Origin of the sequence: Pseudoalteromonas xiamenensis (assembly GCF_017638925.1) — a bacterium.
Lineage (GTDB): Bacteria > Pseudomonadota > Gammaproteobacteria > Enterobacterales > Alteromonadaceae > Pseudoalteromonas > Pseudoalteromonas xiamenensis.
In genome coordinates this window covers 2,909,653-3,024,995 of record NZ_CP072133.1, presented here as the reverse complement: position 1 = coordinate 3,024,995, position 115,343 = coordinate 2,909,653, and the positions used below count along the sequence as shown (strand labels likewise).

Here is a 115,343-nt window from a genome sequence, read left to right as displayed (position 1 = left end):
AATCCCATTTGGGGCAAACAAAGCAATGCGTTGCCCAGCTGTTAGCCCTAAATGCTGCAAGTAACCGCATAGGTTTGTAACTTGCTCATTGACCGCAAAATAACTGAGTTGACTATCTTCATAGATTACCGCCACTTTTTGTGGCTCTGTGTCAACATGTGATTTAAAAAGGTCGTAGATGGTCATCATAGCTGGTCCGCCTTAGGCGATTTCATTACAAAATTAAATTCTTGAACATTGGCATTTGGAAATAGACGCTGAGTTACAGAAAATTCTTTCATAGTAGGTTGAAGCGAAACAAACCCTGCACGCTGGTTTAACAGGTTAACAAATCGGTTGTCTTTGTTGATTACAGCAAGCCAAGTTGCTTGCGGATACGCACGTTTACACTCGGTTAATTGCCACTCAAGGATTAATTGCGCATGGGTAAAGTTCACTCGTTCGCAAGCAGCAAACCAACCGCCAATTAAGAACTCTTGATCAGCATCAACCACCTTTTGATGCCACACATAGAGTAACACTCCGTTCTCGTCATACATAACGTACGACTCACGCCGATTTTTAAACCACCAACCATAGTGATCAATCCGCTCTATTTTATCGGTAATGGTCATTCGCCAGGCGTTATCTTGTCGATTTCTCGCCCATAAATAATGGTTAATGTCCCCATCATCGACAGCTCTAAGCGAAATGAGTTCAGTAAGTTGCAAAGCCTGGGGCGTAACTAAACTTGAAGGCGTAAGATTAGGCTCGACTCGCTCTAGGCCTAATATACTATCTCTTACACGATATGCACCAAGACCGTCCACAGGGACTTGAGCTTGCTTTCTTAGTTTTGTCAACCGATCCCTTTTTGAGTACAAGGTTTCTATCAGCGCAACTAATTTGTGCACATCACTTTTGTCGATACTCTCTAAATGACAATAGTGACCCAATGCCTCTAAATCAAAAATGTCATTCTGTTGATTAGGTGCTATCGAAAAGGTGATTGCAGGCGTATTACACGCTGCAAGTTCATATAGTGACGTGCCCAGCGCGCCAACAAATAACCCACACTGGGCGAAAAAGGGCTGAACACTCTGCAAGCCTTCGTGCAACGATATTTGGTGATGACGCTCATGGAGCTTTTTTAGGCGCTCAGTATTAGTGGCCTTTGGCCCAATAATGACATCAATGCTAAACGGCAATGGTTCAGAGCTAGCGACTAACGCTTCAATCACGTCAGTTAAAATATCCCAATCACCGCCGCCACCTAGTGAAAACAAAATAGAATTGTGACGAGTTAACACGGAAGCCTGTTGATATTCTTGCTGTAATGACGCAAAACTTGGCCCAAGCAATTTTTTGCTGGTCGTTGATTTTGCATAACGGTCAAAAGTTTGCGGGCCTTGCCATTTTGCATCTATGATAAAGTCAGCTACGTGCATCCGCTCTAAATCATCTAGCGCTATGAGTTCGATGCCCGTTTTTTTAACTTGGCTTTCCCAGTCGATACCAAGACGATAACTATCCACTACGCAGTAGCGCACAAAACCAATATTATAGATTAAAGAGGCTACAAAATTCGCGTCTTCAATTTCACAGCGCTTAGACACGGTGTAGACCGATTTTTCAAACGGCGAAAGCAAATCCAACTTCTCAAACCCTTGGTCAATCACAAACGATGAGTTAATGCCTTCCTGTAAAAATGCCAGCGCGAGGCTCTTGCAACGCATTAAATGACCAATTCCACAGGTTGTATCAACGCGAAATAAAATCACCCGATCTCCGCGATACTGTTTGCTAACACACCCAGCGTGGCATTTTTTGGATCGGCCAAGAGTGTTGCCGGCACTTGAACACCCAATTCAACCTCAATCGCCATTATCATGGTAAGAATTTCAAACGAATCAAGTACGCCAGCTGACACAAAATCATACCCTTGCCAACACTCAGGAAGGATAACACCGCGCTGCTCAAAAAAGTCTCGAAAAAATGCTTCAAAGTTCATAGGATTGGTCATTGCAAGTCCGTCCACTTAAGTTGTTCACCACTTTGCATCGACCTAGCAACTTGTCGACCAATTAAACGTGGGATTTCTTTTGGCTGAATCTCACCACTACCAGGGCGCATTTGACGTAAATGTTCAGCAGTTAATCGCTCTCCCTGTTTAATGTCTTTCACCACATAAACACAGCGGCGCGCCTTAGAAGACTCGCTTGGGTAATGCACAGTACCTAACGCTTGCTCTATCTGACGAACTCCATGCACAAGGTTTTTCAGTTCATCGGGCGTCATCGAGAAAAAGCTATCTGCGGTTTCGTCTTCTTTATTGAGTACAAAATGCTTTTCAATCATACAAGCGCCAACGGCAACAGATGCCAGCGGGACGTCATTGCCGAGCGTGTGGTCAGATAACCCTACTGGCACCCCAAATGCGGCCTGCATATGAGGAATTGTGCGAAGGTTAATACTGTTGGCTGGTGCTGGGTAGGTACTGGTGCATTTCATCAAAGCCAACTCTTTGACACCAGCATCTTCGGCAACTTTAACGGCCTCAGCAATCTCCGCGAGCGTTGCACCACCGGTTGACATAATAACGGGTTTTCCTGTTGCCGCGACCGCACGAATAAGGTCGTGGTCGATTAACTCTGGCGAGGCGATTTTATACGCTGGCGCATTTAATTCGGCCAAAAGTTCAACTGCAGTCACATCAAAAGGAGAAGAAAAACAGGTAATGCCAATGTTGTTTGCGAGTTCGAACAGCTCAGCATGAAAATCCCATGGCATGTAAGCCCCTTCGTACAAGTCATAAAGGTACTGGCCCTTCCAAGGCCCTTCGTTAATATAAAAATGCGGTAAATCGCACTTCATGGTGAGCGTGTCGGCACGGTAAGTTTGCAGCTTTATCGCATCAGCACCCGCTTCTTTTGCAGCTATAACGAGTTCTTTTGCTTTGTTCAAGCACTGGCCATGGTTGGCTGACATTTCTGCGATGATGTAACACGGTTGGTCATGACCGACTTTACGGCCTGAGATTTCTATCGTTTTTGAAAAGGAACTCATATTACCTTTGCTCAATAAAACAAACTATTAAGTGAACTTTAGCAAAAATTGCGCCTAATTTTAGCTTTTTTTCAAAGATTAATTTGAATGTGGTATTCTGTCTTTTAAAACGCATGGCTGTTATAGTCAAAACATCAAAAAATTATAATAAATCATTATCATGGCTAACTTACAAATCATCATACAAGCCCGTATGACTTCGACACGATTGCCCGGCAAAGTGATGCTACCACTTTTGGATGTGACGGTGCTGGAAGTAATGATCAACCGCCTCAAAGATTTAGCTTCGCACGTTATCATAGCAACAACGAATGATGGCTCCGAGCAACCTATCGTTAACCTATGTCAACGCTTAAACATCCGATTTTACCAAGGCAGTACCGACGATGTGTTAAGCCGCTACTTTGAAGCTGCCACTCATTTTGGTGCTGACGACGAAACCATCATTTTAAGACTGACCAGTGATTGCCCGTTAATTGATTACGACTTAACTCAGGACGTAATTAAAAAGTTAGAACAAACTACCGTTGATATGGCAAGCGTTGGCCCCCATTCTGGATTCCCGCGAGGATTAGATTGTTGCGGCTTTCGATATCCTTCTTTAAAAAGAACGCATGAGGTTGCGCAGCATCCAGCAGATCGCGAACATGTTACTCTGGGAATGAGCAAATTCCAGGACATGGTCTGCTACAACATTTCAGCAGAAGAAGATTTAAGTCACTATCGGCTTACTCTCGATGAACCTGCCGATTACGATGCAATCAACGCTGTGTATACAAAAATGGGCAATCATACAAACTTTTCTTACCAAGACTTGGTCAACACCCTAAAGAAAAACCCTGAACTGTACGATATAAATAAGCATGTAGAGCAAAAATCTGTCTAAACCGAATAATGGCATAGATATTGATAAAGCTAACCGAAAATGCAAAATTTTGAATTTAAGTGATTAATATGAATAAAAAGACAATTTTAGTGACGGGTGCGACTGGCTACAAAGGCTCCATCTTAGTCCCTAAACTACTCGCCAAAGGCTATAAAGTCATTGCGTTTGACACACAATGGTTCGGTAATTTTCTGACTCCGCACGAAAATTTAACAATTGTGCAAGGCGATGTACGTGTGGTCTCAGATGTCCCGCTTGAGGGCGTTGATAGTATTATTCATTTAGCTTCAATCGCTAATGATCCGTGCGGTGATTTAGATCCAAAACTTACCTGGGAAGTTAGTGCACTTGCTACAATGCAGTTAGCGGACAAAGCAAAGCGAGCTGGCATAAAGCAGTTTATCTATGCATCTTCTGGCAGTGTTTATGGTATTAAAGACGAAGAGCACGTTACCGAAGATCTTACGTTAGAGTCCCATCACAGAGTACAACAAGACCAAAATGGTTGCTGAGCGTGTACTGCTCAGCTACAGCAATGATATGGCAGTACAAATTGTGAGACCAGCGACTGTTTGCGGGCTTTCGCCACGGATGCGTTTAGACGTTTCTGTCAATATGTTGACGATGCAAGCTTTGTGTAATGGTAAGATTACGGTTTTTGGGGGTGCACAAGTTCGGCCTAATATTCATATGGATGACATCACCGACCTGTATATCTTCATGTTAGAAAATCCAGAAAAAACATCTGGCGTTTTTAATGCTGGTTTTGAAAACATTTCCATTTTAGATATCGCCAAATTGGTCCAAGCAAAAGTACCTTGCGAAATTATTATTACACCATCGAACGATCCTCGTTGTTATCGTATTAACTCTGACAAACTGCTTTCAACAGGTTTCAAACCGACTAAAAATGTCGCATCAGCGATAGATGAAATAGTAGCGGCTTATCAATCTGGAAATCTTAAAAATGAAGATCGTTATTACAATCTCAAATGGATGCAGCAGGAAGTATTAAAATGAGTAAACACAACGTACTAGCTAAACTCCCCACTAGTTGTCCAATCGAAACATTGACTCAAGACTATGTCGCTAACCTTAGTTTAGTGCTGACGCAACTAGAAAGCAGTCGAGTACGTGCGTTAGTCAACCAACTTCTTGAAATGAAACGCGCTGGCGGCACTCTGTATCTGTGTGGTAATGGAGGCTCTGCAGCCAACGCCGTTCATTTAGCAAATGACTTTACATTTGGGATTAGCCCATCAGGCAATGCGCTGAAGGTCGAAGCACTAAGTGCCAACAGTTCAGTCTTAACTTGTCTTGGCAATGACATTGGCTATGAGAATATATTTAGTCATCAGTTGAAAGTGAAAGGCCATAAAAACGATGTGTTAATGGTGCTTTCTGGCAGCGGTAATTCTGAAAATATTATTCGCGCAATTTCCGAAGCAAAGCAAATTGGGATGCACACAGTTGGCATTCTGGGCTTTTCAGGTGGCAAAGCTAAACCGATGCTCGACTCAGCATTCCATTTTGACATAAACGATATGCAAATTTCTGAAGACACACAAGTCATTATTGGACACATCTTAATGAAAGCGTTATTTAAGGAGTTATCGCGTGTCTGAATCCCCCATATTAGTCCTAGGGAGCAACTCTTTTTCAGGTGCTACTTTTTGTTCGCACTTACTCCACACTGACCATAAAGTATTTGCAGTCAGTCGTTCGCAAGAACCACATGAGGCTATGCTGCCGTATAAATGGCACGCCAAAACTAACAATTTACATTTTCATCAATTTGACCTAAATCATCACCTAGATGACATCGTCAATCTTATAAAAACTCATAAAATTAAACATGTATACAATTATGCTGCGCAAAGCATGGTTGGCCAGAGTTGGACATATCCTGAACATTGGTTTATGACTAATTGTGTTTCGACGGTTAAACTTCACAATGCCCTTAGAAATTTGGATAGTTTTGAGAAATACATTCACATTTCTACGCCTGAAGTGTATGGCAGTTGTGAAGGCTTAGTACCAGAAAGCCGGCATTATAATCCGAGTACGCCCTACGCTGTATCTCGTGCAGCCGCAGATATGAGTTTGCACACGTTTTATGATGTGTATCAGTTCCCAGTACTCTTTACACGCGCAGCCAATGTATACGGTGAAGGTCAACAACTGTATCGCATAATCCCACGCACAATTTTGTTCGCGTTGTTAGGTAAAGTGCTTCCTCTCCATGGCGGGGGCCACTCTACTCGTTCTTTCATCCATATTGATGATGTCTCAGATGCAACATTAAAAATTGGTCAAAATGGTACGTTAGGTGATATTTACCATATTTCGACCGAACGTATGATCTCCATTCGTGCCTTGGTAGAACTCATCTGTGACATGCTACAGGTCCCCTTTTCGCAGGTCTGTGAAGTGACCGAAGATCGGCTTGGCAAAGATGCGGCCTACTTATTAGACGCAAAAAAACTCTGCAACGAGCTAAATTGGCACGACCAAATAACACTTGAAAACGGTCTTGAAAGAACAATCGCATGGGTGAGAAATTCTCTATCGCAACTCAAAGACCTACCGCATGACTATATTCACAAGCCTTGAGGACCTTATGTTAGGACAAGAAATTGATCTTCTTCGCAATTACCCTAAGTCAAAACGTGATACTAAGGGGCGCGCCAATGTGATAACAGAAGCTGACCGCGAAATCGCAAGACAATATGGTAAAGATTTTTTCGACGGTGACCGAACTTATGGCTATGGAGGTTTCAGCTACATGCCACGTTTTTGGCAGCCGGTTGTACCTGATTTACAAGCCCACTTTGGCTTATCACCAAGCAGTTCATTATTAGATGTTGGCTGTGCAAAAGGGTTCATGCTTTACGATTTGCAGCAACATATTCCTGGGATCACTTTAAAAGGCTTAGATATTTCAGAATATGCGATTGAAAATGCGAAGGAAGAAGTAAAAGAAATCTTAACGCTTGGCAATGCCAAAACACTTCCTTTTGAAAACAATAGCTTTGATGTCGTGATGTCTATCAACACCATCCACAATCTAGATGAAAAGGAATGTGGCATGGCGCTCAAAGAAATTGAACGAGTCAGTCGAGGAAAAGCCTTTATCACCGTTGATGCCTATCGCAATGATGAAGAAAAAGAACGCATGATGGAATGGGCATTAACAGCAAAAACAATCATGCATGTTGACGATTGGAAGCAGTTTTTTGCTGACCACGGTTACACTGGTGATTTCTATTGGTTCATTCCATAGAATTTAATCACAAACCATTAGGTTAGTTGCTATTAATAGGAGAGGAACAATGCAAAATCTCTTACTAGGGAACATCCCAAGTCAAAATAGACTCATCCTTGATTTGCCGAATTACGAACTAATCAATAGTGTCGACAAAAAATTTGTTACGTTTGGCAGTTGCTTTGCTTCTTCTGTCAGTCGTGGACTTTGGCGATTAGGGTTTGATACTCACTTCTCCGAAGATATGGGGTTTCATTATTCTCCTAATTCCATAGCCCAGTTTTTAAAACAAATTGATCTCCAACCCCAAGAGTTGCATGACTATGTTATTGAACTTGATGATGGGCGGTTTAAATCGGTCGCAACCCGCTATTTATCAGGACGCAACCAAACGAAAGAGCAATTCTGTGAATTCCTTCATGAAGAAAACCAAAAGCTCAAACGAAAACTCGTCAACGCTGATTACGTAGTTATTACCTTTGGAAACGCGATTTACCAACGCGTCAAAGACTCAGGCCTCACTCTGTGTCATGGTGGCGGGCTACCAAATGCTCTTTATGACGTAATCAAAAGTCCGTATGAAGAAGTATTAGAGCACGTTCAAGATTGTTTAAAACAAATTAGATTAATCAACGAACAATGCGCCGTGATCTTAACAGTTTCTCCTCAACGTTATGGATGGTTGATGAACGCAAATTTATCAACCGGTATTAATGAAATTCTAGATCTAGATAAAGGTTCCGCAACAAACTGGTTGATAAACAGCAACTTAGACAAAGCAAAGCTTCGTCTTGCCGTTGATGCTGTGATTGAATCAAACTCTATTGAGCAACTCTATTACTTTCCATCTTATGAGATTGTGATGGATGAACTACGAGACTATGAAGGCTTTAACCATGATGTCAAAGACCTCATGCATGTGAATATGCCAAATACACCCAATTACGTAATTAATAAGTTTTTAAATTCATTTTGTTCACAGCAAGTAAAAGATGCTTTTGAGTTTTATCGATCAATTCTGGATATTCTGATAGACGGTTATCCGGCACGTTTGCGTAAAATGTCAGAAACGCGTGCGAAACAATATATCGAAGAAAAATTGCCTTTTGTTTCAAACTATATTGATACGGTAAAGGCCGAAAAATTAGCCGGTTATGTGTTGAATGCAATGCTACAGGTGTTCCCTGACATTACCAAATCTACGATCGAACTGAATGGACACACAAATCTCATTTCATTTCTACATTTAGACATTGAGAATAAAAAAGCCGCTGTTCAAAACATCGGGCAAGAATCTATCGCGATATTAGGTTATAGCACCAATTTCGATATCCTATGTCGAGATACAAATTTATTAAGTAAAAATATCAAATGTGTAATAGATCCTGCTTTGGCAGTGACTTCCATTTACGGATTGCCTGTGCTCAACAATTTAAGCCAGTGCGAAATTAACGAAGATATAATTTTTGTTCTCAACCAAGAGTTGCTAAATCACCCAATGTTAAAATCAAAATTAGCTAACAAGGTCATTCTTTAAATGCAAAGCCAATTATCAGCGAACATTCGTTACACGTTATGTGAGGTGTCTAGCAAAACCAAAACACCTCATTTAGGAAGCTGTCTATCCGGTGTAGATATATTAGTAGCACTATATTGGCACGTGTTAAACATTAATCCTGACCAACCAACAAAAGATGACAGAGACTTCTTTTTACTCAGCAAAGGGCACGCGGCAAACTTACTTTATACGACGCTAGCTTACAGAGGCTTCTTCCCTATCGATTCTCTATATCAGCATGGCGCTACGGGAAGCCAGTTTGAGGAACATCCTGGTATTAATGCACCATTAGGTGTTGAGAATGTTTCAGGGTCATTAGGCCATGCCCTATCTTTAGCAACAGGTATGGCATTAACCTGCAAAATCCAAAACCGCCCAAATCAGTTTTATGTCTTAATGGGAGACGGAGAACTAAATGAAGGCACCGTTTGGGAAGCTGCAATGTTTGCAGCAGGCCAAAAACTAGATAACTTAGTTGCAATTGTGGATTTCAACAAACTGCAAGGAACCGGTGAAAGCTGCGACATCATGCATTTGGAAAAACTTGAAGACAAATGGTCTGCGTTTGGTTGGCATTCCATCCGTGTTGATGGGCATTGCCAAACCTCGTTGTTAGCTGCATTTGAACAGGCTAAACATAGCAACAGGCCAGTATGTATTGTTGCAGATACAATAAAAGGCAAAGGCATTTCTTTTATGGAAAATGACAATAATTGGCATTATCGCATTCCAACTTCTGATGAACTTATCACAATCAAAGAGGAGCTAGGTTTATCATGAGAAACGCTTTTGCTCAAGTGTTGACGGACTTAGCTAAATCAGACGATTCAATCGCGTTATTTTATGCTGATATAGGAAATCGCCTATTTAATGATCTCAAAGAAGTTGCACCAACCAGAACAATAAACGCGGGTATCGCCGAAGCCAATATGGCGTCGATGGCGGCGGGTGCCGCAAAAATGGGTTTAAAACCATTTATTTACACTATTACGCCGTTCACTACGGCGAGAAATTTTGAACAAATCAAAATTGATATCGCCTATTCAAAACAACCCGTCATAATTGTTGGCACCGGCTCCGGGTTATCTTACGCCAACCTCGGTCCAACACACCACTCATTTGAAGACATAGCATTAATGCGTGCACTACCAAACATGACGATTGTTTGTCCTGCGGATAGTCTAGAACTTAAAGCGTTAATGCCTAAATTACTTGATGTAAAAGGACTCGTTTTTTTTCGTATTGGTAAGAAAAATGAGCCGCTGGTGCATGAAGAATTACCTCAATTGGAAGTTGGCAAAGCTTTTGTAATGAAAGAAGGCGAAAAAATAGCAATTTTAGCAACAGGTACTATTTTCCCAGTTGCGAATTTGACTTTTGATTTACTCAAACAAGCAGGTTTTAATCCTGAATTGGTGAGTTTCCACACCATAAAACCGCTTGATACGGCATATTTAGCTTACTTGGCAGAAACATTCGACCACGTCGTTACCATTGAGGAACACAATGTAAATGGTGGGTTCGGCTCTGCCGTACTTGAATGGATGAGTGAGCAAAGTAAAGCACCTCGAGTTCACCGTTTTGGGATCCCTGATGAGTTTATTGACCAAGTGCATTCACAAGACGATGCTCGCGCAAAGGTCGGCTTAACCGGAAAAGATATTTTTAATAAATTAATTAACAACTTCAAATAATCTTTTAATTAGTAAAAAGGAAATTTATGGATATTATTATTTTTGGTGCCGGTATGGGCGGCACTAACACTTTCAGTCTTTTAAGTAAAAGTTCAGATTGTAAGATCATTGCATTTTCAGACAACAATAAATCCCTTTGGTATACCACAAAAAGTGACGTTGAAATAATCCCTCCAGAACAAATTAACAAGTTTGGATTTCACAAAATCATCATTGCAAGTCAGTACAGAAAGGAAATTATCCCTCAACTTTTAGCTCTCGGAATTCCTTCAGAAAAAATAGAAGTTGCTCATCAAAATTTAATGGATGGAATTAGTATAAACCCAAACATATTCGAAAAATATACTGATAAGAAGGTGCCATCTTATAAACCATACATTTCTGTTCGTGAAGAAACATTTATCACCTTAGCAAAATACACAGAACTTGTGGTTGCTCACGATGTTGAAGGCGATATTGCCGAATTTGGCTGCGGAACTGGTCAATCTACTTACATGATGGCTAAGACCTTAAAAGAAGCTGAACAGTATTACCATACTCCAGCTAAACAGTTCCATCTATTCGATAGTTTTGAAGGGCTTCCTGAATCAAATAACACAGTTGACTTGTCATCTCCTTTAGTTCAAGCAGGTATTTGGTCTGAATGTGCTTGCGCTTCCATTTCTGACACCGAGACTCGCGACCCTATTGGAGCAAGAAGTAGGCTTTAGTAACTTTGAGATCCACAAAGGTTGGTTTAGTGAGACGATGCCACAGCTAAAGCCAAAGCAACTATTTTCTTTGGTTCACCTAGATTGCGACCTTTATCAGTCGACTTACGATGCGTTGGAATATCTTTTCTCACATCAATGCTTGCCAACGGGTAGTGTATTGATGTTTGACGACTGGAGCTGTAATAAAAACTCGCCATTATATGGCCAACAAAAAGCTTGGGCCGACATTGTAGAGAAATTCAATGTTCAAGCGACGGATCGAGGCTATTATGGTATTGGCTCGCATGTTAAAGTGATTATAGATTACACGAAGTAAGTACTATGCACATGCCCCAAAACGATGTCTTGGGGCATGCAAGAAAGAGAGACGCGGTGAAAATTGGTATCGATTTCGACAATACAATTGTTGATTACACAGGGGTATTTTATACCGTTGCAATGGATCTTGGCTGGCTCCCAGAAGGTGTAGGGAACAGTAAAAAAGCAGTCAAAGATTATTTCATAAATTCGCAGCAAGAAGCCCGTTGGACTGAACTTCAAGGATTAGTTTACGGTAAATTCATTTTTTTAGCTAAGCCGTATTCTCATTGTTTGAGCGTTTTGCAAGACTTAAAAAGCCGCAATGTCCAGCTCTACCTCATTTCTCATAAAACGAAATATCCATTTATTGGTGAAAAAACAGATTTGCACCTTAGTGCAATGAATTGGTTACAAAAAAATGGTTTTATTGGTACTACTCAAGCGCCATTCTTACTCGAACATGTTTATTTTAATGAGAAAAAAGAAGATAAAATTAATCTTATCGGTGAGCTAGGCTGTGAGGTCTTTTTAGACGATCTCCCCGAAATTTTAACACATACAAGGTTTCCACAACGCTGTGCTGGGATTCTTTTTTCTCCTGAACTTACTGATGAACAAAGTGACAGCGTCACCTCATGGTCTGAATTTAATGAGCGATATGCTTAATCGTAGTGAGCTAGATTGGATAGCAACGAAACTTGGGAAACGGTTTATCATCAATGAGATTGTGGGTGGTGCCAATAATCAAGGCTTTCTCATTGAAGCTGATTCGAAGTCATTTTTCTTAAAGCGCTTTGCCAAAGCAGAGTCGTCGAAAGTAAAATTAGAGCGCGAGGTTAAATTTGCAACTGTGCTTAATCAATTAGGCATAAAACAAATCGCCTCGCCTATAGCATTCTGCAGTGAACTGCTTATCTCGCTGTTCGAATACCTCGACGGTAGCAAAATTACTCACGTAGTTGACACAGACGTGGTTTGCGCGGTCGATTTTATAGCTAACATAAATTGCCCACAGCCTTCACCCTACCCACTTCCCTATGCGTCTGAAAGCCCTGAAAACTATATTGATTTTTACAACATCATCAAGAACAGAATAGCTAGATTGCTTGAAGTAAAAGTACCACAACAGTTTCAAAATGCGTTTAGTAGTTTACTCAATTCTATTGAGGATACGGCTAATGAAACCGTCAATAACATCAACATAGATTGGAATATTTCTTTAGATCGTGGGTATTTATCCCCTTCAGACTTCGGTTTTCATAACGCCATTAAGAAGAACCATGAGATTTTCTTTTTCGACTTTGAATACGCAGGATATGACAGCCTATGGAAATTATTCTGTGATTTTTTTGCCCAACCTGCGATACCGGTTCCGATAAGCTACAGCAACCTCTTCTTGGAAAATCCACTTTTTATAAGACTTAAAGAACAACCAGAGCCTCTTGCAAGCTATTTACATTCTGACTCAACTGAAGTGGTGCCTCATCATGCTCAACGAGTTTCTCCCTGAAGTCCAAAGCCGAAGAATGCATAGCTGGAACATTAATTGCTTGGAAAAACAATCAAGAGAAATATTAAAACTGCAGGACACGCAGCTTAATAAAAGCCTGCACTATTTTAGCCAAATTAAAGAGCGCTCTGCAGCATTAAAAAAGGTTTTATCAAACTAATATGAAAGCAGCCGTATTATTTGCCACAGGCAAGCCCTTAGCGATCGTCAACAATATCACTCTTCCTCCTTTGACCCTAGGTCAGGTTCAAGTCCGTATTTTGTATAGCGGTGTTTGCCACTCTCAGCTCATGGAAGTTAAAGGTGGGCGTGGAGAAGACAAATATCTGCCGCATCTGCTCGGTCACGAAGGTGTAGGTATTGTAGAAGAAATCGGTGAAGGCATATCGAAAGTAAAACCCGGTGATAAAGTAGTTATAGGTTGGATAAAAGGTGATGGCCTTGATGCACCTGGTGGTAAGTACTCACATGACGGATATGTTATCAACTCTGGCAGTGCAACGACATTAGCTGAAAAAACCATTGTTGCGGAAAATAGGTTGGTAAAACTTCCTGAAGGTTTTCCCGACAAGTTGGCCGTTTTACTCGGCTGCGCATTACCGACAGGATTGGGACTCGTTTTTAACGAGTTGAAACCAGAAAAACACAAAAATATCGCAATCTTTGGACTAGGTGGGATTGGCATGAGTGCTTTACTTGCCGCGACAACCTACCAACCAGAAAAACTCATTGCAATAGATGTCAATGATGAAAAACTGGAATTAGCCAAACGTCTTGGTGCAACGCATACCATTAATTCAAGTGTGCTCGACCCGGTCACAACAATCTATGAGCTGACACAAAATACCGGCGTGGACTATGCCTTGGAAGCTGGCGGAACGGTGAAGACCATCGAACAGGCCTTTGAATCCGTACGAGATGGCGGTGGTCAATGCGTTTTTGCATCTCACCCAAGTAATGAGCTCAAAATTGCTCTTGAACCACACGCATTTCATCGTGGCAAATCGATAAGAGGAAGTTGGGGGGAGGTTCAAAACCCGATAAAGATATTCCAAAATTTGCCGATATGTATCAAAGAGGTGAATTGCAATTAGATGCACTGATTAGTAAAGAATACCGTCTTGAAGAAATTAATGACGCGCTAGATGATCTGAGTAACAAAAAAATTGTACGTGCACTAATCAAGATTCAATAGAGGTCAATTATGTCAAACAATCGCATTCAAGTAACTGAATTACCGCCGCGAATTCTTTTGGATTTATATACTGACTGCAACCTTAAGTGCCCTATGTGTGTAGTACATGGTGATCCAGACTCCCCGCAATTAAAGGGAATGCTAAAGAAAAGCATGACATTAGCAAATGCGAAGAAAATTCTTGATGAAGCGATGGCTGCCAAACCAGCCATAGGCCCAACTCTTTGGAGTGAGCCTCTAATGAGTAAAGACATTCTCATTCATCTAAAGAGCATGAAAATGCGAGATATGAATATCTCAATGAATACCAATGGCCTACTAATGAACAAAAAGATGGCCCAAGCGATGATTGATATTGGTGTTGATAGTATTACGTTTAGTGTCGACGCCATGACGCCTGAGGTATTAGAGAAAGTTCGAGGTATAAGTAACTTAGAAAAAATTAAAAATAATATTTTCCAGTTAATGGCTTTACGAGGGGAAAAAAGTTTTCCGCGTATCGGTGTTTCATTCACAAAACAACCAGCCAACCAGCATCAAGAACAAGCATTCGTTGAGTATTGGGTAAAGGAAGTCGAATTTGTACGGATCGGCCAACTATTTGAGAATGGAGCATTTCCCGACATTCACGTTGATAAAAGTAAGCGGAAACCCTGTCCAGAACTTTATTCAACAATGGCAATTCACACCGATGGCGACGTTTCTATCTGCTGTTTAGACGGTTTTAAAGACCACATCGTCGGCAATGTGTTACAAGATGGCGTTGCGGGTGTTTGGAATGGTGCAGAACTAAATAAGATCCGCTCGTATCATGAACAAGGCCAATGGGACAAAGTCCCATTCTGTCAATCTTGTGACAGATGGTCTTCATCTGATTATGTCGAAGAAATAAAAGACGGTTTATTAATTCGTAAGTCAAATGAATATACTTTCTACAATGACTTAGAAAAAATGGAAAACTGGCGTAAAAACTGTCGTCATGAAGCGAAGTCTTAGGTGAACCATGTCTACGCTCATTTTTGAAATCATAGCATTTCTGCGCCAATGTGGGGTCACGGCAACCTCTACTTTGTTAGTTCACAGTGGTATTAAGGAGTTAAGCCAGCAAAATATGCGGGCTAATGACCTGTGCGAGGCGCTCATAAACCTAGTGAATTCCGGCACGCTCCTCATGCCAACAATGACTTGGCGTATTGTAACAGCTCAAAACCCTTATTTTAGCGTGTTAGAAACCCCTTCTCACACAGGTGTTTTGACTGAAATTTTTAGAAAAGATTATGCAACGAAAAGAAGTCTGCACCCAACCCATTCCGTCGCTGGATTTGGCGTTAACGCGAGCACTTTACTTGAGCATCACCACAAATCAACAACACCTTGCTCTTCAAGCAGTCCTTACGGCATTTTACTGGCTAATGTTGAACAACTCGATAGCTATATCTTACACATCAAAGTAGGGCTGGAAAGCAGCACGATGCTGCACTTTTTCGAAGAAACGTATGCGCCGCAAAACTATTTAGTGGCGACTGCACAGCAATACACTTTGACAACAGAGAGCGGAGATACAGTGATGTATCAACTTTATCATCATAATAAAAAAGTCAGAGATTTTCACCGCTTTGGACCTTTGCTTTATCAAAAAGACGGCTTATTTTTCAAGGAAATAGGCGGAGTAACAGTGAGTCTTGTGAAGGTGTCTATTCTCAAATCAGTTTTAGAGCAAGCATTTATGCATTCCAAGAATGCGACGCTTGCGGGATATTCCTATGTCAACGCATAAAACAGTTTTGTATGGTATCAATGGCATAACCGAACAATTGTATTCATCTCATAGTGAGGCACTGATCTGCACGACCAGTGGCGAAGGGCAATTTTTTGGACAAAAAATATTCTCTATTGATGAGCCTCTTTAATGAATTTAATGCAAATGAATTACACATCATTATCTGCTCTGTATTTGTCGATGAGATAACTCAATCTCTACTTGAACGACAAGTCAATATTGCTAACATTTTCTTCTTCCATACTGCCAAAAACCTCGTCGTACCGGCAACAGATTATGTTTGCGAAACTATTGATGATGATGAAATATTATACGCTGTTTATGACTTGAAGCGTTCAATTGCAACCTTTGATGCGACAAATTTTGCCGTCTTAGCAGAAGCAAGAAGAATTGAGTTAGGGTTGAAATATCTCCATTTTATCGTCATACCGAAAGAAGGTCCTAAAAATACCATCAGTATCATGTCTATGCATGAACCAGATGATTTACAATGGCGCATCAACCATATTCTGCTACCGTTATTCAGTTGTATTCCTTCTTGTAAGGGCATCAGTAGCTTAGTAACGAGAGAACAAGCTCGCCCGTTAGAAAATAGTCAATATCATATTTTCCCAGATGAGTTCACCTTGCAATCGCCCGCGATGCCAATGGGCTTTCCCGAACTCATTGCGGCGAAGAATGAGGGGAAATCTCTGGCGCACATCCAAGCACCCCGCAACGCTTTGAATTTAGTCGATAGTTTTTTATCAAGTTATGCAAAAGACAAAAAGGTAATAACGATAACTTTTCGGGAATATAATTCTCACCAACAAAGGAACAGCAATGCAAATGAATGGCGACACTTTTTAGAAAGTTTATCGGACGAGTATTTACCTATCATCATTCGTGATACATACAAGGCCACATCTCCAATATGCGATGAACTTGCAGGATATTTGCAATTTCCAATGGCTTCTATCGACTTAACAGTGAGAGTCGCATTATATCAGCGCGCTTTTCTTAATTTTTCTATTCCGACGGGACCTGCATATTTATTTTACTTTATTCCAAACTGTTCAAATATCGTATTTCGAGAGTTTAACAACGCCCATTTTGCAACAAGTGAAACAACCGTGTCGAAAGGGGGTTATTTCAAAGATGAGCAACCAGAATTTAGACAAAACTCAAAGCAAATTGTTTTTTGGGGTCAGGAAAATTTGGCCAACATTCATCAGTCGTTCCTAATTTTTTTAAAAGAGTGTGAAAATGACTAATACACTTTTTTCTTCAGATCCTATCACCGTTGTAAAACTCGACCTTATTGAAAAACTCAAAAAGATAGCAGAGCAGAGCTCGCAAAAATGCGCACGCTTTTGTTTGCATAACGATACATTTTCCGGTGTACAACAAATGCTAGTTGTGCTTCATCGCGATGCACGATTTAACCCACACAGACACCCCGAACACAAAACAGAGTCGATTCATTTAATAGAGGGTGAAGTTGGATTTACCGTATTCGATGACTCCGGTTCGATAATCGAGAAAATACGCTTATCTCCACATCGACAATTTTTGATTCGGTTGGCGGGCAATACTTGGCATCTTCCCGTAGTACTTGGTGAGTGGGCTGTCTTTCATGAAATCTATCAAGGTCCATATGTGAAAAACGTTGATGTAGAATTGCATGATAAATATAGAGATTCTATTGAATTGGAAAATCTATATAATTTACTAAATTTAGAATACGAGACTTTCGACGATGAGTAAATTGGCGTTATATGGAGGACAACCGCTAATTTCAAGTAAAATGCCAAAACGTATCGCTTTTGGTGAACTTGAAATTGCGTCATTAGAAGAGGCCATAAACTATTATCGCAGCGATGACGCAGATCCAGGTTACTATGGACCTTATGAGAAAAAATACTGCGACATGTTTAGTGACTATATGGGCGGAGGGTTTACTAATGCTGTTGCAACAGGCACCGGTGCACTTTATGTTGCTCTCGCAGCTCTTGAGCTTCCCAAAAACAGCCATGTGGTTATATCGCCAATCACAGATCCTGGTTCATTTAATGCCATTGTGCTTCAAGGTTTTAAGGTTTCGCTAGCGGATGCTATGCCATCTAGCTTAAACACCTCGTGGGAACAAATTGAAAAAGTTTTAACGCCACAAACCAGTGCAATTTTACTTGTTCATTGCGCTGGTATAGCGGCTGATATTGAACTTATTGCAAAGAATGCCAGAGCTCGCGGCATCAAATTAATCGAAGATTGTTCTCAGTCACCTGGTGCGGAGGTAAACGGTCAAAAATTGGGGACATTTGGTGATATTGCAGCCCTTTCGACTATGTATAGAAAAAGTCTCGCGTCTGGCGGAAGTGGCGGGCTAATATTTACAAAAGATCAATCCCTTCATTACAAATGCCTGGCTTATGGTGACCGCGGCAAAGATTTTTCAAATGAAGATTACCAAGAGCGCAATGCCGAACAATACATGTTTCCGGCATTAAATTGGAATACCAATGAACTCTCTTGTGCCATTGGCATCGCTTCACTTGCAAGACTAGATGACACCATTGAAAGACGCTCTCAGTTTAGTAGGACGCTTACTAAAGCGATCAGTAAAACTAAGTCTTGTTCTATAGCTCCATTTGTAGAAGGTACATCACCTTTTTTCATCACGGTTTATTTTTCGCCAAGCTCACTTGGTATAGACAAAGAATTATTTTGCAAGGCCTTATTAGCGGAAGGGGTTGAGCTTAATCCTCACTACCGCTTTGTAATAAGTCAATGGCTATGGGCAAAACCTTACTTTACTGAATTTCATTCAACTCCAAATGCAATTTGTAGTCGGGATTCATCATTTAATATTTATCTCAATGAAAACTACACAGAAGAAACTGCAGTAGAAATAGTAGCTGCAATAATTAAAGTTGAAACTCATTTCAGTGAGCCTCAATCGCGACGAGTTAGAGAGATTATAACTATGAATAATAACGCTATTTTAGAAAGCAAAAAACACTATCATCACCGCGATACATGTAGACTTTGCTTAAGCGAGAAAATCAAACTTGCCATCCCATTTTCGCCCACTCCTATTGCTGAAAAATATACAAAGGAACCAACCCAGGCGACTCCACTTTTCCCAGTAGATTTATACATGTGCGAACAATGTGGACATGTGCAAATATTGGATGTGATTGACCCAGAATACCTTTGGTCTGATTACACTTATCATTCTGGACAAACCCAAGGCATAGTGAAGCATTTCGAGGAAGTTTCAGCACATGTTATTGATCATTTTGGTCCTTTTCATAAACAATTTGCACTCGATGTAGGAAGCAACGACGGTACTTTGTTAAGAAACTTTAAAAATAGAGGCTTTCGTGTACTTGGCATTGATCCAGCGACGCAGATAGCTGCAAAGGCAACAGAAAATGGCATTGAAACCATTGCCGATTTGATGAGCTTCGAGAAAGGATGTGAAATAAAAGCGCATTATGGCACTGCGGATTTGATTACCGCATTTAATGTATTTGCACACGCTGATGAAATGAAAGACCTTCTTAAAGGTATTGTTGAAGTTCTAGATAAGGATGGCCTATTTGTCTTTGAAGTTTCTTATCTAAAAGACATTATTGATAAAATGCTAGTAGGCACTATTTTTCATGAACATTTGTGTAATCATTCCCTCATTCCACTAATACAATTTTTAAATGCTGAAGGATTAGAAGTTATTCACGTCGAACACGTGTCCATACAAGGTGGTTCAATAATTGGTTATGCTCAGCACATAGGTGGACCTCGTTTGGTTAACGTAAGTGTTGAAAACATGGTGGCCAATGAAAATAATGCGAAGCTCCATGATTTCTTGTCAATGGAAAATTTCGTTACTCGTCTTGAAGCAATGAAAAGCGAAGTAAAAACATTGTTAGATCCACATTTAAATAACAAAATCGCAGGTTATGGAGCTGCAAGAAGCGGTCCTATGTTAATCACGCAATTCGGTTTGGGGCAGAGTATTAACGAAATATATGATGACCACCCCCAGAAAGTTGGCTTATACACCCCTGGTGACAGTATTTTAGTCAAACCAACACAGTGCCTTTACGAAACTAATCCAGCTGTCGTAGTCATTCTAGCTTGGATACACGCCAAAGCCATAGTGCGGAAACACACAGATTACATTCTCAATGGTGGTAGTTTTTTAACTCTTTCACCCGAAGTAAAACTCATCGACAAAAGCAACTATGAAGACTTTATCAAATAAACCGAAATTAGGCTTTATCGGTGCAGGCTTCATAGGTCAAATTGCACATTTAGATAATTATGCTCAACTGAATACTTGCGAACTTTATGCTCTCGCTGAAATGAGAACGGATTTACGCGAGCAAGTTAGTCGAAAGTATGGTATAGGCAAAACATTCGCTCATCATGATGAGCTGATTACAGATCCTGATGTTGATGCAATCATTGTAGTAACGGCTCGCTCACATACCTTTGAGGTTGTGTTTGATTGTTTGCAAGCGAACAAACATGTATTTAGTGAGAAACCCATGGCAGGGAATGCTGAACAAGCTGAAATTCTTGTTCAGCTTGCGAAAAAGAAAGGCCTAATTTATTGCGTTGGGTACATGAAACGACTTGACGAAGGCGTAGAAAAAGCAAAATCACTGTTTGACAACGCACTTAAAACTCAATCGCTCGGTAAACTACTTCAAATATCTGCAAAATGCTATATGGGAGACAGTTATTGCAAAGCCAGCGGTAACATTATTAGTCATGAATCGCGCCCTCTTATGATTGATGAAATGCTATTAGCACCCGATTGGCTTGATGATGACCGCAAACCGGATTTCGCAAGGTATTTGAATGTTCACTCTCATATACTCAATTTGATTCGATTTTTCTTGAATGCCACCCCCAGCGTTGAGTATTTCAATTATCTAAATCCTCTTGCACATGTCGCAATATTAAGTATTGACAATGTGCTCATTAATTTAGAAACAGGAGAGGTTCAGCAACGCGATTGGCAAGAGTCTTGTACGTTTGTATTTGAACGTGGTCAACTCATTTTAGAACTACCACCTGCGCTATTAAGAAATGTACCAGCTCGTGTAACATTAATTGATAATTTACAAAACGCTGAAAAAAGAATTTTTCAGCCTGACTGGTCGTGGGCATTTAAGCGGCAAGCTGACTATTTTGTTAGGTTGTTATGCAATCAAAACAGCAACAATATTATATCTGGTGAAGAAGCATTAATTGATATCCAGTTGGCGGAAAGTATATGGAAAAAAATGGTAAATTAACCCCGATTATCTTTGGTGCAAGTGGTTTGTTAGGGGCACATCTTTATGATTATTATAGCCAAAAAGATTCTCACACCATTGGTACGTATGCCAGTAAAGAGACAAAAGGGTTGTCTCAATTTCAATTTAGTGTAAATACATTAGCTGACCTGCCCCTTCTGGATGGCCAGAATTATATCGCGGTAATTTGTGCCTCACTGACCAATATTGGTTATATAAATGCTCACCCTATTGAGACCGCAAAAATAAACGTCGATGGGACCATAAGTCTTATTCAACAGCTACATCAAAAAAAAATTCCAATCCTTTTTATTTCTTCAGATAACGTTTTTACAGGCGATACTGGGGGGTATAAGGACAACAGCATTGATTTGCCTGTTTCTGAATATGGAAAACAAAAACGAGCTGTAGAACAAGCGTTAATTGACATCACTCAAGGTGAATGCACGATTCTAAGGCTCGCTAAAATCATTGGTAATTCGCGCAGCGATAATACTATTCTTAACGACATTATTAGACAAATTAGTGCTCCAGAAGAGGTCAAAGCAGCTTCTGATCTAATCTTCAATCCAACTTTCGTTGGCGACATTGTAAAGGCTATAAATCTATTAATTGAAACTAACGCCAAAGGTATATTTAATTTTTGCAATCCCGAAATTTTTAGTCGTTTAGATCTCGTATTAAAATTAGCTGACGTTTTTCATATATCATGTCACAAAATTGTCGAGATTAAGTTTTCCGAGCTGGATAACTCAGGAAAGAGACCCTTAAATACAACAATGATTAATTCTGAATTTTTTAGTACTTTTAGTTTCACAAGTGTCGAACAATGCATCGAAAATCACATCAATTTTTGGAGCGAAATGTAAACATGGTTGACAAAACGGTTCTCGTTCAAGGTAATTTTGACATTTTACATCCAGGTCATATTCGTTTATTAAACTTTGCAAAATCTTGCGGGAATAAACTCATTGTAGCTGTGAACAAAGACAGTGCGATGTCTGTAAAAAGTAGAGTCAATGAGCAACATCGCCTTGAAATGGTTGAATCGTTAGAGTGTGTAAGCGAAGCTTTTCTTACTGACTTGACTCCTTTTGAAGTTGTGGAAAAGCTAAGACCTTACGCAGTAGTAAAAGGCAAAGAATTTGAAAGTCGCCACAACCCTGAAGTAGCAGCGTTAAAAGTCTATGGTGGTCAACTTTTTTTTGGTTCGGGTGAATTTGAAACAAACGCAGAACAATTTATAAAAAAAACGCGTGAAGTTGCAAAAAGCTTTGATTACACCGAAGCAAACCGCTACGCCATTCGTCATCAAATAAAGTTATCCGATTTTGACGCAATCTTTTCGTCAATCAGTCAATTGAATATCATGGTTATCGGAGAAATCATCGTTGATGAATATGTCCACGGTACTGCCGTAGGTTTATCACAAGAAGACCCCACGATTGTAATTACCCCAAACAAAACGGACACGTACTTGGGCGGCGCGGCTATAACTGCGGGACATGTGAAAGCACTTGGTGCTAAATCGGTGAAACTAATATCCGTTGTTGGAAATGACCATCATGCCAATTATGTCAATGAGAAAATCCAAGACTATCGTTTAACTCCGCTATTGTTTGTCGATCCCAGTCGACCAACCCCGCTAAAAACAAGGTTTAGAGCAGGATCTAAAACGCTCCTTCGTGTGAACCAAGTGAGGCAACATAAAATATCTAAAGAGTTGCAAGAGCAAATCTTTGAGTCTATTCGTAACAACCTTGAAAATACAGATTTGTTGGTTTTTTCTGATTTCAACTATGGTTTATTGCCTCAGAGTTTAGTGGAGAAAATCGTAACTTTATGCGACAACAATGGCATTCGTATGGTTGCAGACAGCCAAACGTCGTCTCAAGTCGGTGATATTTCTCGATACTCAAACATGGATCTACTCACACCAACAGAGCGTGAAGTCAGGGTAGCACTCAACAATCCCGATGACGGATTAGTTGTTCTAGCTCAGAAACTCGTTGAGAAATCAAAGCCCAAGAATCTGGTTATCACTTTGGCTGAAGAAGGGATTTTTATTCACAAACCAACCGAAAATTTTCATCATTGGGAAAATGACAGATTACCTGCTATTAACCGCAATGCCGTTGATCCTGCGGGCGCAGGAGATTGCTTTTTGGCCGCAAGTGCACTGTCACTTGCTACAGATTCATCTCCATGGCACGCGTTCTATCTAGGTAGCTTGGCCGCGGCTTGCCAAGTAGGTATTATGGGTAACTCGCCACTTAAAATGGATATTTTAAGGAGAGCATTACAGGAGTCGTTCAAATAATGAAAGCTATTTTATTAGCAGCAGGATTAGGCACTCGCCTGCGCCCGTTGACTAACTCAATACCGAAATGTTTGGTTCCAATAAAAGGCGTACCACTTTTACAACTTTGGTTAGATAAACTAACAACATTAGGTGTCACTGAGGTGCTAATAAATACACACTATTTTCATGAGCAAGTCGTTCAGTTTATCGAGTCTTACAAAACAAATCTTACAATACGATTAGTATATGAAGAGCAATTGTTAGGGACTGGCGGTACATTAATTCAAAACGCTAGCTTTTGGGCTGACTATGACACATTAGTGATCCACGCTGATAACTATTGTGAAGATTCACTGACGGACTTTGTGCATAGCCATTCAAAAAGACCTAAAAACTGCTGCACATCGCTATTACTATTTCGCACCTCTCAACCAAAGTCGTGTGGCGTTGTTACATTGGATGAACAGAGTATAATCACGAGCTTTCATGAAAAAGTCGAAAATCCACCTTCTAACCTTGCTAGTGGTGCACTGTTTTTGTTCGATAAAAGTGTCTATGAAACGTACTTCCAAACTTATCGCAAAGGTACTTTTATTGATCTCAGTGCTGATGTCATACCAAATATGATCAATTGTATGAATGGTTATGAAACAAAATTAACCTATTTAGATATCGGTACGCTTGAACAATATAATAAAGTGAAATAGCCTATAACTTTATATGGAAATAGCTCTGTAAAAGGCCTCCAAAACTGAGTTTGAACCATCCTCTTGCTGGACTGTTTACACCTTCTAAATCTACCGAACGTATATTTTCTGCCGCTAATTTATAGAAGCTCTGCCAAATGACTGCTGTACCACAGTGACTGTCCCTCATTTCAGGGTCACCTGCACCGTACAAATAATAGGCTTTATCGTTTTGAAGTAAAAAAACAGCTACATTTCCAACATTGTTATTCACGTCTCGAGCCTCAAAGACCCGTAAGTCACAACTTAGCCGCAACGCAGATAAAAATTGTACCATACGCTCAGCAGAATCATTGCAAAACGAGATACCTTGCCTATCCATCGTTTTCCCGTATAGATGGGCTACGATATTCAGATCTTGTGATTCAAGCACTTGAACCCCTGCGGCCAATCCATATCGTATTTCTTGTCTTCGTGAGACGGAGGCATTTCGATAAAGTTCTAACTCGTCGAGTACCTTTGATTGGCTAAATTCAGCAATATCTACGGTAGTAGTGTAACGAACTACCGTTTGATATTTTGGCTTATCGTTGTGGTAATTGTGCCACTGTAATGCTCGAATGTCGGTTATATCTGGATGAAGCTTTAAAACTACAGAGTCGTAATTTTCTGCTAAAAAACTTGCCGTGGCTTCTTGAACATAAAACTGCTCAGACGTACATTGTGCTCTATTTAACGGACTGTGACGGTAGATAATACCGTCATATATTATATCGTGGTGACCAACGATTTTCCTACCTGATGCGTCAACGACCAATACCAACGCCGCTAGTACTTCATTACCTTTGCAAACATAAAAAGCATCTACCGAACAATTTACCGAACTCAAAAAGCCTGATTCAGAGAAAACTGAACCATAGGGTGATTTTCTAACAAATCGATCCCAATGCTCATCTAAAAGTGCGGGTCTAAACTCTAATGTTTTTGACATTAAACAGCCTTTCGCAGGATCAATCCCCAAGTAGCATGTTGATCATTACTACCATAACTTTGAGCTTGCGAATGCCCCATACTCAGGATCTCAAAGTCTTTTACTAAGTCCAAAATCAACTGATCATCAAAAAAGGTCACTTGGCCAACTCCATTAAACGGACCCCATGTGTAACCCGATTTTGTGTGTTCGTCTAGCGATTCTGGCGCCTTTGCGTAATCCGAGTGTAGCTTGCTAAACCAGTCAGTAATAACTAACACCCCACCTGGTTTTAAAAATTGATAAGCGTTAGCAAGATATTGCTTAATATTGGTAACCGGGTTGTGGGCCGAGGCTGCTCTATCAATAATAAGATCGAAGTTTACGTTATAGTCCCAAGGTTTTGTAAAATCGCCGACATGTAACTTATCCGCAATTAATGGAAAATTCGTTTTTAATAGCGAAATCACGGTATCACTACCATCTATCCCATAAACATTGGAAGTATGAGTTAAATAAAATGGAAAATTGGCACCTGCACCACAACCTACTTCTAACACAGCAAAATCATCGCCCGCATTTCGCATGTTGGTATGCCTTAAAGATGCACTAACTACGTCTGACCATGGCCAGACAGCAAGATGTTGATTTGCTTTATAAATTTCTTCCCAATTTCGACAAAATGACATATCGAGGTTCCTATACTTGCTTAATCAGTTTATGTGCTTCAAGTTCACAAATTGCATTAGATAATTCAGCAACATCCATACCAAATCTTTCTGCAACAGTTAACGTATCTGTACAGCCATCAGCGAAATTTAGCAGTAACTTTATATTATTGAAAAGTTCCACTTTTTCCTGATTTTCTGAATGGATATGGCTGAGTGTAGGATAAAGACCTCGTCGCCCTAAATTAGGTTCACCAAACGGACATTGACTTTCAAATGTTGCTATCGAGTCAACTTCAACAATAATGTTAAATACTTCACCTATTGCGCTGATAATCTTATCTATATCCATATAGTGTTTGTTATCTAGCGATGTATGGTATTTGTCGCAGCCTCTAATATGAAAGTTACGGCTAACATTACAAATAGGAATTTGAAAACCAGGCGAACAATACTGCCTTTCATCTGACCCCTTTAAAGGTGTAAAAGAAACCAATGTAGAGGAAGCTTGATCCTTAAACTTATATTTTAAGAACCGATCGAGAATACTATTTTCATTGCGACTTAATTTATATTCTAAATGGTCACCATCGCCACCCATGCAATTTAGTACCATTCCGGCTACTACATTGCTTTTAAGATACTCTCCATATTTAGACAAATAAGCCAAGGCACCTATTGATTCTGGATTTAAAACAAAGCGATAAGTGTATCGTCTGTTTGGTAATGCCTCTAAGCGTTTGAACAATCCAAGCAAAACAAGCGGCCCACTCAACTCGTTATTAGCAAGTGACGGATGACATAAATACGAGGTGATTAGAATTTCTTGCTCAGACATTCCTGGCAAAACACAGTGCACTAAGTCTAGTGCTCCGTCAATAAATTGACTATCAATGTCTACTGAGTAAGTGCCAGGCATCAATGAGTTTTTGACACTATCTGGAACACAAAATCCCCAACGAGGTTGATAATAGCTAGTCACATATGGGATTACAGTTGGTCTAGAAGGAATACTATGCAAATGAGGCATAAGATCTTCCAATTCTATTTTACCTTTAAACGGGGCTGAATAGTTTATAACCTCAATATTAGAACGCTGCATATCTGCAACAATGTCACCATTGGGTCCAACTAATGTAGCGGAAGTACAGTGCCACTCTTTTGGGACTGTCCAATCGTAAATATTAGTTCCAGATTTGAATGATTCTTGCTCAAGTGGCATATATCGAGAGAAAATATCGTAACTCTGTCTCAATCCAGGCCCTGTAATTGATCTAAGTATTGGATAAAGCTCGTCAAATAAGGAACTAAAAAAGTCGTAACTTTCAGTATAAGTCATCAAAAACTACTCTTCTAAATCGCATTTAGTGTAATAGTGCTCTTGATAATAATCACGCATCTCCATTACGTAATCATCCCACAACTCTAACAACCCTTTAAATTTATTTAAAGTATATTGCTCATCTTGATAAGAAAACAATAAGGTAACAAGAGGGCAATGATAGTAGAGCATTGCGCCCTTTAAAATATGAAACAAATGATTAAAAGGGGTTGACCTGAATGCATATAAATATCGGGATTGTCGCTTGAGTATATCAGCTGCTTCAGCTCTTGTTGTGAACGGAGTCCTACTTATTTCTAACAAGTGATCACTAATCTCTTTAAATCTTTCTATTGCGATATATTTTTCATCAATATGATTAAATGGTAATTCTTCAAAAAAGTCGCATTTAATATTTTCTACTTCAATCAACTTGTTCGAACTCGGTAAATCGAGCAATTCATCTGCCGCCAAAGCCAACGCATTTGTCAACTTAGCGCCACTTCCAATATTGAAAACATTTTGTTCAGCAAAAGTATCAACTAACTTTTCCAATTGCCTATGTGCGCTCATAAACAATTCGTTTGAGATTACATAACCACCTAAATTTCCAGGTAAAGTCTTTCCTTCCATTGCCATACATTGATAACCAGATTCCTCTTCGTCATCTTGATCTAGCTTATAAATACTGTCTTTACTGTGATGCTGTCCTGTTGGCAAGTTTCCATTATCAACACCAAACAAATAAACATTTTTAAATCCAAAGTATAAAAAGAACGATAAAGCAGTATTAGCCACCACTGGATTGCTATAGGGGATACATGGCAATGTTTGGCCGCATTCATAAAAGCGCACTACATCCAATAAAAAGCTACCTGCTTCATTTCCTTTGGTGGCAATTCCTGACCACTTATACCGTTTTGAATTATCGGGATATAAGGTATTTAAACCAAGCAAATTAATTTTTTGATATTCTTCTAACGGAAGAATATCACCAAAAATCTTATAGTTAGCTAAAGGTCGTTCAACCAAAACATGGAAATCTACAGGTATACCTTTTTTATACAAGGTCGCAACAGCTGTTCCCGCTGCTACAATGATCGCGTTAGTATGATTTTTTTTAATAAACTCTTCAGCTTCATCCAAAGAAGGCCCATTACCAATTATAAAGATTGGCGTATCTAGATCCGTTTTAACTGCTTTATCTTGCGTTAAAAAGTGGGCTTTCTGTTCGACTAAGTGAATACTGTGTGCAAGCCCAGTAATGGCATCATTAAAAAAGCCGTGACCAAATTGAAAAACAGAGAAATCCGTTACCCATTGCTGAATGAGTTCATTAATTTCTTTATTCGGTGCATGTTGTAAACAAAAACTTCTAACCAGTGAAAATGCACCGATGTCTTGCGCAACAACTTCTAGATCTTTAATGAAATTAGATTGATCGGTTCCTAGATGAAAAAACAAACAACCGTTTTGCTTATCTATTTTTTCTATTATTTTGTACCAATCAGTACAAAACATACTCGCAAAAAACAACTCAATATCTGGCTCTATCAAAAATAGATAGTCGAAATGATGTTTTTCGAGCAATATCTCAATATGGTATCCAAGGCCAATTCCAAATATAATCGCAGACGGAAAATATTCTGGAAGTGCTGAAAACATTTCTTTTTCATCAGCTCTTACATCACGAAAATATCGGCCTAGTTTACTCATGTATTTGACATGCGTACGATTATCATTTGGATCGTCCGGATAATTAGAATAATCAGTGAGACTATAGAACGGACGTAAAGTGTGCTTTTCAACTTGACGTTTTGCTTGATCATATGGATTTTGCGAATACAAAGGTACGTCAAAGCCTTTTTGCTGAACGTTTCCGTGGCCTGATTCTGTTACATGAATACAAAAATCCGAGCGAACCTGATAGTCACAAATTACTTTATAAATTTCTGGAAAAAATTGCTCAAAACACTTTTGATTGAGTTCGAATCTTTCATTTGCTTGAACAGCAAATGCGGCTTCTCTTTTTTGATGTTCAACAGAGCTAGTTAATTGTTTATCAAGTGACTCTAATTGTTTTAAAATTTGTTTTTCATTCATATAAGGCAGCTAAATTAAAGGCGTTTATATGCCTTGATTTTTTTTTGGTTACCAAGATGAGAACGAAGCTGTTCAGCAACAACCTCCCTCTCTTTGTGAGCCTTATCTAAAATTATCTCCAATCGTTGAAGGTAAGCGTTAAGGTGCTTTTCTAATTCATTCGTTATTGGTTCTGCAGGCTCATCAAGCAACTTTTTGATTAATATATCAAAATTATTTAGATTTTCCTTTGCATTGTCAATATCACCTTCGCAAAGGGACACCTCTAACCGATCTAATAGGTTACTTAATTTTTCTAACTCAGCCGGCATGAGCTTCTTTATTACTTTGTTGCAGAGTTTGTTGCCTTACGTCAAAAGGAATGGCATCCCATGCTGATTTTATTTCCTTTAGTAAATTCGCTACTTCATCCAAATACGTAGTGTTATTTTCAATAGTAGCGTCGACAAGACGATCTAACATGTAAGAATAAAGGGCATAGAGATTTTCAGTTACTTCCCCACCGACTTCGAAATCCAAGCATCCTCTTAAAGCTTCCAAAATTGAAGAGGCGCGAGAAATATGTTCAGCCTTTGCTTCAAGCTGCTTTTTTTCGATGGCTACTTTTGCATAAACAAGCCTTTCTAACACACCAGCCATCAGCATTTGAATGATTTCATAGCGATCGGCACCCGCGACACGGGTCTTAAGTGCCTCTTTTTGGTAATTTTTCACTCTGGCGTTGTACATAATAGACCTCTTTATGATTTAGATTTGGTAAATCCTGGTAGATTTGCTAATTGCGCGCCAAGATAGGCTTGCGTTTGCTGCATTTGCGCTAATAACACATCAAGACCTGCATATTTTTTGCGTAAACTTGCTTCTAAGTCCAACATTCGTTGATCAAGACTTGCTTTGTCATCATCGACATCTTTGATTTGATCATTTAGGTTCGTTTCTCTTTTCTTTAACAACCCATTCGAATCAATATAGTTTGCAAGTAAAGACTCCATTTTCTTAGCTACGCCATTTTCTCCAGCAAATGCTGTGCCAATATCATCAAAATTATTGTCCATCGCATCGTTTAAGCTACGTACTAAGCTAGATTTTTCTAAATACCCATCTTTTTTAACACCAAGACCTATATCAAAAATACTCTCAAATGGGCCTGCTCCAGTGAGCGGGGTGGCGAGTGCGTTGACCAACTGATCACTCAATGAACGCATAGACGCATCTCCATTTAGAGGTTTGCCGATACGAGTTTGAAAACCTATATTTCCAACCAGATTGTTATAATTTGCTATGAGTCTCATCTATTAGAGTATTAACGGACTCTCTATCATACTCAACACTTAACTTAGCAGTGTCATATACACCAGCATTTTGTTCACTTACCTGCAAGGCCTTTATGGTCATGTCTTGCACTGCATCTTTAAATGTATTTGTACTACTATTAACGTCTAATCCATCAATATTGATAATCGCGTTTTGCGCTTTATCTTTTGTTTGATCAATAGTCATACCATTTGGATTAGTTGTGGCGTCATAGGATGTTACCGCTTCAAGACCGGCAATATCGGCAGATATTGTTAAATCATTGCCATCACCAGTCACATTTGACGTTAAAACAAGTTTTGACCCAGCTGTCCCACCCGTATTTACAATGTTTGCAGTTACACCAAAATTACTTGTTGAAGAATTTATTGAATCTCTTAGTTGAGCCAGAGTAGTGCCTGCAGCAACATCGAGGCTCAAAAGTCTTACCAGTACCAGCATTAAATGTTAGTTTGCCATTAGGCCCACCAGCGGCGAGGACTTCCGAATCCGCTGTTGCGAAGGCTCCATCTTTCGAAACTGCGCGACTACCTTGAGCCAGTTGCTTAACTGCGATTTTAAAATTACCAACTGAAATATCAGACGTTGGAGTGACGGAGATTATATCACCGGTTGTTGGCTGTTTAATGTTGGCGCTGCGTTTACCAAAATTTTCAATATCCGCTAACTTCTTGATTGTATCTTGGAGTTTTGATACGGCAGATTTTACTTCACCAAGCGCAGACAACTCCACTTTCAAAGACTCTTGCTTTTTGACAAGGCTTTGTAGTTTTGGGGTACGCTCTGCAGATACTGACGCGGTAATAATACTTTCCAAATCAAGACCAGAACCGATACCAGCTGACGTAATTAATGGCATATCCGAAACTCCTAGATTTAAGCTGTCCGATCAAGCAACAGCCCTTTACCTGTTAACTTATCGGCTAATTCTTCCAAAGCCTTAGCAACTTCTCTAAATTCTTTTGACGGTATCTCGCGAATGACTTCGTTATTTCCTTTATCGATTACTCGAATAAAAGGCGGATCACCTTTGTCATCAAACTCAAACGATAAATTAGTAGCGGTAACCGGAATATATTGATTTATTTTAGTGAGATTATCTTTCAAATCAGCAATTAATGTACCATCAATAGCTTCTTTATCATCCTTATTATCGTTTATTGCTTTGTTTTTGGATAATGTTTCAGCCGCTTCGATAGGTCGCAAAGTAACACTTTGCTTCTCTTCTCTTTGAGTTAGCTGTAATTCTACGGTGCTATGAGAAGGAGCCACTATCTCTTTCATATAAAACCTCCAGAATAAGTACGTATTAAGTATAGGCCAGATCCAGATTGCATTCATCTAGATCTGGCGACTAGACCCTTATCCTAGCAGTGAAAGCGCTACTTGAGGACGTTGGTTAGCTTGACTTAGAATTGAACTACTTGCCTGTTGAAGGATTTGCATCTTCGTTAGGTTCGCCGTTTCTTGAGCAAAATCAGTGTCACGAATACGTGATTGCGCTGCTGATAAGTTTTCGGATACGTTTGATTGGTTACGGATCGTTGATTGGAAACGGTTTTGTACCGCACCCAGCTCAGCACGTTTTTTGTCAACCACCGCAATCAATGAATCCATTCCAGCTAACACAGCTTGAGCGTTCGCTTGCGAAGATACGGAAATTCCGCTTGCTGTAAATACACCCGCAAACGTTGTAGAATCTGCAGCTGCACCAACTGTTGAACTAATCGTTGCCGCTACAGCAGACAGACCAGCACCCGTAACTCCAGAAGCTACCCCAGCGATTCCAGAAAGAGTAAAACCGCCTTGGCCTGATACGGCGTTAGTCGTAGCACCAACGCTTTTCATACTAAAGCCAATTGTTTGAACCGCATCCGCACCGACTTGGAAGTTAGCGTCATACGTGCCATCGAGTAAATTTTGACCACCAAACGTAGTATCCGCAGCAACACGGTTTACTTCCGAAGATAGTGAGCGAATTTCTTCTTGAATTGCTAAACGGTCTTCATCTGTATTAGAACCGTTAGAAGCTTGTTGAGCCAAAGTACGGATACGTTGGAACATCTGTGTCGTTTCATCAAGCGCGCCTTCTGCAGTTTGCGCAAGTGAAATACCATCGTTCGCATTTCGAATACCTTGATTTAAGCCATTGATTTGACCGGTCAAACGGTTAGATATCTGCATACCAGCTGAGTCATCACTCGCGCTGTTAATTCGAAAACCAGATGATAGACGTTTGAATGAGGTGTCCAATGAATTTGCTGAATTATTCAGCTGGCGTTGTGCGTTCAAAGAACTCACATTTGTATTTACATATAAAGCCATAATAGCCTCCGCTTTATCATTATCGAAGATGCATAGCGGGATACCCCTACCCAGCTAAACACCCAAATTAGAGTCCTAGAGTGATAGTTCTCTAAATCTTGTATCGACGGATAAAGCAGAAGCTTTAGCTTTATTTGTATTTTTTTAAAAAATTATCCTTGCAACAAGCTCAGGGCCGCTTGAGGTCGTTGATTTGCTTGACTTAAAATAGTCTGGCTTGCTTGTTGTAGAATTTGGTTTTTCGTCAATTTCGCCGTTTCCAATGCAAAGTCAGCATCTTTGATTCGACTTCTTGCAGAAGCAAGATTCTCCGCTACGTTTGCTTGGTTTCGTATCGTCGATTGGAATCGGTTTTGCACCGCACCAAGCTCTGCACGCTTTTTATCAACTACAGCAATTAACGCATCCATACCAGCCATAACTGCTTGTGCATTTGCTTGTGATGATACGGATATACCACTTGCAGTAAATACACCTGCGAAAGTAGCTGCGTCAGCCGAAGCACCGACAGACGTACTAATCGTCGCAGCGACGGCACTTAACCCAGCTCCCGATACCCCACTAGCAACACCAGCAACACCTGAAAGTGTAAAGCCATTATTAACTGTCATTGAATTTGCGGTGTCACCAACATATTGCATACTAAATCCGATGGTTTGTACTGCATCTCCACCAACTTGGAAATTTGCAGCATAGCTACCATCAAGAAGATTTTGTCCACCAAATGTTGTATCTGAAGCTACTCGGTTAACCTCTGCTGACAGTGAGCGGATTTCTTCTTGTATTGCTAGACGGTCTTCATCCGTATTTGAACCGTTTGCCGCTTGTTGTGACAATGTACGAATACGTTGAAACATTGAGGTAATTTCGTCCATCGCACCTTCAGCCGTCTGAGCAAGCGAAATACCATCATTGGCATTTCGGTTACCCTGTTCAAGGCCCATGATTTGCGAACTTAAACGGTCAGATATCTGCAAACCTGCCGCATCATCAGCCGCACTATTGATACGCATACCAGAAGACAAACGTTTAAATGAGGTATCTAACTCGTTACCAGAGTTAGTCAGTTGACGCTGTGCATTTAATGCACTCACGTTAGTATTTACAAATAAAGCCATAATTCACTCTCTTATTCTTACAAGTCAAAGTGGCAGAACCACCGCTAGTTCGTTTATAAAATCGGCAATATCGCTGGCATACTACTTGGCAAATTCTTGCCATTTATTGCCACTTTGTGCCGTAAACTTGTCGTCGAATAGATAAATGCAATTACCAAGCCATAAAAACAAAAAATTCACTTCAAATTAGAAATCATTCGTAAAATATATATATTTCAATGTGATAAAATAGATTTAAAGTGTAATGTCGTTTATTTGAAAAGAAAAAGGAGCCTCTGGCAAGCCCCTTTTTACAGTTTGAGAGTGAGTGTCAAAAAAATTTCGTTAACTTGGCATAATTAATGCTATGTATAACGTGTTCATTGATTTGATGAACGCTTTATGGATTTTAAGCTCCTCCGCTTTATCATCCATTTGGTGTCCGTGCTAAATACCCCATCCAGCACGGACACTCTACCAACTTCCTGTCATTACATTCCTAACCTATTATCCTAAAAGACTTAAAGCAGCCTGTGGACGTTGGTTTGCTTGGCTCAAAATTGTTTGGCTAGCTTGTTGTAAGATTTGCATTTTCGTTAAGTTTGCAGTTTCTTGAGCAAAGTCAGTATCTTTAATACGTGATTTTGCAGCATTTAGGTTTTCCGCAACGTTCGCTTGGTTACGAATCGTAGATTGGAAACGGTTTTGTACTGCACCAAGTTCAGCACGTTTTTTATCTACAACAGCAATCATCGCGTCCATCCCAGCCATTACAGCCTGAGCGTTAGCTTGAGAAGATACTGAAATTGCGCTAGCTGTAAACACACCCGCAAATGTTGCTGAATCAGCCGAAGCTCCAACCGTTGTACTAATTGTTCCAGCAACCGCACTTAGGCCGGCTCCTGTAACACCAGAGGCTACACCTGCAATACCTGAAAGTGTAAAACCATTGTTTGCGACTAAGCTGTTTGCAGTATCGCCAACTGTTTGCATACTAAAACCGATAGTTTGCACAGCATCAGCACCAACCTGGAAGTTTGCTTTGTAGCTACCGTCAAGTAAGTTTTGACCACCGAATGTCGTGTCAGCGGCAATACGGTTTACTTCTGAAGCAAGCGAACGAATCTCTTCTTGAATCGCTAAGCGGTCTTCGTCTGTATTAGAACCGTTTGAAGCTTGTTGTGCTAATGTACGTACACGTTGGAACATTGACGTAACTTCATCCATCGCACCTTCCGCAGTCTGTGCTAAAGAGATACCGTCATTCGCGTTACGGTTACCTTGCTCTAGACCTTGAATTTGTGAAGATAAACGGTCTGCAATTTGTAAGCCTGCAGCATCATCAGCAGCGCTGTTGATACGGAAGCCTGATGATAAACGTTTGAATGAAACGTCAAGTGAATTACCAGAGTTTTGTAACTGTCTTTGTGCGTTCAATGAACTTACGTTAGTATTTACATAAAGTGCCATGATTTTTCTCCCACAGTAAACGTTGTGTTTACTCTCAAACTTTTTGGTTTGGGCCTTTGACTCTTACTTTTTACCATCAGCCCGCTTACCTTAGTTATCGGATTGGCAGAAAATTCCTTTAGCAATTTTTTTATTTTTTTTTAATTCTTTGTTTTTATTCGATTTAAATGGACGTATAGATCAACTTACCAAATCAACACATAGATTCACTTTTTTCTAGTCAATAATTTGACGAATGATTTATCGATTAAAATTCAGAAAGTTAAATTCGATTTTTGTGAGTTTGGACGCTTAAAATTAATTTTGAATTTAAACGCCCAAAAGATTAGCGAATGTAATCAAAGAGAGAAAGATTAGACAAACGACCAAAGGTAGCTTGAGAAGCTTGAAGGGCAGTTTCATGCTTTTGCAAATTCGTAATTGCTTCTGTCATATCAAGTTCAATAATATCTGCTCGTGCGGACTTGTTATTAATATCCAGATCTGCGTTTGCCTTCGATATTAGGTCAGCTGTATTTTTTCTACCTCCTAACGAAGCTTGTGAATAAGACACTCTATTTTTCGCATTGTCCAACCCAGTAATTGCATCAGCAACTATCTGCTTGAAATCCTCGGTGGATGTATTAGGCGTTAAAATCCCTGATACAAGTTTTCTAACGTATTCAATACATTGTCTTTTGATGGTTGCTCTAACGTAAAATCAATCGTCCCAGCAGGACCACCATCAAACTTAATTTCCATACCCCCTAGTACGATTTTATTGTCGCTATAGGTTCCACTTTGTATTGGCGTACCATTTTGGGTTAGTGAGTACGTATTACCAGCGCCAAGTGTAATTTGAAAATCATTTGCAGTTGCAGGAGCTGTAGGACTTGCGTTGTAATATGTCTTATGGAATTTATCAAACTCGCCCTGCTCTTCAATGTAAACTGTACCATTTGAAGTACCACCAGCCGTCGTAGCAGTATTGCTCACAACATTCAAGCGATTTTCGGCCTTCTCGAACACATCAAAGCCATTATCACTCGAGCGAATTTCAACACCCTCTGCAACCTTAATTTTATGTTGACCTTGGTCACCTTTGTATACAAATTTGCCCGTTGCGGGGTCTTGAGAATAAGTTTGCGTATTGTCTTGATAGCCTGAAAAAATATAGCGCCCATCTTCCGACTTTGAATTCATCATATCCAAAACAGAAGCTTGGATTGCTTTAATTTCCTGAGCAATCGCATTTTTATCGATATCTGTCACACTGCCGTTACCTGCACGTATTGCTAATGTGTAGGCCTCAGTGAGTGAGCTTTTAATGTTCTTAAGAACGCTCTCTTGTGCGTCTAAACGGCTCTCTAACATGGTTAAATTTTTTGAATACTGATCGTTTGTTTCAATACGGTCAGAATACAGCATAGCCCTTGCCGTAGCGGAAGGATCATCCGAAGCAGACAATACGCGCTTTTGCGTGTTAACCTGCTGCATCGCTTTATTTACCTCGGACTGATTGTCCAAAATAGAAGTTAAGTTGTTTTGATACATCAAATTATTTGATAAACGCATAATTACCTCGCCGCACTGAGTAGACTATCAAAGATAGCTCTGGCTACAGTGATTACTTGTGCCGCCGCAGAATAAGATTGTTGGAAACGGAGTAAATTTGCCGCTTCTTCATCTAAGTTCACACCTGACATAGATTCATACCAAGCTTTGGATTGTTCTGCTAATGCTGCAAAAGCCGCGCCATTTGTTTTTGCTTGATTCGTTGTCACACCAACATCTGTTACTATTTTTGCGTAGGCTTCATTAAATGTTTTCAAATTATCGGTATTTGGCGTTGTAATGACATTTTGTCTTACCAACTCTGTTGATTGTAATTTCGAAAAACCAGAGCCATTTCGGTTATCGTCATAACCACCTGTGTTAAATTCAAGTTTGAATGAGTCACCTGTTGCAGGCGCTCCTTCTAAGTCAAAATCAAAACCGTAATTCGAAAATGGCGCACCAGCTTGGGCCAACATACCTTTGGTATTGCCTGACACGACAAAAGTTGCCGTATTCGTACCATCAGAGATGGTATATTGGTTCGCAACTGCCGTTTTCGTAACCGTAAGCGGTCCATTTGCTAAGCTTGGCGTGGCCGTAAATCCTGCAGCAGTCGTATCTGTAACAACTCCCGCACTAATCGTCGCTGTACTCGTATTATTAGCAGATACACTGGTACGAATGGGTGACGCGAGCGCTAAATGCTCGCCTCGAGTCGTTGCCAACTGTAAACTACTTGCGGCTTCACTATTGAGTTTAATCAAAAACTTGTCACCCGTCGCACCACCAGCACTGATGTTCAATTCTAAGCCAAACGCATCGGCCGATGGAGCGACCAAATTTGCCGAATTGATTGTGGATGGCGGCGTGCCGATATTAAACGTTTGTGCACTACCTACCGCGTTACCTCGATTGTCCAGTGCGGTTACACTGACTTGAGTTGCACTGATGTATTCAACAAGAAAATCATTCGCGGGAATTTCTTTGCCTTTGCCAGCTTCCAAAGTTGCGGAGATGGCCCCCGTCCCTGTATTGCTTTTGTAGGCATAAGCCCCTGCTGTTGGAATTTGGAATAAATCTCCACCGAATTTACCATCCAAATCCAAACCCTTGTGGTTTTGCTGGTTAAACGCATCGGCAATTGAAATCGCCATCTGGCCTAATTGGTTTTGCGCAGGCACAAGAATTTCATCGCGAAATGCGAGAAGACCACCAATCTTGCCTTTCAATGTTGCAGGGTTTACATCAAGAGTAACCGCTTTACCACCTTTAACATCAAGTGTTAGCTGCTTAAAGTTTGGATCTGGGTCTCCATCCATTGAGAAGAGGTTAAATGCACCTTCTTTCATAACAAGAGACTGTCCAGAACCCAAAAAGACGAGTTTCTCACCATTATCGCCATCAAGCGTTTCAATATCCACGAGTCTCAGCCAGTTTCTTAATGGCCAAATCACGCTCGTTATACACGGTACTATTCACTTGCTGGGCCTGGGGGTTAACCAAGCCAGCTATTTTGGTATTGAGGTCACCTATTTTCTTGATGAGGTTGTTGGCCTCATTCGAGAAAATATCAAGTTGTTCATTCACTATGTTTTTTTGGTCAAGAACAATCCCCGAAAGTCTGTCCATTTGATCCACCAAATTTTGTGAACTAGTGAAAAACAAAGAGCGGCTAACGGAAGACGCGGGTTGATTCAGCGCCTCCTGTAGATTGTTGAACAGTGAATTTAGACTGGTCGAAAGTGAGACTCGATTCTTCTGCAAATAACGTATCCACTCGAGATGCTTCAGCAACGAACTGGTCATAATAGGTCTTGTTTGAGAGGTCTCGGTTTAACTGCTTCAAGGCAAACTCATTTAGCAGACGCACAGTATTACCACGGCCAACTTCATTGCCAACCATGGTCGTAAATTCTGTACGCTCACGAACATACCCTTCCGTGTTTAGGTTAGAAATGTTCTTACTTGTAGTCTGTAACAGTTCACTATTAGCACGAATGCCCGATGAACCGATATTTAATAAATTAAACGACATCTTAGTTCACTCCCCGACGCACTATTGAGCCGAGCATGCTTTTAAAATCGGCACGTTCAAGTACATTCTTAATCTTTTCCGCATAATTAGGATCGGTTGCATAACCCGCATTTTGCAGTTCATCTAAAAATGTCGAACTGTCTGACGTTTTTTCAAGTGCTTTCTCATACCGCGGATTCTGTTGTAGAAAATCGACAAAGTCGTCCACACTGTCTTTAATGGATTCGTACGCTCTGAAATGAGCCTGCTTTTTCACAGGAAGGCCTTGTTCAAATTCCAACGTCTGCTTTTTCGCTTTATCGCCCGTCCAACTGTTGTCCGATTTAATGTTAAACAAGTTGTTAGAGCTTGAACCATCTGTTTTCTTGATTACATGCTTGCCCCAACCCGTTTCTAAGGCGGCTTGAGCCACCATCACTTCTGGATTGAGTCCAATTTTTTGAGCAGCCGATTTTGCGTAGTCCCAAACTTGTTCGACAAAGGCTTTTGGAGAGTCAAACAAACTCGATTCTTCACTCGAAATGACCTCTTTCTCAACCTCTTGAACCTCTGATTTGGGCAACTGAGCAACCTTACCCAATAGCTTGTCAGTATTCAGTTCCGCGTCTGTTCGGATAACGCTAGCGGGTGTATAACCTTTTGCGTTGGGGGACAATTGCTGAACAATAAGATCCGCCAATCCTAAAGAGCCATTGCTAGAAAGTTCTGTCGCAATTTGCTGATCATGCATTTCTTGGAAAAACTTAACGCCGCTTGCGTTGAATGGGCTGTCTTTGTCTTCAAATGCTTCGTTTGCTTGACGCATACTCTTAAGTAGCATTTGCGTGAAGATAGCCTCAAACTGTTGCGCCGCTTTTTTGAGCGCTTCATCACTTTCTTGACCTGATTTTGCACCAATAGCCTGCTGACGTAGGTTATTTAAGCTACTTAGGTCAAATACGTTCTGATTTTCTAGCGGTTTTAAGTCCATCGGGAAATTGACGCTTTATTCTACATATTCAGGTAAATGCAAAATATAGGCCAAAAAAAAGCCCTGTTACACAGGGCTTGAAAGTCTTTATTTTTTAGATAATTACAAGCTGACCACTGATTGCGCCGGCTTCTTTAAGCGCTTCTAAAATCGCCATTAAATCACCTGGTGCAGCCCCAACTTCATTAATTGCTCGTACTAAATCATCTAAGCTTATACCTGGATTGAACACAAACGCTCTTGAATCGTCTTGGTTCACATCAATGATGCTTTGTTTAGTCACCGTAGTCTCACCTTCAGACAATGCCAGAGGTTGAGATACATTTTGCTGCTCAGCTATCGTCACCGTCAAACCACCATGGGTGATTGCAGCAGGTTGTAATTTGACGTCCTTACCAATGACTATCGTGCCTGTACGTGAATTAACAATTATTTTTGCAGACGTATCAGCAGGCTTGAATTCTAAATTCTCTAATGTCGCTAAATAGGACACGCGCTGAGCGGGGTCTCTTGGTGCTATAACACGAACAGACGCTGCATCTAAGGCCTGAGCACTGTCCGGTCCTACAAGATTGTTTATCGTTTCAGACAAACGTTTCGCCGTTGTAAAGTCTGGTCTATGCAAATTAAATGTAATGTAGTCACCTTGTGTAAAAGGACTTTTTACTGCTCGTTCTACGATACCACCGTTGGCAATACGTCCAACCGTAGGAGTGTTTACCAGTACTCGACTCCCATCGGCACCATCCGCACCTAAACCGCCAACCACTAGGCTGCCTTGCGCAATTGCATACACGTTACCGTCTAAACCTTTAAGAAAGGTTTGCAATAGCGTACCTCCACGAAGACTACCTGCACTACCAATCGATGAAACCGTTACATCAATAGTCTGGCCGGGTTTTACAAACGGAGGAAGGTCCGCATGAACGGCTACCGCAGCAACGTTTTTAATTTTTGGTTTTAGTGAGTCTGGCAATGTGATGCCAAAACCGTTCAGCATGGCTTTAAAGCTTTGCTCGGTAAAGCGACTTTGCTCCCCAGTTCCAGGTAAACCTACAACCAAACCGTAGCCAACAAGTTGGTTCGAGCGAACTCCCTCGACCATGCTAACGTCTTTTACGCGTACCGCTTGGGATGAGAAAGACATAGCTGCCAATAAAATGACACTCATTGTTTGAACGAAGCGATTCATAATTTACTCCTAGAACGGCATCAATGTACTTAAGAAGAAGCGAGCCAACCAACCCGGCGCTTGCGCCTCTTGATTTTGTCCTTTACCCGAGTATTGGATTCGTGCATTTGCAATTCGATTCGACTGAACCGTGTTGTCCGCTGCAATATCTTTAGGGCGAACCAACCCTTCTAATCGAACAAACTCTTCACCAGTGTTTAAAGTAAGCCATTTCTCACCTCGCACCACTAGATTACCATTAGGCAAAACTCGAACCACATTCACCGAAATATTGCCAAACAAGCTATTTGACTGATTCGCTTGAGCATCGCCTTTAAACGAATTCCCTGCAGTTACACCTAATTGGATGCTTTCACCGCCCAGATTAACCGCGTTTCCGCCAAGGCCTATCACGGGGTCGATACTGGCTGTTGTATCTCGTTTCGTTTGATTGTTGGCAGCTTTCGACGCTTGAGTGGTTTCACGTAAAACGACCGTAATGATGTCTCCCGTCCTTAATGCTTTACGATCCGAATACAGGTCATTGGCAAACTCAGCATTGAACAGACTACCCGTTGGCATGATCTGTTCACTTTGATCTTCAGATACCACGGGAGCATAGTACGGGTCGTCCTGAACCACATTTTTGTTTTGCGTTGATACACAACCAGACATTCCCAATAAGGTCATCAAACTGAAAATTGAGGTTCTAAGAAGGCGATTCATACTATTCTCCTAACTTATACTAAATTAAAGCTGTTGATTAATGTAGCTAAGCATCTGGTCCACTGATGAAATGACTTTCGAGTTCATTTCATAAATACGTTGGGTTTCAATTAAGTTTACGAGTTCTTCGGTCACGTTTACATTGGACGTTTCAAGCGCCCCCTGCACAACGCTGCCTAAACCTTCTGCTCCAGGGTTACCTTGCACAGGCGCTCCACTTACAGCGGTTTCTGTGTATAAGTTCTGACCCATTGGCTCTAAACCCGATGGATTGATAAAGTCACTAATCACCAATTGTCCAACGACAACGTTTTCAGCCTGCCCCGAAATACGCACTGATACTTCACCATCACGGGAAATTGTGATCGATTGTGCATCGTCAGGGATATTCATTTCAGGTTGAACTGGGTAACCTGCACCAGATGTTACAATACGACCGTTTTCATCTGTTGTGAATTGGCCGTTACGTGTGTACGCGATATTGCCATTTGGCATGAGAACTTCAAAAAAACCAGGACCTTGGATCATCCAATCCAACGAGTTTTCAGTACTCAACATATTACCTTGCGAAAAGTTCTTTTGGTTAGCGACCACTTTCGAACCCGCACCCAACATCAATCCAGAGGGCATTTCAGTATCTTGTGACGAACGACCACCTGGCTGATTAATGTTTTGGTAAAGCAAATCTTCAAAAATAGCACGGCTCTTTTTGTAACCTACAGTACTGGCGTTCGCCAAGTTGTTCGAGATTACTGCGATATCGGTTTGTTGAGCATCAAGGCCCGTTTTACTAATCCACAATGCTGGGTTCATAGTCTTATCCTCTCACTCATTAAACGATGCGCAGCAATGAGGTGTGACGCTCATCGATCTCTTCTGCGGATTTCATCAACTTAATTTGCATTTCAAACTGTCTTTGGTGGTTAATCATGTCCACCATTTCATGTACAGGGTTCACGTTCGACATTTCAAGTGAACCACTTAGAATTTTGATTTCTGGCGCGATTTCACAAAAACCACAGGCTCCATCTTCGAGAGCATCCGTTTTTGGTCTGAATAAACCGTCATTGCCTTTTTCCAATTGATTGTTGTCAGCCGCAATTACTTTAATGCGGTCAACCACTTCCAAAAAGTTTGCGGGAGCACCTTGCGGGCGAATTTGTACCGCCCCATCTGGACTAATTTCAATTTTATCAATAGGAATAGGTAGGATAATTGGACCACCTTCACCAATTACCTGCTTACCATGTGCGGTGACAAGTGCGCCATCGGGTGTAATGTTTAAGGTACCCACCTTGGTGTAGGCTTCGTTACCAGCTGCATCTTGAACGGCTAACCAACCTTTATCTGTAATTGCAATGTCAAGATCTCGACCGGTTTCAACAATAGCACCTGATGTCATATTTGTACCGGGTCTTTCTTGCATCGCAAACACACGCGTTGGAAGACCTTCACCGAAGGCTTGCATAGAACGCGCCTGAGCAAAGTCAGCTTTAAAACCAGTTGTATTCGCGTTGGCTAAGTTATTGGCTTTTAATGCCAAACCGCGCAGGCTTTGTTTAGCACCTGACATCGCGACATAGAGCATTTTATCCATAACCACATACCTCAAAAATTAACTTACTTTGAAAAAGCAAATTACGTACCACTTTTTTTTGACGGTATTTTGTGCGGATAGAATAAATAAAATAAGAAGAAAAAAGCCGCCTGTCGGCGGCTTGCTGGGTATTTCCGAATTAACGGATTTGTAGAATACTTTGCTGCAGTGTTGAGTTTACTTCCAGCGCTCTGGAGTTTGCTTGGAAGTTACGCTGTGCACTAATCAAGTCGACTAACTCGTTTGTTAGGTTGACGTTAGACTGCTCAAGTGCTGAGGAGTTAATTGAACCTAGAGTACCTGAACCCGGTTCACCCGCTATTGGCTCCCCTGACGTCAAACTTTTCTTCCACGCCGTGTTTCCGACTGGCTGTAGACCTTGCGAGTTAGAAAAACGTACCATCGCAACCTGACCTAAGAAGGTTGAATCACCGTTGCTGTAGGAAGCGACCACTTTACCGTCAGTGCCGATGTCGATACCCGATAGACGACCTACAGTCGCACCATCTTGTTCTAAAGCCTTAACTTCAAAGCGGCTTGCATATTGAGTAGGCAACTTATTGGTTGTATTTGCCTCATCGCGCCAGTTCACCACAATATCATTTGGAAACGTTGCGCCATTACCGAGTAACTCCGACAAACCAGGCGAGACTGGAGCTGTACCAGGCAAACCTTGCAGTGTCAGTGGGTTAAATGTGGTTCCACTATTTGCGTTAAACACCAATGGGGATGCTGATGGATCTGCAGCAGTTGCTGATGGAAGACCCGACGCACTAAACTGAAATACTGATATTGGTGTACTCGGCACAGCTGGTGTGGCAGTCGTATCGACTTCATCACCTAAATGGTTAAATTGTTTATTATCTAATGTTCCGTATACAGCCCACTCGTTATCTGTATTCTTTCGAAAAAAGAATTGCATGACATGTGGTTCGCCAAGCGAGTCATATACCGTAGTAGATGTCGACGAATTGTAAGAAGCCCGTTGAGTTGGGTCAAATGGGATCGTTGGTGGCTGCACTCGCGAATCTAGGTTGAATGACGAATATACCGAAGCCGTCGCACGAGGCGAACCTGATGCATCTGGAATTTGTAGTGCTGATGACGTACTTAAACTGACTGACGTTGTGTCACCAGTTGCAGGATCAACGGGGAAGCCTTGCAAAAAGTTGCCTTGTGCATCCACAATAAAGTTATCTTTATTCAGTTTGAATGCCCCCGCACGCGTATACGTGTAGTCTTGCGAGCCAAACTCTTCAGCCATTGCAAAGTAACCTTCGCCTGTAATCGCCAGATCTAAAGAGTTTTGTGTGAACTTCAATGAACCTTGGTGGAACTGCTGCGCAACCATCGTTGTTTGTGCACCATCACCATTTTTTGTTTTGCCCGAACTGAATACGGATGCCGCATATACATCAGCAAATTCTGCTCGCGATTCTTTAAAGCCAGTCGTATTCACGTTGGCAATGTTATTTGCTGTGACATCCAGATCTTTCTGAGCTGCCGCCAAACCAGTTAATGCAATATTAAAACTCATACACTCACCTCTAATATCATTTGCGTTGCAGAACAGTTAGCCAGATATTTCTGCAATATCAGTTAATTTCACGGCACCAATACTGGTGTTCACGATTATTCCTGAAGACCCATTAATATTGACACTGTCGATATTCTTAAACGTTGCTACGGGTAGTGACGTAAATTGTCCCGCCATATTACCTTCTGCTTTTATCTTGTACTCGCCCGCGGCGACTTGATTTCCATCTTTATCTTTTCCGTCCCATTCAAACCGAATAGCTCCAGCCGATTTAGCACCATACTCGATTTGACGGACAAGCTGTCCAGATTCGTCGTATATACTCATGGTCAATTGCTCAACTGGCTTTTCGACTACGATAGAACCTTTACCTGTGCCATCTAAACCAAGGTCAATTGTGTCCGATTCCATCAATGCTTTTTTGCCAACTAAAGTTGACGCTTGAAGCGCTGAGTTAGAAGTCATGGATGCACTTAACGAATCAAACTTCGCATTTAGATTCGAAATACCTTCAGCCATGGTAAACGACGTCATCTGAGCAATCATTTGGTCATTATCCGCAGGCTTACTCGGATCTTGGAAAGACAACTGTTGTGTCAGTAACGCAAAGAAATCTTCTTGCGTTAATGCATCGCTTTTCTTGTCCGACGTTGGCACTTTACTATCTTGCCAACGCAGTGAATCCATATAGGTGCTGCTTGCCGTTGAATCTACAGAACTAGCCATGCCCTACTCCTTACCTTTGTCCAAGTTGCAATGTTTTCGTTAGCATTTGCTTAGCGGCATCAGCTACTTGAACATTTGTTTGGTATGAGCGGGATGCTGAAATCATGTTCGCCATTTCTTCAACCACGTTCACGTTCGGTTTATAGATATAACCATTTTCATCAGCACTTGGATGATTTGGGTTATATTCGATTTGCAGTGGTTTATCACTCTCAACAATACCCAATACTTTTACGCCAACAGATGAGCCAACTTCATTGCCTCGTTGCATTGTTGCCGCTTTATTCAATTCAGCAGCAAATACTGGGTGGCGAGCACGGTAAACCTTATCTTGGCTCGAGCTAATGCTGTTTGCGTTCGAAATGTTACTGGCTGTGGTATTGAGGCGAATATTCTGCGCACTCATTCCCGTCGTCGCGATATCGAAAACGTTATACAAACTCATGATTATGCTCCTTGACCACCTAGCGCTTTCTTAAGTCCCGAGAACTTACCGGATAAGAATTGCAAACTGGCCTGATATTCTAATGCATTTTGCATATACAAGTTTCGTTCCACTTGTACATCCACAGAGTTACCATCACCTGTATCTGCTTGATTTGGCGAGCGATATAATTCTGTATTGCCGACGAGTTGTGATTTGCCATGTAAGTGACGTGAATCCGTGCGTTGCAAATGATTGCCACCTTCCTGCGCGGATTGGGCTTGTTTCATTGCCGCCGCGAAGTCGATGTCCTTTGCTTTATATCCGGGGGTATCCGCGTTTGCGATATTGCTTGCTAGCAACTCAGCACGCTGAGATCGGATCAACATAGCATGGGGATGAACACCCAAAGCTTTATCGAAACTAATTGCCATATCACAACTCCAAAATTTTGACTTGTAATACCAAAAGCAATTTGTAGGCCAAAAATACTTGGCGTTTATGAAAAAGTTCTATTAACGAGGAAATACTTACAGAGGGAATGAAAAGGGCAATTACTTGCCCTTTCGAGATTTACGACTTTTTCTGATAAATAATACCAGGATTACAACGCAGCATATCAAACTCGTTGCTGAGTCCTGCCATCGATTCCGAAGCCCCTAAAAATAGGTAGCCTTTCGGATTTAATGACTGCGCAAACTGAGAAATAATTTTTGCTTTCACTTCAGGCGAGAAGAAGTAGATAAGCACATTGCGGCAAAATATAACGTCAAATTTACCGAGTAAAGCGTATGAATCTAATAGGTTTAAGTGGCGGTAACTAACCATTCTACGGATCGGTTCCACTACTTTTGCCATACCATTGCCACTATCCGTGAAAAATTTTTGACGCCTTTCAACAGATAGGCCTCGCGCTAATGCCAGAGAATCGTACTCCGCATTTTTGCACATATCCAACATAGTATTAGAAATATCAGTGCCCGTAATTTGGACACCCATTTTCAACGAACCTGGTTGTTTGGACTGATATTCACTTGCTGACATGGCAATGGAATACGGCTCTTGCCCAGAAGAACTCGCAGCAGACCAAATTTTAATAGGTCGTCTTAAATCCGAAAACTCAGGAAATATTTTTGTCTTCAAAAGTTCAAACGGATACTGATCGCGGAACCACAATGTTTCGTTTGTTGTCATCGCATCGACAACAGCAGCACGCAACTGACGCTCATGTGGACTGAGCGTTTTCGAGACCAATTGCGAGAGCGAATCAACGTTAAATCGAGCCATTAGCGGTGCTAGTCGGCTTTTTACTAGGTACAATTTATTGTCACCTAATACGATCCCGCATTGTTGCTCTAAAAAAGTTCTAAATTGGTCGTATTCGCTTTGTTCTAAATGCTTATTTTCCAACGTATTACCGCCATTAACTAATCACAATGGACCCATTTTTTCACAGCCGATGCAAGTTCATCAGGGTTAAATTTCGCGATAAAGTCGTCTGCGCCAACTTTTTCGATCATGGCCTGATTAAATACACCGCTCAATGAGGTATGGAGTATAACATGTAACGACGCAAGCTTGGGATCTGCCTTAACTTCCGCTGTTAATGTATACCCGTCCATTTCTGGCATTTCTACATCTGAAATTAATAAACCAACACGCTCGGTAATGTCACCTGTACGGCAATCATCTCGTGCAATTTCGCGTAATCGTACGAGTGCCTCTCGGCCATTTTTTGCCGTTTCTGTCTGCACACCTAAAGGTTCAAGTGCTCGTTTAACCTGATTACGCGCAACAGCTGAGTCGTCAGCAATAAACACGATTCGCTCACCCAAATCTTTTTGCATCTCACCGTCAGATACAATATCGGCAGAAACTTCGGTTGCAACTGGGCAAATTTCATTGAGGATCTTCTCAACGTCTAGAATTTCCACGAGTCTCATTTTCGATCTCTGTCACCGCTGTCAGGTAAGAGTAACGACCTGCACCAGAGGGCGGCGGCATAATCTTTTCCCAGTTCATATTCACAATACGTTCTACTGCACCGACTAAAAAGCCCTGCACAGAACGATTGTATTCAGCGATGATAATGAAACAGTCTTTGATATTTTCAATTGGAGGTCCACCAACAGCCAAAGACATATCGATCACCGAAATAGTTTGGCCTCGAATGTGCGCAACACCACGTACGTACGGGTTGCTTTTCGGCATATTGGTTAATGGAGGACACTGCAAGACTTCACGTACTTTAAATACGTTGATACCAAAACGCTGGCGGCCTTTGAGCCGAAACAGTAACAGCTCGAGGCGGTTTTGGCCTACTAGTTGAGTCCGCTGGTTTACTGAATCTAAAATACCTGCCATCTCTTTCTCCTACCTTAACTCACTGCGCCGGAACGGACTTTGCTTTCACATACTTGAATGTGTAAAGATTATTGTTGCTGGCGTCAGACATTTGACGCAAAATCTTTATACCTTGTTTCACCCAATAAGCATAGTCGAAACAATATGAGTGTGTTAAAAAAAAGCGGTTGGTCACAGCTAATTTATTTTTTTGCGAGTTTTTCAATAATGACACAAGGTTACGCCAAAACCTATAGTCCGGAAACACTTGAACAACAAGCTGAACAATTCATCGCCAATCAAATAGAGGCGGATCCTGAAAAGCGTATCGAAATCCGAGCTATGCCGCTCGAATTTAGGAACTCGGACAAAGTCTGTAATGATTCTTTAGAATTATCGACACCAAGTGTCCCACCTTTTAATCGGCAGGTTACCGTACAACTTAAGTGCAATGATTCAATAAGTTGGTCCCAGTATGTCCATGTTCGTATCGAAGAAATGCTACCAATGGTTGTGGCTTCAACCTCCATTGCACGTGGTGAAATTATCAGTAAGAACGCAATTCAAGTTGAATACCGGCCAAAGCAATACATTCGCGCCAACTACTATGAAATTATCGACCCTTTAATTGGCAGTCGCAGCAAACGTACAATTTCTGAGGGCATGCCCATTACTTCTGCGCAAATTTGCATGGTTTGTAAAGGAGACAAGGTGACAATTTCAGCAAATCAGAGTAATTTATCCATTAAGACTTCAGGTCTTGCTTTGGAAGACGGCAACCTAGGTGAGCTGATTCGAGTCGAAAATGTGAATTCTGGCAAAGTCTTACGAGTAAGAGTGAGTGGCGTTGAATCTGTTGAGGTCAATCTTTAAAAAATTTGCTAAAGTTATATAAACCGCGGCCGATATTAAAGTCAAGCTGGGTAATCTGGATTAGAAATCATGGTCAACAACATTAACAATGGACAAACCAATACGGGCGTCCTAAATAATGCTAAACAGCAAAAGCTTGATCTGCAAAGACAAGACGCAAATCGTGGAAGTGCGCCTACAGCGCCTGCGACAACCAAAACAGTTAGCGATTCGGTCAGTTTAACGCCGCAAGCGCAGCAACTTAAAACGGTGCATGAAAAAGCACAGCAGTCGCCGGGCTTTGACAGCAAAAAAGTTGAAGAACTGAAAAAGGCGATTAGCGAAGGCAAGTATCAAATCGATACCGAGAAGCTAGCGAAGAACATCGCCGCATTCGAGTTTGACGTGTATGGCTGATCAAACGGCACTGTGTCTACAAAAGTTAAGCCAACAAGCAACGCAGTTAGAATCGTTGCTGGAGGTGCTCGATAAAGAGCTTGATACGCTCGCGAGCAAAAGTGGCGACGGTCTTAAAGACCTTGCGCGTACAAAATTAACGTTGGTCAACGCAGTGCAAAAGCTCGACAAAGAAATCGCAACATTTGGTGATGAGACACTGAACTCGTCCGAAGTTGCGAGCAAAATTGCATCGATTCGCAAACAACTCGAATTGTGCCAGCATAAAAATGAAGTGAACGCACAGGCTGCTCGCCAAGCGCAACTGAGTGTTCAACAAATGAAAGAAATTCTAATAGGTACTCCAACTTCTGTCACTTATGACCAAGGTGGCAGCGTAAGAACGAGTGATTCAGGCTTAGTTCGCAACATAAAAGCTTAAAAATTCAAATCCATTTTACGAAAAAAAAGAGGCGCTGCCTCTTTTTTCATTTCAGCTCTTGAACAATCGACACCAATCTCTTTACACAGAAAAATCAACGTAGGAAGCGTTATATATGGCCAGCAACGTCCTCATTTACTTCTGAAAACAAAAAACCACTTCATTTGAAGTGGTTTCAACGAGCAATTATCCGAGCAACAGCACCAGTTTGCTAATTACCACACCGAAACGAATGACACACACGAGTCTTTTCACTACTAGTAATAAGTAACTCGTTTTACCTTACGAGGCTTTATTTCAGTAATATAAAGATCAAAAACGCGTTTCATATCTAGCTCGACTTCTGTGGTGTACACATCACCCACGGCATAAGCCTTTACTACCTTAGCCCCACGGATGATTCCTTGTACCTGACCTTGTAACTGGTCATTTTGAGCAACAGCTCCCTGAACCGTTAAATTGGAGGCAACTTTGTGACCGTACACCTGCTCAGCTAATTCCCTAAATGCTTCCAGCTTCGATGCTTTAATTGCCATCAACATTTTTTCTGTTTCTGAATCGCCTGGCTGGGTACTCAAAGGTGCGTACCCAATCCCCTTTAACACAGGATAATTATCCGGTTCGACATAACCGTATTCGATATGTTTATCGAAAAATGTGCTACACGCTGTCAACAAAAATGCAGCGCACAGCGCACAAAGAAGATTTAGTTTGCTCATGTGCGTTCTCCACCATAAACTGAATGCTATAACTTCAAAGCAAAAAGTGCGCCACAAAACTGTGGCACAAGCTTTGCTTTGATCATCTATATTCACAGACGAATGTTGGAGACTCGTTATGCAAACACAAACCCGCCAGTATACAGCCACGCTAAAAGCTTGTTGCTTTCTTGTTGGGCTAGGTGTTGCATTTGAGTCGCAAGCAGAATGGTTTGAGTCTACCGGATACGCCGTAATCGACGATGGTGACATTGCAAAAGCACGGCATGCAGCAATTAAAGATGCCGTACGTCAAGCGCTCATTTTTTCTGGCGCGTCGGTCAGCAGCGTACAAACTATTGCTGACGGCGTGCTCTCTCAAGATCAAGTAAAAATTAAGTCGCACGGCGAAGTTCAGCAAATCAACTTAATTGAAGAACGTCAAGAATCCGGTCAATTTTCCGTCACGTTGCATTTGGATATTTTTGCAACGCATAGCCAGTGCAAACAATCTAAATTTAACAAGCAGGTTGCCGTAACCCGAAGCCAACTTTTACAACCGCAACAAGCGCGAATGGGGCAAATATACGATTTACCTGAGGCTGCATCTCGACGCTTATTTGAAACCTTGAATAGCCGAAATATGGCGGTAAAACCAGTGCCATATATAGCAGCCCCTATCAACGTAAAACCCTTCTTTAGCCAACAATTTGACTACAAAGATGGGCTGATTGAAGAAATTGCGACACGGACCAACAGCCAATTCGTTATCTTCAGTCAAATAACCGATATTGCCGATGGTGAACAACAAAATAGCGATTATGCATTCTGGGAAGATGATTCATACAAACGCAGTTTTAAGGCCAACTTTGCGCTCTTTGATGCACTCACTATGGAACCACTTTGGCAGCAGTATTATACGACTGAAGGGACTTGGCCTTTCAAAAAAACTCAACTCGTTGATGTAAACAGCAACCAGTTTTGGCGAAGTGATTATGGCGATAAGATTCAAGAAGTCTTTAACAAAGTGAGTTATGACCTTTCAACCGCGGTGTCTTGTTTACCAACGAAAGGGAAAATTTTGCATATTGATGGCAACCGACTGGTAGTTAATCTCGGGTTAACACACGGAGTCAAAGAAGGCCAACTCATGTCTATCGCGCACCGCAGTGATTTGAGCGACAATGCAGGCAAACGTTACAGCTTTGGTATCCAAACGATAAATCAACTGCGCGTAGTGCAAGTTAACCAACAAAGTGCCATTGTTGAAAACATCGACAAGCGCCCGCTTAGCAACATTCAACTTAATGATATTATTGTAATTGAAACCGCAGAAGATGATGGTTTTGGGTTTGAATAAAACCGTAAGCCGGCATTGGTAAATTAGGATGCGTCTAACACTATTATTTGTTGCACTACAGACTAATTTTGGCGTACTAAAAATACTTAATTATATAAAATCCACTTAGTACTATAAGCAGACACCAGCCAACTATATCATTATGCACGTTGCATGATCTGACCCTGCTATTCCTCTATTTGTCTTTTGCAAGCCACTCAAACCACACTTGTTTTTGTGTTTGAGGATCAATGATACGCTGAAATAAAGACTCGACTAAGTCGGCTTTCAGATCAAAGTCTGGTGTAGTTGCTGACATTGCCGAATCGAGTTTGATACCATTTTTCTTGCCCACTTCAGTCACTTCACAATGTCCATTTTTGCAGACTACATCTGGCTCAGGAAATGGGTAAACCTCTTCTGAAAGCGTTCTAACAAAACGTTCCTCTTTGGTTTTAGGTTTGAAATGACGAAATTCATCCGCAGGCACTGTCGGCTCCTCGCCTGCTGTGACCTCAACCATATGTTGTAAGAACTGGAAGCTACCTAAGTGACCTAAGGCCCCTTTTCCAGGCGTAGTAATATGTGAAATAAAACCTCTGTCTATGCCCGATGATGCGAGCGCGTTACTTTCGAGCAGACTATCAATAGTGGCTTGGTCTTTTTCAGTAAAGCTATACGTAACTTTATGGCCTTGCATATCGTAGGTGCCTTCATTACAGTCTCCTAAAATCTGACCATTACCATGCTGCCTGTAGTCACCCAAATCCATTGCAAAAGATTGAATGAATTTAACATCTATATTATTCGCCTCTGCATATTGATACATGCTGGCGATAAGTTTTCGATCACCTGAAGTAAGAAAGTCGAAATCACATTTGGTGGCATTTTCAATAGTCATACCGTCTTTACCACTTCGAATAGGTGCTTCGCTTCCCCCAAATAAGTGCTCAACCATAACAGAATAATAGTGGTCAGACTGACTAGAGGAAGGATTGCTTTTGCCATTAAGCGTTTGGCTAAATTGGGCTTTTACTTGTGATTGATATTCATCGGTAAGCATCCCTTTACCTAACGTCGAAATACCACTGAAATGTGCTTGCAATGCTTTATCAAAAATATGAATTGCATCTTTGCCGTGCGATGCTTGCAATGCAGTTCGCTTGTAGTCAGCGAGTTCAGACTGGTCTATTGAATGCCTGCGTTCAAATGCAGCGATTTTTTCTGGTTCAGAAAATGTATGACTAGGGTCTAACGCGATGGTTTCTAGCTGAGGCTTAGATAAGTGAGTGAATTCCCATTTGGCTGCGTTGATTTTGTCTTTATCAGCCTTTTCACTGCCTTTTGCATCAAGCCCGTTCCATTTAGGTAACTGTTGATTGGTAATGTTGTGCATCTTTTAACTTTGCGCCCAATGACGAGACCGACACATTTGAAACACTGCAGGTTGCATGGTCGAACTTAGGACGATTGTAGCGATTCTCGTTTGAAACAACGCCCCATCGGTACGCAAAGTATTTTTAGATATATCCATTTGTTAGCTTTCCTTAGTTAACATAAGCCCCTCTTAGATGTAAAAGGGGCAACCAACTACCTAGTTGGCATAACATCGATTGTTATACATTGTTTTCAATTTGGTTCCAAGCAACTAGCATTCCCTCTGAAATTCTGAGGTATTAATTTCCCCTACTACGACAGCTAGGACTTCGATGCCCGAGTTAAGTATCTAAAAAACACAATGAATTAAGAAGGGTTACTCGTCATTAGCTAAGCTTTTATCGAAAAAGCTAGGAGTGAGTTTTATTTTATTGAAAGAGATAAACGTGCCAAAAAATCCATTTTAGCTTGCTACCTATGTGCTACACAGGGAAATCAGGGAGAACTTAACTTTATGTAACTTATTGATTTCCTTGGCAGCCCCGACAGGAATCGAACCTGTAACTACCCCTTAGGAGGGGGTTGTTATATCCATTTAACTACGGGGCCATTGAGTCACTCAATTCTATAACGTAACAGTAAAAATAGTGAAGTCTTATAATTCAATAAGTTAATTACGATCAAGTTAATTTTGGGATGATAGATAGGCTACAAAGCACGTCATTTATTTGATAAAACTCAGGCAATTAAATAAGGCCAAATTTCGATTTGGCCTTATTTTTAAAGATGGATATCTTGTAATACGTAGTATGGTACAACCGTGCGAGCACTTGCGGCGAGCGCTTTGTTCTTCAAATTTACGACTCTAGCCTGAATTTCGACGCCTTGTTGTCGATATATCAATGAACCAGATAAGACATGATCTGCACTTAGATTTTTATTGAGTTCGTCAAGCGAACGAGAAAAACTGAAATCCCCTTCACCTGCAATTTTTATGTTATCCATTACTTTAAAGTCAATAGTAACAAAACCAAATCGTTGTAGCGCTTGAAGTAATCCTTCAGACAGTTGATTACCCAACTGATTTGTTGACTGCAATGAGTGGTTCAGTTCGACAAATGACGACACCGCAATCGTCGGCGTTTCAGAAGCCACTAATGAATCTGACAAGGACAGCGCAAGCTGCTCAACGTAGTCATTCAGTTGTTTATGATGTTTGTTGGGTGAAAAAACATATTGCTCTCGAGCCTCTTCATGTGGCTCTTCATCCATGTCTGCGACTATTGGCATTTCTGTATTATCCACAACCGTCGGTTGCATCGTCATCACAGAAGGTGTCGTGGATTGAGGTTGATTATCAATATTAACGATGGTTGACAGGCAACCAGTCAAGCTCGGCAAAATCAACGCAACAAGTAACTTTTTCATATTACATGCCTCGCTTCAACATCACACCATCAAGCTCATCTTTTGAGTTTAACTCGTCGATAACTTTCTGAGGAATAAAACCTTGGGCAGTGCCAACGACCGCTTTGCTATTTATCCCAACTATACGCGCATTGACTAACACACCATCTTGATGATTGACAAGCGTGCCAGCCATAACATATTGAAATGGCATATCTTGGCTTAATTCTAAGTAATCTCGACTGAATACAAAGTCGCCTTGCTCCGTGACTCTCATGTAATCGGTTGTTTTAAAGTCCACGACGGGCACACCAAACTGATGCAGCTCATGGACAAACCCTTCTGCAATCTGATTGCCAAGTAACGTGGTGGTATTAAAATCAGCATCTAGATAGACAAAACTTGCCACTGCGATTGGTGTTTTCTGATTCACATATTGCAGATTTGTCACTAAATCTTGCATTATGCTTTTGATATAGTGATTGATGTTTTTACCAGAACGAGTCGAGTTGACTTGTAGCGCCTGTTTTTTCACAGCCATATTTTGGAAATTACTTGTTGGGGACGCAATTTCGCGCACGCCTTCTGACATTTCTCCTTGCTCAAGATTCGACGTTAGCCGATTATTTCCCTGAAACGCTGAGCAACCCAACATGAACAGTGGCAAAGCTAAGCCTAATAAAGTGTGTCTCATTTTCTTCTCCACCTAATACTCTGTTCTGTAAAGCGTACCTTCACGCATTTGAACTTTTTCATTGGTCCACATAACATTTTTTGGAATTTCGATTGACGCAGCAGACATATTCAATCCGTCCACTAGACTCGTAAGCCGAGCATTCACAATAAACGCATGCTGCTGTTCGGTTAGCGTTCCGGTTATGACATAGTCGATATTTTGACGTGCTCGTAGCTTTTCTACATCTCTGCTAAGAATACTATCGGCCGAAGGATGTAAAACAATAGCGCTTTCCAGTCTAAATTCTGTCGTCTGATATCCCATTTGAGTAAAATACGTAATCAGACTTTCTTGAATTTGCTGGCTTAATCCTCGCCCCTGTCCGGAAGCTGTTTGCCGCTCAAGCGCGTCTGCAAGTAAAAAACTGGTAACCGCAATCCGTTCATTCGATTTTACAGGTATCGTCATATCGCCCAATTGGGCTGCTAATGCGCCAACATAGCTATGCAAGTCGTATTGCGACATCGTCGGTAGACTTACCGGATCTCGTGTCGCAATGTTATTTTGATTCCACGCACAACCACTCATAAAAAGAATGGTCATTAGTGCGGCACCAACGCTGGGAGAAAGTAGTTTCATAACGGGCCATCTCAGATACTTTGTATTTCAAAAGCAATTTTCAGGCCAAATAAAAAAGTTGATGCACTTTAAAAAGCGCATCAACTTTCTCTGATTTTGTTCAAGCCAACAAAATTAGACTCGAAAAATGAACAACGCTTAATTGGCTTCGAGTAGCTTTGCTATGTGGGCTTTTAGCTCTGGAGCAAATTCTTCACGACGAAGCGCATACTCAACATTGGCACATAAATAACCTAACTTACTGCCACAATCATGGCTTTTGCCTTTCATTGCATAAGCTTGAACGGGTTCTTGCTGCATTAACATGGCAATAGCATCCGTCAGCTGGATTTCATCTCCTGCTCCTAACGGTGTCTTATCAAGCAGTGACCAAATATTCTGACTGAGTACATAACGACCTACAACAGCCAGGTTAGACGGTGCTTCTTCAACAGGTGGTTTCTCAACCATTGATTGTAAGTCTGCACTTTCGCCTGCGTTTAACGTCACATCACCAATATCGACGATACCAAATTTATCTACATCGTGATGCGCTACAGGTTCAACCATAATTTGACTCGCACCTGTTTCTTTAAAACGTGCAACCATCTCGGCCAAATTATCTTTTGTTAAATCACTTGTAACGTCATCAATCAAAACATCAGGAAGCAGCACAACAAATGGCGAATTGCCAATCACTGGACCCGCACAATTGATAGCATGACCCAACCCTTTTGCTTCACCTTGGCGAACGTGAATAAGCGTTACGCCTTTTGGACAAATACTTTGTACTTCTTTCAATAATTGACGCTTAACACGCTTTTCAAGCGTCGCTTCCAATTCAAAGCTGGTATCGAAGTGGTTTTCGATGGAATTCTTACTTGAATGCGTAACAAGAACAATTTCTTTAATGCCTGCCGCCACTGCTTCATTAACAACGTATTGAATCAATGGCTTATCAACTATCGGTAACATTTCCTTAGGAATTGCTTTTGTTGCTGGCAACATTCTTGTGCCAAGTCCTGCAACTGGTATCACCGCTTTCATTCATTCTCCTAGATTGCGACAGGGGCTTTAATGTGTGGATGTGCTTGATAATCCACTAATTCAAAATCTTCAAATTTAAAATCAAATATAGACTTAACCGCTGGGTTAATTTTCATGGTTGGCTTCGCAAATGGAGTACGTGACAATTGCTCATCCACTTGTTCCATATGGTTTAAATATAAATGCGCATCGCCAAACGTATGGACAAAATCACCCACTTCTAAATCACATACTTGCGCTATCATCATGGTCAATAACGCATAGCTTGCAATGTTAAATGGCACGCCAAGGAAAATGTCTGCGCTACGCTGATAAAGTTGGCACGATAACTTGCCATCTAACACGTAAAACTGAAATAACGTATGGCATGGAGGCAACGCTTGCTTACCCATTGCGGCATTTTCTTTTGGTGAGTAGGTAGTATCTGGCAACAAAGCAGGGTTCCAAGCACTCACTATCAAACGTCGAGAATCCGGATTTGTTTTAATTTGCTCAACGACTTCCGTAATTTGATCAATCACTTCTCCGTTTGCACCAACCCAAGAACGCCACTGGTACTCCATAAACAGGACCAAGTTCACCATCTTCAGTCGCCCAACCGTCCCAAATACTCACACCATGTTGCTTAAGATACTCAATGTTCGTTTCGCCTTTTAAGAACCAAAGCAACTCATGAATAATTGATTTCAAGTGACACTTTTTAGTCGTCACTAACGGAAACCCTTCTTGTAAATTAAAACGCATTTGATATCCAAATACGCTAATTGTGCCAGTTCCCGTTCTGTCTTCTTTCTTCACACCATTTTCTTTCACATGGCGCATCAATTCTAAGTATTGCTTCATTGTTCTTTTACACCTATTGCGCTTGGTTCACTTGACGTTTTGAGCGATACGCCCACACCATCAACCCAATTCCAGCAAAGACCATCGGCAACGATAATATTTGACCTTGAGAAATTATACCACCGTACAACCCAATATGGGCATCTGGTTCACGGAAGTATTCTACACAAAATCTAAAGATACCGTATCCAAACAAGAACAAACCGGACAATGCTCCTGCTGGACGAGATCGTTGTTTGAACCAAAGTAGCATAAGGAACAAGACTAAGCCTTCGAGAAACGCTTCATACAGTTGTGATGGGTGCCGTGCTATAGGTCCGCCCGTTGGAAAAATCATCGCCCACGGCACGTCCGTTGCGCGTCCCCAAAGCTCACCATTGATAAAGTTGCCAATACGGCCAGCAAATAAGCCAACAGGCACGAGAGGCACGACAAAATCACCCACACTTAAAATCGACTTTTTAGTTCGCCATGCGAAAACCAACACCGCAGTAATGACACCAAGTGCTCCGCCGTGGAACGACATTCCACCTTGATCAACCCGGAAGAGATACATGGGGTTTTCAATGAAATAATTAAACTGATAAAAAAGCACATAACCAATACGCCCGCCCAGAATAACCCCAAGCATGCCATAGAACAGTAAGTCACTTACTTGCTCTTTAGTCCAAGTGCTTCCTGGTTTTTCAGCCTCTTTATTGGCATACCACATCGCAAAGACAAAGCCGATTAGGTACATTAATCCATACCAGCGAACGCTTAAAGGCCCTACACTGAAGATTACAGGGTCAATTTCTGGAAATTGCCAAGCCATCAAATATCCTTAACTCATTAACATTTTGATTGCGATAATCACAAGTAATCCTGCGAAAACACGTTTAATTACCTTAACAGGTAAATGATGCGTAGCTTTTGCTCCAATTGGAGCCATAAACCAAGACGTTGAAACTACACCAAACAACGCAGGTAGATAAATAAAACCAATAAAGCCCGCCGAAAATTCGAAAACATGCCACCCAGAGGTGATATATCCAACAGAACCAAACAGCGCAATTACAATGCCACAAGCAGATGCACAGCCAATGGCCTTTTTCATATCAATTGAAAAATGACTCAGAAGCGGCACGATGAGTGCTCCACCACCGATACCTATCATGGCAGATAATGCCCCCATCAATGCGGTAATGCTTGAAAGCAAAGGCCCTTTGGGCAGCTTAACTAACTCTTCAGCCCTTTCTTTGGAAAACAACATACGATAAGCAATAAGTAAAACGCTTATCCCAAAAATAAAGCGAACGTAGTCTTCGGGTAGTAATGCGGCAAAAAAGCTACTAAGGAGAGCGCCAAGTGCAACCCCCCCATAACCCAAGGCGCAATATGCCATGGAATATTCTTATTTTTATGATGAGCCAAAGCTGAAGAAGTAGAAGTAAATAAAATACTGGCAAGAGAAGTGGCTATTGCAACTAGCATAACACTTGTGTCCGGCACAACCTTTAACCAAAGCAAAAGACTGGTCAATACTGGCACGATAATAAGGCCACCGCCAATACCGAGCAATCCTGCTAGAAAGCCAACAACGGACCCAAGGACTGCACATAAACCAAACAGTGTTAAAGATGTGATCATGTCGTACTTTTCGAATTATTATTGTTAGAGTGTATCACGCAAAGCCCTATCGCTTCTGGCTAATCACGCATAAACTTAAACTTTGCCTTTTTGGGTATACAACAATTCACTAAACTGCTGTTCAATCATAAACTGTTTCAACAATCGGTGTACTTGCTTAGCTGAGGATTGTGCCAAACAGGCTTCGAGTAGATTTTCCATGTCAACCACCTGCAACCGTCTGAGCACCCATTTCACTTTATTAAGCGAAGAAAAGTTCATACTTAAGCGGCGATATCCCATAGCAACCAACAAAATAGCCCCTTCAGGCTCACCACCAAGCTCTCCACACAAACTAAACGGCAATTCAAATTTTTGACAATCTTTTGCTATTTTCGCCAATACACGTAGAACGCTCGGGTGGTAAGGATCGAATAACTCAGCAACCTTAGCATTTGCCCTATCGACCGCAAGTAAGTATTGCGTTAAATCATTACTACCAACCGAACAAAAATCAACTTTTTCCGCCCACTCAGGCAATAGGAAAACACTCGATGGAACTTCCAACATTACGCCGATCTCGGGTCGCTCAAGATCATAAAATTGATCAGCCCATTCTTCTTGAAGTTCAAAATACGCTTGCTCTAGTAAAGCCAACGCTTCTTCAACTTCTTCGGTATGACTGACCATTGGTAACATAATACGCAAATTACCCAAGCCCGCATTAGCCTTGAGCATGGCTTTTAGTTGGTCTAGAAAAAGTTCAGGATGATCAAGAGATACACGAATCCCACGCCAGCCTAAAAACGGGTTATCTTCTTGAATATCAAAATAATCCAGTACTTTGTCACCGCCTATATCCAAGGTCCGCATAACCACCGGATCGGGGTGATGACGAGTCAGCACTTCGCGATACCATTCTTCTTGCTCTTTTTGCGAAGGGAACTGCCCTTTTTGCATAAACCAAGCTTCTGTACGATAAAGCCCAACACCGTCGCAAAGCTTAGCGTTAATTTGCTCGGTGTTTAAGTCTAAACCGGCATTGAGTAACAAACTGATGTGCTCGCCATCTTTTGTTACCGCAGGTAGATCGTGTTCCGCCTCAAACTTGTCGTGCAATAAGCTATCTTGATGTTTAAGGTGGAGGTATTCACGTACCAGAGCTTCAGAGGGTGAGATGTAAACGCGGCCTGCGTAGGCATCCAAAATCAACTTCTTACCATCAAACTGCAATAGCGGTAGGTCTTCAATCCCCCAAATCGCAGGGATGGCCATTGCTCGCGTAAGAATTGAGGCATGCGAATTAGCCGCACCATTAATACTTACAACCCCAACTAAGTTTTCCTTGGGCACTTCCGCCAACATCGACGGCGTCAACGTATGCGCAATCAGAATGGTTTTTTCAGGGTAAGGCTTAACGGCTTGTTCTGTACTAACTAAATGATGTAAGACACGTAGACCAATGTCTTTGATGTCTATAGCCCGCTCTTTAATATACGGGTCCTGCATGGCACTAAATTGCGACACTAATCGTTCTATGACTAATTTCAGTGCTGACTTGGCATTCCAACCCGCTTGCAACTCTGCTTCAACACGCTGACCTAAACTTCTTGCATCTAGAAGCTGTTGATAAACCTCAAAAACTGCCAATGCTTCTTTGGGTATAGTGTCGCTTAACGTATTCGCTAACACATGAAATTCATGGCGCGTGGCAGAGACAGCTTGGAGGAATTTTTTTCGCTGATTTTCTGTATCGTCACTTTTTTGCAGCTCAATACTTGAAAACTCAAGTTTGGGTAAAACCACAAAACCTTCACCAATGGCAATCCCCGGCGCACTTGCAACCCCTTTGAGCATAGACGTTTGATGGGTTGAGTCACTTTGCCTTAACACCTCTTTAAGCTCGATATTAGCTAACTGCGAGGCAAGTTGTGCAGACAAGGTAATCAGAAATGACTCTTCATCATGGCTAAACACCCTTGCTGCTTTTTGCTGAACAACGATAACGCCCAGCACTTTGCGCTGGTGCACAACTGGCACGGATAAAAAGGCGTTGTAACCTTCTTCGTTTACTTCTGGAGAGAGCTTAAAGCGAGGATGGGCTTGTGCATATGCTACGTTGATTGGCTCTTCACGCTGAGCTACAAGACCTACAAGACCTTCCGTAAAGCCCATGCGAAATGTCCCAACGGCACTTGGATTCAGGCCATTAGTCGCCATCAAAATAAAATTATCTTGGCTGTAATCTGCAAAATAGATGGAGCAGCACTCCGTCTGCATTGCCTCTTTGACCATGCTTACAAAACGATTCAAGGCCGCATCTAGCGATGGCTCTTGAGCAACCGCTTCAGCAATTGTTCTTAACGTTGCAAGCACAATCCTCTCCTGTTGTGAAAAGCAAAGTCATAAACGCCTATTAACATTACTCGCTATCGTTTTGGGCGCCAATTTTCCTTTGCAGGCTCTCTTTTATTAAATGGCATGGCAAATGGAGCAAACTCCTTCATCACGCGTCGGTAAACGTCACGTTTGAAAGACACCACTTGTCTCACTGGATACCAATAACTAACCCATCGCCAATCATCAAACTCAGGATGATGCGTATGGAGTAAATTTACATCTTCGTCTTTACAACGAAGTTTCAGTAAAAACCATTTTTGCTTCTGGCCAATACAGACCGGGCTTGAATCTCGTCGGATCAATCTCTTTGGTAATTTGTAGCGTAACCAATGTTTTGAACTAGCTACAATTTCAACATCTTCTGGATGCAAACCAACTTCTTCGCGAAGTTCTCTGTACATGGTTTGCTCTGGGGTTTCCCCTTCGTCCACACCACCTTGTGGAAATTGCCAGGAGTGTTGGCCATAACGTCTAGCCCAAAATACCTGACCCTGATTATTGCAAATTACAATCCCGACATTGGCACGAAAACCTTCGGCATCAATCACCTTAGTGCCTCATTTGTAAGTCGATTTTAAATGATTGTTCCATATCTTCTTAAACACAGCAAATACTATTGGGATTTTTCCGCAAGTTACCCACAAGTTGTGCATAAGTTTTAAAAAACACGGCTATTTAACAAACAAATCCACAATCACTTTATAAAAAACCACATTTCTCCACAGAAACTGTGGATAATGATGTTTATATATCTGTATTTATCCAGAAAGCGAATAAAAACAACTCTATCGCAATTGCCTGATAATTTATTTTATCCTTTAATATCAACAAGATAACAATCAAAACCATGTTCAAGAACGTTTAAAAATCGCACGAACCAAAAGCAGAACAAAAAAACACCAACACACATCTCTTTTGACAGCTTCTTTATCGATTCTTAGAATAGCATTTTTGAATGCGGTGACCCGAAATGCTATCTCCACCAAAAACAACGGCTGAATTAATGCAACGTGTCGATGCTATCGCTGGCCTTACATTGGGTGAAATTGCGCAACATTACCAATTTAAGGTTCCGGAAAACCTGCTCAAAGAAAAGGGTTGGATGGGTCAATTAATTGAATATGTTCTAGGCGCGTCCGCGGGTTCGAAGCCTGTTCCAGATTTTGAATTACTTGGAATCGAGCTTAAAACTTTGCCCATTGGTTACAACGGTAAACCGCTCGAAACAACCTACGTCTCAGTTGTACCTCTGATTGATGTAACGGGGCTTCAGTGGGAAAACTCCGTCGTTCGTCATAAACTTTCACATGTATTGTGGTTACCTATTCTTGCCGAGCGGGATATCGCGCCTATCGACCGTACCATTGGCAGTGGATTTCTTTGGAAGCCATCCGCAACACAGGAAGCAGCGATAAGACGAGATTGGGAAGAACAACTGGAGTTAATAACTTTGGGCCGAGTTGAAGAAATCAATGGTCATTTAGGGGAAGTTATGCAGATCCGGCCGAAAGCGGCTAACAGTAAAGCGCTTACGGATGCAATTGGTCCTCACGGAAAAGCTATCAAAACATTGCCTCGAGGCTTTTACTTAAAAACACAATTCACAGCAGACATATTAAAATCGCAATTTGGTGCCTAAGTACGAGGAACCAAAAGTAAAAAGCCAGACGAGAGTCTGGCTTTTTCATTCAGTCTTATTGACCTTTGATTTCAGAGCGACCTTTGTAAAGTGCTTTTTCACCAAGTGCTTCTTCGATGCGTAGTAACTGGTTGTACTTAGCTACACGGTCTGAACGGCAAAGTGAACCTGTCTTGATTTGACCTGCAGCTGTACCAACAGCAAGATCGGCAATCGTCGCATCTTCTGTTTCACCTGAGCGGTGAGAAATAACGGCAGTAAAGCCAGCCTCTTGTGCCATCTTGATTGCATCAAGCGTCTCAGACAATGAACCGATTTGGTTGAACTTGATAAGGATTGAGTTACCAATCTTTTCTTCAATCCCACGCGTTAGGATCTTCGTGTTTGTAACGAACAGATCGTCACCAACAAGTTGAACTTTATCGCCCAATTTCTCTGTAAGAATTTTCCAACCTGCCCAGTCACTTTCATCTAGACCATCTTCAATAGAAACGATTGGGTAACGAGCCGCTAAATCGGCTAAGAAGTCAGCAAAACCTTCTGAGTCAAACGCTTTACCTTCACCTTTTAAGTCATACTTACCATCGTGGTAAAATTCTGATGAGGCGCAGTCAAGCGCAAGCGTGACGTCTTTGTTCATCTCATAGCCAGCCGCTTTAACCGCTTCAACGATAACTTCTAGCGCTTCTTCGTTTGATTTAAGATCTGGTGCAAAACCACCTTCATCACCCACGGCTGTATTTAGGCCACGTGCACTTAATACTTTCTTCAAGCTGTGGAAGATCTCTGCACCCATACGCAGTGCTTCACGGAAGCTTTTAGCACCAACAGGTTGAACCATGAACTCTTGGATGTCAACGTTGTTGTCTGCGTGCTCACCACCATTGATGATGTTCATCATTGGTACTGGCATTGAGAATTTACCAGACGTTCCATTGATGTCTGCGATGTGTTCGTAAAGTGCCACACCTTTTGCTTGTGCCGCAGCTTTCGCGTTCGCCAGAGAAACAGCAAGAATCGCGTTCGCACCAAATTTTTCTTTATTTTCAGTACCGTCTAGATCGATCATTACTTGGTCAACTTCACGTTGCGCAAGTGCATCTTTACCGATAAGTGCATTGGCGATTTCATTGTTTACGTAATTTACCGCTGTTAATACACCTTTACCTAGGTAACGTGATTTGTCGCCATCGCGAAGTTCTAACGCTTCACGAGTACCCGTTGAAGCACCTGATGGAGCACAAGCGCGTCCCCAAGCGCCAGATTCCAAGAAAACTTCAGCTTCAACAGTCGGGTTACCGCGCGAGTCCATAACTTCACGACCAATCACTTTAACGATTTTTGACATCTTGATTCCTCTTATTCCCAAAATGGTGAGTGTCATTTAATAACCATTGCCTTAACGAGTGCCGAGTATGTCGCAGCAAAAACACAAAAGCTATTAGCCATTCGAAGGAGAAATAGCTGACTCATTTCACATAACAATGAAACTTAAGCGCGTTTGTGCACTCATTATCGCAATACTTACTAACGCAACGTCCTGTTCGACTTTTTTGTCGTTAAACTGGCCACAGTTTAGCGACAAAAAAGCCGTGCATAGGCACGGCTTTTCTTTATGATGATGCTTTTTGGTGGCTGTGAGCAGCAGCAACGAAGCTTTCAAACAGCGGATGACCATCACGTGGGGTGGATGTGAATTCCGGGTGGAATTGCACCGCAATAAACCATGGGTGGTCTTTGTTCTCGATGATTTCAACCAGCTTCTTATCTTCCGAAAGACCCGTAAATGCAAGTCCTGCATCTTCTAGTTTCGGAACATAATGATTGTTCACTTCGTAACGATGACGGTGACGCTCAACGATCTCTTCATTACCGTAAACCTCGCGTACTTTAGAGCCATCTTTTAAGTAACATTTTTGCGCACCTAGACGCATTGTGCCACCAAGATCCGATTGCTCATCACGCGTTTCCACATTGCCTTCTGAGTCCAACCACTCCGTGATCAAACCAACAACAGGATGCGCTGATTTGTTATCAAACTCGGTTGAATTTGCACCGTCAAGACCTGCAACATTGCGTGCGTATTCAATTAACGCAACTTGCATACCTAGACAGATACCAAGGTATGGGATTTTATTTTCACGAGCATACTTAGCTGCAATAATTTTGCCTTCGACACCACGACTACCGAAACCACCTGGAACCAAAATTGCGTCTAAGTTAGCGAGTACTTCCGTACCTTTGCTCTCAATATCTTGTGAATCAACATATTGAATATTAACTGTAAGGCGGTTTTTCAAACCAGCGTGCTTAAGCGCTTCGTTCACTGATTTATACGCGTCAGGCAATTCAATGTATTTGCCGACCATACCGATTGTCACTTCGCCCGTTGGGTTTGACTCTTGGTATAATACTTGTTCCCACTCAGATAAATCGGCTTCTGGGCACTCAAGATAGAAACGACGACACACTAAAGAATCCAACTCTTGCGATTTAAGAAGTGCTGGGATCTTATAGATGCTGTCAACGTCAGGCAGTGAAATAACCGCTTTTTCTTCCACGTTAGTGAAAAGTGCAATTTTCGCGCGCTCGTTATTTGGTAACTTGCGGTCTGAACGGCAGATAAGAATATCTGGTTGAATACCGATTGAACGTAATTCTTTTACCGAGTGTTGCGTTGGCTTCGTTTTAACTTCGCCTGCAGCGCCAAGGAAAGGAACCAAAGTCAGGTGCATGAAAAGTGCACGTTCACGACCAATTTCCGTACCAAGCTGACGGATTGCTTCCAAAAACGGTTGCGATTCGATATCACCAACAGTGCCACCAATTTCGACGATAGCTACATCATGGCCTTCAGCACCTTCAAGTACACGGCGCTTGATGTCGTTTGTGATATGAGGAATAACTTGAATTGTCGCACCTAGGTATTCACCGCGACGCTCGCGACGTAATACATCTTCAAAGACACGACCTTGAGTGAAGTTATTGCGTTTTGTCATCTTAGTGCGGATGAAACGCTCGTAGTGACCAAGATCTAGGTCAGTTTCTGCACCGTCTTCGGTTACGAAAACTTCACCATGTTGAATAGGAACTCATTGTGCCAGGATCAACGTTGATATATGGGTCCAATTTAAGAATTGTGACGCGTAAACCACGTGCTTCAAGAATTGCCGCCAACGATGCAGCTGCAATACCTTTACCCAAAGAGGATACAACCCCGCCTGTTACGAAGATAAATTTAGTACTCATGCGAACCCTAGAATATCAGGAAAAGTGGAAATAATTTAGAATCAAGACGGGATCACATTTTAGCAAAAGCCCGAGGGGCAATCCAGCTAAATCTTGTCTTACCTCCTTTTCATACTGACTTTTGGGCGGCTTTAATTTGCTCCCACACTTCATCCATCTCCTGTAACGATGCGGTATTGAGCGCTTTTCCTTGAGTTTCTAAGACTGATTCGACCTGCTGAAAACGGCCAATAAATTTTTCGGTGGCTTTTCGAAGGAGTTGCTCGGCGTTGAATCCACCGTGCCTTGCAACATTAACGGTTGCAAAAAGCAAATCGCCGATTTCTTCTCCACTGTGCGGGGAGTGAGGATCAACACGCATCGCTTCGTCGACTTCATCCACTTCCTCTTTCACTTTGTCTAGTGCCCCTTCATACGTTGGCCAGTCAAAACCCAGCGCGGCGGCGCGACGCTGAATTTTTTGTGCTCGTGCAAGCGCTGGTAAAGAGGACAATACGTCATCACCAAATTGAGCGCTCTGTCCCAACTTTTCTTGTTGCTTGATGGCGTCCCATTGCTTGGATAACTCCGTTTCCGTTAGCGTTTGTTGATGCTCAAAGACATGAGGATGACGACGAACTAATTTTTGATTCAGGTTGTCAACCACATCCGCAAAGTTAAACAAACCAGCTTCTTTACCCAACTGCGCGTAAAAAACGATTTGGAACAACAAGTCGCCCAATTCGTCTTTTACATTTACCCAATCTTGCTGCTCAATGGCATGCGCGACTTCATGTGCTTCCTCAAGCGTATGCGGTACGATAGAGTCAAACGTTTGTTTTTTATCCCAATCACAACCGTGTTCAGGATCACGTAACGTTTGCATGATATCGAGTAACTTTGTGAGATTTTCCATCGTCCGTCTACCTTGCTTTACTTCGACGTTTACAATTGACGTTTTGCTTCAAACACACCTTCAATTTGGTGCAATTTAACTAATAAACGATTCATCGCAGACAAATCGCCGACTTCAACTTGCATGACAAAAATGGCCAATTGTCGGTCGTCGTGCGTTTGAACATTCATGTTGTTGATGTTGACTTTTTCGTTTGCAAGCGTTGAACTAATGTCACGGATCAAACCTTGACGGTCCTGCGCTTCGATACGTAACGTCAAACTGTAGGACGACTTGACGTCATCCGCCCAACTTACTGCGATTACCCGCTCTGGATGCAAATCCGTAATATGGGCAAAGGAATCACAATCACTACGATGCACAGCAATACCTCGCCCTTGAGTGATATAGCCTACAATGTCATCACCTGGAAGCGGCTGACAACATTTTGCCATGTGGCTCATCAAGGTGCCTACCCCGTCTACCACAACGGCATTTTTATCACCTTTACGCGTTGTGGGCGCTTTAAACTTAACAGGCAGCTCATCCTTAGGTTTATCTTGAACGAAATTAAGCAGTTGATTAATCCGTACATCGCCCGCGCCTATTGCCACCAATAAATCGTCTAACTCTCGGAAGTTGAAACGCTCGATGGCAGGATCTAGATCTTTGTATGTTAAATCCAACTTTTGCAAATGGGCATCAAGTATCTCTTTACCTGCCTGCAAATTTTTATCGCGATCTTGAAGCTTAAACCAACTGTGTATTTTGGCGCGCGCCCGCGACGATTTAACGTATCCTAACGACGGGTTCAACCAGTCTCGACTAGGGTTAGGTTGTTTCTGCGTTAGGATCTCAATTTGATCACCAGTTGATAATTGATAAGTAAACGGCACAATCTTGCCAAACACTTTTGCCCCAATGCAGCGGTGTCCCACATTAGAATGAATGTAGTAGGCAAAATCCAGCGGTGTTGAACCTAACGGCAAATCGAATATATCGCCTTTCGGCGTAAACACGTATACTCGGTCTTCCACCACTTGGTTCTTCAGTTCTTCCGCCAGTTCGCTGCCATCGACGACTTCTTCTTGCCATTGCAATAGTTTGCGCAGCCAACTGATTTTTTGTTCGTAGCCTGAGCCTCGCCCTGGCAATGAGCCTTCTTTATACAACCAATGAGCAGCAACACCGAGCTCCGCATCTTGATGCATCGCTTCGGTACGAATTTGAATTTCGACCGTTTTGCCTTCAGGCCCAAATACCACCGTGTGGATTGACTGATAGCCATTTTGCTTTGGCGTCGCGATATAGTCATCGAATTCTTTGTTCAAGTGACGCCAACTGGTGTGCACTATCCCAAGCGTCGCGTAACAATCTTGAATTTCATTCACAACAACCCGCATTGCGCGAATGTCAAAAAGCTGGTCAAATTCGTAATGCTTTTGCGCCATCTTTTTATAAATACTGTAGATGTGTTTCGGTCGCCCATAAACTTGCGCTTCAATGCCCGCATCTTTTAACTTTTCAGACACCAGATTGACCATGTTTTCCATATAGGCTTCACGGTCTAAACGCTTATCCGCTAAATGCTTTGCAATGCTTTTATATTTTTCAGGATGCAAGTAACGGAAAGACAAATCTTCCAGCTCCCACTTTAATTGACCAATCCCCAAACGATTAGCCAGTGGCGCAAAAATATTGGCAGTCGCCTTTGCCGCGATAACACGCTCTTCTTCTTGCGCGTTTTTCACCGCGCGCAAATAACAAATTTGCTCTGCCAATTTGATTACAACGGCACGTACATCTTCCACCATTGCCAACAACATGCGGCGGATATTATCAACTTGAACCGCCCCCTTACCTTGATGATGAGCAAGCGTACTAATGGTTGCCATTTGGTCTACGCCCTCGAGCAAAAGCGCCAAATTGTTGCCAAATGCTTCTTTTAACTTTTCAGTATCGAGTTTGCCCTTCAAGTAGTAGGGGGTGAGGTAAGCGGCGCCAAGCGACTCAGCATCGAAATTTAATGAGGCGAGGATTTCGACCATTTCAATAGCCGTTGTCTGGAGGTCTTCACTGTCTTCAGGGCAAAAGGATTTGGCTCGTTGCAGATACGCCACTTTGTCATCAGACAATGCTAATAAGGCTACCCTTGAATCGAAATCGACTGGGTGTTCTTGTTGATGGGATTGGCGAGTTGCAACCATTTAGCTTACCTCCTTTGAAACAGTGCCATACTCTCGATATGCCCCGTGTGTGGGAACATATTCATTAACCCAACTCGGGTTAATTCAAACTTTGCGGCTAATATAACAGCACTATCACGAGCAAGAGTTACCGGATCACAAGAGACATATAAAACACGGTCAAACTGCTTAAGTGGTAGCTGTTTCAGAATCTCTTCTGCACCAACGCGCGATGGGTCCAATATCAACACATTCGCATTCGATTTAAACCAAGGTGCATTTGCGAGATTTTGAGTTAAATCAGCGCAATGAAATTCTGCATTAGCAACCGAGTTAGTGTGCGCATTTTGCGTAGCCATTGCAACAGAAGACTGAACCCCTTCCACACCAATTACTTCGTTTGCACATTTTGCAGCCGCTAAGGAGAAATTTCCTATCCCAGAAAACAAGTCGAGCACCAGATCATTCGAAGATAGATTCAGCCAACTTAGCGCTTGTTCTATCATTGCCTCATTCACTTTGGCATTAACTTGCACAAAGTTATCAAGCTTATACTGAAACGCCAAGCCGAGCTTTTCTAAGCGATATTCAGGCAATGGATAAGTTAACTCTGACAGCTCATCCTTTGGCCCTTGCCAAATAAAATGCCAATTATCATTACCCATTTGTTGTTCAAACTGAGCTTTAAGTTCTACTGAAATCGTTTTCAAATGACGTAGTAAAACAAACCGGCCATTGTCAGCATCGCTCAATTGCACATGACTGACGGATTTTAGTTGAGCATGCTTATTCAAAGCATCTCGAATTTTGCTCGCCAAATCAGCAAAGGGTTCTGTCAACACATGACAATAATGGATTGGCACAATACGCTTTGACCCTTTTTCACGAAATCCGACTTGTAATGTGTCTGAATCTTTGTCGTGAAAACAGGCAAGCCGTGCGCTACGTCGATAATGCTGAGCGTCACTTAAAATAGGTGTTTGCCAAGGTAGCTCTGTCAAACGGCAAAATTTGCTAAAAAGAGCGGCAACCGCTTCTTGTTTATCCGCGACTTGCCCGTCTATGTGCTGATGTTGTAATTGGCATCCACCACAGCGCTCGAAGTCAGCACAAAATGGCTGAACACGTTGTTGGCTTGCATCTAATACCTTAACCGTTTTAGCTTCGACGAACTTACTTTTGTTTTGGTAAGCCTCCGCTTTGACGGTTTCAGATTTTAGCGCACCATCAATAAACCACACTTTGCCATCCTGTCGGGCTACGCCTCGACCTTGATGATCACACCCTGTAACCGTTAAGGTCATGACTTTTTGTGTAGCTGCCTTTTTACTCGCGCGAAAAAACTGCGCCATGGAATTGCCCCTTAGCATTGCTTAACCATCTCTAAGTGATTAATCTAGCGTTAACATAAGAAAAAACACGCTAAATATGACCAAATTAAGCTTTCGAGATAGCGTTTTAACTTTGACTTTGCTGCCAACCATCATTATTGGCGTATTACTTGGTAGCTATTTTACCTTAAATCGCTTTGTTGAGCTTGAACAAATTGTTGAAGCACGTGGAACAAGTATCGTTGAATCTTTGGCGGTGGCACTTGAAGCTCCAATGATGACAAAGGACAAAGCTCAATTACATCGCCTATTGTCTATCACGCAAAATAAGCATGGTCATTTAATCAACTCGATTGCCATTTTCGACACCGATAACAAACTCTTTCTCACTAGTAATTTCAATTCTCAGTTTGCGCATTTAAAATTTCCAAGCAACGTAAGTGAGCTGCTTTCAACTCGCAGTGAATTGCACGATAAATCCATCATTGTTTATAGTCCTATCACTCATTTCAGCCAACATGTCGACTTGTGGCAAGGCCCAGCGCCAGCCAATTTAGGTGCCTTAGCGATAGAATTAAGTTTAGACGAAGCTCGAATTTCTCAACAACGTTCTGTCCTTGCGAGCATTGCAATCCTCGTTGTGACGTTGTTAATTGCGGGGATTTTAGCAATTTACTTTGGACAACGTTTTACCCGCCCGCTTCGTCGCCTGTTGCTTGCCACAGATAAACTCACGGAAGGAAAGCACGACATTGGTATCCACGACAAAATGGAAGGTGAGTTTGAACTACTGAGACTTGGTCTTAACAGCATCAGCGACAAAATGACGCTGCAAAAAGAGGAAATGCAAAAGCATATTGACCAAGCAACGAGCGACTATCGTGAAACGTTAGAACAATACGAAATGCAAAACATTCAGTTGGGCATTGCAAAGCGTGAAGCTCAAGATGCGAACAAAGTGAAGTCGGATTTCTTGGCTAAAATGAGTCACGAGTTACGTACGCCGCTAAATGGTGTCATTGGCTTTACACGTCAGCTTTACAAAACGCCTCTTAATCGTCATCAAAAGGATTATTTGGACACAATCGTTTTATCTGCAAATAGCTTAATGAGCATTATTTCCGACATTTTAGACTTCTCTAAACTGGAGGCAGGTGCAATGGAGCTTGAAAACATACAGTTCCAATTGCGTGATGTCGTCAATGAAGTCATGACGTTACTTGCGCCAAGTGCACATGAAAAGCAGCTCGAATTATCGGTCTACATCAATAGAAAAGTCCCAGACAACTTAATTGGCGATCCCACTCGTTTTAAACAAATCTTGATAAACCTAATTAATAACGCCATTAAATTTACGGAAAAAGGCTCCGTTAAAATTGATATCGGCCACCGCATGCTCGATGATCAACGAGCTTCGTTGTTGGTATCCGTTTCAGACACCGGTGTGGGAATAGCCCAAGAAAAGCAAGATACCTTATTTACGCCGTTCGGTCAGGCTGATTCAAGCATTACGCGCAAATTTGGTGGTACTGGCCTTGGCCTCATCATCACCAAACATTTGGTTGAGGCAATGAATGGCCGCATTACATTGAACTCGGCACAAGGAAATGGCAGTTGCTTTACCTTTAATGCCATATTTGAATTACCAAACCACTTGTTTAACAACGATTTACCAATTAAATCACTTAAACATAAACGTGTACTCTTTTTCGAATCACATGAACACACTCATCAAGCTGTTGCTGCCTTGCTTGAAGAATGGGAAATGCAAGTTACCGCATGCATAGACGAAGAAAGCTTTCTCGCCGCCTTGCAACCTGAATTTAACTACGATGTGTGTTTGATTGGCCATATGGCGAGTGTCGACCAAATGCAGACACTCAAGTCATACATCAATAAAGTAAGAGGTCAGACAGATTATTTATATCTGTTACTCAACACAATTTCACACAACATGCGTGAATCTTTGATTGGCTCTGGAGCAGATGCCAGTTTAAGCAAGCCGGTAAATCATCGAAAACTTTGCGAATTGCTTGCTGCACCTTATCGACTGGATCACCCTGACGTGGGCGAAGCGAACGATGACTTTGATATCTTACCTTTAAAAGTATTGGTTGCTGACGACAACGACGCGAACTTGAAACTCATCACGACGCTTTTAAATGAACAAGTGGAAAGTATCGACAAGGCACATAACGGTTCACAAGCCATCTCACTCTGTAAATCACATAAGTACGACATTATTTTTATGGACATTCAAATGCCGATTACTGACGGCATAACGGCCTGCAAAACGATTTTGGATGCGTCTTTGAATGAAGATACCCCTATCATAGCCGTAACAGCGCATGCATTAGCTGGTGAAAAAGACGACTTACTGAAAATGGGTTTCAAAGGTTACCTGACGAAACCGATTGACGAAGACATGCTGCGTCAAACTATTTGTGATTTCAGTGAGACCGTTTTACGTGTGAGTAAAGTAGCAAAAGACGCACCGAAGCCGAGTAAAGCGCCGTTCGACAGCCAGCTCTTAGATTGGGAGCAGGCTCTATTACATGCTGGAGGGAAAAATGACCTCGCGCTGGAAATGTTGAATATGTTGTTGCTAAGCGTTCCTGAGACATTAAAACTGATTAACGAGGCGATGGACAACAAAGACAGTGAGCATTTACTGACAATCATTCACAAATTCCATGGTGCGTGTTGCTACACTGGAGTGCCAAAACTGAAGAAACTTTCAGAAACTATTGAGACGTCACTGAAACAAGGTTTAGTAATTACCGACTTAGAACCCGAAATTTTTGAATTATTGGATGAACTTGAAAATCTATTGAGGGATTCAGGTATAGAGGCTGCTTAATGCAACCTCTCATTCGCTTAATATCGAAAGAAATTAAATGCCTTGTCTAGCTTCTTTCATCAATTTACGCATATCGGAAACTGCTTTCGACATGCCGTCAATCGCGGCTCTTGCAACTATGGCATGACCGATGTTTAGTTCGTAGATTTCAGGAATAGCAGCGATAGGTTTCACGTTGTGATAATGTAAACCGTGCCCTGCATTCACGATAATGCCTTTCCCATGAGCGTATTTTACGCCTTCAGTAATGCGAGCGAGTTCTTTCGCTTGTTCTTCATCCGTCGTTGCGTCTGCATAACAACCGGTGTGAATCTCGATGTAAGGTGCACCGACCTCTTTTGCTGCATCAATCTGTGTTTTATCGGCATCGATAAATAGTGACACTTTAATACCTGCATCAGTTAAACGTTTAACTGCGTCTGTTAACTTCTCTTTTTGGCCCGCAACATCTAAGCCACCTTCTGTGGTCAGTTCTTCGCGTTTTTCTGGCACAAGACACACGTAAGCGGGTTTAATCTCGAGCGCAATCGCTAGCATTTCTTCCGTCACCGCACACTCAAAATTCATGCGCGTTTGCAACGTTTTAGCCATCACATAAACATCTCGGTCTTGAATATGGCGACGGTCCTCACGTAAATGGATAGTGATCCCATCAGCACCTGCGTGCTCAGCAACAGCAGCCGCGTGCACAGGATCTGGGTAGTTTGTTCCACGCGCTTGGCGAAGTGTTGCAACGTGATCGACATTCACGCCTAAAAGTATTTCTTTCATAAGCCTCCCTTTAAATGAACAGCTCTCGACTCTTTAAATCTCTATAGCCCAACAAAGGACGTAAAACCTCACGGCTCAAACGTTTTGCCTGTTGGCGTGTTTCAATCGGCTCGTAATCATGTTGGGCGATGTTCAACAATACCTGCCCGCGATAGCCGTAAGCACTTTGTACAAAGCCACATTCAGCGACATACCGATACGTTAATTTTGGGTTAACAGAATTTCCGTCAGCATCATAATCAAACTCGATGCCGAAACCAAGTAAGTTCAACAATTCAAATTCATAACTGCGTAATACAATTTCTAATTCTTCGCCATTTTGCAATCGGGAAAGGTGGCTTTGATAGAGTTCGAATGCCCCTTCTAATGGCTCGTTTATGGGCATTAATCGATAACTCAGTTCATTCATGTAAAACCCGCAGTAGAGCCGTCTCCCCTGCATTGCATTACCAAGTGTGAGAAGTTCGAATTGATTGAGGTATTTCATGTCATGCCGACCTGCATATCGGCAAAGTAGCGGGAAAAAAGGTTGGAGTTGCGCGTTATGTTTAAGTTGTTGCTTGCCCTTGATACGGGCAAGCATCTTAATATGTCCGACTCCCTCAACGACTACATTGAGCATCACTTGTGAGTCACTCACAGGTCTTCGATGCAACAAATAGGCGCGAGCGAAATCGCTGTCCAATTAGTCTTCTCCGTACCCTAAACTACGAAGAGCACGCTCATCATCAGCCCAGCCGGATTTAACTTTAACCCACAGTTCAAGGAACACTTTATTATCTAGCATCGCTTCGAGATCTTTGCGTGCTTCACGGCCGATAACTTTAAGCTTTTCGCCTTTGTTACCGATCACCATGCGTTTTTGCGATTCACGTTCAACCAAAATAAGCGCATTGATTTGCCATACGCCATTGTCTTGCCATTTGAATTGCTCTATTTCCACAGTAACTGAATAAGGAAGCTCATCCCCCATAAAACGCATCAGTTTCTCACGCACAATTTCTGCCGCCAAAAAACGCATAGAACGGTCAGTTACGTAGTCTTCTGGAAAATAAAACTCACATTCAGGTAAACGCTTACGAACTTCTGCTTTGACCAAATCGACGTTTTTACCCGTTTTGGCAGAGATAGGAATAATGCCTGCAAAATCCCCTTTCTCATGAAGCCACTGCACGTGTGGGATAAGATCTTCTTTGTCTTTTACGTTATCGGCTTTGTTTATTATCAAAAAGATTGGATGACCACTATTTTTGATTTTGTTGAGTACCATTTCATCATCCGATGTCCAATGAGTACCTTCAACAACAAACAAGATCATCTCAACATCACCAATCGAGCTTGACGCTGCACGGTTCATTAGACGGTTGATTGCGCGCTTTTCTTCACTGTGAAGTCCAGGCGTATCAACATAGACCGCTTGGTAGTTGTCTTCAGTATGGATACCTAAAATACGATGACGCGTCGTTTGAGGCTTACGCGAGGTGATACTAACTTTCTGTTCAACGATACAATTTAACAGCGTTGATTTACCAACATTTGGGCGACCAACGATCGCCACCATGCCGCAATGTGTATTAAGAGTCATGCTTTAACTTCTTTAGCGCTTTTTCAGCTGCTTTTTGCTCTGCCTTACGGCGTGAGCTACCTACCGAAATAATACTTTCCATACCTTCAACAATACATTCGACCGTGAACGTTTGATTATGGGCCTGCCCTTTCGTATCTATTACAGTATAGCCAGGTAATGGCAACTTGCGGGCTTGTAAGTATTCTTGAAGTAATGTTTTCGGATCTTTTTGGTTATGACCTGGTGAAATTTCTTCCAAACGGGATTCATACCATGCAAGCACTAATTGCGAGCAGGTTTCAATATTTGAATCGAGGAATACTGCGCCAATGATCGCTTCAACCGCATCTGCTAAGGTTGACTCACGGCGATAACCACCACTTTTTAATTCACCTGGACCTAAACGTAGGTAATCCCCAAGACCAAATTCCACACCAAACTCAGCCAATGTTTGACCGCGCACTAGAGTCGAACGCATACGGCTCAAATCACCCTCTCGTGCTTTTGGAAATTTGTGGTATAGGGCATTAGCAATAACAAAGCTCAAAATGGAGTCACCTAGAAATTCGAGGCGCTCGTTGTGTTGCCCTTTGTAACTACGATGGGTCATTGCCTGCTCAAGAAAAGCAGGCGATTCGAATTCATAACCTATTTTTTTGTATAGCTCTTTTACGTCTTTTTTCATCGTTACTGTATGCTACCTAGGCGCTCAAAACGAACACCAGTTGGAACAAAGCTAGGAAGAAGGCTATCAGGGCCATTCTCAAACTCAAAACTCATCCAAATGAAAACCGCTTTACCCACCAAGTTTGCCTTAGGAACGAATCCCCACATACGACTATCTTGGCTGTTATCACGGTTGTCACCCATCATAAAATAGCTGTCTTCTGGCACAACCCATTCATCTGCACGGGTATCTTGTTGTTGATAATAGCGGCCTTTGCTTTCAAGCGCTTCTGGATTGATCAAGATGTCATGTGTTTGCCCTGGCAGTGTTTCTTTCAAACGCACCAACGGCATTAGACCTTGATAGAATTCGTCACGATTAATAATGTCCATGTCAACCGCGTTGAATTCAGCGCAGAACATCTCGCCTGACTTTTCCTGCCCTTCCGCACAGTTTGGCTTGATGTATAAACGCTTGTTACGATACACAATGCGATCACCTGGAAGCCCTATTGTGCGTTTAATAAAATCCACTTTTTCGTCTAGTGGAAACTTAAACACCACAATATCACCACGTTTTGGCTCATTTACCTCAACAAGTTGAGTACGCCACACCGGGTCTTTAATGCCGTAACTGTACTTTTGAACCAAAATAAAGTCACCTACAAGCAATGTTGGCATCATCGAGCCTGAAGGAATTTGAAATGGTTCAAAAATGAATGAGCGAAAAATGGTAATCGCTGCAATCATTGGAAAAATCGACTTAGCACCTTCAGTAATGGCAGGCACAGGCGCAATTTGCGCAATCACATCGTCGTCTAAATCGGCTTGCGAAGAACCTTTCGCAATTGCGATGCGTTCACGACGTTTTGGTGCGTAAACCAAATGGTCAACAAGCCAAATTAAACCTGAACCCAGCGTCAGTAATACTAAAAATACTGAAAAGTAACCTGCCATACTTTTTCCTTAATTTATTATTTTCCTACCTTCAGAATCGCTAAGAACGCATCTTGAGGTACTTCAACATTACCTAACTGCTTCATACGTTTCTTACCTTCTTTCTGTTTCTGAAGGAGTTTCTTCTTACGGCTTACGTCACCACCGTAACATTTTGCCAATACGTTTTTACGTAATTGTTTCACCGTTGTACGAGCAATTACATGCGCACCGATTACGGCTTGAATTGCAATATCGAATTGTTGACGAGGGATAAGCTCTTTCAACGCTTCAGCTAGCTGACGACCACGTGATTGTGCGAAATCTTTATGCGCGATAATCGCAAGTGCATCAACTCGGTCACCATTGATTAGGATATCAACTCGAACCATATCGGCTTCTTGGAAGCGAATGAAGTTGTAATCAAGTGACGCAAAACCACGGCTCGTTGATTTTAATTTATCAAAGAAATCCATGACCACTTCAGCCATCGGCAATTCGTACGTTACCGCAACTTGGTTGCCGTGGTAAGTCATCTTCGTTTGCATACCGCGCTTTTCAATACAAAGCGTAATAACGTTACCTAGATAATCTTGTGGTACTAGGATATTTGCTTCAACGATAGGTTCGCGGATTTCTTCAATGTTATTAATTGGCGGTAAATCACATGGGTTATCAATCTGAATAACGTCTCCATTTTTCATTTTGATTTCATACACTACCGTTGGTGCAGTAGTGATAAGATCCATGTCATATTCACGCTCTAAGCGCTCTTGAATAATCTCCATGTGGAGCATGCCAAGGAAACCGATACGGAAACCAAAGCCAAGTGCCGTTGAGTTTTCAGGCTCAAACTGCAGCGATGCGTCATTCAAGCTTAATTTATTTAGTGCATCACGGAACGCTTCATACTCGTCCGATGCAATCGGGAACATACCCGCATAAACTTGCGGTTTAACACGTTTAAAACCCGGTAAACGTTGAGGAGCTGGGTCTTTTACAAGCGTGATCGTATCACCAACAGGCGCACCATGAATATCTTTGATGCCTGCGATTACGTAACCTACTTCACCCGTCTTCAATACACCTGTTTTTGTTTGTTTAGGTGTAAAGATACCGATGTTGTCGACCTCATAAACTTGCCCCGACGACATGATTTTAATCTTGTCTTTTTGATGTAGTTCACCGTGTTTAATACGAACCAGTGACACAACGCCTTGGTAAGGGTCAAACCAAGAGTCGATGATAAGCGCTTGCAACGGAGCTTTTGGATCACCTTCTGGCGGCGGAATATCGCGCACGAGCACTTCCAAAACTTCATCAATACCGATACCTGTTTTCGCACTACAACGAACAGCTTCTAGCGCTTCAATGCCAACAATGTCTTCGATTTCTTCAGCAACGCGCAGTGGATCGGCTTGAGGTAAGTCGATCTTATTAAGCACTGGAATTACTTCTAAGTTCATTTCCAATGCCGTGTAACAGTTTGCCAGAGTTTGAGCTTCAACACCTTGGCCTGCATCAACAACCAACAACGCACCTTCACATGCGGCAAGCGAACGTGAAACTTCATAGGTAAAGTCAACGTGTCCAGGTGTGTCGATAAAGTTTAGCTGATACGTTTCACCATCTTTGGCGGTATAGTTCAGCGTCACACTTTGCGCTTTAATAGTGATACCACGTTCACGCTCGATGTCCATTGAATCCAATACTTGCTGCTGCATTTCACGCTCAGTAAGACCACCGCAGACTTGTATTAAGCGGTCTGAAAGCGTCGATTTACCATGGTCGATATGGGCGATGATCGAAAAGTTACGGATATGCTTGTGCTTCATATATTGAATTCTAAACTCTAAAAAGTCGTTAATGGGATCAAAGCCGAGATTTTACCCGTAATCAGTGTTAATCACCATCAATTTGAGTCAAAGGCAGGCTAATTGGATAAATTTTTACCAATTTTATCTCGTGTTTGAATTGCGAAACACGCCGTTTGGCAACAAGCGCACCAAATATTCCACCGAGCAATGCCGACAAAATCTGTCCGCCTTCCCCAATTTCAAGGACAAGTGCTGCAAACATAGCAAAGACAAGAGCTGCAACGAGCGGCAACAAGTACACATAAAAACTGTGCGCAACCAAATTACGGTCGTCTAACGATAAAGTGACTTTTTGACCGACTTCTACTGCTTCTTGAAAATCAAACCACAACGTTTTTTTGTCTGTTTTGAAGAGCTTATTAAAGACCTGAGAGCCGCAACGTCCGTTGCAGCCCTCACACGGTTTCTTCGCCTCAGCTTGTAACTCGCCGCGTAGACCTTTGACGGCAATCACCGTCATTGTTTGTTCGATCATAAAGGTCGCGTTACCGATTCAGCGATACTTTTTGCCGTCATTGCAGGAATATTGCCAACCACCGAAACGTCAAAGCGACCCGAGTTATGGACGTACACAGTTGTAGCGCCTGACGTTAACGCGCCACTTGGGCGTTTACCAGGCAGCGGACGCTGAACGAAGACGGAAACGTCAACCAGACCATCCGAGAAAAGATAATAGTCAGCCAATTCGTTGTTCAAATCGAGTTTATGCCTGTCCGATTTTAGTAGCTCAAACCCTTTCGGTAACCATTCGATACGCCAGTTATCTTTCGCATCTTTGGCTGCTTGAGTCGTCACTTTAGGCAACGCTTTGGGAAAATCTCGACCAGCAATTTCAAGTAATTGTGCAACGGGTTCTTCTGTTATGCTCAGATGAGTCAATTGAAGTTGTTCCAGCATTTCACCCGTTTGATTTACAAACGCAGCTTTCAAAAGCAAGGAAGATTCCACATCAACCCACAGCCAATAGTTGTATTTGTTCTCGTCTTTTGATTCGATTCGCACAAGTTGCGCAGCTCGACCAGCGATTCGGCCTTTACCACCCAAAACGAAATCATAGTGGGATTCAAGTACGGAAATATCTTTGAAAAGCACTTCAGGAATAGGCCCTGCAATGCTGTCAGTATCAATCGCGTAAGGTTCTGATTGAGGTTCAAAATAAGTCACTTGGTTACCTACTCTGACCATTTCCAAACCAGCGCCATTGAGAAGACTTAAGAATTCAACTTCAATATCGTCTTTTTTGCCATGCAACCAACGATAAGGTTCCATTGCTTTTCCTTTAACGACAACATAAGAAGCATCAAAATTTCGACTGTGAACCGCTTCGGCAAGGTTGGTAAGCAGTTGTTTTGCACTGACAACTTCCTGAGCTTGCGCCCAAGAAGTTGCAAAGCAGAGTATCGCAATAAACAGCTTTTTCATTAAATTAGTTTTGTTCCTCTGTCACGTCTGACGCTTTCTTCTGTTCTTCAAGCTGTTTAGCTTGTTGCAACGCGTACGCCATTCTAGACTGGCGCTGATGCTCAAGCACAAGCGCACCAATACGTTGTTGTTGAAGCTCTCTTAGACCTTGAGCTGCATTTTCAATCGCCGGCTGTTCTGTTGACAAACTCACTGGAGAAACCGAGCCGGTAAGCGGCATCGTTTGCAAAGATGGAAGCGTGTTGTTCAACTCAGACTGCGTTGTATTATTATTCACACCCACTAAAGCAACCAAACACACACTTGCTGCAATCGCAAATTGAGCTAAAGGCTTTTTATAGCGAGCCAAAGAAATAACGTTCGATTTTACATCGTCATTGACGGCCTCAGCACGAATGTCTGAAGCTTGCTCGTTATGCGACATATTGTACGTCGGTTCGCTTTCAAGTGCAGCAGCTACTTGCGCTGTAATATCAATACAGATGGACTTTTCATTTTCCGCACGCATCGCGTCACCGATAAGCGCGTAACGCACGAATTTATCGTGTTCAAGTCCATTCAGCATTTCAAAAGAGTGCCCTACCTCACCATCAAAAATGTCTGATGTAGTCTGCTCTAGCGAAGCGTGTTTGTTTGCATTAGTCATAGTTAAGACTCGCCTATTAACGAATTTAAATTATTATCAATGGCTTCGCGAGACTCGAAAAATACGTGAACGAACCGTTCCTACTGGACAATCCATGACCACAGCGATTTCCTCGTAACTCATACCTTCAATTTCTCGAAGAGTGATGGCCGTTTTCAAGTCTTCGGGTAAACCTTCAATTGTTTTGAAGATTACTTCTTTGACCTCATCACTCATCAATAAGTTCTCAGGTGAAGCATTTGAACGTAATTGCTCTGCACCGTCGTACACTTCCGCTTCTTCAGCATCAATGTCGTTTGCTGGAGGCTTACGCCCAATTGCCACTAGATAATTTTTTGAACAATTCACAGCTATACGATATAGCCAAGTGTAAAACGCGCTTTCGCCTCTAAAATTAGGCAAAGCTCGATATGCTTTAATAAAAGTTTCCTGCGCTACATCCGCAACGTCACCGTGATTACTCACATAACGGGAAATAAGGGCCGCAACTTTATTTTGATACTTGGCAACCAACAAGTTAAACGCATTCTTGTCTCCTTGTTGAACTCGTCTAACTAGCTCTAAATCCAAATCCTGCTCGCTCATTCGAGCCGGTACTCCTCTATTGTTTTTTATTGCTTTCCACACGACAATTACGTGCTGCGCAGCTTAGTTATCGGGGCTAGTTGCCATCTTTCACTGCTACTATGACCGACACCTGAATAAAAAGTTCTGTTTTTATGTATTTTTTTTTAAAATGCTGCAATAAATGACTCAGTCATCACTGCATAGAAGTAGCAGTTTAACTAACTCGTTGTTTTTAACAGCATCTCAGTTTAGTGACTATGATAGCAGATACCACACAGATTTGAGTACGGATCGGAAAAGTTTAATTAAGACACTTTGATATGAACGAAACCAAACACCACAGCACAGACGTTGTTATCATCGGTAGTGGAGCCGCAGGTTTATCACTTGCTCTTTCTCTGGCCAATCATTGTAAAGTTAGCGTGATCAGCAAAGGGGCGCTGACTGAAGGCTCTACGCTCTATGCGCAAGGTGGTATCGCTGCCGTTTTTGATAAGAAAAACGACAGTATTGAGTCACACGTTGAGGATACCCTCCAAGCTGGCGGTGGATTATGTGACAGAGAAGCGGTCCATTACACAGCAAGCAATGCAAAATCATGCTTAAAATGGCTCATCGAACAAGGCGTTCCATTTGATATGGAGTTTGATAGCGAAGGCAAAGAGCGCTTCCATTTAACTCGTGAAGGTGGGCATAGTCATAGACGCATTCTACACGCTGCCGATGCAACAGGACGTGCGGTCCAGACTACGCTTATCTCGCAAGTGCAAGCACACAGCGGCATTCAATTGCTTGAGTATTACAACGCGATTGACCTTATCACCGATAAACAAAGCCAAGAAAAACACGTTAAAGGCGTTTACGTATATAACCGTAAAGCAGAACGCGTAGAAACCATCAGCGCGAAGTTTGTCGCTTTGGCTACGGGTGGAGCAAGTAAGGTTTATTTGTATACCTCGAATCCGGACGTATCAAGTGGTGATGGTATTGCGATGGCATGGCGTGCAGGCTGCCGAGTTGCAAACATGGAATTCAATCAATTCCACCCAACGAGTCTCTATCACCCAGATTTACAGAACTTTTTAATCACAGAAGCCATGCGTGGTGAAGGTGCGCTATTACGACGTCCTGACGGCACACGTTTCATGCCAGATTTTGACCCTCGTGAAGAACTCGCCCCGCGCGACATCGTTGCCAGAGCAATTGACTTTGAAATGAAGCGTCTAGGCGCGAATTGCGTGTACCTCGATATTTCTCACAAAGACAAAGACTTTATTATCGAGCACTTCCCAACTATCTACGCGAAGTGCCTAAGTGTTGGGCTAGACATCACAAAAGATCCCATCCCTGTCGTCCCTGCCGCACATTACACCTGTGGTGGCGTAATGACGAACTTTGATGGGAAAACGGACATCGATAATCTTTATGCCATTGGCGAAGTCGCTTACACAGGCCTTCACGGGGCTAACCGTATGGCCAGTAACTCGCTGCTAGAATGCATTGTTTTTGCACATGCAGCCGCAAAAGACATCCTTGCAAAACTTGCTACACATCCAGAGCCACCGACATTACCGGAGTGGGATGAGAGCCGAGTAACAGACTCCGATGAGGAAATTGTCATTACTCACAACTGGCACGAACTGCGTTTGTTTATGTGGGACTACGTGGGGATTGTTCGTTCAACCAAACGTTTAGAGCGCGCACTGCGCCGTGTTGAACTTTTAAAACAAGAAATTCAAGAATACTACGCTAACTTCAGAGTAAGTAATAACTTACTTGAACTTCGTAACTTGGTACAAGTTTCCGAGCTGATAATTCGAAGCGCCTTGGAACGAAAGGAAAGTCGCGGTCTTCATTATACGATTGATTACCCCGAGTTAAGTGAAAATCCAACTCCGACGGTGCTTTCACCTACGGATGGCGATGCAACGATAAAATAGTCCGTCGCAATAAACGCCAAGCTTCTTGCTGCAACGATTGTGGCAAGAAGCAGACACACGATTTCTGTTCCGCATTTTGTATATAAATCACAACAAGGCCGTCAAAAACACGCGATGTAGGCAATAGCTTTCCCATCAATACCACCCCGTGCCCATCATAAATCTCGATATGACCGTCATTCAGCACCACGGCGCCTTCGCCGATAAACCACTGATTCATCGTTTTCCAAGTGTGAAGACTTAAAGGTAACCAGCCAAATATAACCAGCAATATCGAACTAATGGCCGGATAGAGGAATAGCAGTGAAGGACAGGTCAGCACAACCCAAGCGACTAACCACATGTGACTTGGGTTGTTATTCGAAAAATCAATCCTATACGCGGACACGGTCAAGAATGAGCGCCACCATTTTGGCTAGAATCGGGTCTGGGCATTGCTCATGGCCCATGAACCATGCAAAGAGATCGGGATCTTCAACTTCAAGTAATTGTTGGAAAACATATTTATCTTCTGCCGACAATGCATCATACGCTGCTTCAACAAATGGCTCTAACAACACATCAAGTTCTAACATGCCACGGCGACACGCCCATTTAATTCTTGCTTTTGAATACAATTCAGTCATGACTTACCCCATCATTTGATGTCGGGAAGTTTATCAAATCGTCCTTTTGCACACCAGCTTCCTATTGCAATTGCACTCACCTGCCCATACAAAACAAAAAGGTTAGCGCGTTGTGAGTCGTTGGCAAGCGATACACGCGATTTCTCTTACTTCAAACAAACCTTTGTGTGCCGTCTGAAACCGCCTTTGCAGCCGAGTCCTTGGCTTTGAAAGCCTATCGCTATCAGGTATCATAGGCACATTCTCGCTTAGCAACACGATGATGGAATCCGATTTATGCAAGCACAGGCTTTTATACTGGATGATGGTCTCATTCAAGTTACAGGACAAGACAAGTTAAGTTACCTTCACGGTCAACTTACGCAAGACATGAACTTAGTGACGGATGGCCAGTTCAAATGGACAGGACACTGCTCACCAAAGGGCAAGCTTTGGGGTGTATTTAGACTGTTTAAAGAGTCGGATAGTTACATCCTGTGGAGGCTCAAAAAGTGAAATTGAAGCCTCTTTACGTGAATTAAAAAAGTACGGTGTGTTTGCTAAAGTCGAAATTGCACAAGCAGAACGCGTCGCAATTGGCATAATCACGGATTCTATAAAGAGCACGTTGTCACAACTTAACGTAGAGCCAATCGAAGGCCAAAATGCCTATTACAGTGAAGCACTGGATGCGAAAGTGCTGGTACTAGATGACAAGCGCCTTGTTGTTTTCGCAAAACAAAAACCTGAATTGCCAGATACGTTTACCTATCTCCCTGACAATGCCCTTTGGTATATTGCAAGCATCAGTGCTGGTGAACCTCGTTTGGATACACAAAGTATCGATGAGTACGTCCCACAGATGGTCAATCTGCAAGCGTTAAATGGTATTTCGTTTAAAAAAGGTTGTTATACGGGACAAGAAACGGTTGCGCGCATGCGCTATCTCGGAAAGAACAAACGTGCGATGTTTATCGTGTCAGCGCAGGTTGACTCTTTGCCTGAATCACTTGATTTAGAAATGGCGTTAGAAACTAACTGGCGACGTGCTAATACACCAACGCATTTCGCATTTGATACTCACACCAAACAATTCAGTGCACTTGTGGTGCTGCCAAACGACACAACGGCAGATACTGTGCTACGGTTTAAAGATTCGCCTGAAACACACTTAACAATTCAGGCTCTACCTTATTCTTTAGAAGACTCGCAATAATTTAGGAAAGATGATGAAAATTGAGCAAAATTCGGTTGTCAAACTTCACTACGCTGTACTTGATAACGAAAAAAATACCATCGACAACACTTTTGATGAAGCACCAATGGAAATCATCATGGGCGCAGGGTATTTGATCCCTGGACTTGAAGAAGCGCTAATCGGTAAACAAGTTGGTGATACGTTTAGTGTTACAGTTGAGCCAGAAAATGGTTATGGCGAGCGTTACGACAATCTAACGCAAGCAGTCCCTAAGTCAATGTTTGAAGGCATGGAGATTGAAGTTGGCATGCAATTCCGTGCAACAACGGATGAAGGCGACCAACTTGTTGTTATTATTGGCATTGAAGGAGATGACGTCATTGTTGATGGTAACCACCCTCTTTCAGGTATTACACTTAACTTTGATGTGGAAGTCATTGACGTGCGTGAAGCAACTGCTGAAGAACTTGAGCACGGACACGTGCATGGCAGCGGTTGCTGTGGTCACGATCATGACCACGACCACGACCATTAATCATGTGTTTTAAGTGGCCTTAATTGGCCACTTTTGCTTCTAATAAATCCGTTAGTTTGCGCTGCTGATTTGTACCGATACGGATTTGTGTATCGTCCAGCAACGTTAATTCAACCGCTCTAAAGCCATGCACACCATATACCCAACCATCGTGAGTGATCCGTACACCAATGCCATGCATCCAAGAATTGATCACGGGTTGAACCGTTTTAATTTCCGAAAATTTAACTTCTCTTTTAAACACTCCAGGTCCAAACCACCAGCGGATCGCCTGATCATCGACCTCAACCGTTAAAGTTCCAAACAGAATTGCCATCACCAGTAGTAGTACCAAAAAGCCGACCACACCGATATTTGGGCCGATTAAGACCAACGCGATAGCGACAAAACTCGCTATCCAAGTGAGTAGCCCCCAGATGGCCCAACCAAATTGAGTATGTTTATACATCGATTATTGCCTTAAAAACTGTAAACCAAAGTCACACCAAGTTCGCTGTCTTTGGATTCTTTCCCTTCAACGGGCTGAGAATTGTATCGATACGTGTAGGATGCTTTCATTGAAATACCACCGAGCACTTGGCTGATTAACGCTGTTTCAGATTTCAATCGAGAATTGAGTCCCAGATAAAGATTGTTCAACACTCAAATCCTGATTAAAACGCGTGCGGCTCGATACTAACCGTTCCCATTGCAGAGCAACACGAAGAAGATAGCCAATTTGCGAACGTTCATCGCCTTCTTCAAGCTCAATGTCGTCGCGCGTTCGAGACATATATAAACCAGGACCAATATCAAAATCGACGGTATTTTTTGTGCCTTTGTAAAAGCGATTTCCATACCCCGTTGCGACCGTTGATTTGTAATCTAAACCGCTGAATTTATCGCGTTCGTAATCGCTATAGATAAAAAATGACGCTTTCTTATCCTCGAGCTTGTAGTTACCCTGTGCAGAAACAAACACCCGTGACGCAGTAACGTCATTTTCGTGGCTGCTCGAATTTGCTTCTTGGCGATACAATCCATCTAATTTGAAATGATTTCGCCAAACGCTAAAATCTTGATATAGATTGCTTTTGAGCTTAAAAGACGTTGATTCCGTATTGCCTTGGCTAAGGCTCAACCCAAACTCGGTGTCACCATAGAGTAACTCGCCTTGGTGCTGTTGATGGATTTCCGCCTCAGACAAATCGCCGTATTCATGGAAATCCTCAAACGGATCACCAGCGTAACTGTACGCGCTTACACATAACAACGTAATTAAGTATTTTCTCACTACACTTTTAACTTCTAATTACGAACCTAAATTTAGGTTTATTTAACGGGAATTATTGTTGACCACGCAACCAAACGACATGGCAAAATGGCGCATCGATATCACGGCTGATCAAAATTTTTGCAAATAAAACATCCTGCTCATCGACTTCAAGCCCAACAAGAACTTGAACAAAAGCTTCCGGCTCTATCTCGTATTCAACAAACGCAGCCCAGCTTTCATCAGGCTCACTGTCTTCGATAAATCCAGCTTCTTCGCGATGCTCATTAAAAAGTTCAATGTCTTCTTCCGACAAGTTATCCGGCGCCATTTCCAAAAAGATTTCGTAGGCTTGATTCGTTGCTTCTTCAACGCTGTGGAGTCTTGCTGACATAATACTTTCTCAATATAAAATTAGACGTCTATCATAGCAAATTACGAAAATTATTTGCTATGACTACGATGGAATTTCTGTAAATCACAGGTAATTAGCTCAACAGCGCTCGTAACACGTAATAAAAAATCCAATGTCCAAGACTATTTCTACAATAAGCGCTTATTTTTTCTATTTCAATATATTCAATAATCTCTCAGCCCATTTTACTCGTCGCGCCATCCATAACGATAATTTGCGATCCAACATCAATATCTCTCCTTGCTTTCTTGTTTTCATAATTCGCTTTACACTTGAAAGAAGTAGACATCAGACCTGTTATAAAAATTAGAATTCAGGCTAAAAATCATGGAATTAAGCACATGGTAAAACTAGAAATAAAAGAACAAGTCGCGTGGATCACATTATCCAGACCGGAAAAGCAAAATGCCTTATCGTTTGAAATGTTCCAACAACTTGCCAGCACCATCAAGCAAATAAGAAAGGATAAAAGCCTGCGTGCAGCGGTGATCACTGGGGATGGCAATCACTTCAGCTCCGGAACTCGATGTGAAGAGCGTGGTAAATTCCCCCTCAAAAATTGTCCAATTACTCTTTAAGTGGCTTCCTGGAAATCAAAACCTCGTACAGAAAGTCGTGCTTGGATGGCATTCATTACCAATTCCTACGTTTGCGCTCATTCACGGCAATTGTTTTGGTGGGGGTCTGCAAATCGCGCTTGGCTGTGACTTTAGACTTGCGGCGCCCAGTTCGCAATTTGCCATCATGGAGGCTCGATGGGGGCTGTGTCCAGACATGGGGGCAACAATACATTTGCCAGCCCAAATGAACTACGACGATGCTCTATGGTTAAGTATGACAGCAGACCCTATTGCGGTTAAAACAGCGAAACAACAGGGTTTAATTACGCAGGTATGCGATGACCCAAGACAACGTTGCTTGGAAATGTTAGACCTACTTAAATCACGTTCGCCAGATGCATTAGCGGGTATCAAATCACTTTGTCAGCGGGCTTACCACAATCGTGAACGGACTATACTTGCGAAGGAAACCGCCACTCAGCTGGGTCTTTTGCTTGCAAAGAACACTAAAATAGTGATGAAAAATGTCAAATCAGACTCGCCCATCCACTTTTTGCCACGCAAATAGACTGAAATAAAGGATGATCTAAATGATTAAACAAGAAATTCAATTTATTGAGCACTACTATCAGGTCGTCAGCGAGTACTTGATGAATTACAGCATGCAACTTGTCGGGGCCATTTTAGTCTTGTTGTTTGGCCTGTGGGTTGCGAAGAAACTTTCTTCGGTTACCGTCGCGCTGATGAATAAACATAATATCGATGTCACGCTGACAAACTTCATTAGCAATGTCGTTAAAGTTATTGTCATCGTTATGTTTGTCGTGATTTCGCTTGGGAAAATTGGGATTAGCGTAACCCCGTTTGTCGCGGCTATCGGTGCTGCTTCGCTGGGCGCAGGTCTCGCGATGCAAGGCATGCTCTCAAATTACGGCGCAGGACTTGCCATTATCGCCACTCGCCCTTTTGTGGTTGGTGATACCATCATGGTCAATGGCATTAGCGGTTTGGTAAAAGACATTCAACTAGGGCACACTATCTTAATTGATGAAGAGCAAGTTGAAATTACCATTCCGAATAAACAAATAATCGGTGAAGTACTTCACAACTCATTTGCGAATTCGTTAGTAAAAGGAGAAGTGGGAATAGCCTACCACGCAGACCATCACATGGCGGTTAAACTTATCCAACACATTTTGTCTGAGCACCCCAATGTTGCTAACGAGCCTGAAAACAAAGTAGGCATTGAAGCGTTCGCGGACAGTGCAGTGATGATAAGCTATCGCTATTGGGTTCCGACGAATAAAATTATTGAGACTAAACTTGCGGTAAACAGTCTTGTATTTGATGCAATCAACAACGCGAAAATAGAAATCCCATTCCCTCAACGCGTTGTAACACTTAAAAACCCCACCTAATCCTTAAATTCAGTTAATTGCGCAAGGTAATAATGGCTTTTAACCTTGCGCTGCCAAAACTACTCATTTTTTCAAAATCAGTTTTAGCAATTGGCACATGTTGGCAATCAATCGCAACCTGATTAGTCGCAAGCTCTGGGTCGTGGACATAAATACTGTGACTGTCCATCGCGGTCACACACACCCAATGTGGCGCCTTTTTGCCATCTAATCGATATGTACTGATAAGTGCAAGCACACGCACATCATCGTTTAGCATACTTTCAAGGCTAGCCAGTTTTATATCTTCGTAGTTCAGTGCTACACCACAATCTTTGGCTTTCGACACAAAATCCTCATGCACCAACGCCATGATGTTCTTTTTCTTGTCACTTCGAACACCGTCCAGAAATAGGGACTCACTTGTGCTTAAATAGACTGCTGAATTGAATCCTCGATACTGAGCAGACAACGCCAGTCCAATCGGATGACATCCACCATGGCCACTGGTCATAAATATGGTGGTCGCTTCACGCCAAATTTCTAATTCTTCCAGTTGAGATGGTTCAAACTGAGTGGATAAACTGCCCATCGCCATCATCAATGCAGCAGGACCACAAGTGAATTCCGTTGTTTGCATGTACCACGGCACATTGAACTGCACACCATCACCGCTAAAATGGGCAATTTGCTTTTGCATACGCAGCCGCTTCACTGCCATCACCATAGTAATCGCTGTAAGCGCCAAACGTTTTGTAGCCAAATTTTTGGTAGAGTTTTATGGCTTTTTGGTTATTGATAGAAACCTCTAAGCGCAAGTAACCTCTACCTCGTTGACTTGTTTCTTGTTCAAGCGCACCCAGCAGCATTTCAGCAATACCACGACCCCGCGCCATTGGCGACACGGCAAGCGAATACAAGCGAGCAAGTCGAGTGCCTTTTAAGCACCACACTAGGCCGTAGCCAAGTACTTGCCCTTCGAGTTCCGCCACCAACAGTATCGCGTGCTTTGCACTGATCCAACGCTTAAAGCTTCGCCTACTCAGCTTGTCACTGGAAAAACAGTGCATTTCAAGGTCAGTAAGTGCATTTAAGTCAGACGGTGAAGCAACCCGAATTATCGCGCTTGGTGCGTCCTCCACTTTAAGCGCTGCATTAGTCATTGTCTTTGCCTCTTAACTCTAAGCGACGTTGAAATTCAGCCATGATTTGCATATACAGCTCATCGCCTAAATACGCATCTTCCACTTTTGTTTCAATGCTCGGATTGTCGTTCACTTCAATCACGTAAGCCTTACCTGCAAGCTCTTTAACATCAACACCATAAAGGCCTTTACCGATCACCTTACAGGCCTTTAGTGCGGCTTCAAGCACTGCACGAGGCACTTCAAAAGTCGGCAATGTTTCCCAACCACCTGAATTAAAACGTTTAGAGTTGTGGTTATAAATCTGCCAGTGGTTGCGCGCCATAAAGTAACGACAAGCATAAATTGCACGACCGTTCAGCACCCCAATACGCCAATCGTACTCGGTGTATAAAAACTCTTGCACCAAAACAAGCGCACTTTCCGCGAGTAATTCACCTAAACGCGCTTCCAATTCCTCTTTGTCTTTTACTTTGAACACACCGCGAGAGAACGAACCTTCCGGCATTTTTAGCACCATCGGGTAGCTAAACGTAGTTTCCAATTGCTCGAGAGTGTGCGGCTCTTTATCACTCACCGTTACCGTTTTTAGGGTAGGCACTTTGTTGTAGCTGAAGGCATCATGTAAAAATACCTTATTGCAACAACGAAGAATCGACGTTGCGTCATCAATGACGACAATCCCTTTCGCTTCGGCTTTGCTTGCCAGCTTGTAAGTAACATGATCAATCGCCGTGGTTTGACGAATAAACAACGCATCATATTGGCTTACGTCTTCTAACGTTTCCGGCGTTTTCACTTCCGCATGAATACCATGTTTACGTGCCGCTTTTACAAATTTCGCAATCGCGTCTTTGTCACTAGGCGGTGAAGGTTCATTCGGGTCTACTAAAATTGCCATTTCCCAACGAGCGTGTTTTGTTGTTTGACCGATATGCCACGTTGATTCAGCATGCGAGGTTAATTGCGCTAGAAACGCTTGCTTTTCCTCACCTTCTAATTCACTGAGCGAACCTTGCTTAATGCGCACTTGATTCGTTTCAACTAAATACTCCAAATGCAAAATAGGTGCGGGGTATTTCTTATGTGCTATTTGCCCCACTTTTTGCCACGCCGCATCATTCGTTTTGCCAAAGAAAACCCACGTTTTCGCGTTCGTAATCTTTGCTACTTCACTTAATTGCTTGGCTGTCAGATTAAGATCTAACGTTTCAGAGCGCAGCGCGTTGATGGTTTTCACCGTTGGTTGAACAACGTGTTTACGAGCCTCTGCCAACAAAGAGCAATAGTAGCCTTTACTTAAATATTGCTCGGTATTACATAAGTTAATAATGCGTGTTTTCGGTTCGTCGCGTTTTGGGTAGTCTTGTAGATAACGCTCAAAAGTAAGCGTATTAGGTAGACCTAACTCTTCCACTAATGCTGTTGATTCAACCACAATTAACGTTTTAAGCATGTAAATTCCTAAATTAGTACGGGCACGCATACAAGGTATAGTTGAAAATTCGTTGTGCCGACGAATAGTTTTAATTTTTTTGGCAAAAAGAACCAAAAGATCAAGCACATGTACTGCAATAGCGGAATTCAGTTGGTCATTCTGCGCACTTTATAAGGCTGATTTACCTACATCGCAAATGAAATAAATTTCTCGATAAGAGTGAGTAATTTTTATGTATTACACAGTGATTCGGAATGACCAGTAAAGACGGCAAAACGCGTGGAAAACTGATATATCACCATGACTAATAAGCATAAAAAAGCCATAGTTAAAAAGAGTAGAACACCACCGAATGATTGCAAAATTACACCACCAATAAATGGTGCAAATGCATACCCTAAAGAGCACAAACCGGCCGCGCCAAAATAACTCGCTTTCATCGACTCTGGTGATAGCCTATCTAACAATACATTTAAATTTGCAAAGAGTATCGCCTCGCCAAGACTTAGAATAGCCATCGCAAATAACCAACCGGTATACGAATTAACGTGAATTGCTGCCATTGTGATCTGTGAAATGAGCAATAGGAAGCTGCCCACTAGTAGCCTATTTTCAATAGACCAGTTGCGCATGACGGCAAGTAATGGAAACTGAGCCACCACAATTATGGCGCCGTTCATGACGATTAAAGATGAAATCAAGAATGCAAGATCAGGGACATTTTCGCGTGCAAGGTATTGAACCAGCGTCGAGTCACTTTGAGCAAAGACCACAAAAACAATAAAGTTTGCTGCTAAAACTAATAAGAAACGCTTATCTCGACGTAAAATAGACAACCAAGTTGAGAAAGCGGGTACGTCCACACCACTTTTTGCCACTTGATGGCGCCCAGACCAAAAGATCAGTACCCCTAAGCCCATCCCTAAATAGGCCAATGCAGTAAAGGCAAACAGTCCTACATTGCCATTCAACCCAGCCCAAAGTCCAAACAGCGGGCCAAATGCCGCCCCCACATTCACCAAAAAATACAGCGTCTGATAAGCCAACTCCCGATGATTTTGATCTGGTAATTCGTCAGACATTAAGGCTTTACTTGGTGCATCCCACAAGGCTCGAGGCATTGTTGCTAACGCGACAAAGGCCATAAATGAAACGAGATCTGTCATAACAGCAAGCCCTAAAAAGGCAATAATACCGAGTGCAATTGCCAACATTAAAATGGGCAAACGCCCAAAACGATCAGCGAGATAACCGGTGAAAAAGCCTATTGACGTTGAGAAGACAGCTGACAAACTCAAAAGTCCTCCTACTTCAACAGCCGTCAGTCCATATCGCTCATAAAGAATTACCGCAAGAAAAGGCCAAACCATAAAATAAGACGTGCGAATGGCAAAATTACCAAGTAATAGTACCCACGTTAGCTTGGTGAAATGTGTCATTGTTTTGATCATATTGTCACTCCCTTAAAAGTGACTCCACTCTAAAACCTCAATCAACCTTGAGGTAAAGTTTTATTTATGTCTAAGAATATGAAATGCAGGTTTGTTGATTAAACCATCCATGCTCCGCGTTTAATTTTGTCGAATTTAGCAACATCACACAGTACCTACCTTACTTTTAAGTCCCGCTTATTCGAATAAAAAGAAAATGGTTGAATAGCCAAATTCTATTCTACACTTGAAATGAAAAAGGATTTTAGGAGCAAAGATGAAGCTCAAACTTCTTGTAATGTCCCTATGTGTGTCACTGTCAATTTTACCCTTGCTGATTGGGGTGTATTACATCAATTTAAATACGGCTCAATACCATCGAGACCTAATGGCGAAGCAAATTGCGTCACTGGCACAAATTGGAAAACGTCGTATTGAAGCGCTTGTCAATGAAACCCAAAACTACACCGCCATGATCGCAAATAATGTTGGGTTAAAGACAGCCCTCGCGGGTTGGCTCAATGAACGAACTCAGAACCATTTGGAAACACTTAAAAATACACTACTTGATTCAACACAATCGTTGAAATCACTGGATCACTTTACGGTGTACAATGCGCTTGGAAATCTGGTGATCACAACCAATTCATCTACCGCGTATACACATGTCTCGCTCGCGAATCCTTTTGAATTGCAAACGGAATTAGTCCCTGATACCTCAGGTGTTCAACTTGTACATGTTCAACCAATTTACTTCGAGAATGCGCTTATTGGCTTTATAAAGCTGGCGTTTAGTACTACCGCTATCAATGAACTTATCTCTGATAGAACAGGGCTTGGAAAAACGGGGGAATGGCTTTTTGCTATCCAAGACAAAAACGGTGACGCCATATTTGCCGTGCCATTAAAATATGACCCAGATGCCGCTTTTCATCGCAAAGTCGCAAGTATTCGAGAAGATGTTCCAATCATTCAGGCGCTGCACGGTAAATCCATTATCATGAATAATGCGCCTGACTACCGTGAAGTACCCGTCCTTGCCGCTACGCAATTTATACCCAAATTAGGGTGGGGACTGGTCGTCAAGATTGACGAACAAGAGGTCAATTACCTCACCTTCCAAAACCAAAATCGGGTTATTTACTACAGTCTAATGATGGTAATCTTCGCCATTGTGCTCGCACTTTTACTCGCTAAGTACATTCAAAGCCCACTACAACTGTTAAGAGACTACGGACATAAGCTACGTACAGGAGAAAAATTACCGACCAATAGTTATCGCGGTTGGCTGGAAGCAAAAGAACTATCCGCAGAGTTTATTACCATGGCAGAAAAGCTCCGCCATTTAAATGAAGAGCTACGAGATGAAGTTTCAGAGCGGAATCAACAGCTTCAGGCAAGTCATCTACAGCTTGCGCAAAATGCGATTGAAGACCCCATAACAGGTCTCTATAACCGCCGATATTTTTACAAACGTTTTGATGAAGAGCTTGATAGAGCAAAACGGTTTAACCGGCCTCTTAGTTTGGCGGTGTTAGAAATCGACCAATTCCAAATGCTCCTCGAACATTGGGGTGCTGACATTACTGACATTGTTTTGTCTAAAGTCGCCACGGCGATGCGTACTATTACCAAAAAAGCAGATTGTTGTGGGCGACTAAGTGATTCCGAATTTGCCATTTTGCTGCCTGAACAGTCTCGAGATGCGATAGAACTTGCTATGGAAGAGCTCAAAGCGCTTATCTTTGGAAGTTCAATTACGACGATTAAGGGTACCGTCAAAATATCCTGCAGTATTGGAATTTCTTTTAATGACGACGTCTCCGTCTCACAAAGTGACCTTTTGCAACGTGCGGGTCACGCCCTGTCCAAAGCAAAACAATTGGGCAGAAATAACCTTGCTGTGTATAGATATGAAGAATCTGAAGACACTGTTGAAGGCGGGAGCCACCTTTAGCTCCCTGTTCGCTCCCCTTGTTGTGGATGCCATTGTGCTATTTTGGCTGACGAGATTTAAGCGAGTGCCCAGCTTTTTCTAACCAAGGTTCTTCAGGCCATCTGTGTTTTGGGTATCGTCCTCGCATCTCTTTGGCAACCTCAACGTAGGCATTTCGCCAAAAATGCGCCAAATCACTTGTGGTTTGTAATGGCCTTAGGGCTGGCGACAATAGCTCATAACGTAACGCGACCCTTCCGCCTGCAATGCGCGACGATTCAACCTCGCCAAACACTTCTTGAAGACGCACGGCGACGGTAGGTGCTGCATTACAATAATCAATCCGCACCTTAGTTCCACTTGGGGTTTCATAATTGTCGGGTGCTTCTTGTTCTAAAATTTGCTGCTGCTCCCACGTTAAAGTGCTTTTGAGTAGGCCGAATATAGGCACCTGTTTTAGCGCTTTAAGATTGGTGACATCAGGCAAGTAAGGTAATAACCATTCAGCCGCAGAATTAACCAGGGTAAGTTCATTAATTTCTGGGAAATCACTGAGATATTGCGACAGCCAATTTGTTCTAGCGACCCATCGCACACATTGCTCGTTCCAATTCAACAGCGAAAGTCCTTCTTCGTTTAATAACGAGGCGACACATTTTTTAAACGTCTTAGGACTTGGCGCCGGTAAATTTTCGCTTTTTACCGTCAACTGTTGAAAACGCAACTCTCGTCTTCCCACCAATTTTTCTTTTGTGGCGTCGAGTTGCCAGCGCTCTTCTGCCACTAAGTGCGATTGCAGCTTCTCTAATAATACAGGCTCTGACACTGGCTCTGCCAAATAAATTAAACCATCTTTATTTTGTCCATCACAATCCACAACGACCAACCAGTCATGTTTACAAAGTGGATCATCTGCTTTTAGTCGTACGCCACGACCATTCGCGAGCGTGTAGCGAGCACGGTCACTCGGGCTTTGTTTTGCTATTCTATCTGGAAAGCCCACGAGCAAAAGCCGAGCGATCAGCTCAGACAATTCGGTTGGTGAGTAAGTACTCTCAACTGGTTTCGCGTCACTTTTAGACTTAATGGATTGAAGAATTTGCTGAACAAGGTTCTTTCGAACACCAAATATTGCTTGTCGTTGTAATCCCTCGAGCACCACCAGAATTCGGTCTAATAGTTGCGCTGAATGTGGCGCTAAGAGTAAATCTCGCTCTTGCAATACGGCGAGTAAAATCGAAGCAACTTGCCTCTCACTTTCATTGCAAGCTGCGAGTTTTATTGCACTAAGTCTTGGCCCTGCCGGAATTGCATGGGCTTTAAGCCCAAGTTCGGTCAATTTATTTGCATCAGACAAAAAACCAAGCTGACGGTTTAGTGTTTGCGCCGATTCAAAGTGCAGCAATGGAGGTGCGCTCAACCAATTTGCTTCATTAAATCGAGCGATCCCCCATTTCGCTAATTCCAGCACAACGCCATCCAAATCCGTTGTCATGATCTCTTCTTTGGGGAAGTCCGCGAATGTAGTTTGTTCCTGAGAAGACCACAAACGAATACATAATCCAGCTTGAGTACGACCGGCTCGTCCCGCCCGTTGCACTGCAGACGAAAGCGCAATTCGTTGCGTATCCAATCGCGACAAGCCGGACTTAACATCATAGTTAATGCGTTTTTCTAAACCCGAATCGATTACGATGGTGATATTTGGAATAGTCAAACTTGTTTCAGCAATATTGGTGCTGAGAATAATACGTCGCAAGCCACCTTTTCCCCCATTTAGAATGTGCATTTGCTCATTCAAAGGCATCGCGCCAAATAGGGTAAGTAATTCAACCTCATCAACGAATTGTTCTTTTAGCAAGTTATAGACGCGACTAATGTCACCTTGCCCCGGCAAAAAGACAAGGGCATCGCCCTTTGGCATGGCAGACATGGCATAGTTGAGAGCCTTACTTACCTGCTGAGCGATTGGCTGATTATCCGAAGCTTGATACAGCGTTTCCACGGGAAAGACTCGCCCTTCGCAGGCTAAAATGGGTGCTCTATCAAGATATTCGCTGACAAATTCGCTGTCCATGCTTGCTGACATCACAAGAATTCGCAAATCATCACGAAACCCTAATCGAATTTCTTGACTCAACATCAATGCTAAGTCGGCGTGAATAGAGCGTTCATGGAATTCGTCGAAAATCAGTAAGGCAGTATCTGATAACTCAGGGTCGGATTGGATGCGGCGTGTTAAAACGCCTTCTGTAACTATTTCCAATTTTGTTTTTGCCGACACCTTGGATTCATTGCGGATCTGATAACCCACTGTTTCTCCAATCGCCTCTCCCAATTGCTTTGCCAAATAACTGGCTATCGATTTTACAGCGACTCGGCGCGGCTCCAACATAACGATTTTTTTGCCACCCAACCATGTAGCACTGAGTAACGACAACGGCACCGCTGTTGATTTACCTGCCCCGGGTTCGGCTTCAAGAACGAGTGTTCCTTTTGCCTCAAGCAACTGGGCAATTTGAGAAAGGTGTTGGTGAATTGGTAACACAGATTTTTCGCATTTAAATCATATTAATGAGGATTATACGACATCACCATGTTGCGTGAAACGTCGTAATCATGGCGTTTAGGTTTCTAACATCACTTGGCTGTGACTTGCAAAAACCTTTAGCTCGCCGCTTCGGATGAGTACTCTCGCCTGTTTTGAGAACACTTCGGCATTTTGATATGCCTCTGGATGCACCAATTGTGCTATTCCCATTCAAGCGTTACGACGCGTTTCTTTCGCAATGTACAAACCGACATCGGCCAGTTCTAAGGTTTGCTCCCAATTTAACCATTTATCACGTTCAGGCACGAGCGGTAACGGTGCAAATCCAATTGAACACGTGCAGGTCAAGATGTGGTCATTTATCACAAATGGATAACTGCTGACTTGCAATCGAATGCGCTCGGCAACCTCACATGCCTCTTGTCGTGACATGTCAGGCATAAGCAACAAAAATTCCTCTCCTCCCCAACGTACCACGATATCTGAACGTCGAGTGCACTGTTTTAGAATTTCCGCAAAACGTTGCAAAATGACATCACCCGCAGCATGACCGTAAGTGTCGTTAATACGCTTAAAATGATCGATGTCGACCAAGCAAAGCACACTTTCTCTTTGCTGAGTTTGACTGATAAAACCATCAATTACGCTAAAGAAATAATGGCGATTTCTAAGTCCTGTCAAACTATCGGTAAAACTCAATGCTTGCAAACGTTCATTGCGTTCAGCAAGCTCGGCTGTTCTGGCTTGTACTTGTTGTTTAAGGACAATTAAGTAGCGCTTGTTTTGCCAGCGCCAATATAAAAAACCACCTACACCAAACAGTAACAGCGCCAATAAAATCCATCGCTGTTGCGTGAGTCTTGCATTTTCCAGTTGCTGTTGCTGCCGCTCTAATTTTTGTGCCTGCTGTGCGTTATCTCGCTCAAGCACGTTTAATTGCTGCTTTTGTTGCGCGACGGAAAACTGCGCTTCCAACTGAAGCACTTTGTTACTGCGTTTTTGCAGGTTTATGGCACGCTCAGTCATCAAAGCACGTTGAATATAGAGATGGGCTTGTTTGTACTGCTGTTGCTGTACATGAGCATTAGCAAGAATTTGCTGTAACTCTCCTTGTTCGGTGAGGTAACGCGTATCGAATGTTTGTTGTAGTTCTTTGGTTGCCAAAAGTTCAGCTTGATAGAATTCCCCAGCTTGAAGGTGACACTTGGCAAGCAAAATTTGGTATTCAATCTGTTCTTTAGAGGTATACACTTGCTGAAGCGACTTAACCTCGAGTAACGCACGACGTGCTGCTTCAAATTCACCACTGGACAACAACCCACGCGCGTAAAGTAGCGTCACTTTTGCTTTTAAGTCATCTGGTAAATTAGTTTGCTCAAAGAGCGGACGCATCTTCGCTACCACTTCTCGATAACTGCCCTTGAATTGCAATATCTGTGCTTGCCAAAGCGATAAAAGGTAAGTTGGCGTTCCGCCAATTTGACTTCTTTGCAGTGCTTTCGAAATTTTGTGTAAATAGCGTTCAGCGGCGTCAAATCGTTCCAATTCCACTTCAAGCTCAACAAATGCGAAGTAAACATCGATAATACGTTGTTCATCATGACTTTTTTCAGCAAGTGCCAAGGCTTCAAAATGCATTACGAGAGCATCTTTGTATGCACCATATTGCTCAAACAATGCCCCTTCGAGAAGATAAGAATCAATGATAATAGGCACATCGCCAAAACTTTTAGCTTGTTCACGAAAAACACGAATTCTAGGCAATAGGGATAAATCGTAATCTCGACGCACCGCTCGACGTAGTTCATCGTACACGACGTTGAGTTGTTGCCGTTGTTCAGAAATACCAATACCTCGGCCATTGGCTTCTCGCGCCTGTACACACAATAAAGCGCTTTGGATAAGAATGAATAACAAGACACAACGCTTCATCGCTACCTTCCTGAATGGACATTTGTAGGCAACATTGCCGCATTCACGGGCTTCCAATGTGCGACTCTGGAATTAATGAACCCCGACTCACGTAATGCACGTTCAATCGTCCCCCGTTCTTTCAAAATCCGAAGCCCTTTGTTCAACGCTCTAAATACTCGTTCTCCATCAGGATGACGCTTACTTACAACAAAATGACGTGAATCCGGCAACAGCACTTTCAGGTTATTGATAGGAACGTATTCGCGTCCTTCAAAATTCATCGTTAACGATTCACTGACACTGAAATTGACCAACATGGCATCAGCCACTTGGTTTTCAACCATGTTTAACATGGTTTCCCAAGGACCTATAAAGCTTATTAAATTAACCGGTAAGTTATTAAGTGCATGCCAGTCAACCTGCCAACGAGGGTTGGCAACGACGGTTATTTGATCTAATCGTTCTGCGGGTAGGTCTTGTAAAGCAACGTTCCGTTTTGTTACGTACAGGCCGGCTTCATATTGGCCAACCTCCACCAATGGTTCGCTTACAAATAGAGAACCTTTTAAATCAATAATGTCTTCATGCCAGACAGAGCGGCCAATTAACACGCTATCACCAGCGATCAACGCGCTGTATTCAAGGGTGTTAACTGCAGGCTGAGGGCGAAACTCCAATGGCCTACTTTCACCACCTAAACTTAAGGCCTGTTGAAGTAACACCATCTCAATAATCTCGATGTGGGAGCCTTTCGTGTTGGGGTAGAAATGCTCAAGCTCGAGCGGACTACGACCGGCAAGAAATTCGTGATAACGAGAAGAAAAATTTTCACTCGTTAAAATATCCACCACGATAGAGGTATTTGCTTGAATTGGCATCACCACCAGCAAAGCGATGAGTTGAATAAACTGCTTCAAATACCTTTCCTCATTCATTGACAGATAATACGAGTCCGCTTTTCAAAGCTGGTCCCATTTTAACCAATTGAAAACAGATTTCACGATAAAATTAAACCTTTTTCATTATTTTTACTGCAACTACTTCAAAAAGCAGAACAAAAACATCAAATGATTGATTTAATTTTAGTCAACTCAGGAGAATTTATAGATACATTTCCGTATGATTATTAATCAAATTTGGATTTTCGCGTTTCCTTCTTAGGTTGAAAACGAGCCATTGTAAATGGCATACAATAAGCTCATTAATGGACAACGCCACTGGTTTTCAGAGTAAGTAGGATAAAAAACAGTGTTAAAGGTAAAATGAAAAAGCCCGACGACAGTCGGGCTAAACATTACTCAGGTGCTGATTTTCCGAGTAGATAAGCTTTGCCATTCGCCATTACATAATAGTTAATTGGCACAAGAATGAGCGTAATAAAAGTCGCAAATAAAATCCCAAATCCAAGGCTAACGGCCATCGGTATCAAGAATTGCGCTTGCGTTGAGCGCTCAAACAAAAGTGGCATCAAACCTATGAATGTCGTCAATGACGTAAGCATAACAGGTCTGAATCTCGAAACGCCTGCGGTAAGCAACGCTTCTTTAATTGGAGTACCGTTTTTTCGAGCGATATTGATGAAATCGACCAAAACAAGGCTATCGTTCACGACAACTCCAATTAACGCCAAAATACCCAGTAAGCTCATCATGGTAAGGTCCATACCCATGATCAAATGCCCCGCAATCGCGCCAATCGCGCCAAATGGGATAACTGACATGACCACCAGCGGTTGACCATAGCTTTTAAAGGGGATAGCCAGCAGCGCATATATTGCAAACAGGGTAAACAGCAGCCCGATTTCTAAGCTCCCCACGGATTGACGCTGTTCTTTTGCTTCACCTTCTAGTGTATAACCGACACCCGGATATTGTGCGGTTAGGTCAGCCAAAAACTGATTTAAATCGGCTTGCAATGCCGTCATATTGACGCTTTGCTTATCAATATCCGCAGTCACGTTTAATGTTCTATAGCGATCAATACGATAAATCGATGCAGGACTTTGACCTGCTTTGAAGGTTGCAACCTGTCCAAGCGGCACTTGCTTGCCTGTCGGCGTAGAAATCAAAAACGCCCCCAATTGTGCTAAAGAAACTCGCTCATCGGTTGGCAATCTCACCATTACGCGCACATCATCTCGCCCTCGCTGGATACGTTGCACTTGCGAACCATAAAAGGCGTTGCGCACCTGACGTAACACATCTGCACGGTTTAAACCAAGCGCTAAGCCTACGTCATTCAAATCAATTTGAACTTCCTGCTTCCCGTCTGAAAGGCTGTCCGCAATATCGAACACGCCCTCGAAATGGTTAAGCTTTTCTTTGATTTTCTCGGCAACCAGACTCAATTCATCTAAATTATTGCCTGTAAGTTGGACGTCAATTGGGTCACTGATGCGTCCAAACTCGGCTCTGAATGTCAGCATTTCAGCACCCGCAACTGGGCCGATAAGCTGTCGCCACTCGTTAACCAGCTGTACACTGCTTACATCCATCACTCGGACTTCAGGAGATTGAATTTCAAAACGAACCCGTCCTGTCGAGGAGCTATTGCTAGAACCTGATGACCCCGACGATGACAGCACGTTTAAAATAACACTTTGTCCTGTTTCTGGGTCGGTGTACTTGTCTTTCAATTCAAGCGCAGCTTTTACCATACGGTCAATATGGCCGTCCGTTACTTCAAACGGCGTTCCAGTAGGCATCGTTAGGTTTACTCGAGCCGTTTCCGATTCAATCCGAGGGAAGAAAACAAAACGCATCCACCCTGACATGATCATGGCTACAATCACAATAAAAATACCGCTGAAACCAAGCAAAGTACTCGTTTTGTTATTTAAGCACCAACGTAAAATCGGCTGATAGTATTTCAAAATGGATTGTTCAAACCCATTCGCAAACTTTTGCTGCCAACGGCAAAAACCGCTCACAGAATCGCCATTTTTTTGCTTTAAATACTTAAGATGTGCTGGCAATACAAATTTGGATTCCACCAACGAAAACAATAAAACCGGGATCACGACCACGGCGATTTGCGCGAACATCGCGCCACGTTGTCCTTCAATCATCAGCATGGGAATGAACGCTACAACAGTTGTAAGTACTCCGAACGTTACGGGCGTTGCAACTTCTTGTGTACCGTGAATTGCAGCATCTAAACCCGACTTTCCTTGCTGCATATGGCGAAACACGTTCTCACCGGTCACAATTGCATCATCAACTACAATTCCCAGCACAAGAATAAAACCAAAAAGGCTCACTAAATTTAGGGAAATATTGAAATAGGCCATCGCTAAAAAAGCGCCAGTGAAACTGATAGGGATCCCAATAAACACCCAAAATGCGATCGCAGGACGAAGGAACAAGGTCAGTAACGCAAGGACCAAAATACCGCCTTGTATCGCATTAGAGGTAAGTGTCGCTAGGCGCTTTTTAACAACCTCAGAATCATCATCCCAATAGGTTAGCTTCACCCCCTCTGGTAAGGTGGCTTGTTTCTTTATAGCAAAGGCTTTAGCGGCATCCGCCACGTCAATCGCACTTTGCTCACCCACTCGATACACTTGAATAAGCGCCGCCGGTTCACCGTTAAATCGCGTTAGCAATGGTGTTTCTTCAAAATTATCCGCAATCGTTGCGATATCGCCTAATCGCACTAAGCTGCCGTCTTCTGCCGTCTTTACAATAATTTGCGCAAATTCTTCTTTTTGATAGGCCTGACCTTTCGAACGTAAAAGAATTTCGCCACTTTGCGTTTTTACGTTCCCGGCCGAAATATCTTGAGAACTGTTGCTGATTAGCGTGCTAATTTTTGCGAGTGATAAATCATACTGGCGAAGCGTATCTTGGCTTACATTTATCGCAATCTCATAATTACGAACACCTTGAAGACTGACTTGCGTGATCCCTCCTTCACGCAGTAAATCATCGCGTAAATGTTCAACCAGCGTTCTCAGCTCTCGTTCTTGCAACGGACCTGATAACGCTAAGTTAATGACTTCTCGGTTTCTCTGTGCCAACGCAATGCGTGGACGTTCAGCGTCAATGGGTAAAGTTGAAATCGCATCAACACGACTTTTGACGTCGGCTAAAAGTTCACGAGGGTCATAACCTGATTGCGTCTCTATCGTCACACTAGCACTGCCTTCCGTAGAGCGGCTGGTGATCCGTTCAATACCTTCTAAGTCTGCAACCGCTTCTTCAATGCGAATCGTCACGCCTCGCTCAACGTCTTCAGGGGTTGCACCACGCAGTGACACAGAAACAGATATTTTGTCACTGACCGTGTCTGGGAAAACTTCAAGTGGTATGTCCTTAAACAGACTCATCAACCCCACAAACAGCAAACTGAGCATTAACAGGTTAGCTGCGACATGATTTCGAGCAAACCAAGCTATCATGCTGACTCTCCTGATTTTTGGCGTGGCTTCCCATCATGTTTGCGCTCACCTTTCCCTTTTTCAGCGTCATGACGAGGTTTATTCGGTTTTGCTTCAAGTGCAACACCGTCTTTTTCTACGATGTTTACGGCTGTGCCACTGACCACTTGACCAAGCGGACTAATAACCAACTCATCGCCTGCTTGCAATCCGCTATCAACAACACTGTGAGAATCATTCTGCCAAGCAAGTTTCAAATCTCTACGCTGCAATCGTCCTTCATTGACAACGAACACATAACTATTTTGGTAAAGCGCCTTGTTAGGAATTAGCAGTTGTTCATCCTTCGTTTTGCCTTGGATTTGTGCGGTTACGTACTGTCCTATTTTGAGTGGCATTTTGTTTTTGTGCTGAGCACTGAACGGATCATCAATTTGTGCGATAACGTATAATTGCTGTGCATTGCTATCAATTGCCGATTCAGTACGAACGATGCGACCTTCCCAAATTTCAGGCTGTCCAAACAGGGTAGAACGAAGACTAACGCGTGGTAACTCTGCACGAGACTCTCCGTCACGATAATGCTCTGGTAACGAAATAAATGGCAGGTCGCGTTGTTTCAACGGTAATCGAACCTCGACGTAATCTGTCGCATAAACCTCAGCAAGTTGCGTGTTATTTCCCGCAAGTTGGCCTACATCGACCTTTTTACTGAGAACACGGCCATTAAACGGCGCCATAATTTGAGTACGAGACAAGGCAAGTTCGGCAGTGGCTAATTCCGCTTTTGCTGACAATAACTTGGCTTCGGCAGCAGCCAATTGAGGTTTACGCAGTACTAAGGCAGATGGTGTTTTACCTTGATTTCCGAGGCGCAACCAATCTTGAAGCGCTTGTTCGCCACGCGCTTTTTCTTCTATCAATGCTTGGTCCGCACTCATCACGTTTGCTTTTGCAGTCTGTACTTTTGCTTGATAATCACGGTCATCAAGTTTGACGAGCACATCACCTTGGTTGAAAAAGCCACCTTCGCGGAATTGGCTACTTAACCACACAACTTCACCACTCACTTGGCTTTGTAAAAGTGATTGAGTACGAGGTTTCAACACTCCAAATGAATTGAGTGTAAATTGGTACGGCTCAGCCGTTACGGTTTGTACTTGAACATTAATTGCCGGAACTGGTGGCGCTTTGCGACGTTTTGCCTCCGGTTTCATAAAGTGGATCAACGCCAAAATAGTGACGATAGCGATAACAATCGCGGCAGATAAACGATACTTAGGATTCATCTTAAGATTCCAAATTAAGCGAGAACAAAGCCGAGAGCGGTCGTCCCAATGCAGTTTCTAAATTGATAATTTGTTGACGTTGCTCAGTCGATAACGTGATTTTCGTCACTTCAGCATCCAATGCACGTTTTTGTGCATCTAGTACGGTTGTGAAGTTCACCAGTCCTTTTTGATATTGCGAAAACGACAGATCTTGAGCCATACGTGCATTCTCAAGGGCAACTTCAGCTAAGCCCACTCGCTCACCAATAGCGTGGTAATTTGCAAGCTCTACTTCTATTTCACCGTAGGCTTTATTTAAGGTGTCTTGAAGTTTACTCTTAGCAATACGTTCGTTACTTTGTGAACGAGCATAATCATTGGCAAGCCTGCCACCATCAAACAAAGGTTGTGACAAATTGACGACCCAAGACCACAGAAAATCCCCTTTCAGAAGCGACTTAAACTCGTCAGCACTGTAGCCGCCAGATGCTGTCAATTTGAAATTAGGAAACTGTGCTTTGAAAGATGCCGCAGATGCCTTGTTGGACGCCAATAACTCATACCAAGCAGCCTGTACATCCGGTCGATTTAGCGCCATTTCACTGCCTAGCGAATCATAGTTGGCGGCGTTGAACGTTGGCATAGCCGGAGTCAACTCACCTTGAGTAGATTTCACACCAGCCGCAATCTGTAGCTGACTAAACGCCTGAACCAAGACTTGCTTTTGGCGCACTACACGGCTTTGTTCTGAAGCAACATTATTTCTTGCCAAATAAACATCCAAAGCGCTTGTTAAACCTAATTGGTAATTTTCCTCTAGCATCTGCAACTGTTGACCGAGTAACGCTGCCCGCTTTTCATATAAGTCCAACAACGTTTGCGTTTGGATCATCGTTAAAAAAGCAACGCTCACTTGTTTCAGCGCAGTTTGTTCCGACTGAAAGCTTGCTTGCTTTGCTTGCTCATAGGCCATTACGGCTTGTTGCTCGGAATCGTCGAGTTTACCCAACCAATCAAGTTCCCAACTAAAAGACAACGTTAGGTTGTTGCCATTAGCAAGCGTTGCGTTCGTTTTACGTCGGCTGTGATCTAGTGCAAGCTTGAGATCCGGTAATTGCGCAGCATTCGAATTGGCTAAAGCCAGACTTGCCTGAACTTCCCTTTCTTTCGCTTGGTTTAAAGTCGGGTTATAGGAAAGCGCTAATTTTAGCCAGTCATCGAGAGATTGGAGTTTTTCAGGGGACGAAACTAGCGCTAACTCTGGACGGGTCATGGGTTCGGTGTCTTGAGTGATCTGACACCCTGCCAGTATCAATGACATACACACCAATGAGAGCGTTTTATACATGGGCTAAAACATCTGTTCCACAATAATTGACGCTAACTGTAGAGAAGCGGTCTCGAATACACAAACATATTTACGCTGATTTACACTCGTTCAGCGGTAAACTGCGTTTAGCCGATTTATGTACCAAAAACAAACGCCAAATCACCAATAAAATGAAAGCGAAATGTATACAAAACAAAAGCAAAACATCTTTAAAATGTAAAATGTTAGATGTTTTTTAAGATGATTAGAAAACAATCAACAATATCGACGAGTTAAACACGCTTTTTCAAAAATAACTAACTAGATAATAAATATACATTTTGTCTTTTTTACCTCCATTCGTCGCAGTTAATTGTTTCAAATTTTGTATCGCATTTACATTTTTTCACAATATTTTATTTTTAAAATTCATACAGTTACAAGAAAACACCTCTTATTGTAAATACATATGCATCATTGTGAAGAATGTTTATTGATTGGGGACTCTCTTTTACATTATAGTCATTACTCTTTTTCATCCCGTTAAGACATCATCATAATTAAATACAATCCAGGGGTAGCTATGTCTAAAACAATAAAAATGTCGTCTGTCGCGACGGCAGTCAGTGCTGTAATGTTTTCTGGTCTTGCAAATTCTGCGAGTTTCCAAGATTACAACTACCAAAACAAAGCGCCAATTGCGAAGCAATACTCTCAAATTCAAGGCCAAGTTAAGAAAAATGCATCTACAGATGTAACAACTTGGCTTGTTAAACTAAATACACCTTCAATTGCAGACCAAACCATCGCAGGTAATACGGTTGCTCTTGCTCGCCAAAACGTTGAACAAGTTCAGCATTCTGTTGAAAAAGCGATCGTTGATTTAGGTGCAGATTTACAAGTAATTACTAAGACAACTAAACTTGTGAATGCAATTGTTGTAAACGGTAAAAAATCAGACGTTGAACAATTGGTTGCTAACCCACTTGTTGAAGCTGTTCTTCCTGTATACGACTACAAACTAGACGTAGCAGACAGCGCTGACTACATCAAAGCAACGCCATTAGTTCAAGCAGGCACTGCTTCAGGTCAAGGCATCCGTGTAGCAATTTTAGATACTGGCGTTGACTATACTCACAAAGCGTTAGGCGGTTCAGGTAACGTTGCTGATTATGAAGCTGCAGCAGCAGATCCTGCAGATACACCAGCATGGCCACAAGGCAAAATCGTTGGTGGTTACGATTTCTTCCATAATGACCCAGATCCAATCGATGCAGGTTCAAACCACGGTACTCACGTATCGCATTCTGTCGTTGGTATCGCACCAAACGTAGAACTATTTGTTTATTCAGTTTGTTCTGAAACGTGTCCAGGTATTGCTCAACTTCACGCACTTGAAGCTGCAATGGATCCAAACGGTGACGGCGATATTTCTGACCGTGTAGACGTAGTTAATATGTCTCTTGGTGGTGATTTTGGCGATAGCAAAGGCGGAGCTGTACAAGAGCTTATCGACAAAGCAGTAAAATTAGGCACAACAGTTGTTATTTCAGCAGGTAACGATGGTCCGACACCATTTATCGTTGGTGGCCCTAGTACAACTGAAAATGCACTTTCAGTTGGTGCGATGACTCACCCAGTTATCAAATCACCTGAAATGACAAGCCAATTCTTAGGTGAAGCGGCTGAAGTTGGCGTTTCTAGCTTCAACCCAGTAAACGAATTTGCGTTTACCAATGAGACCGCTCCACTTGCGTTCGTTGCTACGGGTGCAAACGCATCAGGTGACGAGACTTCAGAAGCGTGTGAAGCGTTTGCTGAGAATGTAGACTTTACAGGTAAAGCTGTACTTGTTGACCGTGGTTCATGTAACTTCACAGCGAAAGTGCTTAATGCACAAGCTCGTGGCGCTAAATTAGTTATCATCGCAAACCATACGCCTAACGCTGGCCCAACTCGCCCAGGTGGTAGTGCGCCAGGTATCGAGATTCCGAGCATTGGTGTAAGTTATGAGCTAGGCAAAGCGCTTAAGGCAGCGCTTGCTTCTGGTGATGTTGCATACTCAGTGCAATCTGAGCTTAAAGATCAACAAGGTGCTATCGCATCATTTACTTCTCGCGGCCCATCAATGGACGGCATCTTAAAGCCTGAAATCACAGCGCCAGGCGTGAACATCATGACTGCACACCCAGGTCTTGGTGAAGGTCTAACACCGGCAAGCGGTACTTCATTCTCAGGCCCTATCACTGCGGGTGCGATGAGTATGCTTCGTGAAGCACTTCCAGAGCGTACTGCACTTGAAGTTAAAGCAACTATCATGAACGCGGCGAATCTTGATGTTACGATGGAACCTCGCGCTGTAAACCCTAATACAGCTCTAGCACCAATCAGCTACATCGGTTCAGGTTTAGTTGACGTAGAAAAAGCGGCGGCACTTCCAGTTGCAGCATGGGCGAAAGACACAAAACAAGCAGCGCTTTCTTTTGGTCTTGTAACGCTTAGCGAAGTAACGAGCTATACCAAGACAGTTGAAGTGAAAAACTTCTCAAATGCAGCTAAAACGTATTCTCTGTCTTTAGAGCAACGTTTCGCTGATGACATTGAGCGTGGCGCGTTGAGCATGACTTTCCCTGAGTCAATCACAGTGCCTGCTGGTCAAACGATTTCTTTTGATGTTGTTGCAACGGTAGACCCAACTAAACTACCTGAGTGGACTCTTGACTCAGGCAACATGTACAAACCAGAAACAACAGCTGATCTGACTACATTGGAACTTGACGGTGCATTAAACTTCTCGGAAGGCGGAAATAAAGCGTTCCACTTAGTTTACCACATGCTTCCAAAAGCAACTTCTGCTGCGTCTGTGACACCAACGAAAACGGCTAATGGCGTTGAATATGTGTTAACAAACACAGGTGCTGTTGAGCTAGAGCCATTCTTTGCTCCAACTGTTGCAACAGACGCTGCAAACGACAGCGACCGTTTAGACATCATTGGCGCATCAATTGAAACGATTGAAGTACCAGCAGATTACTGTCCAAGCGGCTACATGACGTTTACGACAATGGTAACTAGCCACCCTATCTCGCACACATACCAAGGCGGTTTCTTTGCTGATATCGACTTCGCAGCAAAAGGCGAGACAGCGCCAGATGGCACATACGATGTAACAGTACAAAACGGTAAGTTAGAATGGTTCTATGATTCTGCGGCTTCAGGTACTGCGATTACGTTTACACATCCTTACGACAGTGAAAACGGTAACATCACGGATGTATACTTCACATCAGGCAACAACTACGTGACGCTATCAAGCTGTATCGAGTCTCTAGGTTTAGACGCAGCTTCACTAGCTGAAGGTGTTCCAGCAAAAATCCGCTTCCGTACAGAAGAAGATACGTGGGAACCAGTTCCAAGTGCGTCACTTGATGAAGTAACGGTTAATTACACGTTCAAAGTATCAACAAGCGATGTTGCTGCACTCGTTGATAATGAAGGTAACCCACTTGAAAATGCACTTGCTGCTGGCCAATCAGCAAAACTTGCATTCTCTGGTGCAAACTTCATGATGCTATCAAGCAACGGTGCAACGCCTCTAAATGCTACACCAGCGGCAGACAGCCAAGACGCGCCAATCATCACTGCAGAACAAACATTCTCAGTAGATGAAAATACAGCTAACGACACTGTTATTGGTGAAGTTGCTGTAAGTTACGCTTCAACACTTGCAAATCCAGTGTCTGAATTCATCGTAACTAAGTCTACGTCTTCAGCTGTTACAGTTAACGCAAGCGGTGAAGTTGTTGTTGCAAACAGCGCTCTGCTTGACTACGACGCTGGCCTACACAGCATTGAAATCGAAGTAGCAGCGGCTGACACAGCAGGCAACGTGTCTGAGCCAGCAACTATCGTTGTAAATGTTAAGAACTTAATGGATGAAGCAAGCGAGCAACCAGTTATTCCTGTTGTTGTTCCAAACAAAAAATCATCTTCAGGTTCATTGTTCTGGTTATTGCTAGCAGCACCTCTTGCACTATTCCGTCGCAAGAAGTAATCGCTAGAAACGAAAAAAAGCCCACGCAATAATGCGTGGGCTTTTTTTATTTATACTGGTTTTGTTTTTTCAACGTGGTGAAACGATGTCACCCTGAATACCTTATTTGATGTCAGCTCAGTCAATAAGACGTTAAGCAGCCATTAAATAAGGCACTTGGCCTTTATGCTTTGTCGCGCGTGAATAGCTCCCCTTACCTTTCTTCGCTTTTTCCACTTTGCTTTGAAACAGGACGCTGGTCACAAGTGCTTTCATCGCGTTATCTTTAATTTCACCACGTTTATGGTCATGGACCATTTTACTTTTTTTACTCATATTTTCCTCGAGTTGGTTCTTTTCTAGTTTGCTATTGAAGACGTATACGATGTACATCGATTGAGTCTCTATACTTTGTACGACAATCTGTACGGCACTACAGTTCGTACAAATCTTCATCCAAAATACGCTGCGCATTATTGGTAGGAGAAACGCAAAATACAATAGGGAAAATAGAAAAAAACGCAGCAAGCTGCGTTTTTTAAAAACAAGGGATTAAGCGTCGGGTTCATACCCAAGATTTGGCGATAACCATCGCTCCGCTTCAGCAAGGCTCAAATTCGCCCGCGTCGCGTAATCCTTAACTTGGTCTTGTTGAATAGATGCAACCGCAAAATATTTTGAATCCGGATGTGAGAAATACCATCCCGATACGGCAGCGCCAGGCCACATGGCATAAGAACTCGTTAACTTCATTCCAATGCGTGATTCAACGTCTAACAAGTCCCAAATTTTTTGCTTTTCTGTATGTTCAGGACATGCCGGATAACCGGGAGCTGGGCGAATTCCTTGATAATTTTCACGGATCAGCTCTTCATTGGAGAGTGTTTCGTCTTTTGCGTAGCCCCAATACACTTTGCGTACTTGCTCGTGTAAATACTCAGCAAAAGCCTCCGCCAATCGATCTGCAACCGCCTTGACCATGATCTTGTTGTAGTCGTCTTGTTGCTGCTCAAATACATCCGCCAGTGCATCTTCTTCAAGGCCACCTGTAACGGCGAATGCACCTAAGTAATCAGGCGTGCCTCTTGGTGCAACAAAATCAGATAAGCAATAATTTGCAAAATCCGTTTTCTCTGTTTGTTGACGTAAATGACAGGCAAGCTCTAATCGCTCGGTGCGAGACTCGTCAGTGTAAACTTCAATATCATCGCCTACGCGATTCGCAGGGAATAAACCGATCACACCAAGCGGCTGCAGTGAACCGTCTTTTTCGAGTGTCTCTAACATCGTATTCGCATCGTTGAACAATTGCGTGGCTTCTTCCCCCACAATTTCATCGCTCAAAATGCGAGGATATTTACCCGCAAGGCTCCATGTCATGAAAAAGGGTGTCCAGTCGATGTACTTGCGAAGAGTGCGAATGGGCACATCTCTAAATTCTGTAATACCTAGTTTAGTCGGCACTGGTGGGGTGTAATTTTTCCAATCTAAAGCTAACGCGTTGTCACGTGCCTTTTCAATACTAACAGGCTTTGTACGTGGCTTTTTACGCGCTTGTTGGTCTCGTACCACCACATACTCCTCTTTCACTCTCTCAAGGAAAGGTTGTTTCTGTGTTTTCGATAACAAACTCGACACCACGCCAACTGCTCGGCTAGCGTTATTCACATACACCACACCTTTGTCATATTGAGGCTCGATTTTCACTGCGGTATGCGCTTTTGATGTTGTTGCGCCGCCAATTAACAACGGCAACTCAAAACCTCGACGCTTCATCTCTTTCGCTACGTGCACCATTTCATCGAGCGACGGAGTGATGAGGCCTGACAATCCAATGATGTCGGCGTTCGTATCAATTGCGGTTTGCAGGATTTTTTCAGCCGGTACCATTACGCCTAAGTCAATGACTTCGTAGTTATTACATTGCAGAACAACGCCGACGATGTTTTTACCGATGTCATGCACATCGCCTTTTACGGTTGCCATGACGATTTTTCCTGCACTCGAACCGCCTTGCTTTTCGGCTTGAATGTAGGGGTCGAGATAAGCTACCGCGCGCTTCATGACGCGTGCCGATTTGACTACCTGCGGCAGGAACATTTTACCTGCACCAAACAAATCGCCGACTACGTTCATACCGTCCATCAACGGCCCTTCTATCACTTCGATTGGCTTGGCAAACGAAAGACGGCACGCTTCGGTATCTTCATCAATGTATTCTGTAATCCCTTTGACAAGCGCATGTTCCAAACGTTTAGCGACAGGCCAGCTACGCCATTCCAAGTCTTCGACTTTTTCGGCTTGTGCCATTCCTGAGTATTTCGGCGCTAATTCAACCAAGCGCTCACCTGCGCCCGCATCACGATTGAGGATCACATCTTCTACCGCGTTACGTAGCTCTTCTGGAATGTCATCATAAACCGCAAGCTGTCCCGCATTAACAATCCCCATGTCCATACCGGCTTGGATCGCATGATAGAGAAACACGGAGTGAATGGCTTCACGTACCGGATTATTACCACGGAATGAAAACGACACATTCGACACACCACCCGATATTTTACAATAAGGAAGGTGTTTCTTGATGCGGCGTGTGCCTTCAATAAATTCAACGGCGTAGTTGTCGTGCTCTTCAATCCCCGTTGCCACCGCAAAAATATTCGGGTCAAAGATAATGTCTTCAGGAGGAAAGCCCAGCTCATCCACCAAAATGCGATAGGAGCGCTCACAAATATCGAACTTACGATCAGCCGTTTCGGCTTGGCCTTTTTCGTCAAACGCCATCACCACCACAGCCGCACCAAAGCGCTTGATAATTTTGGCTTGGCGTACAAATGGCTCAATCCCTTCTTTTAACGAGATAGAGTTAACAATGGCCTTGCCTTGAATACATTTTAACCCCGCCTCAATGACATCCCATTTCGATGAGTCGACCATGATAGGCACGCGCGAAATTTCAGGCTCAGAGGCAATAAGGTTTAGAAACTTTACCATTGCCGCTTTTGAATCCAACATGGCTTCGTCCATGTTGATGTCAATCACTTGTGCACCGCTCTCAACTTGCTCACGAGCAACTTCCAATGCGGTTTCGTAGTCCCCTTCCATGATTAAGCGCTTGAATCGTGCCGATCCAGTTACGTTGGTTCTTTCACCGACGTTTGTAAAAATAGCTGTCGCTTGACTC

At 42.4% G+C, this 115,343-nt stretch carries 94 protein-coding genes, 1 tRNA gene and 12 pseudogenes (2 of these 107 only partly in view); 36 read left to right on the top strand and 71 right to left on the bottom strand.

Annotation, left to right across the window (positions count from 1 at the left end; translation table 11 throughout):
- The 4 genes in view from J5O05_RS22550 to pseI are tightly spaced (each overlapping or abutting the next) and all read right to left on the bottom strand, a layout consistent with a single transcriptional unit that may run on beyond the window.
- On the bottom strand, window positions 1-189 hold the 5' portion of the coding sequence (locus tag J5O05_RS22550; RefSeq protein WP_280117658.1) for an AMP-binding protein. It extends 72 nt beyond the left edge of the window; 189 of the gene's 261 nt are visible here — the first part of the coding sequence; it begins with the start codon at window positions 187-189; its stop codon lies off the left edge, out of view.
- Window positions 186-1,760, bottom strand: coding sequence for a pseudaminic acid biosynthesis protein PseG (locus tag J5O05_RS14505; RefSeq protein ID WP_208842697.1), 1,575 nt, complete (start codon window positions 1,758-1,760; stop codon window positions 186-188). The genes J5O05_RS22550 and J5O05_RS14505 overlap by 4 nt, the downstream gene beginning before the upstream one ends.
- The gene (locus J5O05_RS14500) at window positions 1,757-2,002 is read right to left on the bottom strand and encodes an acyl carrier protein (RefSeq protein WP_208842696.1); all 246 of its coding nucleotides are present in this window, start codon (window positions 2,000-2,002) and stop codon (window positions 1,757-1,759) included. The genes J5O05_RS14505 and J5O05_RS14500 overlap by 4 nt, the downstream gene beginning before the upstream one ends.
- Window positions 1,999-3,045, bottom strand: a complete 1,047-nt coding sequence (pseI, locus tag J5O05_RS14495) for a pseudaminic acid synthase (protein WP_208842695.1) — start codon at window positions 3,043-3,045, stop codon at window positions 1,999-2,001. Before pseI ends, J5O05_RS14500 begins: the two co-directional genes overlap by 4 nt.
- Before the next feature lie 160 nt (window positions 3,046-3,205).
- Here pseI and J5O05_RS14490 point away from each other — a divergent pair, with 160 nt between their 5' ends.
- The 23 genes from J5O05_RS14490 to J5O05_RS14385 all read left to right on the top strand — a co-directional run bounded on the left by J5O05_RS14490 (window position 3,206) and on the right by J5O05_RS14385 (window position 24,246).
- Window positions 3,206-3,931, top strand: coding sequence for a cytidylyltransferase domain-containing protein (locus J5O05_RS14490; RefSeq protein WP_208842694.1), 726 nt, complete (start codon window positions 3,206-3,208; stop codon window positions 3,929-3,931).
- Window positions 3,932-3,999: 68 nt separating this feature from the next.
- Window positions 4,000-4,443 carry an NAD-dependent epimerase/dehydratase family protein gene (locus J5O05_RS22545; protein ID WP_280117657.1) on the top strand — a complete coding sequence of 148 codons (444 nt, stop codon included), beginning with the start codon at window positions 4,000-4,002 and terminating at the stop codon, window positions 4,441-4,443.
- On the top strand, window positions 4,433-4,951 hold the full coding sequence (locus J5O05_RS22540; RefSeq protein ID WP_280117656.1) for an NAD-dependent epimerase/dehydratase family protein: 519 nt from the start codon (window positions 4,433-4,435) through the stop codon (window positions 4,949-4,951). The genes J5O05_RS22545 and J5O05_RS22540 overlap by 11 nt, the downstream gene beginning before the upstream one ends.
- Window positions 4,948-5,556: an SIS domain-containing protein gene (locus tag J5O05_RS14480; RefSeq protein WP_208842693.1), complete on the top strand. Its 609-nt coding sequence runs from the start codon at window positions 4,948-4,950 to the stop codon at window positions 5,554-5,556. Before J5O05_RS22540 ends, J5O05_RS14480 begins: the two co-directional genes overlap by 4 nt.
- Window positions 5,549-6,544: a GDP-mannose 4,6-dehydratase gene (locus J5O05_RS14475; protein ID WP_208842692.1), complete on the top strand. Its 996-nt coding sequence runs from the start codon at window positions 5,549-5,551 to the stop codon at window positions 6,542-6,544. The genes J5O05_RS14480 and J5O05_RS14475 overlap by 8 nt, the downstream gene beginning before the upstream one ends.
- 7 nt (window positions 6,545-6,551) lie before the next feature.
- Window positions 6,552-7,214, top strand: coding sequence for a class I SAM-dependent methyltransferase (locus J5O05_RS14470; protein WP_208842691.1), 663 nt, complete (start codon window positions 6,552-6,554; stop codon window positions 7,212-7,214).
- 49 nt (window positions 7,215-7,263) lie between these two features.
- Window positions 7,264-8,733, top strand: a complete 1,470-nt coding sequence (locus J5O05_RS14465) for a GSCFA domain-containing protein (RefSeq protein ID WP_208842690.1) — start codon at window positions 7,264-7,266, stop codon at window positions 8,731-8,733.
- Window positions 8,734-9,534 (top strand): transketolase, encoded by an 801-nt coding sequence (locus tag J5O05_RS14460; RefSeq protein ID WP_208842689.1) that lies wholly within the window; start codon window positions 8,734-8,736, stop codon window positions 9,532-9,534.
- Window positions 9,531-10,448 carry a transketolase family protein gene (locus J5O05_RS14455; RefSeq protein WP_208842688.1) on the top strand — a complete coding sequence of 306 codons (918 nt, stop codon included), beginning with the start codon at window positions 9,531-9,533 and terminating at the stop codon, window positions 10,446-10,448. The genes J5O05_RS14460 and J5O05_RS14455 overlap by 4 nt, the downstream gene beginning before the upstream one ends.
- A gap of 26 nt (window positions 10,449-10,474) precedes the next feature.
- A complete protein-coding gene (locus J5O05_RS22535; protein ID WP_280117655.1) occupies window positions 10,475-11,158 on the top strand; it encodes a TylF/MycF/NovP-related O-methyltransferase in 684 nt (227 codons plus the stop codon).
- Window positions 11,136-11,477, top strand: coding sequence for a TylF/MycF/NovP-related O-methyltransferase (locus J5O05_RS22530; RefSeq protein WP_280117654.1), 342 nt, complete (start codon window positions 11,136-11,138; stop codon window positions 11,475-11,477). Before J5O05_RS22535 ends, J5O05_RS22530 begins: the two co-directional genes overlap by 23 nt.
- 56 nt (window positions 11,478-11,533) lie before the next feature.
- Complete coding sequence (locus J5O05_RS14445; RefSeq protein ID WP_208842687.1) at window positions 11,534-12,127, top strand: HAD family hydrolase; 594 nt, start codon at window positions 11,534-11,536, stop codon at window positions 12,125-12,127.
- Window positions 12,072-12,971: an aminoglycoside phosphotransferase family protein gene (locus tag J5O05_RS14440; protein WP_208842686.1), complete on the top strand. Its 900-nt coding sequence runs from the start codon at window positions 12,072-12,074 to the stop codon at window positions 12,969-12,971. Before J5O05_RS14445 ends, J5O05_RS14440 begins: the two co-directional genes overlap by 56 nt.
- A gap of 161 nt (window positions 12,972-13,132) precedes the next feature.
- A complete protein-coding gene (locus tag J5O05_RS14435) occupies window positions 13,133-14,065 on the top strand; it encodes a zinc-binding dehydrogenase (protein WP_244369642.1) in 933 nt (310 codons plus the stop codon).
- A 110-nt stretch (window positions 14,066-14,175) separates the two neighbouring features.
- Window positions 14,176-15,162 (top strand): radical SAM/SPASM domain-containing protein, encoded by a 987-nt coding sequence (locus tag J5O05_RS14430; RefSeq protein ID WP_208842685.1) that lies wholly within the window; start codon window positions 14,176-14,178, stop codon window positions 15,160-15,162.
- 7 nt (window positions 15,163-15,169) lie between these two features.
- Window positions 15,170-15,943: an AAC(3) family N-acetyltransferase gene (locus J5O05_RS14425; protein ID WP_208842684.1), complete on the top strand. Its 774-nt coding sequence runs from the start codon at window positions 15,170-15,172 to the stop codon at window positions 15,941-15,943.
- Window positions 15,944-16,038: 95 nt separating this feature from the next.
- Entirely contained in the window at window positions 16,039-17,199 is a 1,161-nt protein-coding gene (locus J5O05_RS14420) for a hypothetical protein (RefSeq protein ID WP_208842683.1), read from the top strand.
- Window positions 17,192-17,692: a WbuC family cupin fold metalloprotein gene (locus J5O05_RS14415; protein WP_208842682.1), complete on the top strand. Its 501-nt coding sequence runs from the start codon at window positions 17,192-17,194 to the stop codon at window positions 17,690-17,692. Before J5O05_RS14420 ends, J5O05_RS14415 begins: the two co-directional genes overlap by 8 nt.
- A complete protein-coding gene (locus J5O05_RS21955) occupies window positions 17,685-20,195 on the top strand; it encodes a DegT/DnrJ/EryC1/StrS family aminotransferase (protein WP_244369640.1) in 2,511 nt (836 codons plus the stop codon). The genes J5O05_RS14415 and J5O05_RS21955 overlap by 8 nt, the downstream gene beginning before the upstream one ends.
- Window positions 20,176-21,237, top strand: a complete 1,062-nt coding sequence (locus J5O05_RS14400; RefSeq protein ID WP_208842681.1) for a Gfo/Idh/MocA family protein — start codon at window positions 20,176-20,178, stop codon at window positions 21,235-21,237. The genes J5O05_RS21955 and J5O05_RS14400 overlap by 20 nt, the downstream gene beginning before the upstream one ends.
- Window positions 21,216-22,106, top strand: a complete 891-nt coding sequence (locus J5O05_RS14395; RefSeq protein WP_208842680.1) for a sugar nucleotide-binding protein — start codon at window positions 21,216-21,218, stop codon at window positions 22,104-22,106. The genes J5O05_RS14400 and J5O05_RS14395 overlap by 22 nt, the downstream gene beginning before the upstream one ends.
- A gap of 2 nt (window positions 22,107-22,108) precedes the next feature.
- Window positions 22,109-23,557 (top strand): PfkB family carbohydrate kinase, encoded by a 1,449-nt coding sequence (locus tag J5O05_RS14390; RefSeq protein ID WP_208842679.1) that lies wholly within the window; start codon window positions 22,109-22,111, stop codon window positions 23,555-23,557.
- Complete coding sequence (locus tag J5O05_RS14385; RefSeq protein WP_208842678.1) at window positions 23,557-24,246, top strand: nucleotidyltransferase family protein; 690 nt, start codon at window positions 23,557-23,559, stop codon at window positions 24,244-24,246. Before J5O05_RS14390 ends, J5O05_RS14385 begins: the two co-directional genes overlap by 1 nt.
- Before the next feature lies 1 nt (window position 24,247).
- On the opposite strand, the gene J5O05_RS14380 is transcribed toward J5O05_RS14385, so the two are convergent.
- The 24 genes and pseudogenes from J5O05_RS14380 to J5O05_RS14265 form a co-directional block, all read right to left on the bottom strand.
- Window positions 24,248-25,216, bottom strand: a complete 969-nt coding sequence (locus J5O05_RS14380) for a GNAT family N-acetyltransferase (protein ID WP_208842677.1) — start codon at window positions 25,214-25,216, stop codon at window positions 24,248-24,250.
- Window positions 25,216-25,884: a class I SAM-dependent methyltransferase gene (locus J5O05_RS14375; RefSeq protein WP_208842676.1), complete on the bottom strand. Its 669-nt coding sequence runs from the start codon at window positions 25,882-25,884 to the stop codon at window positions 25,216-25,218. Before J5O05_RS14375 ends, J5O05_RS14380 begins: the two co-directional genes overlap by 1 nt.
- A gap of 10 nt (window positions 25,885-25,894) precedes the next feature.
- Window positions 25,895-27,202, bottom strand: a complete 1,308-nt coding sequence (locus J5O05_RS14370; protein WP_208842675.1) for a DUF4910 domain-containing protein — start codon at window positions 27,200-27,202, stop codon at window positions 25,895-25,897.
- A gap of 6 nt (window positions 27,203-27,208) precedes the next feature.
- Window positions 27,209-29,287, bottom strand: a complete 2,079-nt coding sequence (locus tag J5O05_RS14365) for a motility associated factor glycosyltransferase family protein (protein WP_208842674.1) — start codon at window positions 29,285-29,287, stop codon at window positions 27,209-27,211.
- 14 nt (window positions 29,288-29,301) lie between these two features.
- Window positions 29,302-29,598, bottom strand: a complete 297-nt coding sequence (locus tag J5O05_RS14360) for a hypothetical protein (protein WP_208842673.1) — start codon at window positions 29,596-29,598, stop codon at window positions 29,302-29,304.
- The gene (fliS, locus tag J5O05_RS14355; protein ID WP_208842672.1) at window positions 29,588-30,016 is read right to left on the bottom strand and encodes a flagellar export chaperone FliS; all 429 of its coding nucleotides are present in this window, start codon (window positions 30,014-30,016) and stop codon (window positions 29,588-29,590) included. The genes J5O05_RS14360 and fliS overlap by 11 nt, the downstream gene beginning before the upstream one ends.
- A gap of 11 nt (window positions 30,017-30,027) precedes the next feature.
- A pseudogene (gene fliD, locus J5O05_RS14350) lies at window positions 30,028-31,460 on the bottom strand (flagellar filament capping protein FliD).
- A 17-nt stretch (window positions 31,461-31,477) separates the two neighbouring features.
- Window positions 31,478-31,885, bottom strand: coding sequence for a flagellar protein FlaG (locus J5O05_RS14345; RefSeq protein WP_208842671.1), 408 nt, complete (start codon window positions 31,883-31,885; stop codon window positions 31,478-31,480).
- A 78-nt stretch (window positions 31,886-31,963) separates the two neighbouring features.
- Window positions 31,964-32,926, bottom strand: coding sequence for a flagellin N-terminal helical domain-containing protein (locus tag J5O05_RS14340; protein WP_208842670.1), 963 nt, complete (start codon window positions 32,924-32,926; stop codon window positions 31,964-31,966).
- A 152-nt stretch (window positions 32,927-33,078) separates the two neighbouring features.
- A complete protein-coding gene (locus tag J5O05_RS14335) occupies window positions 33,079-34,044 on the bottom strand; it encodes a flagellin N-terminal helical domain-containing protein (protein ID WP_208842669.1) in 966 nt (321 codons plus the stop codon).
- A gap of 486 nt (window positions 34,045-34,530) precedes the next feature.
- Window positions 34,531-35,493 carry a flagellin N-terminal helical domain-containing protein gene (locus tag J5O05_RS14330; RefSeq protein ID WP_208842668.1) on the bottom strand — a complete coding sequence of 321 codons (963 nt, stop codon included), beginning with the start codon at window positions 35,491-35,493 and terminating at the stop codon, window positions 34,531-34,533.
- A gap of 325 nt (window positions 35,494-35,818) precedes the next feature.
- Window positions 35,819-37,047 (bottom strand): annotated as a pseudogene (gene flgL, locus J5O05_RS14325) (flagellar hook-associated protein FlgL).
- Between the two features lie 2 nt (window positions 37,048-37,049).
- Window positions 37,050-39,064 (bottom strand): annotated as a pseudogene (gene flgK, locus J5O05_RS14320) (flagellar hook-associated protein FlgK).
- 1 nt (window position 39,065) lies between these two features.
- On the bottom strand, window positions 39,066-40,034 hold the full coding sequence (gene flgJ, locus J5O05_RS14315) for a flagellar assembly peptidoglycan hydrolase FlgJ (protein ID WP_208842667.1): 969 nt from the start codon (window positions 40,032-40,034) through the stop codon (window positions 39,066-39,068).
- Window positions 40,035-40,128: 94 nt separating this feature from the next.
- The gene (locus J5O05_RS14310; RefSeq protein ID WP_377099587.1) at window positions 40,129-41,205 is read right to left on the bottom strand and encodes a flagellar basal body P-ring protein FlgI; all 1,077 of its coding nucleotides are present in this window, start codon (window positions 41,203-41,205) and stop codon (window positions 40,129-40,131) included.
- Between the two features lie 30 nt (window positions 41,206-41,235).
- Entirely contained in the window at window positions 41,236-41,931 is a 696-nt protein-coding gene (flgH, locus tag J5O05_RS14305; protein WP_208842665.1) for a flagellar basal body L-ring protein FlgH, read from the bottom strand.
- Window positions 41,932-41,955: 24 nt separating this feature from the next.
- The gene (gene flgG / locus J5O05_RS14300) at window positions 41,956-42,744 is read right to left on the bottom strand and encodes a flagellar basal-body rod protein FlgG (protein ID WP_208842664.1); all 789 of its coding nucleotides are present in this window, start codon (window positions 42,742-42,744) and stop codon (window positions 41,956-41,958) included.
- A gap of 19 nt (window positions 42,745-42,763) precedes the next feature.
- Window positions 42,764-43,528: a flagellar basal body rod protein FlgF gene (locus tag J5O05_RS14295; protein ID WP_208842663.1), complete on the bottom strand. Its 765-nt coding sequence runs from the start codon at window positions 43,526-43,528 to the stop codon at window positions 42,764-42,766.
- 139 nt (window positions 43,529-43,667) lie between these two features.
- A complete protein-coding gene (gene flgE / locus J5O05_RS14290; protein ID WP_208842662.1) occupies window positions 43,668-45,065 on the bottom strand; it encodes a flagellar hook protein FlgE in 1,398 nt (465 codons plus the stop codon).
- 36 nt (window positions 45,066-45,101) lie between these two features.
- On the bottom strand, window positions 45,102-45,791 hold the full coding sequence (locus J5O05_RS14285) for a flagellar hook assembly protein FlgD (RefSeq protein WP_208842661.1): 690 nt from the start codon (window positions 45,789-45,791) through the stop codon (window positions 45,102-45,104).
- A 10-nt stretch (window positions 45,792-45,801) separates the two neighbouring features.
- Entirely contained in the window at window positions 45,802-46,236 is a 435-nt protein-coding gene (gene flgC / locus J5O05_RS14280; protein ID WP_208842660.1) for a flagellar basal body rod protein FlgC, read from the bottom strand.
- A gap of 2 nt (window positions 46,237-46,238) precedes the next feature.
- Window positions 46,239-46,649, bottom strand: coding sequence for a flagellar basal body rod protein FlgB (gene flgB, locus J5O05_RS14275; protein ID WP_208842659.1), 411 nt, complete (start codon window positions 46,647-46,649; stop codon window positions 46,239-46,241).
- A gap of 139 nt (window positions 46,650-46,788) precedes the next feature.
- The gene (locus J5O05_RS14270; RefSeq protein WP_208842658.1) at window positions 46,789-47,625 is read right to left on the bottom strand and encodes a CheR family methyltransferase; all 837 of its coding nucleotides are present in this window, start codon (window positions 47,623-47,625) and stop codon (window positions 46,789-46,791) included.
- Between the two features lie 17 nt (window positions 47,626-47,642).
- Window positions 47,643-48,579 (bottom strand): annotated as a pseudogene (locus J5O05_RS14265) (chemotaxis protein CheV).
- 144 nt (window positions 48,580-48,723) lie between these two features.
- Between J5O05_RS14265 and flgA the strand changes: the two are divergent.
- From flgA to flgN, 3 genes are all read left to right on the top strand, one after another.
- A complete protein-coding gene (gene flgA, locus J5O05_RS14260) occupies window positions 48,724-49,431 on the top strand; it encodes a flagellar basal body P-ring formation chaperone FlgA (protein ID WP_208842657.1) in 708 nt (235 codons plus the stop codon).
- Between the two features lie 69 nt (window positions 49,432-49,500).
- The gene (gene flgM, locus J5O05_RS14255) at window positions 49,501-49,827 is read left to right on the top strand and encodes a flagellar biosynthesis anti-sigma factor FlgM (protein ID WP_208842656.1); all 327 of its coding nucleotides are present in this window, start codon (window positions 49,501-49,503) and stop codon (window positions 49,825-49,827) included.
- Window positions 49,820-50,248, top strand: a complete 429-nt coding sequence (gene flgN / locus J5O05_RS14250) for a flagellar export chaperone FlgN (RefSeq protein WP_208842655.1) — start codon at window positions 49,820-49,822, stop codon at window positions 50,246-50,248. The genes flgM and flgN overlap by 8 nt, the downstream gene beginning before the upstream one ends.
- Before the next feature lie 257 nt (window positions 50,249-50,505).
- On the opposite strand, the gene J5O05_RS14245 is transcribed toward flgN, so the two are convergent.
- Window positions 50,506-50,967, bottom strand: coding sequence for an LPP20 family lipoprotein (locus tag J5O05_RS14245; RefSeq protein ID WP_208842654.1), 462 nt, complete (start codon window positions 50,965-50,967; stop codon window positions 50,506-50,508).
- Window positions 50,968-51,085: 118 nt separating this feature from the next.
- On the opposite strand from J5O05_RS14245, the gene J5O05_RS14240 reads away from it, so the two are divergent.
- Window positions 51,086-52,306: a flagellar assembly protein T N-terminal domain-containing protein gene (locus tag J5O05_RS14240; RefSeq protein WP_208842653.1), complete on the top strand. Its 1,221-nt coding sequence runs from the start codon at window positions 51,086-51,088 to the stop codon at window positions 52,304-52,306.
- A 175-nt stretch (window positions 52,307-52,481) separates the two neighbouring features.
- Here J5O05_RS14240 and J5O05_RS14235 read toward each other — a convergent pair whose 3' ends face one another.
- The 11 genes and pseudogenes from J5O05_RS14235 to rppH all read right to left on the bottom strand — a co-directional run bounded on the left by J5O05_RS14235 (window position 52,482) and on the right by rppH (window position 62,809).
- Window positions 52,482-53,681, bottom strand: coding sequence for a hypothetical protein (locus J5O05_RS14235; protein WP_208842652.1), 1,200 nt, complete (start codon window positions 53,679-53,681; stop codon window positions 52,482-52,484).
- Between the two features lie 515 nt (window positions 53,682-54,196).
- Window positions 54,197-54,271: transfer RNA gene (locus tag J5O05_RS14230), tRNA-Arg, on the bottom strand.
- Window positions 54,272-54,442: 171 nt separating this feature from the next.
- The gene (locus J5O05_RS14225) at window positions 54,443-55,090 is read right to left on the bottom strand and encodes a FlgO family outer membrane protein (RefSeq protein WP_208842651.1); all 648 of its coding nucleotides are present in this window, start codon (window positions 55,088-55,090) and stop codon (window positions 54,443-54,445) included.
- A gap of 1 nt (window position 55,091) precedes the next feature.
- Window positions 55,092-55,763 (bottom strand): FlgO family outer membrane protein, encoded by a 672-nt coding sequence (locus J5O05_RS14220; RefSeq protein ID WP_208842650.1) that lies wholly within the window; start codon window positions 55,761-55,763, stop codon window positions 55,092-55,094.
- Between the two features lie 12 nt (window positions 55,764-55,775).
- On the bottom strand, window positions 55,776-56,384 hold the full coding sequence (locus J5O05_RS14215) for a FlgO family outer membrane protein (protein ID WP_208842649.1): 609 nt from the start codon (window positions 56,382-56,384) through the stop codon (window positions 55,776-55,778).
- Between the two features lie 138 nt (window positions 56,385-56,522).
- Window positions 56,523-57,410, bottom strand: a complete 888-nt coding sequence (gene galU, locus J5O05_RS14210; protein ID WP_208842648.1) for a UTP--glucose-1-phosphate uridylyltransferase GalU — start codon at window positions 57,408-57,410, stop codon at window positions 56,523-56,525.
- A gap of 8 nt (window positions 57,411-57,418) precedes the next feature.
- Window positions 57,419-58,253, bottom strand: a pseudogene (locus J5O05_RS14205) (thymidylate synthase).
- A 13-nt stretch (window positions 58,254-58,266) separates the two neighbouring features.
- Entirely contained in the window at window positions 58,267-59,067 is an 801-nt protein-coding gene (lgt, locus tag J5O05_RS14200; RefSeq protein ID WP_208842647.1) for a prolipoprotein diacylglyceryl transferase, read from the bottom strand.
- A gap of 9 nt (window positions 59,068-59,076) precedes the next feature.
- Window positions 59,077-59,882 (bottom strand): annotated as a pseudogene (locus J5O05_RS14195) (sulfite exporter TauE/SafE family protein).
- Window positions 59,883-59,957: 75 nt separating this feature from the next.
- Window positions 59,958-62,237 carry a phosphoenolpyruvate--protein phosphotransferase gene (ptsP, locus tag J5O05_RS14190; protein ID WP_208842646.1) on the bottom strand — a complete coding sequence of 760 codons (2,280 nt, stop codon included), beginning with the start codon at window positions 62,235-62,237 and terminating at the stop codon, window positions 59,958-59,960.
- A 53-nt stretch (window positions 62,238-62,290) separates the two neighbouring features.
- On the bottom strand, window positions 62,291-62,809 hold the full coding sequence (gene rppH, locus J5O05_RS14185; protein WP_208842645.1) for an RNA pyrophosphohydrolase: 519 nt from the start codon (window positions 62,807-62,809) through the stop codon (window positions 62,291-62,293).
- Between the two features lie 422 nt (window positions 62,810-63,231).
- On the opposite strand from rppH, the gene mutH reads away from it, so the two are divergent.
- Window positions 63,232-63,900, top strand: coding sequence for a DNA mismatch repair endonuclease MutH (gene mutH, locus J5O05_RS14180; protein ID WP_208842644.1), 669 nt, complete (start codon window positions 63,232-63,234; stop codon window positions 63,898-63,900).
- 55 nt (window positions 63,901-63,955) lie between these two features.
- On the opposite strand, the gene eno is transcribed toward mutH, so the two are convergent.
- The 5 genes and pseudogenes from eno to rlmD form a co-directional block, all read right to left on the bottom strand.
- Window positions 63,956-65,248 (bottom strand): phosphopyruvate hydratase, encoded by a 1,293-nt coding sequence (gene eno / locus J5O05_RS14175; protein WP_208842643.1) that lies wholly within the window; start codon window positions 65,246-65,248, stop codon window positions 63,956-63,958.
- A 265-nt stretch (window positions 65,249-65,513) separates the two neighbouring features.
- Window positions 65,514-67,149: pseudogene (locus J5O05_RS14170) on the bottom strand (CTP synthase).
- Between the two features lie 109 nt (window positions 67,150-67,258).
- Entirely contained in the window at window positions 67,259-68,044 is a 786-nt protein-coding gene (gene mazG / locus J5O05_RS14165) for a nucleoside triphosphate pyrophosphohydrolase (RefSeq protein ID WP_208842642.1), read from the bottom strand.
- A 29-nt stretch (window positions 68,045-68,073) separates the two neighbouring features.
- Window positions 68,074-70,230, bottom strand: coding sequence for a GTP diphosphokinase (relA, locus tag J5O05_RS14160; RefSeq protein WP_208842641.1), 2,157 nt, complete (start codon window positions 70,228-70,230; stop codon window positions 68,074-68,076).
- A 5-nt stretch (window positions 70,231-70,235) separates the two neighbouring features.
- Window positions 70,236-71,561, bottom strand: coding sequence for a 23S rRNA (uracil(1939)-C(5))-methyltransferase RlmD (gene rlmD, locus J5O05_RS14155; RefSeq protein ID WP_208842640.1), 1,326 nt, complete (start codon window positions 71,559-71,561; stop codon window positions 70,236-70,238).
- Between the two features lie 76 nt (window positions 71,562-71,637).
- Between rlmD and barA the strand changes: the two genes are divergently transcribed.
- A complete protein-coding gene (gene barA, locus J5O05_RS14150; RefSeq protein ID WP_208842639.1) occupies window positions 71,638-74,400 on the top strand; it encodes a two-component sensor histidine kinase BarA in 2,763 nt (920 codons plus the stop codon).
- 33 nt (window positions 74,401-74,433) lie between these two features.
- Here the strand turns inward: barA and pdxJ are convergent, their stop codons facing one another.
- The 10 genes and pseudogenes from pdxJ to rpoE all read right to left on the bottom strand — a co-directional run bounded on the left by pdxJ (window position 74,434) and on the right by rpoE (window position 82,870).
- The gene (gene pdxJ / locus J5O05_RS14145; protein ID WP_208842638.1) at window positions 74,434-75,171 is read right to left on the bottom strand and encodes a pyridoxine 5'-phosphate synthase; all 738 of its coding nucleotides are present in this window, start codon (window positions 75,169-75,171) and stop codon (window positions 74,434-74,436) included.
- A 10-nt stretch (window positions 75,172-75,181) separates the two neighbouring features.
- Window positions 75,182-75,856: a DNA repair protein RecO gene (gene recO / locus J5O05_RS14140; RefSeq protein ID WP_208842637.1), complete on the bottom strand. Its 675-nt coding sequence runs from the start codon at window positions 75,854-75,856 to the stop codon at window positions 75,182-75,184.
- Window positions 75,857-76,756 (bottom strand): GTPase Era, encoded by a 900-nt coding sequence (era, locus tag J5O05_RS14135; RefSeq protein ID WP_208842636.1) that lies wholly within the window; start codon window positions 76,754-76,756, stop codon window positions 75,857-75,859. It abuts the gene before it with no gap.
- Window positions 76,746-77,423 (bottom strand): ribonuclease III, encoded by a 678-nt coding sequence (gene rnc / locus J5O05_RS14130; RefSeq protein ID WP_208842635.1) that lies wholly within the window; start codon window positions 77,421-77,423, stop codon window positions 76,746-76,748. The genes era and rnc overlap by 11 nt, the downstream gene beginning before the upstream one ends.
- 2 nt (window positions 77,424-77,425) lie before the next feature.
- Entirely contained in the window at window positions 77,426-78,361 is a 936-nt protein-coding gene (gene lepB / locus J5O05_RS14125; protein WP_208842634.1) for a signal peptidase I, read from the bottom strand.
- A 17-nt stretch (window positions 78,362-78,378) separates the two neighbouring features.
- Window positions 78,379-80,175: a translation elongation factor 4 gene (lepA, locus tag J5O05_RS14120; protein ID WP_208842633.1), complete on the bottom strand. Its 1,797-nt coding sequence runs from the start codon at window positions 80,173-80,175 to the stop codon at window positions 78,379-78,381.
- A 67-nt stretch (window positions 80,176-80,242) separates the two neighbouring features.
- Window positions 80,243-80,692, bottom strand: coding sequence for a SoxR reducing system RseC family protein (locus tag J5O05_RS14115; RefSeq protein WP_208842632.1), 450 nt, complete (start codon window positions 80,690-80,692; stop codon window positions 80,243-80,245).
- On the bottom strand, window positions 80,689-81,639 hold the full coding sequence (locus J5O05_RS14110) for a MucB/RseB C-terminal domain-containing protein (RefSeq protein WP_208842631.1): 951 nt from the start codon (window positions 81,637-81,639) through the stop codon (window positions 80,689-80,691). Before J5O05_RS14110 ends, J5O05_RS14115 begins: the two co-directional genes overlap by 4 nt.
- A gap of 4 nt (window positions 81,640-81,643) precedes the next feature.
- The gene (locus J5O05_RS14105) at window positions 81,644-82,285 is read right to left on the bottom strand and encodes a sigma-E factor negative regulatory protein (RefSeq protein WP_208842630.1); all 642 of its coding nucleotides are present in this window, start codon (window positions 82,283-82,285) and stop codon (window positions 81,644-81,646) included.
- 2 nt (window positions 82,286-82,287) lie between these two features.
- Window positions 82,288-82,870 (bottom strand): annotated as a pseudogene (rpoE, locus tag J5O05_RS14100) (RNA polymerase sigma factor RpoE).
- Window positions 82,871-83,172: 302 nt separating this feature from the next.
- Here rpoE and nadB point away from each other — a divergent pair.
- Entirely contained in the window at window positions 83,173-84,792 is a 1,620-nt protein-coding gene (nadB, locus tag J5O05_RS14095; protein WP_208842629.1) for an L-aspartate oxidase, read from the top strand.
- On the opposite strand, the gene J5O05_RS14090 is transcribed toward nadB, so the two are convergent.
- Window positions 84,764-85,186: a hypothetical protein gene (locus J5O05_RS14090; protein ID WP_208842628.1), complete on the bottom strand. Its 423-nt coding sequence runs from the start codon at window positions 85,184-85,186 to the stop codon at window positions 84,764-84,766. The two genes, nadB and J5O05_RS14090, sit on opposite strands and share 29 nt — an antisense overlap.
- The gene (locus tag J5O05_RS14085; RefSeq protein WP_208842627.1) at window positions 85,167-85,418 is read right to left on the bottom strand and encodes an FAD assembly factor SdhE; all 252 of its coding nucleotides are present in this window, start codon (window positions 85,416-85,418) and stop codon (window positions 85,167-85,169) included. Before J5O05_RS14085 ends, J5O05_RS14090 begins: the two co-directional genes overlap by 20 nt.
- 276 nt (window positions 85,419-85,694) lie before the next feature.
- Between J5O05_RS14085 and ygfZ the strand changes: the two are divergent.
- Together ygfZ and J5O05_RS14075 are read left to right on the top strand one after the other, a co-directional pair.
- Window positions 85,695-86,613 (top strand): annotated as a pseudogene (gene ygfZ / locus J5O05_RS14080) (tRNA-modifying protein YgfZ).
- Window positions 86,614-86,626: 13 nt separating this feature from the next.
- The gene (locus tag J5O05_RS14075) at window positions 86,627-87,130 is read left to right on the top strand and encodes an FKBP-type peptidyl-prolyl cis-trans isomerase (protein ID WP_208844537.1); all 504 of its coding nucleotides are present in this window, start codon (window positions 86,627-86,629) and stop codon (window positions 87,128-87,130) included.
- A 19-nt stretch (window positions 87,131-87,149) separates the two neighbouring features.
- Here J5O05_RS14075 and J5O05_RS14070 read toward each other — a convergent pair whose 3' ends face one another.
- The 3 genes and pseudogenes from J5O05_RS14070 to J5O05_RS14060 form a co-directional block, all read right to left on the bottom strand.
- Window positions 87,150-87,578 (bottom strand): hypothetical protein, encoded by a 429-nt coding sequence (locus J5O05_RS14070; RefSeq protein WP_208842626.1) that lies wholly within the window; start codon window positions 87,576-87,578, stop codon window positions 87,150-87,152.
- Window positions 87,579-87,589: 11 nt separating this feature from the next.
- Window positions 87,590-88,403: pseudogene (locus tag J5O05_RS14065) on the bottom strand (DUF481 domain-containing protein).
- Between the two features lie 52 nt (window positions 88,404-88,455).
- The gene (locus tag J5O05_RS14060; RefSeq protein ID WP_377099389.1) at window positions 88,456-88,776 is read right to left on the bottom strand and encodes an HI1450 family dsDNA-mimic protein; all 321 of its coding nucleotides are present in this window, start codon (window positions 88,774-88,776) and stop codon (window positions 88,456-88,458) included.
- Between the two features lie 362 nt (window positions 88,777-89,138).
- Between J5O05_RS14060 and J5O05_RS14055 the strand changes: the two are divergent.
- Window positions 89,139-89,925 (top strand): annotated as a pseudogene (locus tag J5O05_RS14055) (crotonase/enoyl-CoA hydratase family protein).
- A 22-nt stretch (window positions 89,926-89,947) separates the two neighbouring features.
- On the top strand, window positions 89,948-90,775 hold the full coding sequence (locus tag J5O05_RS14050; RefSeq protein ID WP_208842625.1) for a mechanosensitive ion channel family protein: 828 nt from the start codon (window positions 89,948-89,950) through the stop codon (window positions 90,773-90,775).
- A 13-nt stretch (window positions 90,776-90,788) separates the two neighbouring features.
- Here J5O05_RS14050 and J5O05_RS14045 read toward each other — a convergent pair.
- From J5O05_RS14045 to J5O05_RS14035, 3 genes and pseudogenes are all read right to left on the bottom strand, one after another.
- Window positions 90,789-91,917, bottom strand: a pseudogene (locus J5O05_RS14045) (GNAT family N-acetyltransferase/peptidase C39 family protein).
- Window positions 91,910-93,355, bottom strand: a complete 1,446-nt coding sequence (locus J5O05_RS14040) for a RimK family protein (protein ID WP_208842624.1) — start codon at window positions 93,353-93,355, stop codon at window positions 91,910-91,912. Before J5O05_RS14040 ends, J5O05_RS14045 begins: the two are co-directional and overlap by 8 nt.
- A 212-nt stretch (window positions 93,356-93,567) precedes the next feature.
- Window positions 93,568-94,788 (bottom strand): MFS transporter, encoded by a 1,221-nt coding sequence (locus J5O05_RS14035; RefSeq protein ID WP_208842623.1) that lies wholly within the window; start codon window positions 94,786-94,788, stop codon window positions 93,568-93,570.
- A 256-nt stretch (window positions 94,789-95,044) separates the two neighbouring features.
- Here J5O05_RS14035 and J5O05_RS14030 point away from each other — a divergent pair, with 256 nt between their 5' ends.
- Window positions 95,045-96,724, top strand: a complete 1,680-nt coding sequence (locus J5O05_RS14030; RefSeq protein ID WP_208842622.1) for a sensor domain-containing diguanylate cyclase — start codon at window positions 95,045-95,047, stop codon at window positions 96,722-96,724.
- A gap of 37 nt (window positions 96,725-96,761) precedes the next feature.
- On the opposite strand, the gene hrpB is transcribed toward J5O05_RS14030, so the two are convergent.
- The 6 genes from hrpB to J5O05_RS14000 form a co-directional block, all read right to left on the bottom strand.
- Window positions 96,762-99,251, bottom strand: coding sequence for an ATP-dependent helicase HrpB (hrpB, locus tag J5O05_RS14025; protein ID WP_208842621.1), 2,490 nt, complete (start codon window positions 99,249-99,251; stop codon window positions 96,762-96,764).
- Between the two features lie 213 nt (window positions 99,252-99,464).
- Window positions 99,465-101,186, bottom strand: coding sequence for a tetratricopeptide repeat-containing diguanylate cyclase (locus J5O05_RS14020; protein ID WP_208842620.1), 1,722 nt, complete (start codon window positions 101,184-101,186; stop codon window positions 99,465-99,467).
- Between the two features lie 2 nt (window positions 101,187-101,188).
- Window positions 101,189-102,085 (bottom strand): type 2 periplasmic-binding domain-containing protein, encoded by an 897-nt coding sequence (locus tag J5O05_RS14015; protein WP_244369638.1) that lies wholly within the window; start codon window positions 102,083-102,085, stop codon window positions 101,189-101,191.
- A 377-nt stretch (window positions 102,086-102,462) separates the two neighbouring features.
- Window positions 102,463-105,567: an efflux RND transporter permease subunit gene (locus J5O05_RS14010; RefSeq protein WP_208842619.1), complete on the bottom strand. Its 3,105-nt coding sequence runs from the start codon at window positions 105,565-105,567 to the stop codon at window positions 102,463-102,465.
- Window positions 105,564-106,835, bottom strand: a complete 1,272-nt coding sequence (locus J5O05_RS14005; protein WP_208842618.1) for an efflux RND transporter periplasmic adaptor subunit — start codon at window positions 106,833-106,835, stop codon at window positions 105,564-105,566. The genes J5O05_RS14010 and J5O05_RS14005 overlap by 4 nt, the downstream gene beginning before the upstream one ends.
- 1 nt (window position 106,836) lies before the next feature.
- Complete coding sequence (locus J5O05_RS14000) at window positions 106,837-108,165, bottom strand: TolC family protein (RefSeq protein WP_208842617.1); 1,329 nt, start codon at window positions 108,163-108,165, stop codon at window positions 106,837-106,839.
- A gap of 544 nt (window positions 108,166-108,709) precedes the next feature.
- Between J5O05_RS14000 and J5O05_RS13995 the strand changes: the two genes are divergently transcribed.
- Window positions 108,710-112,180 (top strand): S8 family serine peptidase, encoded by a 3,471-nt coding sequence (locus tag J5O05_RS13995; protein ID WP_208842616.1) that lies wholly within the window; start codon window positions 108,710-108,712, stop codon window positions 112,178-112,180.
- Window positions 112,181-112,312: 132 nt separating this feature from the next.
- Here J5O05_RS13995 and J5O05_RS22750 read toward each other — a convergent pair whose 3' ends face one another.
- Together J5O05_RS22750 and metH are read right to left on the bottom strand one after the other, a co-directional pair.
- On the bottom strand, window positions 112,313-112,615 hold the full coding sequence (locus J5O05_RS22750) for an alternative ribosome-rescue factor A (RefSeq protein ID WP_341874694.1): 303 nt from the start codon (window positions 112,613-112,615) through the stop codon (window positions 112,313-112,315).
- Between the two features lie 96 nt (window positions 112,616-112,711).
- Window positions 112,712-115,343 carry the 3' portion of a methionine synthase gene (gene metH, locus J5O05_RS13985; RefSeq protein WP_208842615.1) on the bottom strand. It continues 2 nt past the right edge of the window, so the window shows 2,632 of its 2,634 coding nt (coding positions 3-2,634); the start codon is cut by the window's right edge — 1 of its three bases falls inside, at window position 115,343; it ends in the stop codon at window positions 112,712-112,714.

Bases quoted from the DNA above. Each gene is read 5' to 3' on its own strand.
- J5O05_RS14500 (WP_208842696.1), bottom strand. From the start codon at position 2,002: ATGACCAATCCTATGAACTTTGAAGCATTTTTTCGAGACTTTTTTGAG.
- pseI (WP_208842695.1), bottom strand. From the start codon at position 3,045: ATGAGTTCCTTTTCAAAAACGATAGAAATCTCAGGCCGTAAAGTCGGT.
- J5O05_RS14490 (WP_208842694.1), top strand. From the start codon at position 3,206: ATGGCTAACTTACAAATCATCATACAAGCCCGTATGACTTCGACACGA.
- J5O05_RS22545 (WP_280117657.1), top strand. From the start codon at position 4,000: ATGAATAAAAAGACAATTTTAGTGACGGGTGCGACTGGCTACAAAGGC.
- J5O05_RS22540 (WP_280117656.1), top strand. From the start codon at position 4,433: ATGGTTGCTGAGCGTGTACTGCTCAGCTACAGCAATGATATGGCAGTA.
- J5O05_RS14480 (WP_208842693.1), top strand. From the start codon at position 4,948: ATGAGTAAACACAACGTACTAGCTAAACTCCCCACTAGTTGTCCAATC.
- J5O05_RS14470 (WP_208842691.1), top strand. From the start codon at position 6,552: ATGTTAGGACAAGAAATTGATCTTCTTCGCAATTACCCTAAGTCAAAA.
- J5O05_RS14465 (WP_208842690.1), top strand. From the start codon at position 7,264: ATGCAAAATCTCTTACTAGGGAACATCCCAAGTCAAAATAGACTCATC.
- J5O05_RS14460 (WP_208842689.1), top strand. From the start codon at position 8,734: ATGCAAAGCCAATTATCAGCGAACATTCGTTACACGTTATGTGAGGTG.
- J5O05_RS14455 (WP_208842688.1), top strand. From the start codon at position 9,531: ATGAGAAACGCTTTTGCTCAAGTGTTGACGGACTTAGCTAAATCAGAC.
- J5O05_RS22535 (WP_280117655.1), top strand. From the start codon at position 10,475: ATGGATATTATTATTTTTGGTGCCGGTATGGGCGGCACTAACACTTTC.
- J5O05_RS14440 (WP_208842686.1), top strand. From the start codon at position 12,072: ATGAACAAAGTGACAGCGTCACCTCATGGTCTGAATTTAATGAGCGAT.
- J5O05_RS14435 (WP_244369642.1), top strand. From the start codon at position 13,133: ATGAAAGCAGCCGTATTATTTGCCACAGGCAAGCCCTTAGCGATCGTC.
- J5O05_RS14430 (WP_208842685.1), top strand. From the start codon at position 14,176: ATGTCAAACAATCGCATTCAAGTAACTGAATTACCGCCGCGAATTCTT.
- J5O05_RS14425 (WP_208842684.1), top strand. From the start codon at position 15,170: ATGTCTACGCTCATTTTTGAAATCATAGCATTTCTGCGCCAATGTGGG.
- J5O05_RS14415 (WP_208842682.1), top strand. From the start codon at position 17,192: ATGACTAATACACTTTTTTCTTCAGATCCTATCACCGTTGTAAAACTC.
- J5O05_RS21955 (WP_244369640.1), top strand. From the start codon at position 17,685: ATGAGTAAATTGGCGTTATATGGAGGACAACCGCTAATTTCAAGTAAA.
- J5O05_RS14400 (WP_208842681.1), top strand. From the start codon at position 20,176: ATGAAGACTTTATCAAATAAACCGAAATTAGGCTTTATCGGTGCAGGC.
- J5O05_RS14395 (WP_208842680.1), top strand. From the start codon at position 21,216: ATGGAAAAAAATGGTAAATTAACCCCGATTATCTTTGGTGCAAGTGGT.
- J5O05_RS14390 (WP_208842679.1), top strand. From the start codon at position 22,109: ATGGTTGACAAAACGGTTCTCGTTCAAGGTAATTTTGACATTTTACAT.
- J5O05_RS14385 (WP_208842678.1), top strand. From the start codon at position 23,557: ATGAAAGCTATTTTATTAGCAGCAGGATTAGGCACTCGCCTGCGCCCG.
- J5O05_RS14380 (WP_208842677.1), bottom strand. From the start codon at position 25,216: ATGTCAAAAACATTAGAGTTTAGACCCGCACTTTTAGATGAGCATTGG.
- J5O05_RS14375 (WP_208842676.1), bottom strand. From the start codon at position 25,884: ATGTCATTTTGTCGAAATTGGGAAGAAATTTATAAAGCAAATCAACAT.
- J5O05_RS14370 (WP_208842675.1), bottom strand. From the start codon at position 27,202: ATGACTTATACTGAAAGTTACGACTTTTTTAGTTCCTTATTTGACGAG.
- J5O05_RS14365 (WP_208842674.1), bottom strand. From the start codon at position 29,287: ATGAATGAAAAACAAATTTTAAAACAATTAGAGTCACTTGATAAACAA.
- J5O05_RS14360 (WP_208842673.1), bottom strand. From the start codon at position 29,598: ATGCCGGCTGAGTTAGAAAAATTAAGTAACCTATTAGATCGGTTAGAG.
- fliS (WP_208842672.1), bottom strand. From the start codon at position 30,016: ATGTACAACGCCAGAGTGAAAAATTACCAAAAAGAGGCACTTAAGACC.
- J5O05_RS14345 (WP_208842671.1), bottom strand. From the start codon at position 31,885: ATGAAAGAGATAGTGGCTCCTTCTCATAGCACCGTAGAATTACAGCTA.
- J5O05_RS14340 (WP_208842670.1), bottom strand. From the start codon at position 32,926: ATGGCTTTATATGTAAATACAAATGTGAGTTCTTTGAACGCACAACGC.
- J5O05_RS14335 (WP_208842669.1), bottom strand. From the start codon at position 34,044: ATGGCTTTATTTGTAAATACTAACGTGAGTGCATTAAATGCACAGCGT.
- J5O05_RS14330 (WP_208842668.1), bottom strand. From the start codon at position 35,493: ATGGCACTTTATGTAAATACTAACGTAAGTTCATTGAACGCACAAAGA.
- flgJ (WP_208842667.1), bottom strand. From the start codon at position 40,034: ATGGACTTAAAACCGCTAGAAAATCAGAACGTATTTGACCTAAGTAGC.
- J5O05_RS14310 (WP_377099587.1), bottom strand. From the start codon at position 41,205: ATGAGTGTCATTTTATTGGCAGCTATGTCTTTCTCATCCCAAGCGGTA.
- flgH (WP_208842665.1), bottom strand. From the start codon at position 41,931: ATGAATCGCCTTCTTAGAACCTCAATTTTCAGTTTGATGACCTTATTG.
- flgG (WP_208842664.1), bottom strand. From the start codon at position 42,744: ATGAACCCAGCATTGTGGATTAGTAAAACGGGCCTTGATGCTCAACAA.
- J5O05_RS14295 (WP_208842663.1), bottom strand. From the start codon at position 43,528: ATGGATAAAATGCTCTATGTCGCGATGTCAGGTGCTAAACAAAGCCTG.
- flgE (WP_208842662.1), bottom strand. From the start codon at position 45,065: ATGAGTTTTAATATTGCATTAACTGGTTTGGCGGCAGCTCAGAAAGAT.
- J5O05_RS14285 (WP_208842661.1), bottom strand. From the start codon at position 45,791: ATGGCTAGTTCTGTAGATTCAACGGCAAGCAGCACCTATATGGATTCA.
- flgC (WP_208842660.1), bottom strand. From the start codon at position 46,236: ATGAGTTTGTATAACGTTTTCGATATCGCGACGACGGGAATGAGTGCG.
- flgB (WP_208842659.1), bottom strand. From the start codon at position 46,649: ATGGCAATTAGTTTCGATAAAGCTTTGGGTGTTCATCCCCATGCTATG.
- flgA (WP_208842657.1), top strand. From the start codon at position 48,724: ATGAGTGTGTTAAAAAAAAGCGGTTGGTCACAGCTAATTTATTTTTTT.
- flgM (WP_208842656.1), top strand. From the start codon at position 49,501: ATGGTCAACAACATTAACAATGGACAAACCAATACGGGCGTCCTAAAT.
- flgN (WP_208842655.1), top strand. From the start codon at position 49,820: ATGGCTGATCAAACGGCACTGTGTCTACAAAAGTTAAGCCAACAAGCA.
- J5O05_RS14245 (WP_208842654.1), bottom strand. From the start codon at position 50,967: ATGAGCAAACTAAATCTTCTTTGTGCGCTGTGCGCTGCATTTTTGTTG.
- J5O05_RS14240 (WP_208842653.1), top strand. From the start codon at position 51,086: ATGCAAACACAAACCCGCCAGTATACAGCCACGCTAAAAGCTTGTTGC.
- J5O05_RS14235 (WP_208842652.1), bottom strand. From the start codon at position 53,681: ATGCACAACATTACCAATCAACAGTTACCTAAATGGAACGGGCTTGAT.
- J5O05_RS14225 (WP_208842651.1), bottom strand. From the start codon at position 55,090: ATGAAAAAGTTACTTGTTGCGTTGATTTTGCCGAGCTTGACTGGTTGC.
- J5O05_RS14220 (WP_208842650.1), bottom strand. From the start codon at position 55,763: ATGAGACACACTTTATTAGGCTTAGCTTTGCCACTGTTCATGTTGGGT.
- J5O05_RS14215 (WP_208842649.1), bottom strand. From the start codon at position 56,384: ATGAAACTACTTTCTCCCAGCGTTGGTGCCGCACTAATGACCATTCTT.
- galU (WP_208842648.1), bottom strand. From the start codon at position 57,410: ATGAAAGCGGTGATACCAGTTGCAGGACTTGGCACAAGAATGTTGCCA.
- lgt (WP_208842647.1), bottom strand. From the start codon at position 59,067: ATGGCTTGGCAATTTCCAGAAATTGACCCTGTAATCTTCAGTGTAGGG.
- mutH (WP_208842644.1), top strand. From the start codon at position 63,232: ATGCTATCTCCACCAAAAACAACGGCTGAATTAATGCAACGTGTCGAT.
- eno (WP_208842643.1), bottom strand. From the start codon at position 65,248: ATGTCAAAAATCGTTAAAGTGATTGGTCGTGAAGTTATGGACTCGCGC.
- mazG (WP_208842642.1), bottom strand. From the start codon at position 68,044: ATGGAAAATCTCACAAAGTTACTCGATATCATGCAAACGTTACGTGAT.
- relA (WP_208842641.1), bottom strand. From the start codon at position 70,230: ATGGTTGCAACTCGCCAATCCCATCAACAAGAACACCCAGTCGATTTC.
- rlmD (WP_208842640.1), bottom strand. From the start codon at position 71,561: ATGGCGCAGTTTTTTCGCGCGAGTAAAAAGGCAGCTACACAAAAAGTC.
- barA (WP_208842639.1), top strand. From the start codon at position 71,638: ATGACCAAATTAAGCTTTCGAGATAGCGTTTTAACTTTGACTTTGCTG.
- pdxJ (WP_208842638.1), bottom strand. From the start codon at position 75,171: ATGAAAGAAATACTTTTAGGCGTGAATGTCGATCACGTTGCAACACTT.
- era (WP_208842636.1), bottom strand. From the start codon at position 76,756: ATGACTCTTAATACACATTGCGGCATGGTGGCGATCGTTGGTCGCCCA.
- rnc (WP_208842635.1), bottom strand. From the start codon at position 77,423: ATGAAAAAAGACGTAAAAGAGCTATACAAAAAAATAGGTTATGAATTC.
- lepB (WP_208842634.1), bottom strand. From the start codon at position 78,361: ATGGCAGGTTACTTTTCAGTATTTTTAGTATTACTGACGCTGGGTTCA.
- lepA (WP_208842633.1), bottom strand. From the start codon at position 80,175: ATGAAGCACAAGCATATCCGTAACTTTTCGATCATCGCCCATATCGAC.
- J5O05_RS14115 (WP_208842632.1), bottom strand. From the start codon at position 80,692: ATGATCGAACAAACAATGACGGTGATTGCCGTCAAAGGTCTACGCGGC.
- J5O05_RS14110 (WP_208842631.1), bottom strand. From the start codon at position 81,639: ATGAAAAAGCTGTTTATTGCGATACTCTGCTTTGCAACTTCTTGGGCG.
- J5O05_RS14105 (WP_208842630.1), bottom strand. From the start codon at position 82,285: ATGACTAATGCAAACAAACACGCTTCGCTAGAGCAGACTACATCAGAC.
- nadB (WP_208842629.1), top strand. From the start codon at position 83,173: ATGAACGAAACCAAACACCACAGCACAGACGTTGTTATCATCGGTAGT.
- J5O05_RS14085 (WP_208842627.1), bottom strand. From the start codon at position 85,418: ATGACTGAATTGTATTCAAAAGCAAGAATTAAATGGGCGTGTCGCCGT.
- J5O05_RS14075 (WP_208844537.1), top strand. From the start codon at position 86,627: ATGAAAATTGAGCAAAATTCGGTTGTCAAACTTCACTACGCTGTACTT.
- J5O05_RS14070 (WP_208842626.1), bottom strand. From the start codon at position 87,578: ATGTATAAACATACTCAATTTGGTTGGGCCATCTGGGGGCTACTCACT.
- J5O05_RS14060 (WP_377099389.1), bottom strand. From the start codon at position 88,776: ATGTCAGCAAGACTCCACAGCGTTGAAGAAGCAACGAATCAAGCCTAC.
- J5O05_RS14050 (WP_208842625.1), top strand. From the start codon at position 89,948: ATGATTAAACAAGAAATTCAATTTATTGAGCACTACTATCAGGTCGTC.
- J5O05_RS14040 (WP_208842624.1), bottom strand. From the start codon at position 93,355: ATGCTTAAAACGTTAATTGTGGTTGAATCAACAGCATTAGTGGAAGAG.
- J5O05_RS14035 (WP_208842623.1), bottom strand. From the start codon at position 94,788: ATGATCAAAACAATGACACATTTCACCAAGCTAACGTGGGTACTATTA.
- J5O05_RS14030 (WP_208842622.1), top strand. From the start codon at position 95,045: ATGAAGCTCAAACTTCTTGTAATGTCCCTATGTGTGTCACTGTCAATT.
- J5O05_RS14020 (WP_208842620.1), bottom strand. From the start codon at position 101,186: ATGAAGCGTTGTGTCTTGTTATTCATTCTTATCCAAAGCGCTTTATTG.
- J5O05_RS14010 (WP_208842619.1), bottom strand. From the start codon at position 105,567: ATGATAGCTTGGTTTGCTCGAAATCATGTCGCAGCTAACCTGTTAATG.
- J5O05_RS14005 (WP_208842618.1), bottom strand. From the start codon at position 106,835: ATGAATCCTAAGTATCGTTTATCTGCCGCGATTGTTATCGCTATCGTC.
- J5O05_RS14000 (WP_208842617.1), bottom strand. From the start codon at position 108,165: ATGTATAAAACGCTCTCATTGGTGTGTATGTCATTGATACTGGCAGGG.
- J5O05_RS13995 (WP_208842616.1), top strand. From the start codon at position 108,710: ATGTCTAAAACAATAAAAATGTCGTCTGTCGCGACGGCAGTCAGTGCT.
- J5O05_RS22750 (WP_341874694.1), bottom strand. From the start codon at position 112,615: ATGAAGATTTGTACGAACTGTAGTGCCGTACAGATTGTCGTACAAAGT.